Source organism: Pseudomonas fluorescens group sp. PF-1, assembly GCF_054481335.1.
This window is the reverse complement of the sequence record NZ_JBTMNG010000002.1, coordinates 795,055-910,397: the sequence shown is the minus strand read 5'-3', so window position 1 is coordinate 910,397 and position 115,343 is coordinate 795,055. Positions and strand designations below refer to the sequence as shown.

The 115,343-nt window shown below is 59.8% G+C and carries 90 protein-coding genes, 2 tRNA genes and 1 riboswitch (2 of these 93 only partly in view); of the genes, 25 read left to right on the top strand and 67 right to left on the bottom strand.

The genetic code is table 11. The features are described 5' to 3' along the window. The 3 genes from ACX3YD_RS18805 to amaB all read right to left on the bottom strand — a co-directional run. Positions 1–198: the 5' portion of an ABC transporter substrate-binding protein gene (locus ACX3YD_RS18805; protein ID WP_047536819.1), read on the bottom strand. 936 nt of this gene lie to the left of the window's left edge; the window shows 198 of its 1,134 coding nt (coding positions 1–198); it begins with the start codon at positions 196–198; the stop codon falls past the left edge of the window. 360 nt (positions 199–558) lie between these two features. Next, positions 559–1,842, bottom strand: a complete 1,284-nt coding sequence (amaA, locus tag ACX3YD_RS18800; protein ID WP_458960730.1) for an L-pipecolate oxidase — start codon at positions 1,840–1,842, stop codon at positions 559–561. Between the two features lie 159 nt (positions 1,843–2,001). After that, on the bottom strand, positions 2,002–3,492 hold the full coding sequence (gene amaB, locus ACX3YD_RS18795; RefSeq protein ID WP_103403309.1) for an L-piperidine-6-carboxylate dehydrogenase: 1,491 nt from the start codon (positions 3,490–3,492) through the stop codon (positions 2,002–2,004). A gap of 175 nt (positions 3,493–3,667) precedes the next feature. Here amaB and ACX3YD_RS18790 point away from each other — a divergent pair, with 175 nt between their 5' ends. From ACX3YD_RS18790 to nadE, 3 genes are all read left to right on the top strand, one after another. Continuing rightward, positions 3,668–4,579 (top strand): LysR family transcriptional regulator, encoded by a 912-nt coding sequence (locus ACX3YD_RS18790; RefSeq protein ID WP_458960729.1) that lies wholly within the window; start codon positions 3,668–3,670, stop codon positions 4,577–4,579. A 140-nt stretch (positions 4,580–4,719) separates the two neighbouring features. Further along, the gene (gene pncB, locus ACX3YD_RS18785; RefSeq protein ID WP_047536807.1) at positions 4,720–5,943 is read left to right on the top strand and encodes a nicotinate phosphoribosyltransferase; all 1,224 of its coding nucleotides are present in this window, start codon (positions 4,720–4,722) and stop codon (positions 5,941–5,943) included. A gap of 4 nt (positions 5,944–5,947) precedes the next feature. After that, positions 5,948–6,775 (top strand): ammonia-dependent NAD(+) synthetase, encoded by an 828-nt coding sequence (gene nadE, locus ACX3YD_RS18780; protein ID WP_458960728.1) that lies wholly within the window; start codon positions 5,948–5,950, stop codon positions 6,773–6,775. 175 nt (positions 6,776–6,950) lie between these two features. On the opposite strand, the gene azu is transcribed toward nadE, so the two are convergent. Beyond that, positions 6,951–7,397, bottom strand: a complete 447-nt coding sequence (gene azu / locus ACX3YD_RS18775; RefSeq protein WP_047536804.1) for an azurin — start codon at positions 7,395–7,397, stop codon at positions 6,951–6,953. 343 nt (positions 7,398–7,740) lie between these two features. Between azu and ACX3YD_RS18770 the strand changes: the two genes are divergently transcribed. Then, positions 7,741–8,328 (top strand): LOG family protein, encoded by a 588-nt coding sequence (locus ACX3YD_RS18770; protein ID WP_103403313.1) that lies wholly within the window; start codon positions 7,741–7,743, stop codon positions 8,326–8,328. Between the two features lie 68 nt (positions 8,329–8,396). Further along, entirely contained in the window at positions 8,397–8,576 is a 180-nt protein-coding gene (locus tag ACX3YD_RS18765; RefSeq protein ID WP_103403314.1) for a hypothetical protein, read from the top strand. Between the two features lie 232 nt (positions 8,577–8,808). Here ACX3YD_RS18765 and ACX3YD_RS18760 read toward each other — a convergent pair whose 3' ends face one another. From ACX3YD_RS18760 to rnr, 11 genes are all read right to left on the bottom strand, one after another. After that, positions 8,809–9,699: a transglutaminase family protein gene (locus ACX3YD_RS18760; RefSeq protein WP_103403315.1), complete on the bottom strand. Its 891-nt coding sequence runs from the start codon at positions 9,697–9,699 to the stop codon at positions 8,809–8,811. Next, the gene (locus tag ACX3YD_RS18755) at positions 9,699–12,185 is read right to left on the bottom strand and encodes a circularly permuted type 2 ATP-grasp protein (protein WP_103403316.1); all 2,487 of its coding nucleotides are present in this window, start codon (positions 12,183–12,185) and stop codon (positions 9,699–9,701) included. The genes ACX3YD_RS18760 and ACX3YD_RS18755 overlap by 1 nt, the downstream gene beginning before the upstream one ends. 89 nt (positions 12,186–12,274) lie before the next feature. Continuing rightward, complete coding sequence (locus ACX3YD_RS18750; protein WP_458960727.1) at positions 12,275–15,547, bottom strand: transglutaminase family protein; 3,273 nt, start codon at positions 15,545–15,547, stop codon at positions 12,275–12,277. 220 nt (positions 15,548–15,767) lie between these two features. Beyond that, positions 15,768–18,068, bottom strand: coding sequence for a YgiQ family radical SAM protein (locus ACX3YD_RS18745; protein WP_458960726.1), 2,301 nt, complete (start codon positions 18,066–18,068; stop codon positions 15,768–15,770). Positions 18,069–18,254: 186 nt separating this feature from the next. Then, a complete protein-coding gene (gene dnaB, locus ACX3YD_RS18740; RefSeq protein WP_047536783.1) occupies positions 18,255–19,652 on the bottom strand; it encodes a replicative DNA helicase in 1,398 nt (465 codons plus the stop codon). A gap of 134 nt (positions 19,653–19,786) precedes the next feature. After that, positions 19,787–20,233 carry a 50S ribosomal protein L9 gene (rplI, locus tag ACX3YD_RS18735; RefSeq protein ID WP_007939577.1) on the bottom strand — a complete coding sequence of 149 codons (447 nt, stop codon included), beginning with the start codon at positions 20,231–20,233 and terminating at the stop codon, positions 19,787–19,789. Positions 20,234–20,252: 19 nt separating this feature from the next. Then, positions 20,253–21,146, bottom strand: coding sequence for a YybS family protein (locus ACX3YD_RS18730; protein WP_458960725.1), 894 nt, complete (start codon positions 21,144–21,146; stop codon positions 20,253–20,255). A gap of 36 nt (positions 21,147–21,182) precedes the next feature. Further along, complete coding sequence (rpsR, locus tag ACX3YD_RS18725; protein WP_002551829.1) at positions 21,183–21,413, bottom strand: 30S ribosomal protein S18; 231 nt, start codon at positions 21,411–21,413, stop codon at positions 21,183–21,185. Positions 21,414–21,441: 28 nt separating this feature from the next. Then, positions 21,442–21,864: a 30S ribosomal protein S6 gene (rpsF, locus tag ACX3YD_RS18720; RefSeq protein WP_008035342.1), complete on the bottom strand. Its 423-nt coding sequence runs from the start codon at positions 21,862–21,864 to the stop codon at positions 21,442–21,444. A 314-nt stretch (positions 21,865–22,178) separates the two neighbouring features. Then, positions 22,179–22,946, bottom strand: coding sequence for a 23S rRNA (guanosine(2251)-2'-O)-methyltransferase RlmB (gene rlmB / locus ACX3YD_RS18715; protein ID WP_047536745.1), 768 nt, complete (start codon positions 22,944–22,946; stop codon positions 22,179–22,181). After that, entirely contained in the window at positions 22,943–25,579 is a 2,637-nt protein-coding gene (gene rnr, locus ACX3YD_RS18710) for a ribonuclease R (RefSeq protein WP_458960724.1), read from the bottom strand. The genes rlmB and rnr overlap by 4 nt, the downstream gene beginning before the upstream one ends. 225 nt (positions 25,580–25,804) lie before the next feature. Here rnr and ACX3YD_RS18705 point away from each other — a divergent pair. Beyond that, a tRNA-Leu gene (locus ACX3YD_RS18705) sits at positions 25,805–25,891 on the top strand. A gap of 166 nt (positions 25,892–26,057) precedes the next feature. Next, a tRNA-Leu gene (locus ACX3YD_RS18700) sits at positions 26,058–26,144 on the top strand. Positions 26,145–26,359: 215 nt separating this feature from the next. Here the strand turns inward: ACX3YD_RS18700 and ACX3YD_RS18695 are convergent. From ACX3YD_RS18695 to ACX3YD_RS18640, 12 genes are all read right to left on the bottom strand, one after another. Continuing rightward, positions 26,360–28,294, bottom strand: a complete 1,935-nt coding sequence (locus ACX3YD_RS18695) for a methyl-accepting chemotaxis protein (protein ID WP_103403321.1) — start codon at positions 28,292–28,294, stop codon at positions 26,360–26,362. Between the two features lie 150 nt (positions 28,295–28,444). Further along, positions 28,445–29,737 carry an adenylosuccinate synthase gene (locus ACX3YD_RS18690; protein ID WP_047536735.1) on the bottom strand — a complete coding sequence of 431 codons (1,293 nt, stop codon included), beginning with the start codon at positions 29,735–29,737 and terminating at the stop codon, positions 28,445–28,447. 54 nt (positions 29,738–29,791) lie between these two features. Further along, the gene (locus ACX3YD_RS18685; RefSeq protein WP_103403322.1) at positions 29,792–30,979 is read right to left on the bottom strand and encodes an ATP phosphoribosyltransferase regulatory subunit; all 1,188 of its coding nucleotides are present in this window, start codon (positions 30,977–30,979) and stop codon (positions 29,792–29,794) included. Between the two features lie 304 nt (positions 30,980–31,283). Beyond that, positions 31,284–32,153 carry a protease modulator HflC gene (gene hflC, locus ACX3YD_RS18680; RefSeq protein WP_090465431.1) on the bottom strand — a complete coding sequence of 290 codons (870 nt, stop codon included), beginning with the start codon at positions 32,151–32,153 and terminating at the stop codon, positions 31,284–31,286. Beyond that, a complete protein-coding gene (gene hflK, locus ACX3YD_RS18675; RefSeq protein WP_103403323.1) occupies positions 32,153–33,325 on the bottom strand; it encodes an FtsH protease activity modulator HflK in 1,173 nt (390 codons plus the stop codon). Before hflK ends, hflC begins: the two co-directional genes overlap by 1 nt. Positions 33,326–33,421: 96 nt before the next feature. Continuing rightward, on the bottom strand, positions 33,422–34,723 hold the full coding sequence (gene hflX / locus ACX3YD_RS18670) for a ribosome rescue GTPase HflX (RefSeq protein WP_046819838.1): 1,302 nt from the start codon (positions 34,721–34,723) through the stop codon (positions 33,422–33,424). A gap of 12 nt (positions 34,724–34,735) precedes the next feature. Next, positions 34,736–34,996, bottom strand: a complete 261-nt coding sequence (hfq, locus tag ACX3YD_RS18665; protein WP_007902656.1) for an RNA chaperone Hfq — start codon at positions 34,994–34,996, stop codon at positions 34,736–34,738. 94 nt (positions 34,997–35,090) lie between these two features. After that, positions 35,091–36,062 (bottom strand): tRNA (adenosine(37)-N6)-dimethylallyltransferase MiaA, encoded by a 972-nt coding sequence (gene miaA / locus ACX3YD_RS18660; protein ID WP_458960723.1) that lies wholly within the window; start codon positions 36,060–36,062, stop codon positions 35,091–35,093. Next, on the bottom strand, positions 36,062–37,960 hold the full coding sequence (mutL, locus tag ACX3YD_RS18655; RefSeq protein WP_458962062.1) for a DNA mismatch repair endonuclease MutL: 1,899 nt from the start codon (positions 37,958–37,960) through the stop codon (positions 36,062–36,064). The genes miaA and mutL overlap by 1 nt, the downstream gene beginning before the upstream one ends. Before the next feature lie 8 nt (positions 37,961–37,968). Beyond that, positions 37,969–39,399 carry an N-acetylmuramoyl-L-alanine amidase gene (locus tag ACX3YD_RS18650; RefSeq protein WP_103403326.1) on the bottom strand — a complete coding sequence of 477 codons (1,431 nt, stop codon included), beginning with the start codon at positions 39,397–39,399 and terminating at the stop codon, positions 37,969–37,971. Beyond that, positions 39,400–39,870: a tRNA (adenosine(37)-N6)-threonylcarbamoyltransferase complex ATPase subunit type 1 TsaE gene (gene tsaE, locus ACX3YD_RS18645; protein WP_047536712.1), complete on the bottom strand. Its 471-nt coding sequence runs from the start codon at positions 39,868–39,870 to the stop codon at positions 39,400–39,402. It lies immediately after the preceding gene. Then, on the bottom strand, positions 39,858–41,357 hold the full coding sequence (locus ACX3YD_RS18640) for an NAD(P)H-hydrate dehydratase (protein ID WP_458960722.1): 1,500 nt from the start codon (positions 41,355–41,357) through the stop codon (positions 39,858–39,860). The genes tsaE and ACX3YD_RS18640 overlap by 13 nt, the downstream gene beginning before the upstream one ends. Positions 41,358–41,420: 63 nt before the next feature. Between ACX3YD_RS18640 and queG the strand changes: the two genes are divergently transcribed. Continuing rightward, positions 41,421–42,491 carry a tRNA epoxyqueuosine(34) reductase QueG gene (gene queG / locus ACX3YD_RS18635; RefSeq protein WP_103403328.1) on the top strand — a complete coding sequence of 357 codons (1,071 nt, stop codon included), beginning with the start codon at positions 41,421–41,423 and terminating at the stop codon, positions 42,489–42,491. A 13-nt stretch (positions 42,492–42,504) separates the two neighbouring features. Here queG and ACX3YD_RS18630 read toward each other — a convergent pair whose 3' ends face one another. The 5 genes from ACX3YD_RS18630 to orn all read right to left on the bottom strand — a co-directional run bounded on the left by ACX3YD_RS18630 (position 42,505) and on the right by orn (position 54,253). Further along, complete coding sequence (locus ACX3YD_RS18630) at positions 42,505–47,253, bottom strand: RHS repeat-associated core domain-containing protein (protein ID WP_458960721.1); 4,749 nt, start codon at positions 47,251–47,253, stop codon at positions 42,505–42,507. Positions 47,254–47,343: 90 nt separating this feature from the next. Beyond that, the gene (locus ACX3YD_RS18625; protein ID WP_458960720.1) at positions 47,344–48,378 is read right to left on the bottom strand and encodes a hypothetical protein; all 1,035 of its coding nucleotides are present in this window, start codon (positions 48,376–48,378) and stop codon (positions 47,344–47,346) included. Positions 48,379–48,736: 358 nt separating this feature from the next. After that, a complete protein-coding gene (locus tag ACX3YD_RS18620) occupies positions 48,737–52,525 on the bottom strand; it encodes a dermonecrotic toxin domain-containing protein (RefSeq protein WP_458960719.1) in 3,789 nt (1,262 codons plus the stop codon). Positions 52,526–52,854: 329 nt separating this feature from the next. Continuing rightward, entirely contained in the window at positions 52,855–53,466 is a 612-nt protein-coding gene (locus ACX3YD_RS18615) for a trimeric intracellular cation channel family protein (RefSeq protein WP_047536697.1), read from the bottom strand. Positions 53,467–53,710: 244 nt separating this feature from the next. Next, positions 53,711–54,253 (bottom strand): oligoribonuclease, encoded by a 543-nt coding sequence (orn, locus tag ACX3YD_RS18610; protein WP_047536695.1) that lies wholly within the window; start codon positions 54,251–54,253, stop codon positions 53,711–53,713. Positions 54,254–54,360: 107 nt separating this feature from the next. Between orn and rsgA the strand changes: the two genes are divergently transcribed. From rsgA to ACX3YD_RS18590, 4 genes are all read left to right on the top strand, one after another. Then, the gene (gene rsgA, locus ACX3YD_RS18605) at positions 54,361–55,392 is read left to right on the top strand and encodes a small ribosomal subunit biogenesis GTPase RsgA (RefSeq protein ID WP_047536692.1); all 1,032 of its coding nucleotides are present in this window, start codon (positions 54,361–54,363) and stop codon (positions 55,390–55,392) included. A 211-nt stretch (positions 55,393–55,603) separates the two neighbouring features. Further along, on the top strand, positions 55,604–56,011 hold the full coding sequence (locus ACX3YD_RS18600; protein ID WP_103403333.1) for a TIR domain-containing protein: 408 nt from the start codon (positions 55,604–55,606) through the stop codon (positions 56,009–56,011). 2 nt (positions 56,012–56,013) lie between these two features. Further along, positions 56,014–56,973: a caspase family protein gene (locus ACX3YD_RS18595; RefSeq protein ID WP_103403334.1), complete on the top strand. Its 960-nt coding sequence runs from the start codon at positions 56,014–56,016 to the stop codon at positions 56,971–56,973. After that, on the top strand, positions 56,973–57,464 hold the full coding sequence (locus ACX3YD_RS18590) for a toll/interleukin-1 receptor domain-containing protein (RefSeq protein ID WP_103403335.1): 492 nt from the start codon (positions 56,973–56,975) through the stop codon (positions 57,462–57,464). Before ACX3YD_RS18595 ends, ACX3YD_RS18590 begins: the two co-directional genes overlap by 1 nt. 49 nt (positions 57,465–57,513) lie before the next feature. On the opposite strand, the gene motB is transcribed toward ACX3YD_RS18590, so the two are convergent. Further along, positions 57,514–58,584, bottom strand: a complete 1,071-nt coding sequence (gene motB / locus ACX3YD_RS18585; protein ID WP_458960718.1) for a flagellar motor protein MotB — start codon at positions 58,582–58,584, stop codon at positions 57,514–57,516. A gap of 2 nt (positions 58,585–58,586) precedes the next feature. Next, positions 58,587–59,438 carry a flagellar motor stator protein MotA gene (gene motA / locus ACX3YD_RS18580; protein ID WP_130204960.1) on the bottom strand — a complete coding sequence of 284 codons (852 nt, stop codon included), beginning with the start codon at positions 59,436–59,438 and terminating at the stop codon, positions 58,587–58,589. 165 nt (positions 59,439–59,603) lie between these two features. On the opposite strand from motA, the gene ACX3YD_RS18575 reads away from it, so the two are divergent. Genes ACX3YD_RS18575 through asd form a run of 3 tightly spaced genes read left to right on the top strand, consistent with a single transcriptional unit; the run spans position 59,604 to position 62,879 of the window. Further along, positions 59,604–61,142: an HDOD domain-containing protein gene (locus ACX3YD_RS18575; protein ID WP_458960717.1), complete on the top strand. Its 1,539-nt coding sequence runs from the start codon at positions 59,604–59,606 to the stop codon at positions 61,140–61,142. Between the two features lie 42 nt (positions 61,143–61,184). Beyond that, positions 61,185–62,000, top strand: a complete 816-nt coding sequence (locus ACX3YD_RS18570) for a rhodanese-like domain-containing protein (RefSeq protein WP_458960716.1) — start codon at positions 61,185–61,187, stop codon at positions 61,998–62,000. 18 nt (positions 62,001–62,018) lie between these two features. Then, on the top strand, positions 62,019–62,879 hold the full coding sequence (asd, locus tag ACX3YD_RS18565; RefSeq protein ID WP_047536672.1) for an archaetidylserine decarboxylase: 861 nt from the start codon (positions 62,019–62,021) through the stop codon (positions 62,877–62,879). 128 nt (positions 62,880–63,007) lie between these two features. Here asd and serB read toward each other — a convergent pair whose 3' ends face one another. Next, positions 63,008–64,222: a phosphoserine phosphatase SerB gene (serB, locus tag ACX3YD_RS18560; protein ID WP_103403340.1), complete on the bottom strand. Its 1,215-nt coding sequence runs from the start codon at positions 64,220–64,222 to the stop codon at positions 63,008–63,010. Positions 64,223–64,357: 135 nt separating this feature from the next. Between serB and ACX3YD_RS18555 the strand changes: the two genes are divergently transcribed. Further along, positions 64,358–65,878, top strand: a complete 1,521-nt coding sequence (locus tag ACX3YD_RS18555; protein WP_458960715.1) for an AhpA/YtjB family protein — start codon at positions 64,358–64,360, stop codon at positions 65,876–65,878. A gap of 272 nt (positions 65,879–66,150) precedes the next feature. Here ACX3YD_RS18555 and ACX3YD_RS18550 read toward each other — a convergent pair whose 3' ends face one another. From ACX3YD_RS18550 to ACX3YD_RS18510, 9 genes are all read right to left on the bottom strand, one after another. Continuing rightward, a complete protein-coding gene (locus ACX3YD_RS18550; protein ID WP_458960714.1) occupies positions 66,151–66,864 on the bottom strand; it encodes a PqiC family protein in 714 nt (237 codons plus the stop codon). 176 nt (positions 66,865–67,040) lie between these two features. Beyond that, positions 67,041–69,308: a DNA topoisomerase IV subunit A gene (parC, locus tag ACX3YD_RS18545; RefSeq protein WP_047536659.1), complete on the bottom strand. Its 2,268-nt coding sequence runs from the start codon at positions 69,306–69,308 to the stop codon at positions 67,041–67,043. 10 nt (positions 69,309–69,318) lie between these two features. Further along, positions 69,319–69,840, bottom strand: a complete 522-nt coding sequence (locus tag ACX3YD_RS18540) for a retropepsin-like aspartic protease family protein (RefSeq protein ID WP_047536656.1) — start codon at positions 69,838–69,840, stop codon at positions 69,319–69,321. After that, positions 69,837–70,826, bottom strand: coding sequence for an esterase-like activity of phytase family protein (locus ACX3YD_RS18535; protein ID WP_458960713.1), 990 nt, complete (start codon positions 70,824–70,826; stop codon positions 69,837–69,839). Before ACX3YD_RS18535 ends, ACX3YD_RS18540 begins: the two co-directional genes overlap by 4 nt. Further along, entirely contained in the window at positions 70,826–72,730 is a 1,905-nt protein-coding gene (gene parE / locus ACX3YD_RS18530) for a DNA topoisomerase IV subunit B (protein ID WP_458960712.1), read from the bottom strand. The genes ACX3YD_RS18535 and parE overlap by 1 nt, the downstream gene beginning before the upstream one ends. Positions 72,731–72,771: 41 nt before the next feature. After that, the gene (locus ACX3YD_RS18525; RefSeq protein WP_047536647.1) at positions 72,772–73,380 is read right to left on the bottom strand and encodes a YqiA/YcfP family alpha/beta fold hydrolase; all 609 of its coding nucleotides are present in this window, start codon (positions 73,378–73,380) and stop codon (positions 72,772–72,774) included. A 180-nt stretch (positions 73,381–73,560) separates the two neighbouring features. Then, entirely contained in the window at positions 73,561–74,376 is an 816-nt protein-coding gene (gene cpdA, locus ACX3YD_RS18520) for a 3',5'-cyclic-AMP phosphodiesterase (protein ID WP_458960711.1), read from the bottom strand. A 112-nt stretch (positions 74,377–74,488) separates the two neighbouring features. Then, positions 74,489–74,941, bottom strand: a complete 453-nt coding sequence (locus ACX3YD_RS18515) for a DUF1249 domain-containing protein (protein WP_103403345.1) — start codon at positions 74,939–74,941, stop codon at positions 74,489–74,491. Next, the gene (locus tag ACX3YD_RS18510) at positions 74,932–75,549 is read right to left on the bottom strand and encodes an NUDIX domain-containing protein (RefSeq protein ID WP_458960710.1); all 618 of its coding nucleotides are present in this window, start codon (positions 75,547–75,549) and stop codon (positions 74,932–74,934) included. The genes ACX3YD_RS18515 and ACX3YD_RS18510 overlap by 10 nt, the downstream gene beginning before the upstream one ends. Before the next feature lie 214 nt (positions 75,550–75,763). Between ACX3YD_RS18510 and ACX3YD_RS18505 the strand changes: the two genes are divergently transcribed. Beyond that, positions 75,764–76,510 (top strand): RsiV family protein, encoded by a 747-nt coding sequence (locus ACX3YD_RS18505; RefSeq protein WP_047536636.1) that lies wholly within the window; start codon positions 75,764–75,766, stop codon positions 76,508–76,510. On the opposite strand, the gene cytX is transcribed toward ACX3YD_RS18505, so the two are convergent. Beyond that, positions 76,479–77,771 carry a putative hydroxymethylpyrimidine transporter CytX gene (gene cytX, locus ACX3YD_RS18500; RefSeq protein WP_458960709.1) on the bottom strand — a complete coding sequence of 431 codons (1,293 nt, stop codon included), beginning with the start codon at positions 77,769–77,771 and terminating at the stop codon, positions 76,479–76,481. The two genes, ACX3YD_RS18505 and cytX, sit on opposite strands and share 32 nt — an antisense overlap. Positions 77,772–77,919: 148 nt before the next feature. Further along, a complete protein-coding gene (gene thiC, locus ACX3YD_RS18495) occupies positions 77,920–79,809 on the bottom strand; it encodes a phosphomethylpyrimidine synthase ThiC (RefSeq protein WP_458960708.1) in 1,890 nt (629 codons plus the stop codon). Positions 79,810–79,973: 164 nt separating this feature from the next. Continuing rightward, a riboswitch (TPP riboswitch) is annotated at positions 79,974–80,079 on the bottom strand. Between the two features lie 195 nt (positions 80,080–80,274). On the opposite strand from thiC, the gene ACX3YD_RS18490 reads away from it, so the two are divergent. Beyond that, positions 80,275–81,711, top strand: coding sequence for a TolC family outer membrane protein (locus ACX3YD_RS18490; protein WP_103403348.1), 1,437 nt, complete (start codon positions 80,275–80,277; stop codon positions 81,709–81,711). Positions 81,712–81,783: 72 nt separating this feature from the next. Here the strand turns inward: ACX3YD_RS18490 and waaA are convergent, their stop codons facing one another. Next, on the bottom strand, positions 81,784–83,064 hold the full coding sequence (gene waaA / locus ACX3YD_RS18485; RefSeq protein ID WP_458960707.1) for a lipid IV(A) 3-deoxy-D-manno-octulosonic acid transferase: 1,281 nt from the start codon (positions 83,062–83,064) through the stop codon (positions 81,784–81,786). Next, the gene (locus ACX3YD_RS18480) at positions 83,057–83,977 is read right to left on the bottom strand and encodes a LysR family transcriptional regulator (RefSeq protein WP_103403378.1); all 921 of its coding nucleotides are present in this window, start codon (positions 83,975–83,977) and stop codon (positions 83,057–83,059) included. Before ACX3YD_RS18480 ends, waaA begins: the two co-directional genes overlap by 8 nt. Before the next feature lie 102 nt (positions 83,978–84,079). Between ACX3YD_RS18480 and ACX3YD_RS18475 the strand changes: the two genes are divergently transcribed. The 4 genes from ACX3YD_RS18475 (at position 84,080) to ACX3YD_RS18460 (ending at position 87,498) form a co-directional block, all read left to right on the top strand. Next, on the top strand, positions 84,080–84,412 hold the full coding sequence (locus ACX3YD_RS18475; protein WP_015093202.1) for a DMT family transporter: 333 nt from the start codon (positions 84,080–84,082) through the stop codon (positions 84,410–84,412). A 103-nt stretch (positions 84,413–84,515) separates the two neighbouring features. Then, positions 84,516–85,691 (top strand): NAD(P)/FAD-dependent oxidoreductase, encoded by a 1,176-nt coding sequence (locus tag ACX3YD_RS18470; RefSeq protein ID WP_458960706.1) that lies wholly within the window; start codon positions 84,516–84,518, stop codon positions 85,689–85,691. Beyond that, positions 85,688–86,500: an aldo/keto reductase gene (locus ACX3YD_RS18465; protein ID WP_458960705.1), complete on the top strand. Its 813-nt coding sequence runs from the start codon at positions 85,688–85,690 to the stop codon at positions 86,498–86,500. The genes ACX3YD_RS18470 and ACX3YD_RS18465 overlap by 4 nt, the downstream gene beginning before the upstream one ends. A gap of 32 nt (positions 86,501–86,532) precedes the next feature. Continuing rightward, positions 86,533–87,498: a metal ABC transporter ATPase gene (locus ACX3YD_RS18460; RefSeq protein WP_458960704.1), complete on the top strand. Its 966-nt coding sequence runs from the start codon at positions 86,533–86,535 to the stop codon at positions 87,496–87,498. 57 nt (positions 87,499–87,555) lie between these two features. Here ACX3YD_RS18460 and ACX3YD_RS18455 read toward each other — a convergent pair whose 3' ends face one another. From ACX3YD_RS18455 to msbA, 7 genes are all read right to left on the bottom strand, one after another. After that, positions 87,556–88,356, bottom strand: coding sequence for a hypothetical protein (locus ACX3YD_RS18455; protein ID WP_458960703.1), 801 nt, complete (start codon positions 88,354–88,356; stop codon positions 87,556–87,558). Between the two features lie 73 nt (positions 88,357–88,429). Next, positions 88,430–89,134 carry a hypothetical protein gene (locus ACX3YD_RS18450; protein ID WP_458962061.1) on the bottom strand — a complete coding sequence of 235 codons (705 nt, stop codon included), beginning with the start codon at positions 89,132–89,134 and terminating at the stop codon, positions 88,430–88,432. Positions 89,135–89,137: 3 nt separating this feature from the next. Then, positions 89,138–90,112, bottom strand: a complete 975-nt coding sequence (locus ACX3YD_RS18445; protein WP_458960702.1) for a glycosyltransferase — start codon at positions 90,110–90,112, stop codon at positions 89,138–89,140. A 128-nt stretch (positions 90,113–90,240) separates the two neighbouring features. After that, entirely contained in the window at positions 90,241–91,662 is a 1,422-nt protein-coding gene (hldE, locus tag ACX3YD_RS18440; protein WP_458960701.1) for a bifunctional D-glycero-beta-D-manno-heptose-7-phosphate kinase/D-glycero-beta-D-manno-heptose 1-phosphate adenylyltransferase HldE, read from the bottom strand. A gap of 64 nt (positions 91,663–91,726) precedes the next feature. Next, on the bottom strand, positions 91,727–93,127 hold the full coding sequence (locus ACX3YD_RS18435; RefSeq protein ID WP_458960700.1) for a PIG-L deacetylase family protein: 1,401 nt from the start codon (positions 93,125–93,127) through the stop codon (positions 91,727–91,729). Between the two features lie 4 nt (positions 93,128–93,131). Then, the gene (locus ACX3YD_RS18430) at positions 93,132–94,028 is read right to left on the bottom strand and encodes a GNAT family N-acetyltransferase (protein ID WP_458960699.1); all 897 of its coding nucleotides are present in this window, start codon (positions 94,026–94,028) and stop codon (positions 93,132–93,134) included. Beyond that, a complete protein-coding gene (msbA, locus tag ACX3YD_RS18425) occupies positions 94,022–95,842 on the bottom strand; it encodes a lipid A export permease/ATP-binding protein MsbA (protein WP_458960698.1) in 1,821 nt (606 codons plus the stop codon). The genes ACX3YD_RS18430 and msbA overlap by 7 nt, the downstream gene beginning before the upstream one ends. 126 nt (positions 95,843–95,968) lie before the next feature. Here msbA and ACX3YD_RS18420 point away from each other — a divergent pair, with 126 nt between their 5' ends. Beyond that, positions 95,969–96,622: a BUD32 family EKC/KEOPS complex subunit gene (locus ACX3YD_RS18420; RefSeq protein ID WP_458960697.1), complete on the top strand. Its 654-nt coding sequence runs from the start codon at positions 95,969–95,971 to the stop codon at positions 96,620–96,622. A 3-nt stretch (positions 96,623–96,625) separates the two neighbouring features. Here the strand turns inward: ACX3YD_RS18420 and ACX3YD_RS18415 are convergent, their stop codons facing one another. The 12 genes from ACX3YD_RS18415 to glnE form a co-directional block, all read right to left on the bottom strand. Beyond that, positions 96,626–98,065: a hypothetical protein gene (locus ACX3YD_RS18415; protein WP_458960696.1), complete on the bottom strand. Its 1,440-nt coding sequence runs from the start codon at positions 98,063–98,065 to the stop codon at positions 96,626–96,628. A 180-nt stretch (positions 98,066–98,245) separates the two neighbouring features. Then, on the bottom strand, positions 98,246–99,151 hold the full coding sequence (locus ACX3YD_RS18410) for a glycosyltransferase family 2 protein (RefSeq protein WP_458960695.1): 906 nt from the start codon (positions 99,149–99,151) through the stop codon (positions 98,246–98,248). After that, positions 99,144–100,898, bottom strand: a complete 1,755-nt coding sequence (locus tag ACX3YD_RS18405; RefSeq protein WP_458960694.1) for a carbamoyltransferase family protein — start codon at positions 100,896–100,898, stop codon at positions 99,144–99,146. Before ACX3YD_RS18405 ends, ACX3YD_RS18410 begins: the two co-directional genes overlap by 8 nt. A 144-nt stretch (positions 100,899–101,042) precedes the next feature. Continuing rightward, positions 101,043–101,378 (bottom strand): YceK/YidQ family lipoprotein, encoded by a 336-nt coding sequence (locus ACX3YD_RS18400; RefSeq protein WP_090469890.1) that lies wholly within the window; start codon positions 101,376–101,378, stop codon positions 101,043–101,045. A 152-nt stretch (positions 101,379–101,530) separates the two neighbouring features. Next, entirely contained in the window at positions 101,531–102,982 is a 1,452-nt protein-coding gene (locus ACX3YD_RS18395) for a lipopolysaccharide kinase InaA family protein (RefSeq protein ID WP_458960693.1), read from the bottom strand. After that, the gene (locus ACX3YD_RS18390; RefSeq protein ID WP_458960692.1) at positions 102,982–103,734 is read right to left on the bottom strand and encodes a lipopolysaccharide kinase InaA family protein; all 753 of its coding nucleotides are present in this window, start codon (positions 103,732–103,734) and stop codon (positions 102,982–102,984) included. The genes ACX3YD_RS18395 and ACX3YD_RS18390 overlap by 1 nt, the downstream gene beginning before the upstream one ends. Continuing rightward, positions 103,731–104,465 (bottom strand): lipopolysaccharide kinase InaA family protein, encoded by a 735-nt coding sequence (locus ACX3YD_RS18385; protein WP_458960691.1) that lies wholly within the window; start codon positions 104,463–104,465, stop codon positions 103,731–103,733. Before ACX3YD_RS18385 ends, ACX3YD_RS18390 begins: the two co-directional genes overlap by 4 nt. After that, positions 104,465–105,271 carry a lipopolysaccharide core heptose(I) kinase RfaP gene (rfaP, locus tag ACX3YD_RS18380; protein ID WP_047536595.1) on the bottom strand — a complete coding sequence of 269 codons (807 nt, stop codon included), beginning with the start codon at positions 105,269–105,271 and terminating at the stop codon, positions 104,465–104,467. Before rfaP ends, ACX3YD_RS18385 begins: the two co-directional genes overlap by 1 nt. Continuing rightward, positions 105,268–106,392, bottom strand: coding sequence for a glycosyltransferase family 4 protein (locus tag ACX3YD_RS18375; protein ID WP_103403360.1), 1,125 nt, complete (start codon positions 106,390–106,392; stop codon positions 105,268–105,270). Before ACX3YD_RS18375 ends, rfaP begins: the two co-directional genes overlap by 4 nt. Next, positions 106,392–107,453: a lipopolysaccharide heptosyltransferase I gene (gene waaC / locus ACX3YD_RS18370; protein ID WP_103403361.1), complete on the bottom strand. Its 1,062-nt coding sequence runs from the start codon at positions 107,451–107,453 to the stop codon at positions 106,392–106,394. Before waaC ends, ACX3YD_RS18375 begins: the two co-directional genes overlap by 1 nt. A 1-nt stretch (position 107,454) precedes the next feature. Beyond that, a complete protein-coding gene (gene waaF / locus ACX3YD_RS18365; RefSeq protein WP_047536589.1) occupies positions 107,455–108,489 on the bottom strand; it encodes a lipopolysaccharide heptosyltransferase II in 1,035 nt (344 codons plus the stop codon). A gap of 201 nt (positions 108,490–108,690) precedes the next feature. Further along, complete coding sequence (gene glnE, locus ACX3YD_RS18360; RefSeq protein WP_458960690.1) at positions 108,691–111,627, bottom strand: bifunctional [glutamate--ammonia ligase]-adenylyl-L-tyrosine phosphorylase/[glutamate--ammonia-ligase] adenylyltransferase; 2,937 nt, start codon at positions 111,625–111,627, stop codon at positions 108,691–108,693. Positions 111,628–112,010: 383 nt separating this feature from the next. Between glnE and aceE the strand changes: the two genes are divergently transcribed. After that, the gene (aceE, locus tag ACX3YD_RS18355) at positions 112,011–114,656 is read left to right on the top strand and encodes a pyruvate dehydrogenase (acetyl-transferring), homodimeric type (protein WP_047536585.1); all 2,646 of its coding nucleotides are present in this window, start codon (positions 112,011–112,013) and stop codon (positions 114,654–114,656) included. An 11-nt stretch (positions 114,657–114,667) separates the two neighbouring features. Continuing rightward, a protein-coding gene (aceF, locus tag ACX3YD_RS18350; RefSeq protein WP_458960689.1) for a dihydrolipoyllysine-residue acetyltransferase crosses the window boundary here: on the top strand, positions 114,668–115,343 show its start. 1,292 nt of this gene lie beyond the right edge of the window; the window shows 676 of its 1,968 coding nt (coding positions 1–676); the start codon lies at positions 114,668–114,670; its stop codon lies off the right edge, out of view.

Sequence of the window (115,343 nt, the reverse complement as noted above, 5' to 3'; positions counted from 1 at the left end):
GTTTACGCCGCCCGCTGCGTTGACCGCATCGGCAGCTGCCTGCGCACCCTTCATGTACTGCTCGCCAAATGCCGCGTTGGCGCCCGTCATTGGACCCGCTACGCCGATCTTGATGTCAGCCTGAGCAAACGCAGAAACACCCAACGCAGTTGCCACTGCGAGGGCCAGAAAGCCTTTCTTGTAAAACGTCTGGGACATGAGGTGGTGCTCCAAGGTTTTTTTAGTTGGCACTGCGACTTCATTAATGCTCAGAGCAAGTGCCGTGCCATCGGTTTTTTATTCTGAAAAAAGTCGCTGCTTTATTGTTATTTTGACTGTTTCGATCCCATTTTCATTGGGCGTGCAACCGTCTAAACCGGAGAAGGTGAAACCTTTTATTTATTGAGGCGCAACCCTCCCGTGCCATCATTGCAACCACTACACCAAACGGTGTGCAACCCGCCTGTAACAACGCACGTCACCGAACTGCACACTGCTGGTGCGGTACTGCTACAACCCGCACCATTACAGGCTAGTCGCTGCGCGAAAAAGCGCCGCTCTCCAGCACGATTTCAACCATCAAATGACGATCCGCAGGCACTGGCCCGCGTGATACAGCGAAAAGCCCGCCTCATAGAGACAACTGCGCAACCCGACCCCGGCCAATGGCTGCATGGGTGCAAAGGGAATCGGTAGCGCTTGAGGATTTCCGTTACACAAATAATCGGCAAAGGCTTTACCAACGACTGTACCCGTGGTCACGCCCCGGCCGTTGTAACCGGTGACTGCCACTAAACCGGGCGCCGGTTCGAACAATCGCATCAAATGATCGGGGGTGAACGCAATGCGACCGGTCCAGGTGCACTCCCACTCCACCGGTTTGAGGTAAGGGAAATAATGCTGCTGGACGCGATCGGCCCACGCCTTGAGGAACCAGGTCGGTTTCTGATTGCCGTTGCCCAGACTGCCGAGCAATAGACGGCCGTCTTTATCGCGGCGAATACTGCTGAGCACCTGGCGGGTATCCCAGGAACCCTGGCCACCCGGAAGAATGTGTTGCGCGGCCTCTTCCGTCAGCGGCACCGATGCCACCTGGTAGTAATACCCGGGGAAGAAATTGCGCCGTAATTCCGTCCAGTCGCCCTCGGTGTAAGCGTTGGACGCAATCACCACTTGCTCGGCCAGTACCGAGCCCTGTGCGGTCTGCACCGACCAGCGCTGGCCCTGACGTTCGAGTCGGGTGACCGGAGAATGATCGAACAATTGACCACCGAGGCCGATGGCCGCTTTGACCAGCCCCGTGGTGTAGGCCATGGGATTGACCGTGCCGGCACGCCGATCGAGCAAGGCGGCGGCAATTTTTTTGGTGCCCGTGGCTTGTTCGCAAGCCTGCCCGGTCAGTAGCTCGACCGGCGCGCCACGGCGCTTCCACTGTTCTTCGCGACTGCGCAGATCCGCTTCACCGCGGGCGTTGTGCGCCATGTGCAACGTGCCTTCACGGCGTAACTGGCAATCGATGTTGTATTTGTCGACCAGGCTGAACACCAGGGCCGGTGCCGCACCGAGCATGCGGTTGAGCTGACTGCCGACCGCCTCGCCAAACCCGGCCTCAATGTCGTCCGGTGGAATCCACAGGCCGGCATTGACCAGCCCGACGTTGCGCCCGGAACCGCCATGACCGGCGCGATGGGCTTCGAGCACGCAAACCGTTTTACCCTGCTCCAGCAAATGCACGGCCGCCGACAGACCGGTAAAACCGGCGCCGATGACGCAGACATCGACCTTCACCTCTCCCTTGAGCGCCGCGTTGTCAGGCCTTTGCGGCGTCAGTTTTTCCCAAAGACACTCTTCGCGTAACGGCATTGCCAGACTCCAACAGAAACCTAACCAACACACAATTCAACTGTAGGAGCGAGCTTGCTCGCGATGGACGTCAACGATGACGCGCGCTGTCTGGATGACTGCGTTGCCCTGACGTTTTTCGCGAGCAAGCTCGCTCCTACAAAGGGATCGACTCAAGCATCAGTCGAACGTAATACCCTGTGCCAATGGCAACTCCAGCGAGTAGTTCACGGTGTTGGTCTGACGGCGCATGTAGCCGCGCCATGCGTCGGAGCCGGACTCGCGACCACCGCCGGTTTCTTTCTCCCCACCAAACGCGCCGCCGATTTCAGCGCCGCTCGGGCCGATGTTGACGTTGGCGATACCGCAATCGCTGCCCACCGCCGACATGAACTGTTCGGCTTCACGCACGTCGGTGGTGAAGATGCACGAAGACAGGCCTTGCGGTACAGCGTTGTTCAAACGCAGGGCTTCGTTGAAATCGCTGTAACCGACCACGTACAGGATCGGCGCGAAGGTTTCGTGGCAGACCACGTCGCTCTGCTCCGGCATTTCGACGATGGCCGGCGAAACGTAGTAAGCGTTCGGGAATTTGTCTTCAAGCTGACGCTCGCCGCCGAATACCTTGCCGCCTTCGCTCAGGGCCTGCTCCAGCGCGTCCTGCATGTTTTCGAAGCTTTGCTTGTCGATCAACGGGCCGACCAGGTTGCCTTCCAGTGGATGGCCGATACGCACTTTGGAGTAAGCGGCTTTGAGGCGGGTGACGATCTCTTCCTTGACCGATTCGTGGGCAATCAGACGACGCAACGTGGTGCAACGCTGACCGGCGGTACCGACGGCGCTGAACAGGATGGCGCGTACGGCCATGTCCAGGTCGGCGCTTGGGCCGAGGATCATGGCGTTGTTGCCGCCCAGTTCCAGAATGCTGCGGGCGAAGCGTGCGGCGATTTTCGGCGCCACTTCACGGCCCATGCGGGTGCTGCCGGTGGCGCTGACCAGCGCGACACGCGGGTCGTCGACCAGGGCTTCGCCGGCATCGCGGCCACCGATGATGACCTGGCTCAGGCCCGCAGGCGCATCGCTGAAGTTCTTCAGCACGCGGTCGAACAGTGCCTGGCAGGCCAGTGCGGTCAGTGGAGTCTTTTCCGACGGTTTCCAGATCACCGGGTTGCCACAGACCAGTGCCAGCGTGGCGTTCCAGGCCCAGACCGCGACCGGGAAGTTGAACGCACTGATCACACCGACGACGCCCAGCGGGTGCCAGGTTTCGCGCATGTGGTGGCCAGGACGCTCGGAAGCGATGGTCAGACCGTACAACTGACGGGACAGGCCGACGGCGAAATCGCAAATGTCGATCATTTCCTGAACTTCACCCAGGCCTTCCTGAGTGATCTTGCCGGCCTCCCAAGACACCAGCTCACCGAGATCAGCCTTGTATTCACGCAGGATGTCGCCCAGTTGACGCACCAGTTCGCCACGGCGTGGCGCCGGAACCTTGCGCCACAGCTCGAACGCATGATCTGCGCGACTGATGTGCTGCTCCACTTCGGCGGCACCTTCCCAGTTCACGGCGGCGATGCGGCTGCCATCGACAGGCGAATGCACCGGCACTTTGCCGTTCTGGTACAGGGCCGGGTTTACACCAAGACGATCAAGCAATGCGGCAACCATGGGTGACTCCTCAAGCAAAAAACGGAACGGGTGCAGCCGGAAAATCACGGCTGATCAGGCCTGTAGTTTTAGCTCTCCGGAGGTTACTCAACAAACGACCTTTAAGAGAGATATCATTCCGTTTATTCATGCTGTGCATTGCTGGCAATAAAGAGACAAGAACAAAGGACCGCCCATGCTGAACAAACGCTATTTGCCATCGATCGCTGCACTGCAGTGTTTCGAAGCCGTGACCCGGCATCTGAGCTTCACCCGGGCCGCCGAAGAGTTGAATCTGACCCAGAGTGCGGTCAGTAAACAGGTCGCGCAACTCGAAGAGCTGTTGCAGCACCTGCTGTTTCGCCGGGTGCGTCGACGCCTGCAAATGACGCCAGCGGGCGACTTGTACCTGGTCGAGGTCAGAAAAATCCTCACGCAGGTCGAGATGTCGACCCATTACCTGCGCTCCTATGGCGGTGAAACCGAAGTCCTGCGCGTCTCCACGCCACCGACGTTCGGCGCGCGCTGGCTGGTGCCACGCCTCAAAGGCTGGCGCCTGCGTCATCCATCGATTCACCTGGACCTGTGCAGCGAACAGGAGGCCGACGACCTGCTGCAAGGGCGCAGCGACCTGGCGTTCTACTTTGGCCAGGGCTCACGGCCCGGCACCGAATGCCTGAAGCTGTTCGGTGAAGAACTGGTGCCCGTCTGCGCCCCCGGCAGCCTGCCGGCCGAGCCGTTCACCGATCCCACGCAACTCACCGATCTGGTCCTGCTGCAAAACGCCTCGCGCCCCCAGGCCTGGCATGACTGGTTCGACAGTCAGGGCTACCACACCGAACACAGCTACCACGGCCCGCGTTTCGAAACCTTCTACATGTGTATCCGCGCCGCGCAGGTTGGCTGTGGCGTGGCACTGCTGCCACGGTTTCTGGTGGAAGAAGAACTGGCGGACGGCAAACTGGTCATTCCCTGGAAGCATGCGATGCCCAGCACTGATGCGTATTACCTGGCGTACCCGGAGCATTCGGCGGAAGTGCCCAAGGTGCGGGACTTCGTGAAGTGGATGCTGGAGCAGGTTGATAGCCCGGAGCCTACACCACTTTAGGCTTTAGCCATCCCCTGCGGGAGCGAGCTTGCTCCCACAGGGGATCTGTTGTGATCCAAGAAATCGCTGGCAATCCAGCCCTCTGATATGCGCCACTAGCGCCATTGATCAATACCGCTGCAACGCTGGAGATTCCCGTTATGAGCGAGAGTGTGTTTGCCGATCGCATCGTGCAGAACCTGCTCGACACCGACTTCTACAAACTGACGATGATGCAGGCGGTGCTGCACAACTACCCGAACGTGGAAGTCGAATGGGAGTTTCGTTGCCGCAACAGTGAGGATTTGCGCCCTTATCTGGCGGAAATCCGTTACCAGCTCGAGCGCCTGGCCGAGTTAAGCCTGAGCGCCGACCAGCTGAGTTTCCTGGAACGCATCAGCTTCATGAAGCCGGATTTCTTGCGCTTTCTCGGGTTGTTTCGCTTCAACCTGCGCTACGTCCATACCGGTATCGAAAACGGCGAACTGTTCATCCGCCTGCGCGGCCCCTGGCTTCACGTGATTCTGTTCGAAGTGCCGATGCTGGCGATCGTCAGTGAAGTGCGCAACCGCTACCGCTATCGGGAAGTCGTTCTGGAACAGGCGCGCGAGCAGCTTTATCGCAAGTTCGACTGGCTGACCGCCAACGCCAGCAGCGACGAGCTGTCCGAATTGCAGGTCGCCGATTTTGGCACTCGCCGTCGCTTCTCGTACCGTGTGCAGGAAGAAGTGGTGAACGTGCTCAAGCATGACTTCCCGGGACGTTTTGTCGGCACCAGCAACGTGCACCTGTCCCGGGAACTGGACATGAAACCGCTGGGGACCATGGCCCACGAATGGATCATGGCCCACCAGCAGCTCGGCCCGCGACTGGTCGACAGCCAGATTGCCGCGCTCGATTGCTGGGTCCGAGAATACCGTGGCCTGCTGGGCATCGCCCTGACCGACTGCATCACCATGGATGCCTTCCTCGGTGATTTCGACCTGTTTTTTGCCAAGCTTTTCGACGGCTTGCGCCATGACTCGGGCGATCCGGTGGTTTGGGCGGAAAAAGCCATCGCCCACTATCACAAGCTCGGCATCGACCCGATGAGCAAGACGCTGACGTTCTCCGACAGCCTGACACTGCCCAAGGCCCTGGAAATATTCCGTGCGCTGCGTGGGCGGATCAACGTCAGCTTTGGCATTGGCACCAACCTGACGTGTGACATACCGGGTGTCGAACCGATGAGCATCGTGCTTAAAATGACCGCCTGCAACGGCCAACCGGTGGCAAAGATCTCCGACGAGCCCGGCAAGACTCACTGCAAAGACCCGAATTTCGTCGCCTATTTGCGACATGTTTTCCAAGTTCCTGCCCTTCCCAGCGTATCTAGCAAGGAGTGAATTCATGCAAGCCGTACAGCGTGAGATTGCTGAACAGCTCAAGGTCCAACCGCCGTTTGCCGACGAGGCCGCCCTCAAGGCTGAAGTCGCCCGGCGGATTACCTTTATCCAAGACTGCCTGGTCAATTCCGGGCTCAAGACCCTGGTACTGGGCATCAGTGGCGGTGTCGACTCCCTGACCGCCGGCCTGCTGGCCCAGCGTGCCATGCGTGAACTGCGCCAGCGCACGGGAGACGACCAATTCAAGTTCATCGCCGTGCGCCTGCCGTACGAAACCCAGTTCGATGAACACGACGCCCAGGCCTCCGTGGATTTCATCGATCCGGATGAGCGCCACACCGTGAACATCGGTCCGGCGGTCAAGTCGCTGGCCAACGAAGTCGCGGCCTTTGAAGGCAAGCACGCGGTCTCGGTGGACTTCGTACTCGGCAACACCAAGGCGCGGATGCGCATGGTCGCCCAGTACACCATCGCCGGCGCGGCCCACGGCCTGGTGATCGGTACCGATCACGCGGCAGAGGCGGTCATGGGCTTTTTCACCAAGTTCGGCGATGGCGCTTGTGATCTGGCACCGCTCAGTGGCCTGGTGAAAAACCAGGTCCGGGCGATCGCCCGCAGCTTCGGTGCGCCGGAGTCGCTGGTAGAGAAAGTACCAACCGCCGACCTCGAGGACCTGTCCCCTGGCAAACCGGACGAAGCGTCCCACGGCGTGACTTACGCCGAGATCGACGCCTTTCTGCATGGCGAACCGGTGCGCGAGGAAGCGTTCAAGATCATCGTTGGCACTTACAACAAGACGCACCACAAGCGGGTGATGCCGTTTGCGCCTTGATTCGTGAATGAATGAAAAAGCCCGCTGAAGTGTTGATCTTCAGCGGGCTTTTCTTTGGCCATTGCATTCACTGATGCTGATGACCCCTTCGCGAGCAGGCTCGTTCCCACATGAAACACCACCATACCTGTGGGAGCGGGCTTGCCCGCAATGAAAGTTAACGCGGTGCTTCGGCTTACTTCAGCGTCACGGTGCCTTTCATCATCGAAATGTGGCCAGGGAACGAGCAGAAGAAGCCATATTTTTCAGCGGCGTCGAGCTTGGACACGTCGAAGGTCACCGAATCTTTCTCACCAGCGCCGATGACTTTGGTGTGCGCGATGATGCGAGCATCACCTTCTTTCAAGTAGTTCTTTTCGATACCGGCGCCCAAGCCGTCGGTGGCGATCGGCTGCATGTCGGCTTCCTTGCTCAGCACCCAGTTATGGCCCATGACGGTTTTCGGCAAAGCGCCGGAGTGGGTCAGTTCCACGGTGAAGGTCTTGCAGCTCTTGTCGATTTCAATGGCCTTGGTGTTGAAGGACATCTGATCAGTGGAGTCGATAGTCGTTTTGCACTCTGCAGCCATCAGTTGGCTGCTGGCCAGTGTCAACAGAGATACCGCAACGAGTTTGGCAAACATGGTGAATCTCCAAGGCAGGGTTAACAGAAATGCGAGTGGACAGAAGACTGCCTGAAAACTTCGCAAGTTCCTATGACCTGAATCAAAAATTGTATACAACTTTCGGGCTATGACACCCATCGAAACAATCTACCAGCCAGACCTCTGGACCGGGCCTATGATCAGGCCATCACCCCCAACCGGAGCGTCTGCCATGTCCCTCAATAGCTTGTTGTGCAGCTTGCTTGCCGCCTACGCCTGTGGCGCCAGCGGCACTTACGAAACACCCAAGCGCGAAGTCTAGCCCTTGGAGCGTCGCGCGCCTGCCTTTACTCTGTGGCCCTGATCGACCATGGAGTAAGGCATGTCTTTAGTATCCGTTTGTGTATTTTGTGGTGCCAGCACCGGGACCCATCCCGCTTATCGGGAAGCGGCCGAGGCCCTCGGCCGGGCACTGGCTGAGCGTAAGCTGACGCTGGTTTACGGCGGCGGCGCTGTCGGACTGATGGGCATCGTGGCCGATGCCGCGCTGGCGGCCGGTGGCGAAGTCGTGGGCATCATCCCGCAAAGCCTCATGGACAAGGAAATCGGCCACAAAGGGCTGACTCGCCTGGAAGTGGTGGACGGCATGCATGCGCGCAAGGCACGGATGGCCGAACTCAGCGATGCCTTCATCGCCCTGCCGGGTGGCCTGGGCACGCTGGAAGAGCTGTTCGAGGTCTGGACCTGGGGCCAACTCGGCTACCATGGCAAGCCGCTGGGCTTGCTGGAAGTGAACGGTTTCTACAGCCAACTCACCGGTTTTCTCGATCATATCGTCGGCGAAGGCTTCGTTCGCGCAGCGCACCGTGACATGCTGCAGGTGAGCGAATCGCCAAAATCTCTGCTCGACGCCCTCGATCAGTGGCAACCCACCGTACTGCCCAAGTGGGTCGAGCAAAAACCCGACTAACGACTTGGCACCGATACAGGGCAGAATACGCGCCGCTCAACCTCACCTTCGACCCCAGAGGATCGCCCATGGCTAAACCCAACTACTCCTTCGCCAAACGTCAGCGTGACCTGGCCAAGGAACAGAAGAAAGAGGAAAAGCTTCAGCGCAAGAAAGCGATGGCTGAAGACACTGCACTGAACCCTGACGGTGAAGTCGCTGCAGAAGATGATGTTGATGCACCGAAAGATCAGGCGCCGGACGCCTGAGTCCCTCCGGGCCGGATGATCCAGTCAGGCCCACCGGATCTGTGTCCAGGGCTGGCAGCGTTGCTGCCGGCCCTCACAGGCCGATCTGAAACACCCTATCCAGAACAGCCCACGCACTCCCTGTGGGAGCGAGCTTGCTCGCGATGGTCGTCAACGATGACGCGTTTTATCTGGATTGACGCGGCGCCCGTTGGTCCATCGCGAGCAGGCTCGCTCCTACAGTTGATCTTCATTATTCCAAAGGCATCACCGTGACGCGCACTTCAGGGTCGTGGTTTCCTCCGCCCAGAATCACCCCGCGCAACGGCGAGACATCGGAAAAATCCCGACCCCAGGCCAGCGTGATGTGCTCCAGCGCCGGTTGCACGTTGTTGGTCGGGTCGAAATCTACCCAACCCAGCACCGGGCAAAACACCGAAACCCAGGCATGGGACGCATCGGCGCCGATCAGCCGTGGCTGGCCCGGAGGCGGTTGTGTCAGCAGGTAGCCGCTGATGTACCGCGCGGCCAATCCACGGGAACGCACGCACGCGAGCATCAGGTGGGCGAAGTCCTGACAGACACCCCGCCGACGCTCCAGCACTTCCACCAGGGGCGTCGCCACCTGCGTCGCTTCGGCGTCGAAGGTGAACTCACTGAAGATTTTCTCCATCAGGGCCTGAACCCCCAGCAGCAATGGCCGCCCCGGAGGAAAACAACTCTGTGAGAACTCGACGAAGTTGCGCTTGAGATGCACGTAGGGTGATTCGAACCGGTAGCGGCAGGCGTCCAGGATTTGTGGGGACAGTGGCTGGCTGCTGTAGGTCAGTGCATTGCGGGTGTCTTCCCAGGCCGGAGACTGATTGAAGTCCAGCACCGGCCGGGGCAGCACTTCGATCGTGAGGCTCGCATTGACCAGCAATTCATCATGGGGACGTTCGAACGCCAGCCGGGTCAACGGGTTGCCGAACACATCCAGCTCATCACGGCGCGAGGTGGGTTCCGGACTGATCTGCAATTGCTGTGCGGTACAGCGCTGCCAGGCACAGGGGCGCGGCCACAGGTGCGCCAGTTGCTGGGCCAGGGATACCGGGCTGTCGTAGTGATAATGGGTGTCGTGCAAGATCTGGTAATGGGCACTCATCAGACGGACACCGTGCGTTGGCTGACATCATCGACATGGGCGAAATGGCGCAAGGCCAGGCGATCCGACACTTGCCCGCTGGCATCGGCGATTTCTTGCAGCAGATCGGCCAACCCCTCGACGGCGGCACGCACGCTGGCGGCACCAAACAACGGGTTTTCCAGGCAGCCCAGATCGAAGCGCGCCAGACGCTCCACCAACTGCGGCAGACCGGCTTCACGAGGCACGCCAAAGTCGTCGTTCAGGCGTTTGAGTGTGCGGGTCACCAGTTTCAGCTGGAACAGCACGGCATGGGGGTTCTGCTCGTCGAGCAGCAGCAGGTCGAGCACCGGGATCAATTGCGCCACCGCCAGGTAACGCGAACGGTAGGTAATGCTGCTGTTGCCCAGCTCCAGGAGCCATTCCAGCCCCGCCTGATCGAAGGCCCCGGCGCCACGCAGGAACGCCGCCAGGCTGCCACTGAGAAATTGCAGACGCTCGATCCTCCGGCCGATCATCAAAAAGCGCCAGCCTTCGTCGCGGGTCATGTCGTCCAGGGCAAACCCCGACAGTGCCGCCAGGGACATCACCAATCGGTTGAGAAAATCCAGCAACTCGCCGAAGTCCGGCTCTTCGGTTTCCAGCTCCATGGCTTCGCGCTGCAATTCCACCAGCGCCTGCCAGTTTTCCCGAGAGAGCTTGCCACGCACCTGCGAGGCCGCCCATTGCAAACGTTGCAGGTTGGAACGCAGGCTGAAGGGCCAGTCATCGCCCAGTATCGCGGCCAGCAAGCGCTCAGGCAGTTCGCCTTCTTCGGGCAGCAATATCAAGCGCTCCCCGAGATCGACCGCCGCGTCCAGCGCCTGCGGGTCATCGCCGTCGACATAGCGCGCCAGCATGATCCGCAACAACCGCGCACTGTCATCGCAGCGCTCGCAGTAGCGGCCAAACCAGAACAGGTTTTCCACCACCCGTGACGGCAGGTACGGGTCGCGGCGCACCAGATCATGTACGCCGATGTTGCGTTGGGCTTTCCATTGCTCGCCGCTCGGCGGCCGGTCGCCCAGGACCCAAGTGTCCTTGCTCGCCCCGCCGCGCTGCATCGACACCACTTCAGCGTCCGCCTCAGCGGCGACGCGGGTCAAACCACCGGGCAGGACACGGTAACCATCGCGACTGGCCACGGCGTACACACGCATGCCAATGGCCCGGGGTTGCAGTTGACCGTCCTCGGCCTGCCAGATGGGCGCCTGGGAGAGTTGAGCCAGTTCTTGCGCAACATAAGCGTAAGGACGCGCCTGCATGCGCTCAGCGAGCGATTGCCGCTGTTTTTCGCTCAGATCACGGCCAAATACCGGTGCAAAGCTCTGGGACGGAAATGCCGGTTTGATCAGCAATTCCGGCAATTTCTCCAGGGCCTGTGCCAGCACGGGCGCTTCGCCGCACCACCAAGTGGCGATGGACGGCAAAATCAGCTCTTCACCAAACAGGAACTGATTGATCTTCGGCAGGAACCCCAGCAGTCCCGGCGATTCGAGTACGCCGCTGCCGAGGGCGTTAGCCACCAACACCCGCCCCTGCCGCACGGCCTCGAGCAAGCCCGGCACACCCAGAGCCGAATCGGTACGCAGCTCCAGCGGGTCGCAGAAGTCGTCGTCGAGCCGGCGCATGATCGCGTGGACCCGGCGCAGGCCACTGAGGGTTTTCAGGTAGACCGTGGCGTCGCGCACGGTCAGGTCGCCACCCTCCACCAGCGGGTAACCGAGCTGACGCGCCAGGTACAGATGTTCGAAATAGCTTTCGTTGAATCGCCCCGGCGTCAGCAGCACTACCAACGGCACCTCTTCATCGCTTGGCGCCTGGCGAGCCAGGGTTTCCTGGAGCGTGCGGAAGAACCCGGCCAGGTGCTGCACCTTCAAATCGCGGTACAACTCGGGAAAGGCGCGGGACACGATGGTGCGGTTTTCCAGCGCGTAACCGGCCCCGGACGGTGCTTGCGTGCGGTCTGCCGTCACCCACCAGCGACCATCGGGGGTGCGCGCCAGATCCACGGCATACAAATGCAGAAAGGCCCCTTCAGGCGGATTGATACCCTGACAGGGCCAGAGGAAGTTGTTGTGGCCGAATACCAGCTCGGCCGGCAGCAAGCCTTCGGCGATCAGGCGTTGCGGGCCGTACAGGTCGGCCAGCACGGCATTGAGCAAACGGGCGCGCTGGGCGATGCCGGCCGACAGCTGTTCCCATTCATCGGCGGCAATCACATGGGGCAGCAGGTCCAGCTCCCAGGGACGATCGGCGCCCTTGGGATCGGCGTAAACGTTATAGGTGACACCGTTTTCATGAATCTGCCGGGCCAGCAGTGCCTGGCGCTGCACCAGTTGCGCAGGCGTGCTGCGCTGCAATTGGTCGAACAACCGTCGCCAGTGCGCACGCACGGCGCCGCTGTCGTCGAGCAGTTCATGATAAGTGCCCGCCGTCAGCGGGTAGCGGTCAAGCAGGTCAGGCATTGGAAAGCTCGGCAGACAGCAGGGAAAGGTCAGACTAACGCAGGCTCATGACGCCCGGATAGACGAAACATCCGGGCGTCGCGTACGGTTTAGAAACGTCGTAAATCGAGCGTCATCGGCAGTTCGTCGTTAATTTCCAGAATCGGCACAGGAAGTTTCCCGGGTGTGTGTCCGATCCGGAAGAAGCGCGCCATCCGGCGGCTCTCGGCCTCGTTGGCATTGACCGGCAAGCTGTCGTAGTTGCGCCCGCCCGGATGGGCCACGTGATACTGGCAACCGCCCAGCGAACGCCCCATCCAGGTGTCGAGCAGATCGAACACCAGCGGCGCATGCACGGGAATGGTCGGTTGCAGGCAGTTGGCCGGTTGCCATGCGCGGAAACGCACCCCGGCGACAAACTCGCCGACGCGCCCGGTGGGCTGCAGCGGCACCGGGATGCCGTTGCAGGTCAGCAAATAGCGCTGCGGCGGCAACCCGTTGAGTTTGACCTGCAGACGCTCCAGGGACGAATCCACGTAGCGCACCGTGCCACCAACCGCGCCCTCCTCGCCCAGTACATGCCACGGCTCAAGTGCCTGGCGCAGTTCCAGCGCAATGCCACTGACGGCGTAATCGCCGACCTTGGGAAAGCGGAACTCCAGATGCGCCGCGAACCACTCGGGCTGCACCGGATAACCGGCGGCGTTGAGGTCGACGATGACGTCGGCGAAATCCTGCTCGATAAAGTGCGGCAACAGGAACCGGTCGTGCAGCTCCGTGCCCCAGCGCGCCAGTTTCGGCGGTGCATAGGGCTCACGCCAGAAACGTGCGACCAGCGCCCGCAGCAACAGCTGTTGAGCCAGGCTCATCCGTGCGTGAGGCGGCATTTCAAAGGCACGCAACTCAAGCAATCCCAAGCGACCCGTTGCGCCGTCCGGCGAGTAAAGCTTGTCGATGCAGAACTCGGCGCGGTGAGTGTTGCCCGTCACGTCGATCAACAGATTGCGCAGCAACCGGTCGACCAGCCACGGCGCGCATTCCTCGCCGGGTTGCGGCATCTGGGCAAAGGCGATTTCCAGTTCATACAGGGCATCGTTGCGCGCTTCATCGACCCGTGGCGCCTGCGATGTCGGGCCGATGAACAGCCCGGAAAACAGATAGGACAAGGACGGGTGGTTATGCCAGTAGCTGATCAGGCTGCGCAGCAGATCCGGACGCCGCAGGAACGGTGAGTCGGCCGGTGTCGCGCCACCCAGTACGAAATGGTTACCGCCACCGGTGCCGGTGTGGCGGCCATCGATCATAAATTTCTCGGTGGTGAGCCGGGTTTGCCGCGCCTGCTCGTAAAGGAATTCAGTGCGTTCGACCAATTCATCCCAGGTGGCGGACGGCTGCACGTTGACCTCGATCACCCCCGGGTCCGGCGTGATGCGGAAGTTGCTCAAACGCGGATCGCTCGGCGGTTCATAGCCTTCCAGCAATACCGGGCAATGCAGCTCTTCAGCGGTGGCTTCAATCGCGGCGACCAGTTCGAGGTAGTCCTCAACCCGCTCCAGCGGCGGCATGAACAGGTACAACCGACCTTCCCGCGCCTCGGCACAGAACGCGGTGCGGGTCAGCCAGTCGGCGGATTCATCGATTTTCGGTGCACGATCAACCACAACGGCAGCGCCCTGGCTTTGCAATTGAGCGGTGTCGGGCAAATCCGGGAAATCCTGGTTCGGGTCCTGCGGATGAATGAACGGATACTCCGCCGCTTTCACCCAGGGCTGCGAGCCGAGGGGCAAGCGATAGCCCAGCGGTGAATCCCCTGGCACCAGGCGACAGTGCTCGTCGCGCAAGTACCAGCGTCCGCTCTGCCACTGGTCGCCCTTGGCGGTCCGCGCCAGCGGCAACACCTGGCCAATCACCTTGTCCAGGCCCTGGCTGAAGACTTTACGCAGTCGCGCACGCTCCAGCGGCTCCTCGAGACGTGAATCCTCGGCGCTGACATTCTGCGGCAAGGTGCCTTCGCGCCAGAGGTAATAGAAATTGTCTTCGTAGGCGGGGAACACAAAACGTGTCGGAATTTTCAGGCGTTCGGCGACACTCGCCAGGAATCGCCCGGCCAGTTCGCCATCGGCGCCATAGTCTTGCTGCTCGTCGGCGATCAGCGCGGGGTTGTGCCAGATCGGCACCCCGTCGCGGCGCCAGTAGCAGTTGAGCGACCAGCGCGGCAGTTGCTCACCGGGGTACCACTTGCCCTGGCCGAAATGCACCAGGCCTTTGGGCGCGTAATGCTGACGCATGCGCTGGAACAGTTCGGCAGACAGGCGACGTTTGTCCGGCCCCAGCGCTGCGGTGTTCCACTCGGCACCGTCCGGGTCATCGATGGACACGAACGTCGGCTCGCCGCCCATGGTCAGGCGGACATCGCCTTCCAGCAGGTCGGCATCGATCTGCCGGCCCAGGCTCTGAATCGCCAGCCACTGCTCTTCGGTGTAGGGCTTTGTGACCCGAGGCGCTTCCCAAATCCGCTCCACGGACATTTCGTGGCTGAATTGACATTCGCACGGCTCCACCAGGCCACTGATCGGTGCCGCAGAGGACGGATCGGGACTACAGGCCAAGGGAATATGGCCTTCACCCGCAAACAGTCCCGAGGTCGCATCCAGGCCGATCCAGCCGGCGCCGGGCAGATACACCTCGCACCAGGCGTGCAGGTCAGTGAAATCCACATCCGTGCCCGAGGGTCCGTCGAGGCTTTTGACGTCGGCCGTCAGCTGGATCAGGTAGCCGGAGACAAAACGCGCGGCCAGTCCGAGGTTGCGCAGCAGTTGCACCAGCAACCACGCGGAATCGCGGCAAGACCCGGAAGCGTGTTCAAGGGTGTGCTCAGGCGTTTGTACCCCTGGCTCCATGCGGATCAGGTAGCCGATGTCTTCGCTCAGTCGCTGATTGAGCGCAACGAGGAAATCCACAGCGGGTAACGGTGTGCGGTCGATGCCCTCCAGGTACGCCTTGAACTTCGGCGTCAGCGGCAAGGTTTCCAGGTAGGGCGCCAGCTCCTTGCGCTCATCGGCGGCATAGGTGAACGGAATTTTTTCCGCGTAGGGCTCAAGGAAGAAATCGAACGGATTGAACACCGCCATTTCCGCCACCAGGTCGACTTCGATCCGCAGCTCATCGGTTTTTTCCGGAAACACCAACCGCGCCAGGTAATTGCCCTGGGGGTCCTGCTGCCAGTTGATGAAGTGTTGCTCGGGCGAAACCTTCAGCGCATAGGACAGGATCCGCGTGCGACTGTGGGCGGCCGGACGCAGGCGAACGATCTGCGGACCGAGCTCAACGGCACGGTCGTAGCGGTAATGCGTAACGTGATGCAATGCGACATGAATCGACACGGCGTGCCTCCTGCGAGCCCTAAGCGTATGTGAAAGCGCGCAAGACTTATGCCACCCAGCAGTGCTGGCGCTTTCTCCGGTTACTGGAGGCAGTACAGCACCAAAATCGGGCGAGGCGGGAAATTGGTTGGGGGGCATTGCACGTATTTGTGGCGTTACGCGGCCCGGAAATGCAAAACGCCAACCCGAAGGTTGGCGTTTTGTTCAGCCCAAGCGCGGTTTAGCGCGGTACGACCGGCTTGCGAGCCGGTTTCGGCCCTTTGCCTTTGGCCGCATCCTTGCGCTCCTTGGCCGCCTGCTGGTTACGGGCGAATGCCGCAGCCTTGGCTTGTTCACGCTTGTCCCACGGGTTACCGCCGTCGCTGGCGCGTGGTGGCAGGCCGGTGTGCTGGGTCAGGATCTTGGTCGTTTCCTTGGCCACTTTATGGCTGCCGGCCGGCGTCGAATTCTTGCGACGGGCGCTCTGGTAGCTGTCGGTGGACGGCTGGTGCAACGGGATCAACTGGTTCTTGCCCGGCCCGATCAGGTCGCTGCGGCCCATGCGGATCAATGCTTCACGCAGCATCGGCCAGCCTTTCGGGTCGTGATAACGCAAGAACGCCTTGTGCAGACGGCGCTGCTCCTCGCTCTTGACGATGGTCACCGCGTCACTCTTGTAGGTGACCTTGCGCAGCGGGTTCTTGCCCGAGTGGTACATCGCGGTGGCGGTGGCCATCGGCGACGGGTAGAACGCCTGCACCTGGTCGGCACGGAAACCGTTGCCCTTGAGCCACAGGGCCAGGTTCATCATGTCTTCGTCAGTGGTGCCTGGGTGGGCAGCGATGAAGTACGGAATCAGGTACTGCTCTTTGCCGGCTTCCTTGGAGTACTTCTCGAACATGCGCTTGAACTTGTCATAGCTGCCAATGCCCGGTTTCATCATCTGATTGAGCGGACCTTCCTCGGTGTGTTCCGGGGCGATCTTCAGGTAACCGCCAACGTGGTGGGTCACCAGCTCTTTGACGTATTCCGGCGACTCGACCGCGAGGTCGTAACGCAAGCCGGAAGCGATCAGGATCTTCTTCACACCCGGCAAGGCACGGGCACTTCGATACAGCTGAATCAGCGACGAGTGATCGGTGTTCAGGTTCGGGCAGATGCCCGGGAACACGCACGACGGCTTGCGGCACGCGGATTCGATTTCCGGCGTTTTGCAGGCGATGCGGTACATGTTCGCGGTCGGGCCGCCGAGGTCGGAGATGACGCCGGTAAAACCTGGAACCTTGTCGCGAATTTCTTCGATTTCGCGAATGATCGACTCTTCGGAACGGTTCTGGATGATCCGGCCTTCGTGCTCGGTGATCGAGCAGAAGGTGCAGCCACCGAAGCAGCCACGCATGATGTTCACCGAGAAGCGGATCATCTCGTAGGCCGGGATTTTCTCCTTGCCATACGCCGGGTGCGGAATGCGCTGATAAGGCATGCCGAACACGTAGTCCATTTCTTCGGTGGTCATCGGAATCGGTGGCGGGTTGAACCAGACGTCGACTTCACCGTGTTTCTGGACCAGTGCGCGGGCGTTGCCCGGGTTGGTTTCCAGGTGCAGCACGCGGTTGGCGTGAGCGTAAAGCACCGCGTCGTTACGGACCTTTTCCACCGACGGCAGACGAATCACGGTCTTGTCGCGGGTCATCTTGGGGCTGGCCAGGATCTGCACGACCTTGGCTTCCTGCGGATCCTCAACCGGACCTTTTTCCTGCTCGATGGCGCAGGCCTGAGTGTCCTGGGTGTTGACGTACGGGTTGATGATCTTGTCGACCTTGCCCGGACGGTCAATGCGCGTGGAGTCGACTTCGTACCAGTCTTTCGGCGTGTCGCGACGGATGAACGCGGTGCCGCGCACGTCGGTGATGTCTTCGATCTTGTGACCGTAGGACAGGCGCTGGGCGACTTCGACAATGGCACGCTCGGCGTTGCCGTAGAGCAGGATGTCGGCGCTGGCGTCGATCAGGATCGAGTTGCGAACGCGGTCCTGCCAGTAATCGTAGTGAGCGATGCGGCGCAGGGACGCTTCGATACCGCCAAGCACGATGGGCACGTGCTTGTAGGCTTCCTTGCAGCGCTGGCTGTAAACCAGGCTCGCGCGGTCCGGCCGCTTGCCCGCCAGGCCACCCGGCGTGTAGGCATCATCGGAACGGATTTTTTTGTCGGCGGTGTAGCGGTTGATCATCGAGTCCATGTTGCCGGCCGCGACACCGAAAAACAGGTTCGGCTCGCCGAGCTTCATGAAGTCGTCTTTGGACTGCCAGTTCGGCTGGGCAATGATCCCGACGCGGAAACCCTGGGACTCCAGCAGCCGGCCGATGATCGCCATGCCGAACGACGGGTGATCGACATAGGCATCACCGGTGACGATGATGATGTCGCAGGAATCCCAGCCAAGCTGATCCATCTCCTCCCTGCTCATCGGCAGGAATGGCGCAGGCCCGAAACATTCGGCCCAGTACTTGGGATAGTCAAATAACGGCTTGGCTGCTTGCATGTCGATAACCGGTGTTGGCTTTCATTGAATTTCGCGGGCGCGGAATATAGCACAAATTTTGACCAATTCCGACGGCTATGGTCGGAAATTGCGGCGCGTCTATCCCTGGCAAGCCAGCTCCCACCGGGATCGCATCAGCCCTGTGGGAGCTGGCTTGCCAGCGATGGGGCCCTTCAAGACGCTGAATTACTCGTCGTCATCGAAGTTATAGCTACCCGGTGCCAGGTTCTCGAACCGGGTGTACTTGCCGATGAATGCCAGACGGATAAAGCCGATCGGCCCGTTCCGCTGCTTGCCGATGATGATTTCGGCGATGCCTTTGTGCTCGGTTTCCGGGTGGTACACCTCGTCGCGATACACGAACATGATGACGTCGGCGTCCTGCTCGATCGCTCCGGATTCCCGCAAGTCGGAGTTCACCGGGCGCTTGTTCGGCCGCTGTTCCAGGGAACGGTTGAGCTGGGACAACGCCACCACCGGGCAGTTGAACTCCTTGGCCAGCGCCTTCAGGGACCGGGAGATCTCGGAAATCTCGTTGGTCCGGTTGTCGCCGCTGGAACCGGGGATCTGCATCAGTTGCAGGTAGTCGATCATGATCAGGCCGACATCACCGTGCTCACGCACCAGACGCCGGGTCCGGGCGCGCATTTCCGACGGGCTGATGCCGGCGGTATCGTCGATGAACAGCTTGCGGTCGTTGAGCAGGTTGACCGCCGAGGTCAGGCGCGGCCAATCGTCGTCTTCCAGCTGGCCGGAACGGACCTTGGTCTGGTCGATGCGTCCCAGGGACGACAACATACGCATGATCAGCGATTCACCTGGCATCTCCAGCGAGTAAACCAGAACCGCTTTCTCGCTGCGCAGCACGGCGTTTTCCACCAGGTTCATCGCAAAGGTGGTTTTACCCATGGATGGACGGCCGGCAACGATGATCAGGTCGGCCGGTTGCAGACCGCTGGTTTTCTCGTCGAGGTCGGTGTAGCCGGTGGACAGGCCGGTGATGGCGTTGTCAGTGTTGAACAGGGTGTCGATGCGGTCGATGGCCTTGGTCAGCAGGTCATTCACGCCCACCGGGCCACCGGTTTTCGGCCGGGCCTCGGCAATCTGGAAGATCTGCCGCTCGGCTTCGTCGAGAATCTCGGCGGCGGTACGGCCTTCCGGGTTGAACGCGCTGTCGGCGATTTCGGTGCTGATGCCGATCAACTGGCGCAAGGTGGCCCGCTCACGAACGATCTGCGCATAGGCCTTGATGTTGGCGACGGACGGCGTGTTTTTCGCCAGTTCGCCAAGATACCCAAGGCCGCCGACTTGCGAAGTCTGACCTTCCTTGTCCAATTGCTCGGCCAGGGTCACGACGTCGATCGGCGAGTTCTGATCGGCCAGTTTGGCGATCGCACGGAAGATCAGGCGGTGGTCATGTCGATAGAAATCACCGTCGGAGACTTGATCGAGGACGCGTTCCCAGGCGTTGTTGTCCAGCATCAGACCACCGAGTACAGCCTGTTCGGCTTCGATGGAATGCGGCGGCACTTTCAGCGCGGCGGTTTGCAGATCGTATTGCTCGGGAGCGGAAATTTCGTTCATGGCCACTTGGTATTTTTTGGAGAAGCAGGGGTTAAAAAACGGAACTGCCAGAAAGACAAAGGGCACGACCTGTAAACAGGATCGTGCCCGATGTTACCGGCAAGCACCCGAGGGTGCCAGCCGACAAGTGCTGCTTAAGCTGCTACCACGACAACGCGTACGGTGGCTTCAACTTCGGCGTGCAGGTGCACGGCTACGTCGAATTCACCTACGTTGCGGATGGTGCCGTTCGGCAGACGAACTTCGCTTTTTGCCACTTCAACGCCAGAGGCGGTCAGTGCATCAGCGATGTCGTGAGTACCGATCGAACCGAACAGCTTGCCTTCGTCACCAGCGGTGGCAGTGATAGTCACTTCCAGCTCAGCCAGTTGGGCAGCGCGGCTTTCAGCCGATGCTTTACGGTCTGCTGCAGCTTTTTCCAGCTCAGCGCGACGCTCTTCGAACGCAGCCAGGTTGGCTGGGGTCGCAGCGGTAGCTTTGCCGTAAGGCAGCAGGTAGTTACGACCGTAACCAGCCTTAACGTTCACTTTGTCACCCAGGTTGCCCAGGTTGGTGACTTTTTCCAGAAGGATCAGTTGCATGTGAAAATCCTCTTAACTTTTAACCTTCACCGTTCGCGTTATCGGCGTCTTTCGGCGCCAGACGACCGCGAAAATCAATCAGGCTGTCGACGATGGCCAGGACCACCAGCAACGGATAGATCAGCTGCATGAACAGCAACAGCGTGACGTACAACCCCACCAGCCAGAATCTGGCCAGTCGCTTTTGCGCCACCAGCCCGTGAATCAGGGCCAGCCCGGCGAAAACCAGCGGTACGCTGCACAACGGCACGAGCATGGACATCTGGACACCGAAGTTCGGTGTCACAACCATGCCGGCCAGCAGCAACATCGCGGGACCCAGCGGGATTCGAATGGCGCGAAACTCGCGACCGAAACCACCCGGGTTGTACAACAACGCCTGCCAGTAGCGCCCGACAATCAGGCTCAGCACACTGACGATTTGCAACAAAGCCGCAATCAGGCCGGTCAGGATTGGTGCAATCAGGGACGCGAAACGCGCTTGCTCGTCTACCGACATCTTCTGGTAGACCTCACCGAGTAGCGACGGCATGACTTTTATCAAAGCCTGCGCCAGCATCTCGATCTGAGGACCAAAAGCCGCCCCCAGCACCACTGAAAACACCACTCCCATCGCTATGCTGACCAGCAGCACGCGGTTCCAGGACTCGCTTGCGCGCAAAACCAACGCAAGGCTCGCAGACCCCAGCAGCACCAGAAGTGCCCGTGGATCGTCGAATTTCAGCCACCAGATCAACGCCGGCAGCAGCCCCAGAGCAAGAACGCCCAAGGCGTCCCTCAATCCGCGCCGCAGGAGCACAAGGCATCCGGCGGCAGCACCCAACCAATACAACAACGGCAATGCCGCGCATCCGGCCACTACCAGAGTGGCCTGCATACGGCCCCGCATGATGAACTCAGCTAAGGCACGCATACATTCAATCCTTTGCTACGTGTCGACTGCCCGGTCTCAGCGGCCGTGGCTGTCGGTGTAGGCCAGCAGGGCCAGGAAGCGGGCGCGCTTGATAGCGGTGGCCAGCTGACGCTGATAACGAGCTTTGGTACCGGTGATGCGGCTTGGAACGATTTTGCCGGTCTCGGATACATAAGCTTTCAGAGTGTTGAGATCTTTGTAATCGATCTCTTTCACGTCTTCAGCGGTGAAGCGGCAGAATTTACGACGACGGAAGAAACGTGCCATGTAATTGGCTCCTCAAAAGGTCCGTGGATTACTCGTCAGCGTTATCGCTGTTGTCGCTGTCATCACCATCAACGCCTTCAGCGTCGGAGTGCTCAGGACGGTCGCGACGCTCACGGCGCTCACTGCGGTTTTCTTCAGCCTTGAGCATCTCGGATTGGCCGGTAACGGCTTCTTCGCGACGGATGACCAGGTTACGGATCACTGCATCGTTGTAGCGGAAGTTGTCTTCCAGCTCGGCCAGGGCCTTGCCAGTGCACTCAACGTTCAGCATCACGTAGTGAGCCTTGTGAACATTGTTGATTGCGTAGGCCAGTTGACGACGGCCCCAATCTTCCAGACGGTGGATTTTGCCGCCGTCTTCTTCGATCAGCTTGGTGTAACGCTCAACCATGCCGCCGACTTGCTCGCTTTGATCCGGGTGGACCAAAAAGATGATTTCGTAATGACGCATGAATGCTCCTTACGGGTTGTAGCCTGCCGCTCAAAAGCGGTCAGACAAGGAGTGAATGACACTTATGGACTTGTGGACGCTAGACACATGCGTGCCTGCCATCGCAGCAAGGGGCGCAATTGTAGAGAAGGGGCGAGAGAGGCGCAAGGTAATTGGTGATTATTTGAACAGTTCGTTTGCCCGCCATTTTTTGGCTGGCCAGAAACCATTGTGGGAGCGAGCGTGCTCGCGATGAGGACGCAACATTCAACATTGATGCCGAATGTTACACCGCTATCGCGAGCACGCTCGCTCCCACAGGGATTGCAGCCGGATCAGGCCTTCTTGGCGGCAGCCGCAGCCTTGACGCGGCGCTGACGCTGCGCCTCGAACAGACATACGCCCGTCGCCACGGAAACGTTGAGGCTGCTGACGCTACCGGCCATCGGCAAATTGACCAGGTAGTCACAATGCTCGCGGGTCAGGCGGCGCATGCCTTTGCCTTCGGCACCCATGATCAGGATGGTGGGGCCGGTCAGGTCCTGGTCATACAGACTGACTTCGGCCTCCCCCGCCGTACCGACAACCCACAAGCCACGCTGCTGGAGTTTCTCCAGGGTGCGCGCCAGGTTAGTCACGGCGACCAGCGGAATCACTTCCGCAGCACCGCAGGCGATTTTTCGCACTACCGGCGTCAGGGTCGCCGACTTGTCCTTCGGAACAATCACCGCCAGCGCGCCCGCCGCATCCGCGGAACGCAGGCAGGCACCCAGGTTGTGCGGATCGGTTACACCGTCGAGCACCAACAGCAACGGCGCACCTTCGGTACGGTCGAGCAGTTCGTCGAGCATCGCTTCGCCCCAGACCTGGCTCGGGCTCACGTCCGCGACTACACCCTGATGCACACCTTCGACCCAGGCGTCCATTTCACGGCGCTCAGCCTGGCCGACCTGGACACGATTCTCGTTGGCCAGTTCGATCAACGTCTGTACGCGCGGATCACTGCGACCTTCGGCCAGCCAGATCTGCTTGACGCGTTTCGGGTGATGACGCAGCAATGCTTCTACAGCATGCACGCCGTAGATTTTTTCCAACTGACTCATGGCTTGGCCTTAGGTTTACGCGCCCCGCCACTTTTGGCTGGGGCCGAGCCCGCTTTTGGCGGGCCTTTACGATGTTTGCTCGGTTTGGCAGGCTTGCCGCCGACGGCCTTTTCAGGCGTCGACCTTCCGGTCTTTCCCGCAGACGCCGCTTTACCGCCGCTTTTCGCATCGGCCAGCAAGGCCTGCTTCATTTCACGGCTTTTGCGTACTTCGGCGTTTTTCGCCGCCGCATCGCTTGGGCGATAGGCTTCTACAACCTTTTCTCTGGCAGGACGACGACCGGTTTTCTCCGGCACCGGCTCTGCGGCTGTTTTTGCAGCAGATGCCGCTGGCGCCGCAGTTTCAGTACCGCGTTTTTTACGACCGATTGGCGCGCTGAGGGTTTTTTCGGCCATTTCGAAGTCGATCTTGCGTTCGTCGAGATCGACGCGCATGACCCGCACTTCAACAGTGTCGCCCAAACGGAAGCTGCGACCGGTACGCTCACCGGCCAGGCGGTGATGCACAGGGTCGAAGTGGTAGTAATCGCCCGGCAACGCGGTGACGTGCACCAGGCCTTCGACGTAGATATCGGTCAGTTCGACGAACAGACCAAAGCCGGTTACGGCGGTGATCACACCCGGGAACGATTCGCCCACGCGGTCTTTCATGAACTCGCACTTGAGCCAGTTCACCACGTCGCGGGTCGCTTCGTCGGCACGGCGCTCGCTCATCGAGCACTGCTCGCCGAGTTGCTCCAGGGCCGCTTCGTCGTACGGATAGATACGCGCCTTCGGAATGGTCATCGCACCAGCACGGCGAACGTGCGGGGTGTCCTGCTTCGAATGGATGACGCTGCGGATTGCCCGGTGAGTCAGCAAGTCCGGGTAGCGGCGGATCGGCGAGGTGAAGTGGGTGTAAGCCTCGTAATTCAGACCGAAGTGGCCCTGGTTATCAGCGCTATACACCGCCTGGCTCAACGAACGCAGCATGACGGTCTGGATCAGGTGGAAATCCGGACGATCCTTGATACCGGCCAGCAGTGCCTGGTAATCCTTCGGCGACGGGCCGTCCTTGCCTTTGTGCAGGGACAGGCCGAGCTCACCCAGGAAGGCGCGCAGTTTTTCCAGGCGCTCCGGTGGCGGACCATCGTGGACGCGATACAGCGCCGGGATTTCGTGTTTTTTCAGGAATTCGGCAGTGGCCACGTTGGCCGCCAGCATGCATTCCTCGATCAGCTTGTGGGCATCGTTGCGCACGGTCGGACGAATTTCCGCGATCTTGCGCTCGGAGCCGAAGATGATCCGGGTTTCCTGGGTTTCAAAATCGATCGCGCCACGCACATGACGCGCCGCCAGCAACACCTTGTACAGCGAGTACAGTTGCTTGAGGTGCGGCACGACATCGGTGTACTCGCCACGCAGCTTGCGCGCTTCGGTGGCTTTCGGCGTTTCGAGCATGGCGCTGACTTTGTTGTAAGTCAGGCGTGCATGGGAGTGGATCACCGCTTCGTAGAAGCAGTAATCGGTCATTTCGCCGGTTTTGGAGATGGTCATCTCGCAAACCATGGCCAGACGATCGACCTGCGGGTTCAGCGAGCACAGACCGTTGGACAGCTGCTCAGGCAGCATCGGAATCACGCGCTCGGGGAAGTACACCGAGTTGCCGCGCACCTGGGCTTCAGCGTCCAGCGCCGAACCGAGCTTCACGTAGCTGGAGACGTCGGCAATCGCCACGTACAACTTCCAGCCACCCGAGAACAGACGCAACTTGCCCTTACGGGCTTCGCAATAGACCGCGTCATCGAAGTCACGGGCATCTTCGCCGTCGATGGTGACGAACGGCAGATGACGCAGATCGATGCGCTTCTCTTTGTCTTTCTCTTCGACTTCGGGCTTGAGCTTGGCCGCTTCCTTGAGCACCGCCTCAGGCCAGACGTGAGGAATGTCGTAAGTGCGCAGGGCGACGTCGATTTCCATGCCCGGCGCCATGTAGTTACCCACGACTTCAACCACATCGCCCTGAGGCTGGAAGCGTGGCGTCGGCCAGTGAGTGATCTTCACTTCGACGAACTGACCGATCTGGGCGTTGGCATTGCGACCCGGCGTCACCAGCACTTCTTGCTGGATCTTCGGATTGTCGGCAACCACGAAACCGATACCGCCCTCTTCGAAATAGCGACCGACGATGCTCTCGTGAGCACGCGAGACCACTTCGACGATCATGCCTTCGCGGCGACCGCGACGGTCGAGGCCGGAAACCCGCGCCAGGGCGCGGTCGCCATCGAACACCAGACGCATTTGCGCCGGGCTCATGAACAGGTCGTCACTGCCATCGTCCGGAACCAGGAAACCGAAGCCGTCACGGTGACCGCTGATGCGGCCCAGGATCAGGTCGAGCTTGTCTACCGGTGCATAAGTGCCACGACGGGTATAGATGAGTTGAGCATCGCGCTCCATGGCGCGCAGGCGGCGGCGCAGGGCTTCGATCTGGTCCTCTGTGGTCAGACCAAACTCTTCGACCAACTGCTCGCGGTTAGCAGGCGAACCTCGATCAGCAAGGTGCTGAAGGATCAGTTCGCGGCTAGGAATAGGGTTTTCATATTTTTCCGCTTCACGAGCGGCCTCGGGATCGAGGGACTGCCAATCGGCCATTAGAGAGTTTTCACCTTGTCTATATACGGGTTAGTTTGGCATAGGCGTAATGAAACGGGAAATTTCAAGCTATGACGGCCCTTCTAAAGCCTTTTATCGACGTCACAAAGCTGATTTGAAGACCGCTGGTGAAATTTTTCAGGTTTTTTTGATGTCAGGGGTTTACAGTTAAAAAGACGCTCCGTATAGTGCGCGCCATCGACGACAGACAACGTTGCCGATACTGCCCAGATGGTGAAATTGGTAGACACGCCAGCTTCAGGTGCTGGTGGCCTTACGGCCGTGGAAGTTCGAGTCTTCTTCTGGGCACCAATTTCGAGCTTGAGATTAGTTCAATTTCAAGACTCACACAAAAACCCGCGAAAGCGGGTTTTTGCATTTCAGGCCGTTGATTTATTTATTTTAAATCAGGGGTTTACAGATCAAATTGCGCTCCGTATAGTGCGCCACATCAACAGCGGCAACGCTGAAGATAAATGCCCAGATGGTGAAATTGGTAGACACGCCAGCTTCAGGTGCTGGTGGCCTTACGGCCGTGGAAGTTCGAGTCTTCTTCTGGGCACCAATTCAAATTCAAGGTTACGGCCTTGAATTTCACAGAAACCCGCGAAAGCGGGTTTTTGCGTTTCTGGCTTTGAAAATCAACACGCCCTCCCCCTGCAGGAGCGAGCTTGTTCGCGATGCATTTAAAAGGCGGCGCTCTCTCGCAGACAGAACGCGTTATCGCTCTTGCCGATCGCGAGCAAACTTGCCCGCGACGATATCACCCCTGACAACGCATCAAGCCCTGAACTGCCCCAGACTCGCCTTCAACTGCGCTGCCAAGCCGTCCAGCACCTTGCCACTGGCCGTGGTTTCCACCACTGCCTGAGCCGCTTTCTCGGCCTGCGCATGAATGGTCTCGACCCGACCACGCACCGCTTGCGCACCCTGAGCCTGTTGCGCGGCGGCCTGGGTCGCCAGACCGATCGCCGCATGCACTTGCTCCACCGAGGCCTGCACAGATTGCTGAAGACGCGCACTGTCCCTGAGCACCAACAATCCTTCGTCGGCCTGGCGCCCAGCCTGGCCAATCGCCGCCACCGCCTCACGCGCACCCTGCTGCAACGCCACAATGTGCGCCTGAATATCGCCGGTGGAACTCTGGGTCTTGCTCGCCAGTGCCCGCACTTCGTCCGCCACCACCGCGAATCCGCGCCCGGTCTCACCCGCACGCGCCGCCTCAATGGCCGCGTTCAGTGCCAGCAGGTTGGTCTGCTCGGCAATCCCGTGAATGACCGTCAGCACCACCTCAATCTGCTCGCTTTGTTGCGCAAGTCGCTCGATCACCTGCGCTCCGGTTTCGACTTGACCCGCCAGCGCCTCGATCAGGCTGCCGACTTTCGCCGAAGTCCGGGTGTTTTCGTCAGTGGCCTGACGGATATCCACGACCTGTTTCAAAGCCGCCTGCATGGCCTGGCTTTCAGATTGGGCTTCGTCTGCCATTTGCGACAAAGCACGCAGACTCTCGGCCACTTCATCGCGCTGCATACCCGCTGCCGCATCGGCTCCGGCATTGCGCAGGGTCATGGCGCCGATTTCCACGCCGGTCCGCTGGGCTACGTCGCCTGCTTCGCGCACGATCGGCTGCAACTTATCCACAAACCGATTGACCGCCGACGCCATGTCGCCGATCTCGTCCTTGCTGTTGATTTGCACGCGCTTGGTCAGATCACCCTCGCCCGCCGCCAGGTCATCCATAGCGATAATCAGCATTTTCAAGCGATTGACCACTCGACGCCCAAGCACCACCGCCAGCAACAACAGGACACCAAAGCCCACGACCGCCAGACAGATACCGATACGCCAGCGCAGGGTGGCCGCGGCTTCTTGCACGGTACTGGTGGTATTGGCTTTCATTTCAGCCGCCGTGGACTGGGCCGATTGCAGTCGCGAACGCATGGCGGTCGCACTATCGGCCGCCGCCCCCTTCAGACTGTCACCCACCAATTGATCGCTGCTGGCGATCAAGGCGGAGAAGCGTTTGTCCAACGCCGCCAGATCGGTCTCAACCGACGCGGTCGAGACACCCATCAAGACCTTGCCGATTTCCACGCCATTGGGGTTGATCGAGGCTTCGATGTAGAAGACCGAAGGATCGTTCTTCGCCGCATCCAGTACTTTGTCCAGCGCCCGCTCACCCTGACCCTTCTCCAGAAGCGCCTTGTTGATCGGGTTTTCCCGGTTGAGGTAGCGCGTCAGGTGCTGACCCGTGGCGTCGTCATACACCACGAACAGTACATTGGGATTGCGCTGGGCCCTGCGCGCGAACTCGGACAAGGTTGGAATGTCGTTGTCCCACATGGCGCGCGGCGCAACCGATGCCAGGAGTTGCGCCATGTCGCCGGCGGAATCCTTCAGGTCCTTTTCCAACGTCTCGCGCAGTTGTGCCTGCTCCTCCTCCAAACGCGAGGACAACCCGGCCGTGAGGCGCTGACGCGTGCTGGTGGAGAGACTATCGAGGCTCGACGTGACTTCACGTCCCGCCTGCTCGAGTTCGCCAGAGAGCTTCTGACTGTCCGCGCCCAGGCGCATGCCCAGATCGGCTTCCAAAGCAGTCACCGTGCTCCGTGTCAGAGCGACCGCCACCACCACTTGCACCAATAGAGCGATACCAAGCGTAACGAACACAGGCCTCAACAAACGGCTTTGTAACAATGAGAGAACGGCCGACACTAGAAATCCCTCTGCTTTGGCGCCATTAAATTGATAGCACACCTGAAAGGAGGCTCTTTTCAATGTTCACAGCAAAGGTCATGCCGTTCAGCAGGCAAAAACGACAAAGGGCCCGATGATGGGCCCTTTGTGTTTCACATCAATGTGTTATCAAGCAAACGGATGGCGCAGAACGATGGTTTCGTTGCGGTCCGGGCCCGTCGAAATAATGTCAATCGGCGCACCGACCAACTCTTCGACACGTTTGATGTAGTTGCGTGCAGCCTGAGGCAGCTCTTCCAGGGTCTTGGCACCCAGGGTCGATTCGCTCCAGCCCGGCATTTCCTCGTACACCGGCTCCAGACCGATGTAGCTGTCGGCGTCGGTCGGTGCGTCGATCACTGCGCCGTCCTGATTCTTGTAGCCAACACAGATGTTGATGGTTTCCAGGCCGTCCAGAACGTCCAGCTTGGTCAGGCACAGGCCCGAGATGCTGTTCACATCGATGGCGCGACGCAGGATAACGGCGTCGAACCAGCCGCAACGACGGGCACGGCCGGTGGTTGCACCGAATTCGTGGCCACGCTTGGCCAGGAACGCACCAACGTCGTCGAACAGCTCAGTCGGGAACGGACCCGAACCGACACGCGTGGTGTAGGCCTTGGTGATGCCGAGGATGTAGTCCAGGAACATCGGACCAACACCCGAACCGGTCGCGATACCGCCAGCAGTGGTGTTGGAACTGGTGACGTACGGGTAGGTACCGTGGTCGATGTCCAGCAACGAACCCTGGGCGCCTTCGAACATGATGTCCTTGCCAGCGCGACGCAGCTGGTGCAGCTCGGCGGTGACGTCCAGCATCATCGGCTTGAGCAGCTCGGCGTATTCCATGCACTCGTCCAGTGTCTTCTGGAAGTCGATTGCAGGCTCTTTGTAGTAATTGACCAATACGAAGTTGTGGTAGTCCAGCAACTCGCCCAGCTTGGCGGCGAAACGCTCGCGGTGGAACAGGTCACCGATGCGCAGGCCACGACGAGCAACCTTGTCTTCGTAAGCCGGGCCGATGCCGCGACCGGTGGTGCCGATCTTCAGCTCGCCACGCGCTTTTTCACGGGCCTGGTCCAGTGCGACGTGATAGGACAGGATCAGCGGGCAGGACGGGCTGATGCGCAGGCGCTCACGCACCGGCACACCTTTCTCTTCCAGCTTGTTGATTTCCCGCATCAGAGCGTCAGGTGCAACCACCACGCCGTTGCCGATCAGGCACTGCACGCCTTCGCGCAGCACGCCCGACGGGATCAGGTGCAAGACAGTTTTTTCGCCGTCGATCACCAGGGTGTGGCCAGCGTTGTGGCCACCCTGGTAGCGCACTACGGCGGCAGCATGTTCGGTCAGCAGATCAACGATCTTGCCTTTGCCCTCATCACCCCATTGGGTGCCCAGGACTACGACATTCTTACCCATAACACTTGTCCTCATTCGCGCAAACTTGGTGCCGGCGGTGGCCGGCAGGAAAACTCAAGAAGCCAGTGGCGATACTTGCCAAAGCCCGTTCTGCTGAATCAATTGCCGGTCGCAGTCCGCTTCACGGGCGGCGGCCAAAGGTTGTCCAGGCAAGGCCTGAACGACACGCTGACCCTCACTGCGCAACTGGCAAACCTGCTGCCAGAGTGCCGCATCCGTACTGTCAGGCATCCAGATACCGCCAGACGGTAGCTCGATTTCAGCACGCCCCAGGGTCACCAGGGTTTTCAAATCGGTGGAGAAGCCGGTTGCCGGACGGGCGCGACCGAAATCGGCGCCGATGTCGTCGTAACGACCGCCCTGGGCAATGGACTGGCCAACACCCGGCACGAAAACGGCGAACACCACACCCGTGTGGTAGTGATAGCCACGCAATTCGCCCAGGTCGAAGTACAGCGGCAAATCCGGGAAACGCGAGGACAAACGCTCGGCAATCGCCAGCAAATCATTCAGCGCCGCCAGAACCGGGGCCGGAGCCCCCGCCAGACGCTCACGCGCAGCGGCCAGTACTTCGCGACCGCCGCACAGGTCGACCAACGCCCGCAGCATGCCCGACAAATCGGCAGGCAAACCTTCGGTCAAGGTAATGACCTCGTCGATGGCCTTGCGTTGCAATGCATCGAACAACTGCTGTTCGACTTCACCGGACAAACCGGCAGCGCGAGCCAGGCCGCGATAGATGCCGACATGACCGAGGTCCATGTGCACGTCCGGCACATCGGCCAGTTGCAGCATCGCCAGCATCAGGCTGATGACTTCGACATCGCTGCCGGGGCTGCCATCGCCGTACAACTCGGCGCCCAGCTGGATCGGGCTGCGCGAGGACGACAAGGCGCGTGGCTGAGCATGCAGCACGCTGCCGGCATAGCACAGACGACTCGGGCCTTCGCGACGCAGGGTGTGCGCATCGATACGCGCCACCTGCGGCGTGATGTCCGCGCGGAAACCCATCTGCCGGCCCGACTGCGGGTCGATGACCTTGAAGGTACGCAAATCCAGGTCCTGGCCCGCGCCGGTCAGCAGGGATTCCAGGTACTCGATATGGGGAGTCACGACAAACTCGTAACCCCAGCTCTGGAACAGATCCAACACCTGGCGACGCGCAACTTCAATGCGCGCCGCTTCCGGTGGCAGTACTTCTTCGATGCCATCTGGCAGCAGCCAGCGGTCTACCGTTGCCATTACGCCATTCCCCTATATCCGGGCGGCCAGCCAGCCCTCGGCCGAGCCTTGAGTGAAGCAGAAAATGATTGTTCCGCGCATGAACAACGGAGCGAAAAGCCTTCAACCGGCTTCGCCAACCACTTTCCTCGAAAAACCTGTCGAGCCTTTCGACTCGTACGCGTGCACCAAAAACAGCAATCAAACGTGCAGACGCAAAAAAGCCGGGAATTTCCCGGCTGCCGCATCATACACACGTTTTGCCAAAGGATCACCCCGCCAGAGGCGTTAGCCGCCCGGCGGAATGATTCGGGTCAACGCCGTATCAAGGCTTGGCTTTTTCCAGGTAGTGGAAGAAGTCACTGCTTGGGTCGAGGACCATGACGTCGGATTTATTCGCAAAGCTTTCACGGTAGGCGCGCAGGCTACGGTAGAACGCGTAGAACTCCTGATCCTGACCATAGGCCTTGGAATAGATCGAAGCGGCCTGGGCATCACCGTCACCGCGAATCTCTTCAGATTCACGATAGGCTTCAGCCAGCAACACGCGGCGTTGACGATCGGCGTCGGCACGGATGCCTTCAGCCAGCTCGTTACCCTTGGCGCGGTGCTCGCGAGCTTCACGCTCACGCTCGGTGCTCATACGCTCGAACACGCTGCGGTTCACTTCCTTCGGCAGATCGATGGTCTTGACCCGAACATCGACAACTTCAATGCCCAGCTCTTTTTCAGCCATCTTGTTCAGCGAAGCCGTGATATCCGCCATCAGCGCATCACGCTCACCCGACACCACTTCGTGCAAGGTACGCTTACCGAACTGGTCACGCAGACCAGACTCCAGACGACGGGACAGACGCTCGTCGGCAATTTGCTTGAGACCGGACGTCGCGGTGTAGAAACGCTCTGCGTCCTTCACCCGCCACTTGGCGTAGGCATCGACCATCACGGCTTTCTTTTCCAGCGTCAGGAAGCGTTGTGTCGGTGCATCCAGCGTCATCAGGCGTGCGTCAAATTTACGCACCTGGTTAACGTAGGGCACTTTTACATGCAGGCCAGGCTGTACATCGGCCTGAACCACGCGACCGAACTGCAGCAACACCGCACGCTCGGTCTGAGCCACGATGTAGAAGCAGTTCCAGGCAGCGATCGCCACGACGACGCCGACAATAAGGGCGATCAGCGATTTATTGCTCATCAGCGACTCTCCCTGGTACGTGCTTGCTGTTGCTGCAGATCAGCTGCCGCACGCGCATTCGCTTCATTGCTGGCGGCGGCCGCACCGGTCACCGGAGTGCTGGTGTTGCGACCACTTTCGACCATTTTATCCAGCGGCAAGTACAGCAGATTGCTCTGACCATTCTTGTTGCCGGTCACGAGCACCTTGCTGGTGTTGCTGAAGACTTCCTGCATGGTGTCCAGGTACAGACGCTGACGGGTCACTTCAGGAGCCTTGCGGTACTCGGCAACGAGTTTGGTGAAGCGATCAGCCTCACCCTTGGCGCGCGAGACGGTTTCGTCACGGTAGCCATTGGCGTCTTCGAGAATGCGCTGGGCCTGACCACGAGCTTCCGGCACGACGCCGTTGGCATAGGTTTCAGCCTGGTTGCGCGAACGCTGCTCGTCTTCACGGGCCCGGATCACGTCATCGAAGGCTTCCTGGACTTCGCGCGGTGCCGCTGCGCTCTGTACGTTGACCTGAGTGACGGTGATACCGGTGCGATAGGTATCCATGAAGCGTTGCAGACGTTCCTTGATTTCGCTGGCCATCAATTCACGACCTTCAGTCAGCACCTGGTCCATGGCGGTGGAACCCACCACATGGCGCAAGGCGCTGTCGGTCGCGTGCTGCAGACTGATTTCCGGCTGATCGACGCTCAGCACGAAATCCTGCAGGTTGCTGATCTTGTACTGCACGGTCAGCGGCACTTCGACGATGTTTTCGTCTTCGGTCAGCATTTGACCCTGCTTGGTGTACGCACGCTCACGCGTGACGTTTTCCATGTACTTTTTGTCGATCGGCGGGAAATAGATATTCAGGCCCGGGCCGACGGTTTCGTAGTACTTGCCGAAGCGCAGCACGACAGCCTGCTCCTGCTCGTCCACGACATAGACCGCGCTGTACAGCCACATGGCCGCCAGCACAACCAGACCGATACCGAGCAGGCCGCCAAAGCCGCCACTCTTGCCCGGACCACTGCCGTCATCACCACGTTTCTTACCACCACCGAACAACCCGTTCAGGCTTTCCTGCAGCTTTCGGAAGGCCTCGTCGAGATCCGGTGGTCCCTTGCGGTCGCCATTATTGCGACGCTTGCCACCCCAAGGATCCTGATTATTCGAGTTGCCACCCGGCTCATTCCAAGCCATAGCGCTCTCCATCTGATAAAGCAAAGACGCACCCACGGCGCGCCGACCAATGCTACAGAATGCCTGTCACCACGGCACAACCGCTTTCTCAGGCTTTTATTGCAAAGTGTGTTGCTCGATGAATTCCATCGGCTGCAATCCTTCGCGGCTTACCAGTCGATTCAACTCGACCCGGGGCAAACGAACGGCCAGCAAACTGATGCCTTCTTCGTCGTGTTCTTCTTTTTGCACAGCGCCGAGTTCGAAAAACTGCGCACGCAGTCGAGCGAATCGTTGCGGCAAGCGCAGGGTACCGATAAACAAATCACTGCCAAGTAATTCGGCAATGGCTTGCTCAAGCAATTCCAGGCCAGTGCCATCACGCGCCGACAGCCAGACCCGCTGGGGCTTGCCGTTTTCGTCGCGCTGGATTTGTGGCTCAACGCCTTCAAGCAAATCGAGTTTGTTATAGACCTCGAGGATCGGCAAGTCCTGGGCACCAATCTCGCCCAGCACCACCATCACCTGCTCGATCTGCAACATGCGATCGGGTTCGGCCGCATCGATCACGTGCAACAACAGGTCGGAGTTGCTCGACTCTTCGAGGGTAGACCGAAATGCCTCGACCAGCTTGTGGGGCAAGTGGCGAATGAAACCCACAGTGTCCGCCAGGACAATCGGCCCAAGATCGTCCAGATCCAGACGACGCAGGGTCGGGTCCAGCGTGGCAAACAATTGGTCAGCCGCGTAGACGTCGGATTTCGTCACGTTATTGAACAGCGTGGACTTACCGGCGTTGGTATACCCCACCAGCGACACGGTAGGGATATCCGCACGCGAACGACCACGCCGCGACTGTTCGCGCTGGCTGCGCACTTTCTCCAGCCTGCCCTTGATCTGTCGCAACCGAACCCGCAGCAAACGGCGGTCGGTTTCCAGTTGGGTTTCACCCGGGCCACGCATGCCGATACCGCCACCCTGGCGTTCAAGGTGAGTCCAGCCACGAACCAGCCGGGTGCTCATGTGGTCAAGCTGGGCCAGTTCTACCTGGAGCTTGCCTTCATGGGTACGGGCGCGTTGGGCGAAAATATCGAGAATCAGACCGGTACGGTCGATCACGCGACACTCGAAAACACGTTCGAGGTTGCGTTCCTGACTGGGCGTGAGGACGTGATTGAAAATCACCAGATCGGCCTCTTCGGCTTTGACCAGGTCGCGCAGTTCCTCGACCTTGCCGCTGCCAATCAGGAATTTGGCGGTTGGCCGATGACGCGGCACGTTAAAAAACGCAACGGTCTCGGCGCCGGCCGAATTAGCCAACTCCTGAAACTCCTGCGGGTCTTCGCGCGCCTCAGGGTCCTGTCCATCCAAGTGAACGAGGATGACTCGCTCACCACCACCGTGGCGCTCAAAGAACAAAGGAGACTCCTATCAGGCGTTACCTGGCTCAGCATCACCTGCTTCGGATTCGGTTGCGCTAGGCAGACGAATTGGACGAACCGGCACTACTGTAGAGATAGCATGTTTGTAGACCATCTGGCTGACGGTGTTTTTCAGCAGGATGACGAACTGGTCAAAAGACTCGATCGTGCCTTGCAGCTTGATACCGTTGACCAGGTAGATGGAGACCCCAACTTTTTCTTTACGTAAAGTATTCAAGTAAGGGTCTTGTAGCGAATGCCCTTTTGACATGTGCCGCACTCCTTTAAGGATTCAATATAAAAAAATAGGTAAACAGATGACTTTGGCCGTCACACCCCCAAGGATAGACGGCAATTGCAAGGACTCAGCTCAATATGGAGATGGTCCCCAAGTATTTCAAGGCGCGCGGCAGATTGTCGCAATCGAGGCTGTCCAGCCAATGTAAATCAGCCCAACTGCGTAGCCAGGTGAACTGGCGCTTCGCCAATTGGCGCGTGGCGATGACTCCACGCTCCTGCATCTCGGCTGACGTCAGCTTGCCATCCAGGTAGTCCCAGACTTGTCGATAACCTACCGCACGTATAGACGGCAACCCGGCATGCAGGTCACTTCGCTTACGCAGGGCTACGACCTCGTCTATGAATCCCTGTTCCAACATTAAAGTGAATCTTTGTTTAATTCGCTCGTGCAATACCTGACGATTTGCCGGAGCAATGGCCAAGTTCGCGACAGTATAGGGCAATTGTTGCCGTCCCGAAGCGGCTGCGTCAGTACTTTGCGCAGATTGTTGCAAGCGTAGCTCAGTCATGCTTCGACCACTGACGCGATAAACTTCCAGCGCTCGACTGAGTCGCTGTGGATCGTTCGGATGTATCCGCGCCGCAGAAACCGGATCAATGACCGCCAGTTGTTCGTGCAAGGCTTGCCAGCCAAGGCGTGCAGCCTCTTCTTCGATCTGCGCGCGAACATCTGGATCGGCGGCCGGCATATCCGCCAGACCTTCAAGCAAAGCCTTGTAGTAGAGCATTGTACCGCCTACCAACAGCGGAATTTTTCCGCGTGCGGTGATGTCGGCCATGGCCTCGAGGGCGTCCCGACGAAAATCTGCGGCGGAATAGCTCTCGGCGGGGTCGAGAATATCAATCAACCGGTGTGGATACTGCGCCAACAGTTCTTTTGACGGCTTCGCAGTGCCGATGTCCATGCCACGGTAAACCAGTGCCGAATCGACACTGATCAGTTCACAGGGCAGAACCTTGGTGAGCTCGATGGCCAGGTCGGTCTTGCCGGCGGCGGTCGGGCCCATCAGGAAAATCGCAGGTGGGAGCTGGCTCATCAACGACCGCGCAAGAACAGTTTGTCCAGATCTTCCAGGCCCAACTGGGTCCAGGTCGGTCGGCCATGGTTGCATTGACCGCTGCGCTCGGTATTTTCCATGTCGCGCAGCAGACCGTTCATTTCCGCCAAGGCCAGGCGCCGGTTCGCCCGGATCGCGCCGTGACAGGCCATGGTTCCGAGCAGTTCGTTCAGGTGTGCCTGAATCCGGTCGCTGGTGCCGTATTCCATCAGATCGGCCAACACGTCGCCGACCAGGCGATTGGCTTCAGCCTGCTTGAGCAAGGCCGGAATCTGCCGGATGGCCAGTGTTTCCGGGCCAAGCCGCTGCAGTTCGAAGCCCAGGCGCTGGAACCAGGCGACGTGTTCTTCGGCGCAATCGGCCTCGCGCTGACTGACCGCCAGGGACTCCGGCACCAGCAGCGGTTGCCCGCTCAAGCCTTCGCTGGCCATGGCGACTTTCAGGCGCTCGTACATGATCCGCTCGTGAGCGGCGTGCATGTCCACCAGCACCAGGCCCTGGGCGTTTTCCGAAAGGATGTAGATGCCTTTGAGCTGCGCCAGTGCGTAACCCAACGGCGGGATATCGTCCTGGCCGGCGGGCAGCGCTACGGCATTGGCCTCCGGCAACGGCGCAAAGAATTCACGATAGGCAGCCTGGGCCTCAGCGGCGGGAACCGCGGACTGAGGTCGCGGGGTGTATTGATACTGATAGCCCGAACCAGATCCCGAGCCGGCCGGCGTATTGAACGACGGTTGCGCTTGAGGCTGCTCCAGCAGCGCATTGGCGGCCAGGCGCATTTCGCCCTGCGGACCGAACTCGCCGGCCTCAAGCCCGGTAGGACGGACAAGGGCCGTCGCTACCGGCGCAGCCAGTTGATCTTCCGGACGCACATCGCCCAGGGCGCGGTGCAAAGTACCGTAGAGGAAATCGTGGACCATGCGCCCGTCACGGAAGCGTACTTCGTGTTTGGTCGGGTGCACGTTGACGTCGACGCCCGCAGGATCGACTTCGAAGAACAGCACAAAGGTCGGATGCCGACCGTTGAACAGCACGTCGCGATAAGCCTGGCGCACCGCGTGGGCCACCAGCTTGTCGCGAACAGCACGGCCGTTGACGAAGAAATACTGCAAGTCCGCCTGGCTACGGTTGAACGTCGGCAACCCGACCCAGCCCCACAGATGCAGGCCATTGCGCTCGATTTCAATCGGCAGTGCCTGTTCCAGGAAGCCCGGACCGCAGATCGCGGCCACTCGCCGGGCGCGGGCCGCATCATCATGGGCCTCGTGCAGGCTGAGAATGGTCTTGCCGTTGTGGCGCAAATGGAACGCCACGTCGAAACGCGCCAGGGCCAGACGCTTGATCACTTCCTGTAGGTGATCGAATTCGGTTTTTTCGGTCTTGAGGAACTTGCGCCGCGCCGGTGTGTTGAAAAACAGGTCGCGGACCTCCACCGAGGTCCCCACCGGATGGGCGGCTGGCTGCACGCGGGGCGCCATGTCACGGCCTTCGGTTTCCACCTGCCAGGCCTGATCGGCATCGCGAGTGCGCGACGTCAGGGTCAGACGCGCCACGGAACTGATCGACGCCAGGGCTTCACCACGGAAGCCCAGGCTCATGACCTGCTCAAGGTCTTCCAGATTACGGATCTTGCTGGTGGCATGACGGGCCAGCGCCAGCGGCAGGTCATCGGCGGAAATGCCGCTGCCATCATCACGCACCCGCAGCAGTTTGACGCCGCCCAGCTCCACATCGACATCGATGCGTTTGGCGCCGGAGTCGAGGCTGTTTTCCAGCAACTCCTTGATCACCGACGCCGGGCGCTCAACCACCTCACCGGCGGCGATCTGGTTCGCCAGTCGCGGGCTGAGCAGCTCGATGCGGGCAGCGTTGGTCAGCACCTGATTCATTCTTTGGCCGCCAGTTCAGTGCCGGGAATGGTCAAGTGCTGACCAATCTTGAGTTCGTCGCTCGACAGGTTATTGGCACTGCGCAGCGTGGCCGGCGACACCTGGTAACGCACCGCGATCATCGCCAGCGTCTCGCCGGGGCTAACCCGGTGGTCACGCGGGCCCTGGGCGATTTTGCCCGAGTCACGCAACCAGGCGATGTAGGTGCCAGGTGGCGGGTTTTGCTGGAAGAACTGACGCACGCCACTGCTGATAGAGCGCGCCAACGCCTGCTGATGGCTCGACGCCGCGAGTTTCGAGGCTTCATTGGCGTTGGAGATGAACCCGGTTTCCACCAGGATCGATGGAATATCCGGCGACTTCAGCACCATGAACCCGGCCTGCTCCACCCGCTGTTTGTGCAACGGCGTGACCCGGCCGATGTTGGTCAGGACTTTCTGACCGACGTTCAGGCTGGAGGTCAGCGACGCCGTCATCGACAAGTCGAGCAACACGCCTGCGAGCATGCGGTCCTTGTCGTCGAGGCTGACGTTGCCGGCACCGCCAATCAGGTCGGAACGGTTTTCACTGTCGGCCAACCAGCGCGCAGTCTCCGACGTGGCGCCGCGATCAGACAGGGCGAACACCGAGGCCCCGAATGCGGCAGCTGAAGGCGCGGCATCGGCGTGGATCGAAACGAACAGGTCGGCGCCCTTCTTGCGGGCGATTTCGGTACGGCCGCGCAAGGGAATGAAGTAGTCGCCGGTGCGGGTCAGTTCGGCACGGAAGCCTTTCATGCCGCTCACCTGGCGCTGCAGTTCGCGGGCGATGGCCAGCACTACGTCTTTTTCGCGCTGACCGCGAGAGCCCGAAGCACCCGGGTCTTCGCCGCCGTGGCCGGCGTCGATCACGACAATGATGTCGCGCTTGCCGGCCGGCGCTGGCGGCAGCTTGATTGCAGGTTCCGCAGGAGTCACCGGCACTGCCGGCACGGTCGCGACCGAAGGCGTCGGCGCTGGAGGTGGCGCGGCGTCGGACGGATTGTCGAACAGATCGACCACCAACCGGTTGCCATACTGCGCGTTCGGTGCCAGGGAGAAACTTTTCGGGGTGACAGCCTTTTTCAGGTCGATGACCACCCGCAGGTCGGTCGGCGTGCGCTGGGCCGAGCGCATGGCGGTGATCGGGGTATTCGAGGTGTTGACGTTCAACGGCGATCCCAGGGTCGCGCCATTGATATCGATGACCAGGCGATCCGGGGATGTCAGGGTAAAGACACTGTGCTGCACCGGCCCCGTCAGATCAAACACCAGTCGCGTGTTGTCCGGCGCCCGCCACAGGCGAACACTGTTGACCTTCGTGTCGGCCACAGCGTCGACGGTTACCGCCAAAAACAACACCCCAACGGCAGCAACCAACGCGCGAAAGCGCATACCTAACCCCATCATTTATTTGGATTCCAATGCCAAAGCGGCACACCAGGACTCGCCACGCGAGCCTTGGGGCAAAATTTTCAGCGAACGCCCGCTGTCATGCGGGCTAATGGTAATGGTCAGGTCGGGCTTTGGCAAAAAGCCTGCACCCTTGTCAGGCCATTCGATCAGGCACAGCGCGTCATCTTCGAAATAGTCGCGGATGCCGAGGAACTCCAACTCTTCCGGATCGACCAGGCGATACAGATCGAAATGAAAGGCACGAATATCGCCGATCTCGTAGGGTTCAACCAAAGTGAACGTCGGACTTTTTACCGCCCCGACATGCCCCAGGCCACGGATGATGCCCCGGGACAGCGTGGTTTTCCCCGCCCCCAGATCTCCCTCGAGAAAGATCAGCCCGTGCCCTTTCGTGGTTTGGGCGATGCGTGTACCCAATTCAGTCATCGCCGCTTCATCAGCCAGGTACAGGGTTACTTCAGACACGGTGCTTGCTCCTCCAACAACTGACGAATGGCTGGAATCAGATCACTGGCCGCCAGCCCACGGCCGAATTTACCTTGTTGCTCACCGGCATTGGCATGCAGCCAGACTGCCAGGCACGCGGCGTCGAATGCCTCCATGCCTTGGGCCAGCAACGCGCCGACCAAACCCGCCAGCACATCACCCAACCCGGCGGTAGCCATCGCCGGATGACCCTGGTGACACACGGCCAGCCGCCCGTCCGGACTGGCGATCAAACTGCCGGCGCCTTTGAGCACCACGACCGCTGTATATTTTTTGCTCAGCGCATGGGCCGCGGCGGGCCGATCCGCCTGAACTTGCGCCGTGCTGATGCCTAACAAGCGAGCCGCTTCGCCCGGATGCGGGGTAATCACACAATCCCTGGGCAACCTCACCCGTTCCCCGGCCAGCATGTTCAGCGCGTCGGCATCCCAGACTTGCGGTACCGGCGCGTTGGCGGCAGCCGACAATAGACTGCGCCCCCAAGCCGCCTGGCCCAAGCCAGGGCCAACCACCAACACGGAAACCTTTTGAAGCAATCCCATCAGTTGATTGGCTGACGAAGCGCCCACCACCATCGCCTCGGGGATCCTGGCCAATGCGGCAGGCACGTGTTCACTGCGAGTGGCCACCGACACCATGCCGGCACCGCTGCGCAGCGCACTTTGCGCACTCAGCAGGATCGCACCACCGAAACCGCGATCGCCGCCCATCAGCAGCACATGGCCGAATTTGCCTTTATGAGAAGCAGGAGGACGCGCAGCCAGGCGTGGCAGGTTGCCGGCATTCAGACGACGCGCACTGACCGGCGCGCCCTCAAGCAACTGCGGATCGGCGTGCAAGTCGTTGAACACCAGTTCGCCCACCACATCCGCCGCGTCACCGGTGAACAAACCCACTTTCAAACCGATGAACGTCACGGTCAGGTCCGCCCGGACCGCGTGACCGAGGATGCGCCCGGTATCGGCGCTCAGACCGGAAGGGATATCCACCGCCGCCACCGGCAGACCGCTGGCATTGATCGCAGCAATGGCACTGGCATACGGCTCGCGCACGTCGCCGCTCAGACCCGTGCCGAGCAAGGCGTCGAGCACGACACCGCGCAATTCGGACTGCGCGTTCCACGCTTCAATAGAGACCTTTTCAGACATTGCCTCGGCATGGGCCAGGCCCGCATCACCTTGTAACCGTTGCGGATCGCCCACCGCCAACACCCGTACCATCCATCCGGCGCGCCGGGCCAGCACCGCCACTAGATAGCCATCACCGGCATTGTTGCCTTGCCCTGCCAACACGCTCAATTCGTTCGCCGATGTCCACTGACGAACCAGCGCTCGCCAGGTTGCCCGAGCCGCACGCTGCATCAATTCGAAGCCCTTTGTTCCGGCCGCGATCAGGCTCGCATCAAGTCCCCGGACCTGTGCGGCGCTGTACAGCGCGTCGGGTAAATCATCTTTAGTGTGCGGCATGCGTCTTCAGGCTCCGATGTCTGGCAGAATTATACGCACCTCAGCTCCGGTTTCTCTCGCCTCATGCCCGCTATTACTCCAGACCTGCCCACTCTCGCCCAATCCATCAAGGACTGGGGCCGCGAGCTGGGCTTTCAGCAAGTCGGCATCAGCGGTCTCGACCTGGGCGAGCATGAGCAGCACCTGGAGCGCTGGCTCGACGCCGGCTACCACGGCGAAATGGACTACATGGGCGCCCACGGCAGCAAACGCTCGCACCCGGAAGAACTGGTGCCGGGCACATTGAGAGTCGTTTCCCTGCGCATGGACTACCTGGCGGGCGACACGCAAATGGCGCAAATGCTCGCCCAGCCGGAAAAAGCCTACGTCTCACGTTATGCCTTGGGCCGCGATTACCACAAATTGATCCGTAAGCGCGTGCAACAACTGGCGGAAAAGATTCAAGCTGAAATCGGCCCGTTCGGCTATCGCGCCTTTGTCGACAGTGCGCCTGTTCTGGAAAAAGCCATCGCCGAACAGGCCGGCCTGGGCTGGATCGGCAAGAACACGCTGGTTTTGAATCGCAAGGCCGGCAGTTATTTCTTCCTGGCCGAGCTGTTTGTCGATTTGCCGTTGCCGGTGGACCCGCCCCACGCCACCGAGCACTGTGGCCGATGCAGTGCCTGCCTCGATATTTGTCCAACCAACGCCTTCGTCGGCCCCTATGTGCTGGACGCCCGGCGCTGCATTTCCTACCTGACCATCGAGCTCAAGGGCGCCATTCCCGAAGACTTGCGCCCACTGATTGGCAACCGTGTGTTCGGTTGCGATGACTGCCAGATCGTCTGTCCGTGGAACCGTTTCGCCCGACCGACCGGCGAAAGCGACTTCAAGCCCAGGCACAATCTGGACAACGCCGAGCTGGCCGACCTGTTTATGTGGGACGAGGATAAATTCCTCAACAGCACCGAAGGCTCGCCATTGCGCCGCACGGGTTATGAAAACTGGTTGCGTAACCTGGCGGTAGGCTTGGGCAATGCGCCTTCAACGATTCCGGTGCTGGAAGCGTTGAAGGCGCGTCGGGAATACCCGTCGGAACTGGTCAGAGAGCATGTGGAGTGGGCACTGCGTCAACACTCGGCCCGACAGGCTTAGCCGGAGTGCCGGGTCAGGTATGCCCTCCCACTTCCAGAATGGTGACTAACCGATCAGTATCATCCACCAGATACGTGACACGATCTTTCCCTCCGATCCGCACCTCCCACATGTTTACTTTGTTGGTTGCGTTGCCTTGGGCGTCTCGACCAGCCTTTGAGACGCTTTGCAGCATTTTTGGAAAAGGGTTATCCATGCTTCGCGCGGCCTCGGAAGGGTCGACTCCCCCGTGATAAATGGCGTTCTTGAACTTGTCGTACTCGCCCTGTTGGGATCTGCCCAGTTGCTTGATGATCTTGTCGGGCTTGGCCAGCTTGATTTTCCAGGGACCGTTCCCTCTGAAAGCGTCATCCATACCGGCTGTCGCGGCCCGAGCCGACCTTGAAGTTCCCTGTCCCATCCCCCTGGCCATGGCTCTCGCTGCATCCGCGGGTTTTCCACTCAATCCTGGCTTGAAGGCATTAGCCAATTTACCCCCCAATTGAGTGGCACTTTTGCCCAAGGCGCCCAAGCCGGCCCCTGCCGACAGCACACCAGTGGCCAGGCTGGCCCAGCCCAAAATCTCTCCGATCCCTGACTGCGGCGCCACCTCGTCGACAATGATGCCGGCAATCCCCAACGTTGTAGAAGCTGCCGCCAGCGTCAGGCCAATAACCGCCAGTGGCGTGGCTGCGCCCATTGTCACGACACTCAGGGCAAAGCCGACAACGGACAACGCTATCCCCAACAAGGCTTTCCAGAAATGCCCTGTCGGGTCCACCCGATTGATGGGGTCGCCGCCGCAGTAGGCGTAGGGGTTCAATCCGCCGGCGCCGAACGGGCTCATGCTGTCCGGGCTGACAAAGCGCATCAGCGCAGGGCTATAGGCTCGGTAGCCATTGCCCAGCAAGTACAAGCCTGTCGAAGGATCGAGCGCTTCGCCACTGAAACCCAGCACGCTGAACAGGCCGCCCTCTGCCGGACGATGTCCATATGGGCTGTAGGCAAAATCCTGGCGCCGCGACCCAGTGACTTCGCTCAACACACTCTGCTGCTGGTCGGCACCCAACAACCTGGTGCCGGCGCCCTGCCCTTGCCGGTTCTGCCCCAATAAAATGCCGGCGTTGCGCAAGCAGGTGCTCTGGTCCCGGCCGCACACTTCGTTCAGCACGCGGCCTTCGCGGTAATATCGCTGGGTCGGCGGGCCGACCGGCTGCGACAGTTCGACCAACCGATCTTGCGCGTCGTAGTGATAGCCGCGCACCACGTCCCCGACGGCGCTGGCCACTTGAGTCAGGCGCCCTAGCGCATCGTAAGTCAGCCTGCGGGCCTGTTCGTCCCTGATCAACTGACCGTTGGCGTCATACTCCAGCACGACCGGCGCCGGATAATCCTTGTGGCTGTGCCGGATGCCGATCAATTGAGTAGGATCGCTGGCACTGTAATCGAAGGAAGCCAGGTTTTTACCGCCGGGAAATTCGGTTTCCAGGGAGACGATGTTGTCCATCGCATCAAACACGTAGATTTGCTTGATGATCTCTTTGCCATATGGGTCGCGCGGTCGGTGCGTGCCACGGCTGCTGTACTGGCTCAGGCGGCCGCGCGAGTCGTACGTGAAGCGCTCGTCACGTATGACGTCATCGCCGCTTTTCAATGTGCGCTGCGCCAACTTGCTGGTCGGTGTGTAACTTGAAGTCAGGGTTTGGCTGCCTGATCCGCTGGCCTCGAAACGGCGTGAGATTTCGCGCCCCAGATCATCGTAAGCCAGTCGGGTGACCAGCGAACTTTCCCCCTTCATGTCTTGGGCGTCGACCTCAGTCAATTGGCCCAACGCGTTGTAGGCAAATGCGGCTTTGAGTGCATGTTGTTCAAACGATTTTGGACGCCCCCATTCATCGTAATCCGTCGTGTGTCGGTGACCGAGCACATCGGTGCACGTGAGGGGACGCCCCCCCAAGGAATAGCTATAGAGGGCCTTCTCCTGCTTTTCTCCCACCATGGACAGCTCACGCTTGAGTCGCCCGGAAGGGTAATACTCGAAACGGGTCTCGCGTCCTTGTTCCGTAGACATCGTCGGCAGGCCGAGCGTCGGATGGTAGGCATACCTGGCCACTAATCCATTGGCACTGCGTTGAATCACTTGCCCGCCCAGGTTGCGTTCGTACTGGTATTCGATCCTTTCACCGCCTGGTGCCTGCTCCCAGGCGGGCTTGCTGAAGCCCGATTCGAACCCCGCCCTGGTCACTCGACCGCCGACGTTGCTCTGGATCAACCGTCCGAGCCCATCAAAGGCCTGCTGGCCCAGACTACGGCCCGCGACTTTGACCTCGACGGGCATTTGTCCGGGACTATGGAGTGCATACTCGGTTTCCACAGCATGGCCATCGGGCAATACACTGCGCCGGAGTCGATTGAATACGTCGTACTGATAACGCGTTGTATTCCCCACCGGATCGGTTCGACTGACAGCCCTTCCCAGGCCATCATATTCGTGAAGAGTCTTGCCCAGACTCCTTCCCTTCAGGTCGAACACCTCGACACTTTCGGGTTTACCGAAACCCTGGTAGAGCGTGACGGTCTTGCCCATGCCTTCTTGCCACTGCTCTTTGCGAAGGGTCACTGGATCGAATTCCACGTGCTCTTTTCGACCGTCACCATGGAGCGTGGTTTTTACCTGCCCCCACTCATCAAGGATGAAGGCGGTTTTTATCGCCAGGGGAGCGCCCTGCAACCAGTCAGTGCCGATTTCTTCGATGAGCTGGCCTGCCGCGTCGTATTGCGCCGAGTAAACCCGGCGTAGCGGCCCATCGGCCTGGTGGTCGCTGTCTTGCTCCTCGATACGAATCGTACGCCCCAGACCGTCAAAAGTGACGCGCTGCTGCTGGCCGTTTACGTCAGTGCTGACAATCGTCGCCGGCGTGCTATTGCCAACCGCAGGCTGATAGATATTGCGGCGCCTGGCGGTATACGCGGTGTCAGGCGCCACGGTCTCCGTCACCACTCGGCCAAGAGCGTCATACTCGAAGACAACTGTCCCTTCATCCTCGTTGCGCTCGGATAATTTCACCCCATTGAGGGCCGAATAGGCGGTGGTGACCGTTTTGCGGGTGCCATCAAATCCTATCAGCGTGGTTTGCAGCGTGCGGGTCGTGCCACCATGGCTGTACTGGAATTCAGATTGGGTCGATTGGCCATTACAGGTGATGGTTTGCTTTTCCAGCAGACCGTGAACCAGGGGATCGGTGGGGCGATCGATGTAAACCAGGTCAGTTTGAGAGCAGAGCGTCTCGCTGCCTTGTACCCGTTCAAGAAATTGCTCGTGCACGCGGACGATGTTCTGCACTGATGCGCCGTTCACCCCACGCTGTAGCTGATAACGATAACGCGTGGTGGTGGTCTCGGCCGCAGCGAATCCAGGTGCGGGAAAGACTGTCCGCTGTTTCTCGAACCGCACGAAACCCAAGGGGTCCGCCGGACAACCATCGGCGCCCGCCGCCGGGTAGAACTCACAAACCGTGGTCACGCCACTCGGTTCGACCTGTTTGAGCAAGTTGCCAAAAGCATCGAATTCGGTACGCAGAACCTCGTCCCGCGATCTGTTCGTCTCGCGGTCGTGGTAACGCAGGGTCTGAACTCTTGGCAACCTGAACTGTGCTGGTTGCTCTGAAAAATCTCTGCGCGGATCAAGGTGATACTCAATCAGTTGCGAGGTAGCCACCTTCTTGCAATTCGCCACCTCCGAGACCTGCAGATGATATTTGTTGTAGGTACGGACAGTAGAGCGATGAACCTTCCCATCCAGCATCAAGCGCTCGGTCGAAGTATAGGAATAGTCCTCTGAGGCCTGATAAAGGTTATCTCCTCCCTCCGTCCACTTGATGCCCTCGGCGTCGAAGCCCAGAAAATTGTTGTCGGAAAACTCGTAATTGGTGGTTATCGCCGGCTGATTATGCCGAGGGAACACCGTATGCGAGTTGACATAGGGAATGGATCGCAGGGGAGCTCCGCGCGGAAACCGATGCCCCTGCTGCTGATAACCAATGAACTCGCGTGCACCCAGCGGCGAGTCGACTTGCTTCAGATAACTTCGACCGTCGATATCCTCGTACGTCAGGATCCACGCATCACCGGTCGGCAAATCAATGGATACAACCCGGTCATTGACGAGCGACAGAACAAAGCGCGCCTCACAGGGGGTGTCGGGGTATTGAACAAGGCTAACTGCACCGGGCGTGCGCGAAACACTCAGCAAAATACGCTGATCGTCCCTCACTTTCCTGAGTATTGGCTGATCGTTTATAGCGGTGTAATCGAGCGTGATGCTGCCGCCATTTGGCGCGACAATCCGCTTTGGAACCGCTATGTCACTCGCACCGTAGACTTCGAGTTCTTCACGCAGGCCGCTCTTATGCACAATGTCGTAGCGATTGGGTGCGGGACGACTGGCCTTGATGGTTTCCAGCTTCAGTTCATCGAAGGCCAAGCGTGTGGCCAATGTCCTGGCCTTATAACTTTCGCCGCTGGACAGCGTCAGCGTCTGCGCCGCCGAGTCATAGCGGGTCAATGCCAGCGACCATCCCACCCCCAAACCGATATCAGCGCCGTTGAGCGGATTGAAATACAGGTTGATCGGCAAGGAGGGGCCATTTAACCCACCGGACTTGATTTCACCCATCGTTATGGAGCAGGTATAAATTCCCGTACGTGGGTCGACCCCCCCGGAAATAAAATCATGAAAATTAAAAGCATTCGAATAAATATTTCTTGAATTACTTGTAGTCATTTGACGTTCCCATCAGCATGAATCCCAGTCTCTTTCATAGAGACGAGACTGGCGCCAAACTTCCGAAAAAATTCAGGCGCCAAGCGAGTATCAACCCCTGCGCAGATTAAACTTGAGATTACGCTCGTCTATTTCGATCGACAGGGCATGATCATTACCGTATTCATCAATAACGGTAAACGGAAACACCTCATTTCGAGTCTGAAAATTACCGCCAAGTCTTGACGAAAAACCATTAACCAACGAGAGCTCCCCAGAACGCTTATGCACTTCAATATCGTATTGCCCGCCGGGCAAATTGACTCGAACACTTTTCTGAGTAGCAGAAGGTAAAACACCAGTGAAATACTTGATCGCCCACGCGAGACTATTCGGGCGCACCCGACAAAACTCTATTGGGTATCTGTTATCCGGGTTGTACCTGGTACTTTCCCAAGAGAACAGTTCAACCTGCCTCGAACCAAGATAGAGCCCCAGATGGTATAAGCTAAAATTGTTAAATGCATCACCAACCTTGAGCAGCTCCGACTCCCAGCGAAACTGTTCAACGGCATAAGTCGCCTTTTTCTCTGCATGAAGAACGACACTATTGTTTATTTTTGTGCCACCTGGGTTAGTTGTATTGTTACTTCTGTAAACTTTCCCTTGCACCGTCACCTCTACCGCGACTTGTGTCTGTCCGACCACAGAGGACGACACCCAAAACACCAGGGGTGCCTGTCGAAATGCGGAAAGACGATCGCTGACCAAGGACGACAGCCCCCATCCCGGCACCTCGTGGGAATACTTGTTCTCGACATGGCTGGAGTTCCAGCCCTGCAACGGTCTGCCGGTATAGACATCCTGCTGCAAGGGCTTGCCAGTGTGATATTCAATCAGCCTTGCCGACACCAGGTCAGGAAAATATGGCAGCGAAACAGCATTGCCATCTGCATCCTGGGCTTCTACAAAGACCCATACCTTCACTTGCATTCTGCCATTGGCATATAACCGTTTCGACTCAACGCCAGGCGCTTCGAATCTGACTTCAAGCCGGGTTACTTTATCGATCTGCACGGATGCCTGCGCTTGCAACGCATTTTCAACAGAACCCACTTCGACACCCAGTTCCTTCGAGTCACTCATATCCATATTCCTTGCCATTTTTTAGTAGCAACCTTTTGGCTGCATTTGGATGCTGCACCCAACAACTGGCAACTTCACCAACTGCCTGACTACACGCGTTTACCAAAAACAAATAACAAGAAAGATAGATCGCGACCATTCATAAGATTAACAGACTATTTCCACCACCCCCTATAACCACCGAGAACACTCAGCCCTCGAAGAAACGGAAGAGCTGAAGACCGCACGCCCTCTAACTTAAGCACTTGGCGCGCGACAACCTCAGCTCTTCTTGACTTTATATTTCTAAATCCAGACCGACTACAGCCCTCAGAAAAACACGCAGCAATCGCAACAACAATCAACACGTCGATTGTATTTAGTCGTCATCCACACTACTTTCATCACCCGTTTCCACCCCACTTTCATCGGACTCCGTTTCGATACCCAGATCATGAAATTCGTCTACCAACTCGTCATCCACCTGAATCAGGATCTGCTTATCAATGCTGAAATTGTTTTTATATTCGGCAACACGTTGCTGACTCGCAGCACTCAGGGGGTTATCCGTAAAATTGTAATTCACAGGGCGGGTATCAGGCACATCGAACAACTCATCAGGCATTTCTACAATTTCATTGAACGTCAAGTCGGCAAACGCCAACTTTTCCAACCCAAACAGTCCATCGGGCACTTCCCTCAATCCGGTGGACTTCAAGTGGAGCCGCTCAAGCTTCTTCATGTGGACCACCTGAGGGCTGAGACCCAACGGATTATTGTCCAGGTCCAACTCTTCAAGGTTCTCCATATGAGCCAACCCTTCTGCAGTAGCCTGCGTCAAACGAAGGTTGCAATTCTCGAGCGTCAGGCAGATGAGTGATCTCATCTGAAAAGTCTCGACAGGGAAGGCTTCCAGGCGAACGCCCCTCATCGTCAGGAACTGAAGATTGGGGAAACGTTCAAGAAAGCGGCCCGCCCTTAGACAACCACTGCTGTTGACCAGCAAAAACTCGGACACATGACTGAAATCCGCCGACAGTTCAGGCAAGTCGCCAATGACGTCCAGTTTTGAAAAGAACCGGCTAGTGTCAAAGCGGTTTTCCGGGGTCAGTTGCCGGCGCCAACAGGCCTTCACCACCTCAATGAAAGCGGCGCGATTACGCCTTTGCGCGGCGCTCACCTCGGCAGACAGTTCAGCATCCGTCAGAGGGTGACGGGCGGGCACATCGTCGGCCCAGATCTGCAGGTCATTGAGCAGTGTCAGGTGTTCATTTTCCAGATGGGCCAGGGCTGGCAACGGATCGGCACCCAGGCGAGTCTCTCGCAAGGCCTGTAAATCTTCTTCCGCCAACGTGGGAAACAGCCTGCGCAAGCGCGGCTCAATCGCGCCGGATGCCGCTGGCAGGCTGTCACCACCGCCCAGCAAATAACCGGAACGACCAACCGCCAGCCCCATGGGAGAGCGCGTACCGGGTTCCAGAGGCGGTTGCCCGAACAACGCTCGCAATTCGGACCGCGGCAGCAATGGCCGACGCCTGATGGCCTGCTCCAACTCCCCCCCCTGCCCGACGTGAGGCAAACCAATGGCTTCGCGCTGCGCCTGGGGCAACGCATGCTGGACAGCACCGAACAGATTATCCAGGCCATGGAGCGCCTCGCCATGCTCATCAAAAGCCTCGTATCGCCCCTGTTGCCTGACCAGAACCTTGCGTATCGGCGCATCGGGGCGGCCGATGCTGTCATGCAGAGCGCCCGCCACATCGACGTCACGCACTTCGATGCGAATGTCCGCCGACCAGCCGTCGAGCGTTTCGAGCATATGCAGGGCCAGCATGTCCGTATCCGTGCTTGATTGCGCCTCCAGGTAGAGTCCCTCATAGGCGCGGTTCAGGCGCAATTCACGCAGGTAGTACAGCGCTTCGTGAGCCATTCGCCGCGGCATGCCATGCCTGTTGTGCAGGTGCAGGCGTTCGGCGGCTCCGGACTCGGCCCACAACTCCTGCGCGATCGTGCGCGGCAACCGTGGAAAAACCCGGCGCATCTGCCGGGTGTGGCTGTCCGCGCCTGACTCGAAAGCCTCCTCAAGGGCCTCGAACAACTGTTCGCGACGGGTTTGTGCCCATTGCGCCATGCGGCTGCGCAGCAGCGAGGCACGAACCGACACTGACGGCAGCGCGTCACCCGGTGCGGTGCTCAACCCAAGGAGTCTTTTCAGGGCCCCCTCTTCCAGTGTGGTCACAACGGTTTGAATCACGTTGCCGTCAAGCAACTGCCCCTCGGACAACACCACCTCCTGCGTCTTCAGCAGCTCCAATTGCAGAGACACGTCAGCCTTGGCGTAAAGGCCAGGGTCCGGGCTGGCGACGTATTCACGGAACGCCCGAACCCGCTCATCGACCTTGAAACGTCGAATCGTATCCTCCAGCAAGGCCGGTGGACGCCGCGCGTTAACGTGCAGGTGCCGCAGCATCGCTTCGTCGATCCCGCTGACCGCCAATATGCGTTGCGCGGTCTCGTCGGAAAATTCTGCAACCGAGTGCCCCAGCCGCCGGAACAGTTGCGCACCCTGCCATTGCATCGGTCGCTCGACCTCGTGGGCCCAGGCGCCGGTGCCGTTGTGGGCGAGTCGCGGTCGGTAGGCGTCGGCCCGCTGCGGGTGGCGAATGGAATATGTACCGCTTTCAGCCTCGGCGCCCACTGCATAAGTGCGCCCCTCAAGCGTCAAAAAGGTTTTGCCAGCGTGATGCTGTAGCCCCTGCTCGTCCGGTATGCCGCCGGTCGGCAGCGCAGCGGTTTGTTCGTAGGGTTGCAGGTCGGGATTCCATAAACGCATGCGACCGTCGGGCAGTGCTACCGGTTTAAGCCCCTCGATAAACGCCGACGGCTTGAGGGGGAGCACCTTTGCGGCCACAGCCCCCGCCACCCCGAAAGCGCCGAGCTGCGCGAGGTTCTCGGCGATGACCAGCAGATGATCAGCGGCCTCGGACACTTGCCCTTCAGCCCAATCGAGAACACCGGTAAAGGCTTCATCGAGCAATTGATAAGCGGTATACGCCAGCATCACTTCACCCAGAAACGGCACGAAGGGCATTGCCACCAGAGTTGCGACCTGCACGACGATCGAAGCCACGTTTTCCAGGCTGTCCCACAGCGCCCAGCGCGACTGGCGATCCTCATCGGCCGTGGGCACGGCGATGATGCGCGCGTCATTGAGGATTTTGTCGAGCTTGTCCTGATACAGCCATTGCCATGGATCACCCTGAACCGGGTGCGCGTGGAATCGCAACTTGGGGTTGTCGACGGGCGTGCGTCGCCAGGCCGGCCGCGGGTCACCCGGCTGTACTGCATGCCAGGTCTCGGCATTCAAGTGCTGGTCGAGCGCGGCAAAAAAATAACCGCGCTGCTCATGGGCGATGAACCGGGCAAAAAACCGTTGGTAGGCCGGTGAACGCAGTTGCTCCGTCAACGCTGTCTTGAACGCCAGGGTCGACGGGTACTCTTTGATCGGATGCTGTGGATCGTCAGGCACATACACGATCAACGGTTCCACGCGGGATGAACGTTCCAGATCATCCGCCAGCACCATGATCCCGGTCAGCCGGGCCGTCATGATCTGCAACTGGTAACAACGCAACGCCAGACCCGCCACACCATCCAGCAGCCGCAGCAGCGACGCCTGGGAATCGGTGCCGATGTCCCCTTTCATCCGCGCCAGGATCACAGCCGCCCTGAATGCGTCTTTTTGACTGGTCTTGACCCTGAACGCCAGTCCGGCCTTGGCCACCGAATCCCTGGGTAACAGAATCGCCTCCAATTGTGATGCGTACTGACCGCCGATATCCAGTTCGCGGCACATTGAAGCAAAGGCGCTGATCGTTATTCGTTCGTTAATGGGCAATACGTGAAAATGGCCACGGCTATCAGGCTCGCTGATAAAACAGGATGCATTATCAAAGTACTGGTCAGCGGCTTCCTTCTTCTCAAAGTTATGCAGGGCCGCGTCTAACAGGGAAAGGGTTTTAACTTGATACCCCGGCAAAATGCCTTTGGGCAAATAGAGCCGCAAGTATGAGCGGGTAACATCGAGTTCGACGCCAAAACGATTCTTCAGCGCCTGGCGCAGCAAGGGCTCGGCAAACCGACGGGCATCGGCCAACGACTCGAACACCCGGTCCAGCTTGGCCTGGGATATCCAACTGGCTTTGACAGCCTGCGCCAACTCTGCGTGTGAAGCCGCTGATACCGTTCGGTACCATTCAGGAACGATGACAGGTGCTTGCCGCAAAGCCAAGCGTCTGTCGGGTGATGCCCGGGTTAACCAATCAGGAATTTTTTCTTCAATGAATCGCTTATGACCGTCATCAGTGCAATGTTCTAAACATAGATCAAACATACAAGCAGCCTATAAACCGAAGTTGAACTTCAGCTTATAAAAACCAACCACCCAGCCTGCGTTAAATAATTACCGCATCTTCGCTTGCATGTTATGCAGATCCTTCACTGCTCATCGTTATAGACAAACTTTGGCATTTCCCAGTGAAAACGAATCGCCAACAAGCGCAACAGGAAACCGCCGAACAGGGTGATCAGGATGGCCTGTTCGCCGGGCAAATTCAGGTACAGACAAAGCATGTAGCACCACGCCGCGGCGAACGAGACGCTGGCGTAGAGCTCACGACGGAAGATCAATGGAATATCGTTGCAGAAGATATCCCGCAGGATGCCACCGAACACCCCGGTGATTACCCCACTGACCGATGCGACCAGCATGCCATGGCCCATTTCCAGGGCGGTCATGCAGCCGATCAGGGTAAACGCCACCAGACCGACGGCATCGAGCACCAGAAACAGCGAACGCAGGTGGCGCATCCAGCGTGCCGTGAACACCGTCACCATGGCCGCGACAGAGGTCAGCACCAGGTATTCCGGGTGCTTGACCCACGTCAGGGGGTAATGCCCCAGCAGCACATCACGCACCGATCCCCCACCCAGCGCCGTGACGCACGCAATCAACACCACCCCAAACCAGTCCATGCCGCGACGGCCCGCAGACAGGGCGCCAGTCATGGCTTCGGCGGTGATGGCGATCAGGTAGAGCATCAGCAACATGGTGGCGGTCCTTGCAGAAAGGCGCGCAGTCTACTCACTTCACCCAAGCACCAAAAGAGGGCAATCGGAAAACCTGAGGCGAGGGGCTAGTCGGGACGCCGCACCGCCCTGTTGGCGTGCGAAGCGCTCCCTTGCAGCCTTCCAGTCAGACCGTGTTTGCAGGTTTACGACTACTGCGCAGCCGAGCGGGACGGTGCGACGTCCCGACAAGCTGCCTCGCCACAATGGCCCTCGCGATGCATGATCAGAACTTGATGAAATGCTTGCGGTAGTGCTGCAACTCGGCGATGGACTCGCGGATGTCGTCCAGGGCCAGGTGGGTACTGCCTTTCTTGAAGCTGTCACGCACATCCGGCGCCCAGCGCGCCGCCAGTTCCTTGAGCGTGGACACATCGAGGTTGCGGTAGTGGAAATAGCTTTCCAGGGATTTCATGTGGGTATAAAGGAAGCGACGATCCTGGCAGATGCTGTTGCCACAGATCGGCGACTTGCCCTTCGGCACCCACTTTTCGAGGAACGCGATGGTTTCGGCTTCGGCTTCGGCCATGCTGATGCGGCTCTCGCGCACGCGTTGGGTCAGCCCCGATCCGCCGTGTTGACGGGTGTTCCACTCGTCCATGCCGGCGAGGACTTCGTCGCTGTGATGGATGGCGATCACCGGGCCTTCGGCCAAAGTATTCAGGTCACTGTCGGTGACGATGGTGGCCATTTCGATGATGACGTCGGTATCAGGGTTCAGACCGGTCATTTCCAGGTCGATCCAGATCAGATTCTGCGGGTTTTGCATGTGTCAGCTCCTAGGCAATGCTGCGCAGTTTAGCCTAGGCCGGTGGCCGGGCGTGCTAAACTCGCGGCCGTTTTACCTAATCGCTGCATTCTTGATACGGAACACCCATGGCCAAACGCCAACTCAATCGTCGTCAAAACTGGCGCATCGAAAAGATTCAGGGCGAACGCGCTGCCCGCGCCGCCAAACGCGAGTCCTCGGCTGTCGAGGCACTTGAGGGCGGCGACCTCGGCCCGGAACAGCACGGTCTGGTGATCGCGCACTTCGGCGTGCAAGTCGAAGTCGAGGCCGTTGATGGCGAACAGGCCGGTGAAGTTTTCCGTTGCCACCTGCGCGCCAACCTGCCGGCGCTGGTAACCGGCGACCGAGTGGTCTGGCGTGCCGGCAACCAGGGCATCGGCGTGATCGTGGCCCAATTGCCACGCAACACCGAACTCTGCCGGCCGGACAGCCGTGGCCAGCTCAAGCCTGTTGCGGCCAACGTCGACATGATCGTGATCGTCTTCGCCCCGCTGCCCGAACCCCATGCCAATCTGATCGACCGTTATCTGGTGGCGGCCGAACATGCGGGCATCAAGCCGCTGCTGTTGTTGAACAAATTCGACCTGATCGACGAAAACAACGCGCCGGCACTGAACGCTCTGCTCGCGGTTTACCGCACGCTGGGTTACCCGGTGCTGGAAGTGTCGGCGCACCATGGCAACGGCATGGAGCAACTTCAACAGCAATTGGACGGACGCATCAGCGTGTTCGTCGGCCAGTCCGGTGTCGGCAAGTCCTCGCTGGTCAACAGCCTGTTGCCCAACGTCGAAACCCGCGTCGGCCCGCTGTCCGAACTGTCCGGCCAGGGCACGCACACCACCACCACCGCGCGACTGTTCCACTTCCCCGGTGGCGGTGAGTTGATCGACTCCCCAGGCATCCGCGAGTTCGGTCTTGGCCACGTCAGCCGTGCCGACGTCGAAGCCGGTTTCATCGAGTTCAACGACCTGCTCGGCACCTGCCGCTTCCGCGACTGCAAGCACGACCGCGAGCCCGGATGCGCCCTGCTCAAGGCCCTGGAAGATGGCCGCGTGCAGCAACAACGAATGAACAGCTACCGCTCGATCATCGCCAGCCTGCCGGAAAACGGCTACTAAACAGACGCATCGCCCGCCCTGCCCCCAGTGGGGCGGGCGATCGCTCGTTCCTGCCTACGAATACCCGCTCGCCTTAAACGTCAGACGCCTCTGTAAGACACCTGCCCACGCACTTGCAGGGCATTTCTGATTCACCGCGCAAGCCTTGTTAGCGCCCCTCAATTGCATACATTCGAACCCTCTTCGCATTCAGGCGACACCGAGGGCACCCATGCAAACCTATCACCTGTTCATCAGCCATTCGTGGAACTACTCCGATGCCCACGACAGACTGGTAAAACTGCTCACCGCGCACCCGACCTTCACCTTCAAGAATTTTTCAGTACCGCCACACAACCCAATCGTTGGCGCACAAACCGACAAGCAACTTGAGCTGGCCATTGAAAACAAAATCCGCCCTTGTTCGGCGGTGCTGATCATGGCCGGGATGTATTCGGCCTACAGCAAGTGGATCAACAAAGAGATCGAAATCGCCAAGCGCATGGGCAAGGTGATCATTGCGATCAAACCGTTCGGCGCCGAGCGCATTTCCACGGTGGTGCGGGACGCAGCACATGCCGAATGTGCGTGGAACACCAACAGCATCGTCGGTGCCATTCGCCAGCATACGGCGGTGTAGCCATGCGCAAAGGATTGTTTATCGGCATCAATAACTACACCCATGTTTCCCAACTGAGTGGCTGCAACAACGACGCGATGGCCATGGCCTCGGTATTGAAGACCGATGCCAATGGAGATCCGAACTTCAAGAACATCGTGCTCACCTCCGCCGAAGACTACTTGAGTCGAGAAAAGCTCGAAGACCAGATCCGCGAATTGTTCTCCGGCGACTGCAACGTCGCGCTGCTGTATTTCGCCGGCCACGGCAGTTTCGACCTCGATACCGACGAAGGCATGCTGATCCCTCAGGATTACAAGTCCGCGAAGGACGGTATCCGGATCAGCGACATTCTCAACTGGGCGAGCAAAGCCACGAAAATCAAAAACAAGGTGATCATTCTCGACTGCTGCCAGGGCGGGTCGGCCGGCGAAATACGCGCATTGCGCAGCGAGAGCAGCGTGATTGGCGAGGGCATGACCATTCTGACGGCGTGCAAAAAAGAACAGCCGGCGATGGAAGGCGCCGGCCACGGAGTCTTCACCGGTTTGCTGCTTCAGGCATTGCATGGCGGGGCCGCGAACATCCTCGGCAAAATCACCCCGGGCAGCCTGTATTCATTCGTAGACAATGCCCTCGACGCCTGGGAACAGCGGCCGGTGTTCAAGACCAATGTGTCGCAGTTCATTTCCCTGCGCGAGGTCTCGCCGCTGATCCCTAAGGAAATCCTGCGCAAGCTGCCCGAGTGGTTTGCCGAAGCGGAGTCGGTCTACCCCCTCGCCCCCAGCTTTGAGCCCACCGAACCTGAATTCAACCCGGAGCACGGCGAAGTCTTCGCCCAATTGCAAAAGTGCAACCGCCACAGCCTGGTCGAACCAGTGGATGCCGAACATATGTATTACGCGGCCATTCACTCCACCGGATGCCGCCTCACCGCCCTCGGCGCCTATTACCGCGAACTGGCCATCAAGGGACATTTCTGATGCCTGTGTTTATCAGCTACCGCCACATGGATCGCGCCTATGCGATGAACATCAACAGCCGCCTGATGCAGGCCAACATCAGGACTTATCTGGATGTGCTGGACCCAGAGTCCCAGACCACCGACGACATCACCGGCGTAATCACCCGCAATATCAGTGAGTGCACGCATTTGCTGGCGGTGGTATCGGAAAAAACCGCGCTGTCCTGGTGGGTACCGTTCGAAATTGGCGAGGCGACCATTACCAACCGGCGCATCTGCTCGTTCAAGACCGGACCGACAGAATTGCCGCTTTACCTCGATAAATGGCCGAAACTGACGCGTGAAAAGGACATCGATTTTTTCATCGAGGCCTATCGCGATGAAGCGACACTCAAACGCTCGATGTCACTGGAATCGATCACCGGCCGCGAGTCCATGCGCAGCGTCAACAGAACGAACGCCGATCGGTTTCATACTGATCTCAAATCCAGAATCTCCCGCGGTTTCTGAAATCGCGCCCACAAAAAAGGCCGACTGCGATGTCGGCCTTTTTTGTGGGTCATTGCTTCGGCGCTGGGGCCGGTGCAGTGGCGGGGGCTGGTGCCGCACTCCCGGGTGCTGACGGTTTCGGCGCCGGATCTTCGAACAAATTCAGACGCTCGCGAAGCTCATGCGCCGGCAACGGTTCCTTGTCCGCCGGCAACGCATTTGGATCGACGGGTGCAGCCGGCGCTGCTCCGGGCGTCCCGCTTCCTTTCGTGGCATCAGGGGCAGGTTCGGCCCCTTGCGAGCCTTCGATGGCGCGTTGGGCTTTCTTGGTCAGCACGATGATGTCGATACGACGGTTGATCGGATTGAACGGATGTTCACGATCAAACAGCGCCGATGAGGCATACCCCACGACACGCGCCACCTGCTGATCCGGATAGCTTCCCGCGACCAGCGCACGGCGGGCGGCGTTGGCACGGTTGGCCGAAAGTTCCCAGTTGCCGAAATCACCGGTGCCGGTGTACGGCTTGGCATCGGTATGGCCGCTGATGCTGATCTTGTTCGGCACCGCTTTGATGGTGTCGGCCATGGCCAGCAGGATGTCTTCGAAATACGGCTTCAAGCGGGCACTGCCGGAGTCGAACATCGGCCGGTTTTCGGCGTCCACGATCTGGATGCGCAAGCCGTCCGGAGTGATCTCGAACATGATCTGGTCTTTGAATTTCTGCAGTTGCGGATTCTCTTCGACCTTGTTCTGCAACTCTTGCAACAACAGTTCGAGACGCTCCTTCTCGACCATCTCGGCCATGCCTTCGACCTGTTCGGCGTCGACGGTTACCTTGTCCGGTTGTGGCTGGGACTTCACCTCGGGATTGAGGGTGTTTTCCGGCGCCAGGGTCGGCGTGCCGCCCAGATCGATGATGTACGGCGTGCCGCTTTCCGAGAAGCCGATCGGGTCCTTGAAGTAACCGGCGATAGCGATCTTCTGCTCCGGCGTCGCCGTGGACAACAGCCACAACACCAGGAAGAACGCCATCATCGCCGTGGCGAAGTCGGCGAAGGCGATTTTCCAGGCGCCCCCGTGATGCCCACCGGCGTAGCGCTTGACGCGCTTGATGATTATCGGCTGATTGTTCTCCATGCTTAACGACCGCGAACCGCTTGTTCCAGCTCGGCGAAGCTAGGACGGTGCGCCGGGTACAGAACCTTGCGTCCGAACTCCACGGCCAGCGATGGCGGCATGCCGGAAGCCGAGGCGACCAGCGAGGCCTTGATGGCTTCGTAGACGTTCAGTTCTTCCTTGGAATCGTGGGCCAGGGAAGTGGCCAGCGGACCGAAGAAGCCGTAGGCGGCGAGAATACCGAAGAACGTACCGACCAGTGCCGCACCCACGTGCAGGCCGATGGACTTCTGGTCACCTTCGCCCAGGGACGCCATGGTCACCACGATACCCAGTACCGCCGCGACGATACCGAAACCGGGCATGGCGTCGGCGATGCCGTTCACGGCGTGGGATGGATGCTCCAGGTCTTCCTTGAGGCTGAAGAGTTCCATGTCAAACAGCCCTTCAAGCTCATGAGGTGCCATGTTGCCGGAAGACATGATGCGCAGGTAATCGCAGATGAACGCCGTCATGCGCTCATCCTTCAGGACCGCCGGGTACTTGGCGAAGATCGGGCTCGCGGCGGCATCTTCGATGTCACCTTCGATCGCCATCATGCCTTCACGGCGGCTCTTGTTGAGGATTTCATAGATCAGGCCCAGGACTTCAAGGTAGAAGCCGTGGCTGAAACGCGAGCTGAACATGCTCAGGGACTTCTTGAGCACGTGCATCGTCATGTAGCCGGGGTTGGCCTGCAAGAATGCGCCGAGGGCCGCGCCGCCGATGATCATCACCTCGAAAGGCTGGATCAGGGCTGCAATTTTGCCGTGGGAGAGCACGTATCCGCCGAGCACGCTCGCGAATACGACGATGATGCCGATAATTTTAGCCATAGGTAGGAGAGCACTTACTGAGTCGGGTTCAAGGTCATATTCGGAAGTTAAAAAATCTCTTCTTCTACTTATCGGCAAAACTGCGCCAGACTATAGCCAGTTCAGGCGAAAAGCCAATTTGACCCACTCCGGGCACAGTTAACGCTGACGATGATCGCCTCCAACATGGTTAACGAAACGAACGTTCCAACGCCAAAACCGACCACACTCGAAGGCTGGGTCAAGCTTCTGGATGATGTGCGCCTGCCGGTTCCCAAGGCCATCCATGACCGTGTCTGGCTGGCCATTCGCGACCATCGCAGCTCGTTGCGCGACATCGCCGAATTGATGCAGGAAAGCCCGCCCCTGGCTTTGAGCGTGATTCGCGAAGCCAACCGGCATACCCATGGCAGCATGACCGAGCCGGCGGAAAACCTTGAGGTCGCCATCAATCGTCTTGGCCTCAAACGCACTGAAGAACTGCTCGACCGGATGCCCGTACTGCCGCAAACCGACATCCCCAAAGCCCTGCGTCAATTACAGATGATCAGCCAGCATGCCACGCAACAGGCCAATGGTTTTTTTGCCAGTCGCCTGGCGCGCCTGTGGCAGGACATCTACTGGGGCAGCCTGTTGTTTCTGTCGCCGCTATGGCCACTGGCCCTGACTCACCCGCAATTGCTGGAGGACTGGGAACTGCGGGTCATTCATAAAGGCGAGTCGGCGCGCAAGGTCGAAAAGCAATTGTTTGGCGTACGCCTGCTGGACATCGGCCAGGCCCTGGCGGACATCTGGCGCCTGCCGATCTGGGTGCAGCAGGGCTACCGTCTGCTGCTCACCGAGCAACGGGAACTGGTGAAGGTTCTGCGCATTGCCCGCGACAGCGAGCATCCATTGCGCCAGCAGAACCGCCTCGATGACGATCCGACCCTGCGCCGCTGGCTCAATCAACCGGCCAATACCGTGTTGCTGGCCAATGGTCTGGCATTGTCGGCGCACCAGGCCTGGGACAGTCCGCACAGCCAGCGGTGGCAGTATCTGACCAGCCTATACCTGCAAGTACCGATGGAAGACGTGCAACAGCAATTGCACCAACAGGCCGCCAACAGTGCGCGCCATCACGCCATGCCTGACCTTTGGCACCCCGCCGAAGCGTTGATCTGGCCGTGGGGCATGAATCGCATCCATGCCGCTTTGCTGCCGGCACCAGCGCCCACCGCCGAGGACCTGGCGAAATGGCGCAAGCAATGCGCCGAGCTGTTGGTCGAACCGAGTCACTTCACCAATGCCATGCACTTGACCATCGCTGCCCGGGACGCCCTCGTCGCCTGCGGCATGCGCCGCGTGATGATCCTGATGGCCGACCGCACCCACGCCAACCTGCGAGTGCACCAAACGGCGGGGCTGCCCAAAGATGTGGCGGCGATGAACTTTGCGGTCAGCCAAAGCACCGTGCTGCAACGCTTGCTTTCGCAACAGGCCCAGGTACGGATTAACCCGACCAACAACGCACAATTTTCAGCCCTGCTGCCCAACGGCCTGCGCGCGCAGTTCAGCGGCGAACACCTGCTGCTGCGCTCGCTGGTCAACAATGGCCGGGTGATCATGATTGTCGTGGCGGATCAGGGCGGCGGGCCGTTTTCGGAAATCACCGTGCAAGCCTTCGGCAAAACGGCACAGTGCATCGAGAAAGCGCTGCAAAACTTTAGCCGCCGCGGCCAATAGCGCTGCGCTACAATCCTCCCTTTTGTGCTCTGGAGACCTCACATGTCTGACTTCTCTGGCTTGCCGCTGGTGATCGAACCGAGCGACTTGCTCCCTCGCCTCGATGCCCGTGATCTGATTCTGGTGGACCTGACCAGCAGCGCCCGCTACACCGAAGGGCATATTCCCGGTGCGCGGTTTGTCGATCCGAAACGCACACAGCTCGGCCAGGCGCCCGCCCCAGGCCTGATGCCGTCGCAAGCCGCACTCGAAGCGTTGTTCGGTGAGCTGGGGCACAATCCCGATGCGGTCTACGTGGTTTATGACGACGAGGGCGGCGGTTGGGCCGGGCGGTTTATCTGGCTTCTGGACGTCATTGGTCACAGCAACTATCACTATGTCGACGGCGGCCTGACGGCCTGGCTGGCAGAAGGCTTGCCCATGTCGATCCAGGTCCCCGCTCCTGTGGGTGGCCCGGTTGCATTGACCCTGCACGACGAACCCACTGCGACCCGCGAATACCTGCAAAGCCGTCTCGGCGCCGCCGACCTGGCGATCTGGGACGCGCGCGGGCCGCTGGAGTACTCCGGTGAGAAAGTCCTGGCGGCCAAGGGCGGACACATTCCTGGCGCGGTCAATTTCGAATGGACCGCCGGCATGGACAAGGCCCGGAACCTGCGTATCCGCAACGACATGCCGCAGATCCTCGAACGACTCGGGATCAGCAAAGACAAAGAAGTGATTACCCACTGCCAGACTCACCACCGTTCTGGCTTCACCTATCTGGTGGCCAAGTCCCTCGGTTATCCGCGGGTCAAAGGCTACGCCGGCTCCTGGGGCGAATGGGGCAACCACCCCGATACCCCTGTAGAGATTTAAGGTTTTTAAGGACAGTTAATGAATAAGCGTCTGTTTATCCTCAGCCAGTACCTGCTGCCCCACCATTTGCTTTCGCGACTGGCCGGCTGCATCGCCGAATGCCGCGTGCGCTGGTTCAAGAATGCATTCACCGCGTGGTTCGCCAAACGTTATCAGGTGGACATGTCCCAGGCGCTGGTCGAAGACCTGACGGCCTACGAGCACTTCAACGCCTTCTTCACCCGCGCCCTGAAGGACGGCGCGCGTCCTCTGGACCAGACACCGGGCGCGATCCTCAGCCCGGCCGACGGCGCGGTCAGCCAACTCGGTCCGATCGAACACGGCCGCGTGTTCCAGGCCAAGGGCCACAGCTTCAGCGTGCTGGAATTGCTGGGCGGCGATGCGGCGAACGCCGCGCCGTTCATGGGTGGCGATTTCGCGACCATTTACCTGTCGCCGAAGGACTACCACCGTGTGCACATGCCGCTGGCCGGCACCCTGCGCGAAATGGTCTACATCCCGGGCCGGATTTTCTCGGTGAATCAGACCACCGCCGAAAACGTGCCGGAACTGTTCGCCCGCAACGAGCGTGTGGCGTGCATCTTTGACACCGAACGCGGGCCGATGGCCGTCGTGCTGGTGGGCGCGATGATCGTGGCATCGATCGAAACCGTGTGGGCCGGGCTGGTGACGCCGCCGAAACGCGAGTTGAAAACCTTCCGTTACGACGAGGCCGCTCGTGCGCCGATCCATCTGGAAAAGGGTGCGGAACTGGGCCGCTTCAAACTGGGTTCGACCGCTATCGTGCTGTTCGGGCCGGATCAAGTGAAGTGGGCTGAAGAATTGGCGGCAGGTTCGCCGGTGCAGATGGGCCAGGGGATGGGCTCACCGAAAGCCTGATAGAGACACACACATGTAGGAGCGAGCCTGCTCGCGAAAAACGTGACGGCGCCGCGGACATTCAGAATGCCCGCGTCATCGTTAACGTCCATCGCGAGCAGGCTCGCTCCTACAGGTGATTTGCGGCGTTACAGTTGTCCGTCGCGATCGCGAAAGCCCAGCAGATACAACACGCCATCGAGCCCCAGGGTGGAAATTGCCTGCTTCGCCGACTGTTTAACCAGCGGCTTGGCGCGAAACGCCACGCCCAACCCGGCAATTGCCAGCATCGGCAAGTCATTGGCGCCGTCGCCGACCGCAATGGTCTGCTCCAGACGCAAACCTTCCTTGTGCGCCAACTCTTTGAGCAGATCAGCCTTGCGCTGCGCATCGACAATTGGCTCGATCGCCACGCCTGTCACCTTGCCATCCACCACTTCCAGCTCGTTGGCGAACACGTAGTCAATACCCAGCTTGGCCTGCAATTGCTTGGCGAAGTAGGTGAACCCGCCCGACAGAATGGCGGTTTTGTAACCCAGTCGCTTGAGTTCGGCGAACAGGGTTTCAGCGCCTTCGGTCAGGCGCAGTGACGCACCGATGGAATCCAGTACGCCAACATCCAGACCTTTGAGCAACGCCAGACGCTCTTTGAAACTGGCGCGGAAGTCCAGCTCGCCCGCCATCGCCCGCTCGGTAATTTCCGAGACTTTGTCGCCTACACCGGCGGCCTTGGCCAGTTCGTCGATCACTTCGGCCTCGATCAGGGTCGAGTCCATGTCGAACACCGCCAGGCGACGGTTACGACGGAACAGCGAGTCTTCCTGGAAGGCGATGTCGACGTTCAGTTCCTGGGCGACGCTGAGAAATTCGGCACGCAGCGCCTGCGGATCGGCCGCTTCGCCACGTACGGAAAACTCGATGCAGCCCTTGCCTTTATCCGCTGGCGTATCCAGCGGCATGCGCCCTGACAACCGATCGATGTGGTCGATGTTCAGGCCATATTTGGCAGTGATGGAACTCACGGCCTGCAATTGCCCGGCCGTCACTTTGCGGGTCAGCAGGGTCACGATGTGGCGTTTTTTGCCCTGGTTGCCGACCCACTGCTGGTAATCCTCTTCGGACACTGGCGTGAAACGTACCTGTTGATCGAGCTCGTAGCCCTTGAACAGGATGTCCTTGAGCACCGACTTGCCTTGCTCGGTACCAGGAATTTCAACCAGGATGCCGAACGACAGGGTGTCGTGGATCACCGCCTGACCGATGTCGAGAATGTTCACACCACCCTGGGCCAGAACGCCGGTAATGGCCGCAGTCAGACCGGGACGGTCGACTCCCGTGATGTTTATCAGGACGATTTCGCGCAAGGCGCACCCCCGCAGGTGGAAAAAAACCGCATTCTACCCACTTTCAGTGACCATCGGGCACCGTGAGCGCTTTGCCGGTCTAGACCCTGTCGCTATACTGCGCGTCAACTTCACAGATAAAAGAGCCGAGCTCAAGTGAACCGGCCCACGCCAGTAAAAACCGACAACTTCTTCCTGCTGATCTTCCGGGCACTGCGCCACCGCCGTGTACCGATTGCATTGCGCATCGCCAGCCATAACGTGATCCTGGTCGCTCTGGCCCTGGTCATTTACGCCTGCGTGATGGGTTTGCAGTTCAAGCAGGCCATGCACGAACAAGCGGATGCGCTGGGCGAAAGCCTGACCACGCAGACGGCCACCTCGGCCACCGAACTGCTGGTGTCCAACGACATCCTCAGCCTCAACGTACTGCTCAACAACCTGACCAAGAACAAGCTGGTGGCCCACGCGGCTATCTATAGCGTGGATAACCGCATCCTCGCCGAAGCCGGACAGCGTCCCAAGCATGGCCTGCTGGGTGAAGCCGAGGGCATGTACCAGAGCAAGATCACCTTCCAGGACGTGACCGCCGGTCAACTGCGCATCAGCCTCGACATGGATCAGTTCCAGCAACCGATGACCATCAGCCTGCAAAGCATGGGCATCCTGAGCGCGATTCTGCTGGCCCTGTCCCTGGCCTTGAGCCTGCGCCTGGGCCGACACATCTCCACGCCGCTCCTGCAATTGCGGGTGTGGCTGCGCAATATCGACGAATACACCCCGGCCACCGAGCGTCAGGACGAAATTGGTGACCTGGCTCGCCAGTTGCACGCCAACTTCGCGCCGGAACCTGCCGAGCCGGAGCCCGTGCCAGAGCCGGAATTCGACGACATCGACGATGCAGAGCCGGGTTTCGAAGTACGCAACCTGCGCGACCCAAGCTTTGACGAAAGCCGTCCGATGGCGGCGATGAAAGCGGCACCACGGCGTGCCATCAGCACCGTCGAAGACGATGACGATGACGAAGAGGCCTTCGCCGATTTGCTCGATGATTCGACAGCCAACGCGCCGAGTCCGGCCGCTCGACCTGTCGTTTCGAACGTGCCACAGCACAGCGCCGTACTGGCGGTACAACTGGGCTCTCAGGAGCAACTGCGTCGCCTGCCTCGCACACGCCTGGAAGAACTGCTCGAGCGCTACCGTGACTGCCTCGACCAGGCCGCCTCGCTCTATCAGAGCGAATTGCACACTCTGAACGACGGCAGCACGCTCATGCTGTTCCATAGCGAAGACAGTGGCGACGATTACCTGACCAATGCCATTTGCTGCGGTGAGTTGCTGCGGGCGCTGGGCCATCAGTTGCAGATCGAAGTCGCCGACAGCGGCATCACCCTGCAATTGCAACTGGGCCTGACCCTGGGAGACGACCTGTTCGGCCTGAGCCAGATCGACCTGCTGCTGACCGACACCGCCCAGGACGCCTTGGCCTTGTCGCAACACAGCCGCAATCTGCTGCTGGTCGAGCGTAAGATCGGCGACGACGCGCTGATCCGCCAGCGCGCGCGGATCCGCCCGATTGCCAGCCCTGAAGGTGCTTGCTGTGTGGAGCGTTTGATGGAGCCTTATCCGTCGATGCTTGAACGACAGCTGGCACGGATGCATGAGCGCCGGGCGTAAGCCGTAGCTGCCGAAGGCTGCGATCTTTCAGCCTTACATATGAAGCCCGCAGATGATCACTCGTCTGCGGGTTTTTTATTGCCTGTACAGTCGCTATCGCTGGCAAGCCAGCTCCCACAGTGGTTGATGTCGTACACACAATCTGCGCTCAACAGTTACCCTTGTGGGAGCTGGCTTGCCAGTGATGAGGCCATCAACCGCACTGGAAGCCTCCAATCAGCAGAAACAACAAAGCCCGCACAAGGCGGGCTTTGGTTTGACTCGATCCAGACTTAGAAGCGGAACACTTCCATATCCGTGCGAATCGGTGCAGCCATCGGGATCTTCGGCTGTTTTTCCTGTTCTACCGCCGGTGCCGCAGGTTTGGCGGCCGGTTTACGTGGCGCTTCGGCAATCGGTGGCTGGTTGGCCAACGGCTTGAGCGCGACAGACAGCTGTTCAGCCAGTCGCTGTAGCAACACACCCTGAGCCTGGACCTGGGCCGCGGTACTACCGGCATGCTGTTCCTGCAGATGAATGATGCGGTTATCGCGCACCTGACCACGGCGGTCGATCAGGCGCCATTGCGCATCGAGGATCGCCGGTTGCGACTGACCCGAATCCAGACGGGTAATGGTCAACAACACCTGAACATCCGGCGTGAAACCTGCATTGGCGGGTGCCAGGACGACACGCTGGCTGTCCAGATGGCCGGAGACCTGACGCAGTAACAACTGGTCGATATCGGAAGACAAGCTACCGGCCCAGCGGCCATCGAGCGAAGCTTGCAGGCTGCCATCGGGCTGACGCTGCAAAAGGGTTTCGCGTTGCAGGTAGTCAGCGACGGTCACCGGACCCAACAAAACCGCCATGCCCGCGCTTTGCGCAGGCTGAACCGGACTTCCGCTGTCCAGTTGATACAACGACACCGGCTGGTGAACGCTGCAACCCGCCAGGCCAAGAACGCCAGCGAGCATCAAGATAAAAGGAAGGCGCAGAGCAGTCATCGTCCCATCCAGGTGATCGCCACAAGGCTGACCACAGTGAAAATACTCAATAAATATGAAGAACGCTCGGCCACGCCGGCGCTTGAAAGGCCATATCATCCGTGAATATGCGTTCCGACTCCAGCGCGAAAGCGCCGATCTACGGGTTAAATCGTAGATCGGAGCCTCTAGTACGCCTAATTGAGGTTTTCGACGAGCAGCGCATCTACCCTCTGGAAGCCACGTGGCAATTTGTTACCACGGCGCCCACGCTCACCTTTGTAGTGCTCCAGGTCGTCCGCTTTCAGTGACAAGGTGCGTTTTCCGGCCTGCAGCACCAGGGTGGCGCCCTCCGGTAAAACGGCGATGTCCGTCACATACTCTTCACGACTGGCCACTCGCTCACCGGAAATACCGATGATCTTATTGCCTTTGCCCTTACCTAATTGTGGCAGATCGCTGATTTTGAAGATCAGCAGGCGACCCTCGGTGGTCACCGAAGCCAGCCAGTTCTGCTCACGATCAGCCACCGGACGCGGCAGGATCACCTTGGCGTTGTTCGGCAGGCTCAACAGCGCCTTGCCGGCCTTGTTCTTGGCCTGCAGGTCTTCACCCTTGACCACGAAACCGTAACCGGCGTCGGAAGCAATGACGTACAGCGCGTCGTCCTCGGGCATCAGCACGCATTCAAAACTGGCCCCCGGCGGTGGCGTCAGACGGCCGGTCAGCGGCTCGCCCTGTCCACGGGCCGATGGCAAGGTGTGCGCCGCCACCGAATAGCTGCGACCCGTGGAGTCTATGAACACCGCAAACTGGTTGGAGCGCCCCGCCGCCAGGGCTTTGAAGCCATCCCCGGCCTTGTAGGAGAGCCCAGTGGCGTCGATTTCGTGCCCCTTGGCGGAACGAACCCAGCCTTTTTCCGACAGCACGACGGTAACTTTCTCGTTCGGCAGCAGATCGTGCTCGGTCAGGGCCTTGGCTTCGGCGCGCTCGACGATTGGCGAGCGACGGTCGTCGCCGTAGGTTTCGGCGTCTTTGATCAACTCGGTGCGCACCAGCTTTTTCAGCTTGGCTTCACTGCTCAGCAAGGCTTGCAGCTTGGCTTGTTCCTTGAGCAGTTCATCCTGCTCGGCACGCAACTTCATCTCTTCCAGTCGCGCCAACTGACGCAAACGGGTGTCGAGGATGTAGTCGGCCTGGATTTCGCTCAGGGCAAAGCGCTCGATCAGTGCCGCTTTCGGATGCTCCTCGGTGCGGATGATGTGAATCACTTCATCCAGGTTGAGGTAGGCAATCAGCAAACCGTCCAACAGGTGCAGGCGACGCTCGACCTTGTCGAGGCGGAATTGCAGGCGACGACGAACGGTCTGCACCCGGAACTCCAGCCATTCGACCAGCAGGGCCCGCAGGTTTTTCAGTTGCGGCTTGCCGTCCAGCCCGATGATGTTGATGTTGACCCGGTAGCTCGACTCCAGCTCGGTGCTGGCGAACAGGTGTTGCATCAATGCATCGTGGTCAAAGTTTTTGCGTGCGCCGGGAATGATCACGATCCGGCATGGGTTCTCATGGTCAGACTCGTCGCGCAGGTCGGCAATCTGCGGGGCCTTGGACGGCTTGGCCTGCATCATCGCGGCGATCTGTTCCAGCACCTTGGCGCCGGAAACCTGATGCGGCAGCGCGGTGACGATGATGTCGCCGTCTTCGACGTGGTACACGGCGCGCATGCGCACGGAACCGCGACCGGTTTCGTAGATTTTCAGCAGATCGGCGCGCGGTGTGATGATTTCCGCTTCGGTCGGATAATCCGGGCCCTGAATGTGTTCGCAGAGCTGTTCGACCGTGGCCTTGGGCTCATCGAGCAAACGCACGCAGGCGCTGGCGACTTCGCGCAAGTTGTGCGGCGGGACGTCGGTGGCCATGCCCACCGCGATACCGGTGGTGCCGTTGAGCAGGATGTTCGGCAAACGTGCCGGCAACACCAGCGGCTCGTCGAGGGTACCGTCGAAGTTCGGCCCCCAGTCCGCAGTGCCCTGGCCCAGTTCGCTGAGCAGCACTTCGGAGTAACGCGATAGCCGTGCCTCGGTGTAACGCATGGCGGCGAAGGATTTGGGATCGTCCGGCGCACCCCAGTTACCTTGACCGTCCACCAGCGTGTAGCGATAGCTGAACGGCTGAGCCATCAGGACCATGGCTTCGTAGCAAGCCGAGTCGCCGTGGGGGTGGAATTTACCGAGCACGTCACCGACGGTACGCGCCGACTTCTTGTGCTTGGAGTCGGCGTCCAGCCCCAACTCGCTCATGGCGTAGATGATGCGCCGCTGGACCGGTTTCAGGCCATCGCCGATATGCGGCAAGGCACGGTCCATGATCACGTACATGGAGTAGTTGAGGTAGGCATTTTCGGTGAAGTCAGCCAGCGAACGGCGTTCTACGCCGTCCAAGCTGTCTGCAAGGATATCGCTCATGCGGGCCTCATCAATTCGTTGTCTGGCGCAGCAGCATGGTGCCACCGCGCTGGGTAAATTCAAGTTTGTTCAGTGCGCTCATGCCGAGCAGCACTTGATCGCCATGCAGGCCTGGCGCGACCAGTGCGCGTACATCACGCAACACGATGTCGCCCAGTTGCAGCCGGTCGATGCGGGTTCGATACCCCTCGCTCAAACCGTTGGCCGTGCTCAGGGTCACCCCGAAGCCTTTCTCCAGCTTCAGCCGCTCGGCCAGGCTGGCCGGGATCGACACGTCGGTCGCCCCGGTATCGAGCATGAAATCCACCGGCTGACCATTGATATGGCCGCTGGCGACGAAATGCCCCTGGCCATTGCTGACCAGTTTCACTTCGATAAAACCTTCGCCCTGCTCCGAGCTCACCGCCACATTCGGGTTTTGCTGGCGCTCTTCCCACTGGCCAAAAAAACGCGTCGCCAGAAACAGCGCGGCGCACCAGGCCAGCACCATCAATACCCGGCCGGCGCGCTTGCCCGGTGGTTGCTGACTCATGGCTTGGCACTCCAGCCACCTTCAGGCGCGGCAAAGCGCCAGACGATCGGCCGTAACTCGCCATCGGCGCGGGCACCGAAATTGTTGTCGACACCGATCCACGCACCGTCCGCGTCCACGATCAATGCCTCTTCGAGGCCATAGTTCTGTGGATAACGACGCTTTTCCTGCAACAACTCGTCAGCATAAGACCAGCAGCGCTCCACTTTGGCCGTTTGCGGGTCCCGGCGACAGATCTGATAGGCATTGCGCTCCAGGGTGAACAGCTTGCCGTTGAACAATGACAGATCGGAAAAATCCCGTGAAACCGCCTTGGCCTTGGGAAACTGCGGCGGCTGCATTTCCATGCCCGATTCGCTCAACAGCACACAGCCACCGTCGCAATCCCACACGGTCTGCTTGCGCTTGATGAGTACCAATCCGCGGCTTTGGCGCTCGGCGGCGAGCCACAACTGGTCCCCGGTCGAATTGATCGCCAACCCTTCGAACAATGCATTGAATTGCAACAGCATGCCGCTGGCCCGCGCTTCGCGCACCATCATCGGCGAGATTTTCAGCCAGGACGCTGGCCCCGTTGGCGGCACTTGCAGGACGGCCGCATGGCCTTCGCTGACGAGGTAGCGATTGCCGGCGCTGTCGCAGGTGATGCCTTCGAAATCCAGATCACCGCCACGCACGAACGACGCCGCCCAGGTCCGCGAACGCAATCCCCAGGGCAAACCGCTGTCAGGCACCGGCGGAACACCGATGCCCACGGCTTGCGCGTGCCAGACGCCAGCTTGGGTATCGAGCCGGTAGATCTGATCGTCGTCGCGATCGGAGACCGCCCACAAGTCCTTGCCGCACAGGGCCAGCCCGGACAGGTTGCCCCCGCGCATGCCTTCGATGGCATGCTCGGACACCAGACGCAACGACGGTGCCGGCTCGGCAGACACCGTGATCGAGGTCAGCAGCAATGCACACGCCAGGGCAAAGCCCAGACGCATCAGCCCAGAACCTCGGCCAGGTTGCCTTTGGATTCCAGCCAGGTCTTGCGGTCGCCGGCGCGTTTTTTCGCCAGCAGCATGTCCATCATTTCCGACGTCGCTTCGAAATCATCCAGCGTCAGTTGCACCAGGCGCCGGGTGTTCGGATCCATGGTGGTTTCGCGCAGCTGCGGCGGGTTCATTTCACCCAGGCCTTTGAATCGGGTGACCTGCGGCTTGCCACGTTTCTTCTCCGCCACCAGGCGATCGAGAATGCCATCGCGCTCGGCTTCGTCCAGGGCGTAGTAAATCTCTTTGCCCAGGTCGATCCGGTACAGCGGCGGCATGGCGACATAGACGTGGCCGGCATCGACCAGCGCACGGAAGTGCTGGACGAACAATGCACAGAGCAGGGTCGCGATGTGCAGACCGTCGGAGTCGGCGTCGGCGAGGATGCAGATCTTGCCGTAGCGCAGCTGGCTCATGTCCGCCGCGCCAGGGTCGACGCCGATGGCCACGGCAATGTTGTGCACTTCCTGGCTGGCGAGTACTTCGCTGCCGTCCACTTCCCAGGTGTTGAGGATCTTGCCGCGCAACGGCAGGATCGCCTGGAACTCTTTGTCCCGCGCCTGCTTGGCCGAACCGCCGGCGGAATCACCTTCCACCAGGAACAGCTCGGAACGCATCGGGTCCTGCCCGGCGCAGTCGGCGAGCTTGCCCGGCAGGGCCGGCCCCTGGGTGATGCGCTTGCGCTCGACTTTCTTGCTGGCCTTCAGGCGGCGGCCGGCGTTGTTGATCGCCAGTTCCGCCAGGAGCATGCCGGTTTCCGGGTTGGCGTTGAGCCACAGGCTGAACGCGTCCTTGACCACACCGGAAACGAACGCCGCCGCTTCACGGGACGACAGACGCTCCTTGGTCTGACCGGAGAATTGCGGCTCTTGCATCTTCATCGACAGCACGAACGCAATGCGTTCCCAGACGTCTTCCGGCGCCAGCTTCACGCCGCGCGGCAACAGGCTGCGGAATTCACAGAACTCGCGCATCGCGTCGAGCAGGCCCTGGCGCAGGCCGTTGACGTGGGTACCGCCCTGGGCGGTCGGGATCAGGTTGACGTAGCTTTCCTGCACCGCGTCGCCACCTTCCGGCAGCCACAGCAACGCCCAGTCCACGGCCTCTTTGTTACCGGCCAGGCTGCCGCAGAACGGCTCGTCCGGCAGGCGTTCGAACTCGCTGACCGCGTCGACCAGGTAGGAGCGCAGGCCATCTTCGTAATGCCATTCGACTTTCTCGCCGCTGGCCTTGTCTTCAAAACTGACCAGCAGCCCCGGGCACAGCACGGCCTTGGCCTTGAGCACGTGCTTGAGGCGACTGATGGAAAATTTCGGTGAATCGAAGTATTTCGGGTCCGGGGCGAAGAACACGCTGGTGCCGGTGTTGCGCTTGCCCACCGTACCGATGATTTCCAGCTCGGTTTTCTTGTAACCGTCGGCGAAGGTCATCTGGTATTCGTTGCCGTCACGCTTTACGCGGACCCGGACTTCGGTCGACAAGGCGTTGACCACCGAAATACCGACCCCGTGCAGACCGCCGGAGAACTGGTAGTTCTTGTTGGAAAACTTGCCGCCCGCATGGAGTTTGGTGAGGATCAGCTCGACGCCGGAAACGCCTTCTTCCGGGTGAATGTCCACTGGCATGCCGCGACCGTCATCACTGACTTCCAGCGAGTGATCGGCGTGCAGGATGACCTGCACCGATTTGGCATGCCCGGCCAAGGCTTCGTCGACGCTGTTGTCGATGACTTCCTGGGCGAGGTGGTTTGGCCGAGTGGTGTCGGTGTACATGCCGGGGCGCTTGCGCACCGGGTCGAGGCCCGAGAGGACTTCGATGGCGTCTGCGTTATAAGAGCTAGCGCTGGGAGTGGCCATAGGGTCTCGTCGTCAGTGATTCAATAAAAAGGGGCAACGATTCACAGTGCGCTGAAATCAATCGCCTGATACAAATCTGCGCCTATGCCGGCAAAGCTCAGCATGGCTGGAAGTTGCTCGGCAAACCCTTGGTAACCATGGTCGCCGCCGGCCTGAATACGCAAGGCACAAGCCCGGTAATACTGCTGGGCGAGGCGATAGTCCAGCGTTTCGTCGCCGGTCTGCAACCACACCTGATAGCGCTGCGGATCCTGCGGTGCCGGCACTTCCAGCTCGGCCAGGGCCGTCACATGGTCGTGGGTCAGTTCCCAGGTCTCATCGGTATACAGGTTTTTCTGCGTCCCCAGAAACCCGTCGAACATCCGGTGCGGACTGACGGCAGGGTTGATCAACAGGGCTTTGAGGCCATGGCGTTCGGCCAAGTGAGTCGCATAGTAGCCGCCGAGTGAGCTGCCGACCAGCAGTGGCCGTCCGAGCGCCTCAATCGCTTGCTCCAGCTGACCGATGGCTTCACGGGGATGGTGATGCAAGGCCGGCACGCGCAATCGATCGCTCAAGCCCAGACGCTCCATCACTTCGCTCAACTGAGTGGCCTTTTTCGACGCAGGCGCGCTGTTGAACCCGTGGATATAAAGGATCGAGCCGGACATTTGAACTCCCTGTGCGTCGGATAAAGAGGCGCAGTTTACAGGGTGCCGGGGGAATCGGGGATACCCGTGAAATCGGGTCGCCCGGGCGGACGCCTTCGCGAGCGAGCTCGCTCCCACAATGGATCTGCATCGTTCACGAAGCCCTGCTCGCGAAGGCCGCAATGCAATCGTGGGGAATGACTAATAGCCGTTGGAGCTGTAATCGATCTGGAAATCGAAACCGGTGACGCGCTCCACCCCGGTTTCGAGCTGGCCATCGGGCAACAGCCGCAGCCAGCGATACCCCGGCGCCTGCTCTCCGACCTTGAAATCCTCACTGCGCGGCTCGAACTGAATGCAGGTCGAGGGCGAAGCGATCAAACGCACCCCGTTACGCCATTGATCGATTTCCTGATGCACATGCCCCCACAGCACGGCGCGCACCTGTGGAAAGCGATCCAGCACAGCAAACAACGCCTCGGGATTACGCAGCCCGATCGGCTCCATCCAGGCACAATCGATCGACACTGGATGATGGTGGAAGCACACCAGGTGATGGCGCTCCGGTGCTTCACTCAACGAGCACGCCAGCAACTGTAACTGTTCGTCCTGCAAATACCCCGGCACCGAGCCCGGCACGGCCGAATCAAGCAGCGTGACCCGCCAGTTACCGATGTCGACCACCGATTCCAGCAACGCGCTCTGCACCGCCGCCTCGGCCATGATCAACGGCTCGTCGTGGTTACCGGGAATCCAGCGGGCTGGCGCACCGAGTAGCCCGGTCAGGTCGCGAAACCGCTGGTAAGACTCCAGCGTGCCGTCCTGCGACAGATCACCCGTGGCCAGGATCAGGTCGATCTGCGGCTGTTGCTGGCGTACCAGCTCGATGACTCTTTGCAGGCTGTCGCAGGTATTCATGCCCAGCAGCGTGCCATCCGCCTCGGCGAACAGATGGCTGTCGGAAATCTGCACCAGCAACGCCGGATCGGCGGCACTCAATGTGGATACGCTCGGCAAGGTGTTCTCCCAGGGCGTGATCACGGGAATGGATGAATGGCGCAATTATGCTGGGGGACGATCTAAAGGGGAAACCTGTGAACCTGACGCAGTTCACAACTGCGGCTCACAATTAACGTACGACTTCATACTCGTGCCCCAACGCCAGGCAATGGCTCAACCATTCGCCCAGAAACATGTTCAGTTGGGCTTTTTCATCCGGCTGGTGCATCGCGGCGTTCGGGTAAGGATAGATGCCACGAAAGCGCCGCGCATGTTCGGCGCTGACCACTTCGGCCATGCACGCGTCATGATAGACCTGTACTTCCAGTTGCGGCACCGGCAGCCACGGCAGGCTGTGTTCCTGGCGCACTTGCAGGGTCGTGGTGTACGGGCAGACTTGCAGCACTTCCAGCGCCAGCACCCCGAGCATCTGATCGCCATGGGTCACGGCGATGCGCCGCGCGGCCGGCTCGCTGCGCATGTCCGGCAGCAGTCGCATCAGTCGCGCGTAGTTCGCCTCGCAGGACGCTTGCAGCCCCACCAGATCCACCCGATAGCGATCGCGCAGCTTGTTTACGACCATAACCCCCTCACTTCAACGCGATTCAAAGCCAGCCATTGCAAGGCAATGATGCTTGGTGCGTTGGCAATACGTCCGTCGCGTACGGCCTGCAGGGCATCTTCAAAGGCCCAGACCGAGACGCGGATATCTTCTGCTTCTTCCTCCAGCCCATGCAGGCCGCCGACCCCGGTTGTCTCGCAACGCCCCAGGTACAAATGCACGAATTCATTGCTGCCGCCCGGCGATGGAAAATATTGGGTGATCGGCCACAGCGCCCTGAAAACAAGCCCAGCTTCCTCCTGCCCTTCGCGGCGAGCAACTTCTTCCGGTACTTCTTCCTTGTCGATCAGACCAGCGACCAGTTCGATCAACCAGGGATTGTCGGTCTTGCCCATGGCGCCGACGCGGAACTGCTCGATCAGCACCACTTCATCGCGCTGCGGATCGTAAGGCAGCACGCACACTGCATCATGGCGCACGAACACTTCACGATTGATCTCGCGACTCATGCCACCGGCGAACAATTCGTGGCGCAAGTGCACGCGATCAAGCTTGTAGAAGCCCTGGTAGCACTGTTCGCGCCGAACGATATCAACGGCGGTCGGAGTGGCGGTGGCAAAATCAGTCATGACAATCCTCGTTACTGCTAATCCTGTACGAGGTTCCCACCTCGACTTCGCGCCATCCTAACGCGCCGCAGACCTTTGATGCAGCCCCTTTCCCGTCAGCGGGATAGACGGTGAGGGCGAAACCCACTCTAATTAGCTTAGTGGCGAACTGACTGCTTCGTTGACAGTCGAAGCGGGTAACTTTTCGCCTTTCCCAGTTTTATGAAGGACAACCATGTCGCTTTTTAAAATCGCCTCCGTGGCCGCCATCGCCCTGACCCTGGGTGCCTGCCAGAGTCTGTTCCAGCCCAACTATCGGGCGCCGCTGGAAACCACTCGCGACGCCTCCGAACAGCTCAAGCCTGGCTGCAAGGATCAGGATTGCCCGCTGGTGAATATTGATATCGTGCACTTCCCGGCCGAACCTACGCTTGACGGCATCATCGAAAAACGCCTGCTGCAAATGACCCGCACCTCGCCCGATGCCCCCGTGGCGCCGACACTGGCCGCGTATCGCGAACAGTTCTTGCGCACCGCCGGCCCGCGCAACAGCAGTTATTTGCAATCGAAAGTACGCGAGCAGCATGACGGACTGGTGATTGTCGAACTGTCCAGCTACCTGGACAACGGCGGCGCCCATGGGATTCCTGGCCGCGGCTTCATCAACTACTCACGTCAACAACATAAGGTGCTGACGCTGTCGGACATGCTGGTACCGGGACAGGAAGACGCGTTCTGGAAAGCCGCGCAGGTGGCGCACAACAGCTGGCTGATCAGCACCAAGCTCGATCAGGAACCGGAGTTCGTGAAGAGCTGGCCGTTCCAGAAAACCCAGAACGTGGCGCTGACCTATGGCGGGGTGATCCTCAAGTACGAAACCAGCAGCATCGCGCCTTACGCGCTGGGCCATGTCGAACTGAAGATCCCTTACCCTCGCCTGAATGGCATCATCAAGCCCGAGCTGTTTCCCGGCCGTAACTGAAGGCCCGGCCCAGCACGAGTTGCAGCAACCCTGCCAGCACCAGCGCCGGCAGGGTTGCGCCGATGTCCGGATACAGATTGGCCAGCAGATGGTAGGTGCTGATCCCGCCCAGCCAGGCCAGCAACGCCGGCCAGCGCAATGCGGCTGCCGCGACCTGGCCACTGCGTTTGCGCAGGATGAAGTGGTCCACCAGCACCACGCCGAACAGCGGCGCAAACACCGAACCGATCAACAGCAGGAAGTTCTGGTACTGAGCCAAGGGTGCCAGCAAGGCGATCAAGGTGCAGACCACCCCGATGGCCAACGCCAGGTGCTCGACCTTCAGGCGCAACAGAATCCCGCTGGACACCGCCGCCGAGTGAATGTCGGCAAAGGCGTTCTCTGATTCATCCAGCAAAATCAGCAGCAACGGAATCCCCAGGCCTGCACCGGCCAGAGCCAGGAGCAAGGCATTGACTTCACCGCTCGGCGCGAACGCCAGGGTGTAGGCCACGCCCAGGCTCATCAGCCAGAAGTTGCCGATAAAGAAACCGATCGCGGTGCCACCGAATACGTTTTTCGCCCGCTTGCCGAAACGCGAGTAGTCGGCGATCAGCGGCAGCCACGACAGCGGCATTGCAATGGCGATGTCGAAGCCCACGGCGAACGGCATCGAGCCATCACCGGCCTGCGCCCACAAGCCCGCCAGATCAGCCTTGGCGAACAGGTTCCAGGTCAGCCAGGTGCACGCAGCCAATAGCAACCAGATGCCCCACTTGCGCAGGATCTGGCGCACGAACGTCAACGGACCACTGACCGCCAGCAAGGTCGCCAAAGCGCCGAAGAACAGCGTCCACAGCATCGGATGGGACAGCAGGCTGCCTTCGCTGAAGGCCCGCGCGCCCAACAGGCTGGCGGCATCGCGCATGACGATGATTTCGAACGAGCCCCAACCGATCAGCTGCAGCAGGTTCAACACCGCCGGCAGGCTCGCGCCTTTGGCGCCGAGGCTGAGTTTGAGCGCGGCCATCGACGACAGGCCGGTATCGCTACCGATCACGCCAACCGCGGCCAGCAGCAGAACACCGACCAGCGTGCCTAGAAAAATCGCCAGCAACGAGCCGGACAGCCCCAAACCTGGCGCCAACAGCGCACCGGTCTGCAGCACCATCAGGCCGATGCCGAGGGAAAACCACAGGGAAAACAGATCCCGGCCGCCGAACACACGCCTGTCAGACGGCACCGCGATGTCGGGGGAGTAAGTACTGGGTTGAATGCTCAAGGGTGTTATCTCAGAGGGACATTGTTGTTGTGTTGACCGCTATCGCCAGCAGGCTGGCTCCCACAAGGGACTTGTGGCGCTCACAAATCCAGTGTGGGAGCCAGCCTGCTCGCGATGGGGCCTGTAGGCCCCACCCTTTCAGGTCAGGTCAAACTTTCTGGTACAGCTGACTACCTTCTTTCTTGAAGCGCTCGGCCTGCTCGGCCATGCCTTGGGCGACGTCCACGTCCACTGCTTCGATCCGCTGGTTGGCCGCGTACTCGCGCACTTCCTGGGTGATTTTCATCGAGCAGAACTTCGGCCCGCACATCGAGCAGAAATGCGCGACCTTGGCCGAATCCTTCGGCAGGGTTTCATCGTGATACGAGCGAGCGGTGTCCGGATCGAGGCCGAGGTTGAACTGATCTTCCCAACGGAACTCGAAACGCGCCTTGCTCAAGGCATTGTCACGAATCTGCGCGCCTGGATGCCCCTTCGCAAGGTCGGCGGCATGAGCGGCGATCTTGTAGGTGATGATCCCGGTCTTCACGTCATCCTTGTTCGGCAGACCCAAATGCTCCTTCGGCGTCACGTAGCAGAGCATGGCGCAACCGAACCAGCCGATCATCGCCGCACCAATACCCGAGGTGATGTGGTCGTAGCCTGGCGCGATGTCGGTGGTCAGCGGGCCGAGGGTGTAGAACGGCGCCTCGTCGCAGCACTCGAGCTGCTTGTCCATGTTCTCTTTGATCAACTGCATCGGTACGTGGCCCGGACCTTCGATCATGCATTGCACGTCGTGCTTCCAGGCGATCTTGGTCAGCTCACCGAGGGTTTCCAGCTCGCCGAACTGCGCTTCGTCGTTGGCGTCGGCAATCGACCCCGGACGCAGGCCATCGCCCAGCGAGAAGCTGACGTCGTAGGCCTTCATGATTTCGCAGATTTCGTCGAAATGGGTGTAGAGGAAGTTTTCCTTGTGGTGCGCCAGGCACCACTTGGCCATGATCGAACCGCCACGGGAAACGATGCCGGTCACTCGCTTGGCGGTCATCGGCACATAGCGCAACAGCACGCCGGCGTGGATGGTGAAGTAGTCGACGCCCTGCTCGGCCTGCTCGATCAGCGTGTCGCGGAACAGCTCCCAGGTCAGGTCTTCAGCGACGCCGTTGACCTTCTCCAGCGCCTGGTAGATCGGCACGGTACCGATCGGCACCGGCGAGTTGCGGATGATCCACTCGCGGGTTTCGTGGATGTGCTTGCCAGTGGACAGGTCCATGACCGTGTCCGAACCCCAGCGAATACCCCAGGTCAGTTTCGCCACTTCTTCTTCGATGGACGAACCCAGGGCGCTGTTGCCGATGTTGCCGTTGATCTTCACCAGGAAGTTACGGCCGATGATCATCGGTTCCAGTTCGGTGTGGTTGATGTTGGCGGGAATGATGGCGCGACCACGGGCGATTTCTTCGCGGACAAACTCCGGCGTGATTTCCTTCGGGATGCTGGCGCCGAAGCTGTGACCGGCGTGCTGCTGTTTCATCAGGCCGGCAGCGCGGGCCTCTTGCAGCTTCATGTTTTCGCGGATGGCGACGTATTCCATCTCGGCGGTGATGATGCCTTTGCGCGCGTAATGCATCTGGCTGACGTTGGCCCCGGCCTTGGCGCGGCGCGGGTTATTGACGTGAGCGAAGCGCAGCTTGGTCAGTTCCGGATCGGCCAGGCGCTCCTGGCCGAAGTGCGAGCTCAGGCCAGGCAAGCGCTCGGTATCACCCCGGTCGTCGATCCAGGCCGAGCGCACATCGCCCAAGCCCTTGCGCACGTCGATGATGACGTTGGGGTCGGTGTACGGGCCTGAAGTGTCATAGACAGTGACCGGGGCATTGATTTCGCCACCGAAATCGGTGGGGGTCACGTCCAGGCTGATTTCGCGCATCGGCACACGAATGTCCGGGCGAGAGCCCTGCACATAAATTTTTTGCGAGCGGGTAAAAGGCTGAACCGACTGCTCGTCGACCTTGGCCGATTCGCTCAGGTGGGTGTCGTTTTTTGCTTTTGTCGTCATCACGGGCTCTCCAGACAGCATCCAGGCAGTGGATTTTTGTCGGAGCGAACCTGTAAACGAATGGACGCACGGGCGCTGGGAATTCCAGCAGTGCTGTGCTCAGTGCTCGAGGGGTGTTCGATTGTCGAACAACATCCCGGACGAAGCACAAGAGGACTCGCCGGGTGACGAGAAATCTTGTTCCCTACGCAGGCGCTAACCTGATCAGGTTCAACGGGATCCGAAATTATTCGATCTCAGCCTCATAGCAAGGCACCCCGACAAGAACCCGGCCAGTCTAGACACAACTGGCAAAGAACGCCAACTCTGCGGCAAATACCATGATGAATGGCGTAATTGCAGGATTGTTGGCGCCCCGATGCACCACTACACTCGCTACGCCGTCGCGCGCATTGACGTTGCACGTGTCGCGCCTTAGCCTTGGCGCTCAAATTACTTGTGTAATATTAATTGTAGGGAACGCCTATGCTGCGCAAACTCTCACTGGCCCTGGCCGTGTCTTGTGCGTCCAATGGAATGGCCTGGGCAGAAGCGCCCTTATCCAACAAAACCGATCTGGTCAGCGTCTACCAGGAAGCGGTGAACAACAACGCCGACCTCGCCGCCGCCATGGCCCAATACGGCGCCCAGAAGGAAGTCGTGCCCCAGGCCCGCGCCGGCCTGCTGCCTAATCTCTCGGGTGGCGCGCAAGTGTCCAGCGCGCGCACCTCGCTCGATCAGCCGTCGACCACCGCCAACCGCAATGCTCATTCATACCAGGCCACGCTGGCGCAGCCGTTGTTCCGTGCCGATCGCTGGTTCCAGTTCCAGGCCGCCAAGGACGTCAATGAGCAGGCCGCGCTGCAACTCTCGGCAACCGAGCAGAACCTGATCCTGCAAACCGCCAACAGTTACTTCAACGTACTGCGCAGCCAGGACAACCTGGCCTCGACCAAGGCCGAGGAAGCCGCGTTCAAACGCCAGCTCGATCAGTCCAATGAGCGCTTCGATGTCGGTCTCTCGGACAAGACCGACGTGCTCAACTCACAAGCCAGCTACGACACCGCACGCGCCAACCGTATCGTCGCGCAGCGCCAGGTGGATGATGCATTTGAAGCACTGATCACCCTGACCAACCGTCAGTACAACTCGATCCAGGGCATCAGCCACAACCTGCCGATCCTGCCGCCAGCGCCGAACGATGCCAAGGCCTGGGTCGAAACGGCGGCCAAACAGAACCTCAATCTGTTGGCCAGCAACTACGCCGTCAGCGCTGCCGAGCAAACCCTCAAGCAGCGCAAGGCCGGCCACGCGCCGACCATCGACGCCGTGGCGAAATACGAAAAAGGCGATAACGACGCGTTGGGCTTCAGCAACCCGAATGCCTTTCCCCAACCCTACGGTGGCAACGTCGAGCAAACCTCGGTGGGCCTGCAGCTGAACATCCCGATCTACAGCGGCGGCCTGATCAACTCCCAGGTGCGCCAGTCCTATGCACAACTGGACCAGATCGAGCAGCAACGCGAATCCCTGCGCCGGCAAATCGTCGAAAACACCCGCGACCTGCACCGCGCAGTGAATACCGACGTCGAACAGGTACAGGCGCGCAAGCAGTCGATCATTTCCAACCAGAGTGCGGTGGAAGCGACCGAAATCGGTTATCAGGTGGGAACACGAAACATCGTTGACGTGCTGGATGCGCAGCGCCAGCTGTACACCTCGGTGCGCAACTACAACAACACCCGCTACGACTACATCCTCGACAACCTGCGCCTCAAGCAACAGGCCGGCACGTTGAACCCGGGGGATTTGCAGGACCTGGCGCGGTGGCTCAAGCCTGACTACAACCCGGACAAGGACTTCCTGCCGCCGGATCTGGCCAAGGCGGCGGCCGACCAGTTGAATGCAAGACCGGGTCAGTAACAAATAAGTCCTGGCGAAAGACTTTTGTGGCGAGCGAGCGTGCTCCCTCGCCACAATGGGTCAGGAAGGGATTCAAGCCCGCTCGATCAACCGCCCCAACCCATCCAGCAACCGCTGCAATGCGCCCTGATTGGTGCGCATCACCTTCAAGCCCGCCTCCGCCATCCGCTGCGCATCCCTGGGCAATTCGAACAGACGCTGCACCGCCAGTGCCAAGCCTTCGGCATCCTCTACTTCCTGCAACGCCCCGGCGCTGCGCAACTGCGCGGCGATTTCGAGGAAGTTGAACAGATGTGGACCGCTCAACACTGGCTTGGCCAGCGCCGCCGGTTCCAGCAGGTTGTGCCCGCCATTGGGCACCAGGCTGCCACCGACGAAGGCACTGTCGGCCAAGGCATAGAGAAACAGCAATTCGCCCATGGTGTCGCCCAGCAACACTGACGTCGAGGCAGTGACCGGCTCGCCCGTGGAACGACGGACCGTGGCAAAGCCCTGTTGTCGGCTCAACTCGAACACCGCATTGAAACGCTCGGGATGGCGCGGCACCAGAATCAGCAAGGCATCGGGATGGCTCGCCAGCAACTGACGATGGGCCGCCAACACCACCTCGTCTTCGCCCTCGTGGGTACTGGCCGCGATCCACACCGGGCGTTCCTGCGCCTGCCATTGGCCACGCAGTTCGGCGGCTCGCTGCAACAGCTGCGGGTCGATGGTCAGGTCGAACTTGATTGAGCCGGTCACCTCAACGGTTGGCGCCCGGGCCCCCAAATCGCGGAAGCGCTGGGCCTCGGCTTCGGTCTGCACCGCGAACAGGCTCATTTCGGCGAGCATCGGCCCGGTCAGCTTGGCAAAGCGGCCATAGCCTTTCGCCGAGCGCTCGGACAGGCGCGCATTGGCCAACGCCACGGGAATCCCGCGTTTGGCGCATTCATGGATATGGTTTGGCCACAGTTCTGTCTCCATGATCACCGCCAGACTTGGCTGGACCCGATCAAGGAAGCGCCGGGCGGCGCACGGCAAGTCGTACGGCAAATAGCAGTGCTGGATGCGCGGCTCATTGGCAAACATCGCCTGGATGCGCTCCGAGCCGGTCGGGGTCATGCAAGTGACGGTGATCGGCAGGTGGGGATAACGTTGCAACAGCGCGCGAATCATCGGCGCGGCGGCAATGCTCTCGCCCACCGATACCGCGTGCACCCAGAGGCCACCCGGTTGCATCACCGGCATCCCATAGGAGAACCGCTCACCAATGCGTTTGGCATAGGCCGGCGCCTTGCGCGCCCGCAGCCACAGCCGAATCGCTACCAACGGCAGCCCAAGGTAAAACAGCGCGGTATAAAGAGTTCTATTCATGGCGGCGGAGTTTATCGGTTTTTTCGCCGATCGCCTGCAAGTGCACGGCAAAACGTTCCGCCAGCCAGCGAGCCGCCGGACCGAGGGGCTCATCGCGGCGCCAGACCAGTTCCACCACCAACGCCGGCGGGGTCCACTCGCTGCTCAACTCGACCATTTGCCCCTGATAGGTCGGGTACTGCACCACGTGGCGCGGCAGCCAGGCCCAGCCGAGGCCGCGCACCAGCCATTCCGCCATCACGTAAAAGCTGTCGGCCCGCCAGACTTGCGGGCTGGCCGGCTCGCTGCCGGGATAGAGGCTGGACTGGGTCGACATCAGCAGCTGGCGATGCCGGGCCAGCGCCTGGCGATCAACCTGGACCTGCTTCGCCAGCGGATGGTCGACGCCGCACACGGTGACCATTTCCACGCTGCCAAGCACTCGGCGCTCCAGCGCTTCGGGGATCTGGTCGTGAAAGAACAACAAACCCAGATCGGCACGACGCTCCACCAGTTTGCGCGCCACCTCGCCCTGGGCCGCACTGGTCAATTGCACCTCCAGGCTGGGAAAGCGCTCAGCCAGCGCTTCGAAACTTTCGATGACCGGCTGGTAAGGCATGGCCTCATCCTGAGCCAGACGCAGACGCGCCTCCTGCCCACGCATCATCGCCAGCGCCCGGCCATTGAGGCGCTCACATTGACGCAGCACTTCCCGCGCCTCTTCCAGCAAGGCGTTGCCGGCTTCGGTGAGTTTCGGCTGTCGGCCACTGCTGCGATCGAACAGGCTGACGCCCAGGTCTTCCTCCAGCAGCGCGATCGAACTGCTGACCGCCGACTGCGCCTTGCGCTGGTTCCGTGCCACGGCGGAAAACGAACGTTGCTCCGCCACGCTGACGAACAAGCGCAGCTGCTCCAGGTTCCATTGCATACTCATGCCCAAACCCATCTCAATAACAGATAGGTAATGACTTTACCGCATCTGACGAATCCCTAGAATGCCACCTCAGAAAGCAACACTTCATACGAGGATTGACCCATGACCGCTTACTACTACCTGGCCATTGCCATCTGCGCCGAAGTGATTGCCACTGTTTCGATGAAAGCGGTCAAAGGCTTCAGCACCCCACTGCCACTGGTGCTGGTGATCGTCGGTTACGGGATTGCCTTCTGGATGCTGACGCTGGTGGTGCGCAGCGTGCCGGTGGGCGTGGCTTACGCGGTCTGGGCCGGCATGGGGATCGTGATGGTCAGCGTGGCAGCGCTGTTTATCTACGGGCAGAAGCTGGATGTGCCGGCGATGCTGGGGATGGCGTTGATCGTGTTGGGCGTTGTGGTGATTCAGTTGTTCTCGAAAACTGCCGGGCATTAACTGCCGCCATAAGCTTCAAGTTATAAGCAACAAGAGGTCTTGCTTGCAGCTTATAGCTTGAAGCTTGAAACTTGCCGCTTCACTCAAACACTGAGGTCGCTGCATGCCATCCGTTATTTCCACCGACGTTCTGATTGTCGGCGCTGGTGTCGCCGGCCTCTGGCTGAATGCGCGCCTGCGCCGCCAGGGGTTTTCGACCGTGCTGGTGGAAAGCGCCAGTCTCGGTGGCGGGCAAAGCCTGAAGTCCCAGGGCATCATCCACGGCGGCGCCAAATACGCATTGCATGGCGCCCTGACCGGTGCTTCGGAGGCCATCGCCGACATGCCGCGCCGCTGGCGTGAGGCCCTGGCCGGCGACGGTGAGCTGGACCTGTCCGGCGTGCGCCTGCTGTCCGAAGCGCACTACCTGTGGTCCCCCGGCACCATCGCCGGCAACCTCACCAGTTTTTTCGCCAGCAAAGCCGTGCGCGGTCGTGTCGATCAGGTCAAGGGCGATCAACTGCCGCCCGCCCTTCAGGACAAACGTTTCAAGGGCAAAGTCTATCGCCTGGCGGAATTGGTGATCGATGTGCCGAGCCTGATCCAGCGCCTGGCCGATCTGGCAGGTGACGGCCTACTCGCCGGCCAAAAGGTCGAGCCACTGCTTGAAGGTGGCGTGCTGGTCGGCCTAAAGGTGGACGAGCGCGAGATCCGCGCCCAACGCATCGTCTTGAGCGCCGGCGGCGGAACGGCTGCGCTGCTCGAAGCGCTGGGCCTGAGCCAGCCGGCCATGCAGCGGCGGCCGTTGCACATGATCATCGCCAAGGGCCCGAGCCTCAAACCGCTGTATGCCCACTGCCTGGGCGGCGGCACCAAACCGCGCCTTACCGTCACCACGCACCCGGCCGCCGATGGCCAGTGGGTCTGGTATCTGGGCGGCGATATCGCCGAAACCGAAGGCGTCAACCGTGAGCCTGCGGAGCAAATCGCCACTGCGCAGAAAGAACTCGCCCAGTTGCTGCCATGGATCGACCTGAGCACCGCGCAATGGGCCACCTTGCGTGTGGATCGCGCCGAACCGCTGCAATCGGGCCTGACCCGCCCTGATAACGCGTTTCTCGCCGAGGAGGGCCGGCTGCTGGTGGGCTGGCCTACCAAACTGGCGTTGGCGCCGGACTTCGCCGACCGGGTGATTGCGAGCCTTGCCCGCGATGGCATTCAACCGGGCCCAGTGGCGCCACTCCCCGAATTGCCAAAGCCGCCGATGGGCGTCCCGGCGTGGGAGCAATTGCTGCCATGAGCCAACCCACCCTGCATGACTTGCATCGCCCCCTGGGCAGCACCGGCCTGCTGGTGTCGCCGCTGGGCCTGGGTACGGTGAAACTCGGCCGCGATCAAGGGGTGAAATACCCCAATGGCTTTCAGATCCCTGACGACGACGAAGCGCGCATGCTGCTCAAGCTGACTCGCGACCTGGGCATCAACCTGATCGACACCGCTCCGGCCTACGGTCGCAGCGAGGAGCGCCTCGGCCCTTTACTGCGCGGTCAGCGTCAGGATTGGGTGATTGTCAGCAAGGTTGGTGAAGAATTCGCCGACGGCCTGTCGCGGCATGACTTCAGCGCAGCGCACACCCGATTCTCGGTCGAACGCAGCCTGCAGCGCCTTGAAACGGATTTTATCGACCTGGTGCTGGTGCATTCCGATGGCAATGACCTGGCGATCCTCAACGACTGCGAAGTCTATGCGACCCTCGCCGAACTCAAGGCCGAGGGCAAGATTCGCGGGTTCGGCTTTTCCGGCAAAACCGTCGACGGCGGTTTGAAGGCCCTGGAGCAAGGTGATTGCGCGATGGTCACCTACAATCTGAACGAGCAAACCGAAAAGGCTGTCATTGACTATGCTGCTGCTCACGGCAAAGCCATTCTGGTCAAAAAAGCCCTCGCCAGCGGTCATGTATGCCTGAGCCCGGGCGTGGACCCGGTGCGCGCCAGTTTCGAATTGTTGTTTGAACATCCGGGTGTTGCCAGTGCTATTGTCGGGACCATCAATCCGCTGCACCTCGCCCACAACGTCGCGACCGTTGCCCAGGTCCTACGTAGCAACTGACGCCGCCCACGCGGCCTTAAGCAGGAGCCGACATGCCGCGTACGCTCATAAGAAAGAACCCGAGCAACTTCAAGACCCTGCCGTTATACGTCGAAGCGACTCCCGAAGGCCTGAGCTATCAGAGTGTCGGGAGGCCGCTGAATTTCTCCCAGATCCTGCAGCGTCGCCGTCCGGTGACGGTCGCCGACACGGAGCGCTTTTCACTTGAACTGGCCAATCTCGGCGTTTCGGTACGCCTGACGCTGCACTGGCAGAATCGCGATTACTGGGTGCTGGTGCGTCAACGTCGCCAGGACCGCGGCGACGTGGTGCTCAAGCTGATCTCCGGTTATGTCCCGGCCCACGAGCTGAACCTGCCGTTGCACACCGCCATCCAGGAGATTGCCGAGGAATGCCTGCTGGAAACGCCGGAAGGCTGGCTCGGCGGACGCTTCAACGACACCTGGCTGCCGGCGCCCTACTCGTCGGCCCTGCACTACCGCGAGGCCTTGCCGTTTCGCCTGACGCCGCTGTCCGGCTCGGCTCGGCCGGTGCGTTGCGCCAACCTGCAGTTGATCGAACGACCGCGCGCCTACGTGCATCTGCCGACGGCGTCGCTGCAATTGATCTACGACTTGCGCCTGGACGTGCCCAAGGAAGCCAAATCCTTGAGTTTGTTTCATGTTGATGAACGGCTGGAAGGCGATCAACTGGTCGCCCGACTCGATCGCAAGCGTCCCGATTTGTACCTGATGCCGCTTGAAGATGGAGTACCGGTTCCCGAGCTGTTTACACTTAAAAGCGGCTCGCTGATGCCGGCCAGCACTCGCGGGCTCTACCTGGCAGAGAGTTTTGCGACCCAGGAAGGCTGGATTGTTCGCGAAGAACGCATCCGCTGGAAGGACTGGCTCACGCAGCAAGGACTTGGCCTACCCCAAAAGCAGCGACAAGGGCTCAAGCAGATGAGTGCCAAGGCTTTGGGACTGATCCGGCTGGTAAAGGGTAGCCTGAATAAGTAAGGGAAAAACAACTACAGAAATGTGATCAAACGCCCCGCTGATGGACTGAATCCAGTTCTAGCGCTGCTTATCCCTGAAGGTGCGTAGCCGTGCAAAAAAATGGAAATAACGATTTTCACGCTTGCCCATGTTGCGCTTGGGAGAGAAAGATTCTTCAGCAAACGCACCATTGATCCGCACGCGCGAAGCCGTGGTATCCACCGTACAAACCTTGGCTCCTGCCTGCTGCAGTACGAATTTGAGCAGGCGTTCTGAATGCAGCTTGCGCCCGGTCGCCGTACAGAAATCGAAGATACGCTCAATCCTCTTGCCATAGGCAACGTAAGTATCACGCCCACAAATGGCGAAACGATCATTCAATCCGCCCCACCACTGCCAATCCGGAATGTAAATATTACGCCGCCTGGCTTCCGGGTGCTTGAACACATAAGCGGGAAGTGGGGTGTGATAGAAAATGTCCGGCCGCACAAATACCACGAAGTCAGGATTGAACGACTCCATCATCGTGGTGACAGCGTGCAGCGAATTCAATTGATAGATCAGGTTGCGCAGTGACGCAAAGTCATCAGCCCAGGTGTCGCCAAGCGCTTTGACTCGATCAAAATCCCAACGATCCAGTACGCCGTCCGTTGAAGCCAGCAGGCCCGTCATCGATTCGAAGACCTGATAATTATCAGCCTTCAGTTCACCCCGCTCACCTGAGCGCGAGTTTTGCACTTCGTCAATTTTGTAGAGGTGGTAAAAGCACTTTACGTTGCTGTCCGGAGGAAGCTGCGCAAGGACATTTTCTTCAATGGAGGGAAAACAGATTTGCGAGTTTCTTGGAATACCGAAAAATGCGACTGCAATGTTCAACACTCACCAACACCTTTGAAAATTAATGTGAGCCCGCTTTTCACCCCCCTGCCTGCAACCATATACGACGCAACTTTCATTTGCGACGAAGCAGTACTTGCCACCAGGGGCGACGCTGTAATGGAACGACGGTGACGTTCGACTTTTCCAGCCAATCCCGCTCATAAGCCCACGCATGACCGCCCCAGAGTTTTCCTGCTTCATTGGAAAAACCTAATGTCATGAGCTGATAGGTATAACCAGCATGACCGCGTAACCAATCGAACAACACCAGGGCATTGAAGCCGGTGGAAGGGCCGACATAACGTTTTCCTCCCGGTCGGTCCACCGGGTAGTTCCACAGCGCCGGCAATGGAATCCGCTCCCAGTAGAGGGCCACTCGCGGCAAGGGACAGATCTGCGCAGTACACCCCACCAGCATCGTGAAACAACGCTCACCCGACTGTTCGAAAAGCCGCTGCACCCGAGGCCCATAAGGAAGGCCGAAAAAGTAGGCGTCTGGTGCATTGAACCCATGAACGAACACATTGACGCTTTGCGCAGATAGCAGCGGTGCCGGAATGCAGTTATTGAAGCTGACCAAGATGTCATCGGCACCGATGTTCAGCGCCTGAAAGTCCGTCGCAGTAATGGCCGGATTGTTGGCGATCAGCACTACGCGGGCCGCTCGGCCCAGGCAATCCTTGAGCGGCTGCGGCATGCCATCGGCAACAATTTGATGACCACCGGGCAGTGCGTCCAGCATCATTTCCTTACCGGCTTCAGGCGTTTGAAGCTGCATCATTTATCCCTGAACCTTCATCCTGTAGCGTAGATTTACCCACAGGCGAGTGAATGCAGAAGGCGGTGTCCATTCGCGCATTTCACGCTGGATTTCGGTAGCCAGGGTTTGACCCACACGGGCAAATGAGTAGCGGCTTTGCGCAAACTCTTGTCCGTTGCGAGCAATGCGTTGCGCGAGTAATGGGTCGCTCTGCAGCAACTTGATCTTCTCCACAGCCTCATCTTCGCTGCGATAAAACACCGTGTTGTGCATATCCTCAAAGCCGAGCAACTCGTCCTCTTCCCCCTGACTCCAGGCCAGCAGCACGCAACCACAGGCCATCGCTTCAAAATTCTTGATCATGAATTCATTCATGCCGATGTCGGCGCTGACAAAAATCTTGATGCGATTGAGCGTTTCCAGATACTCGGCACCTGACTTGGTTCGGGTCACGAGCATGCCAGTACGCTTTGAAAGCGACTCTAGGAGCGCCTTGCGCTGAGAGTACTCAGTACTTTTCAGGCTTCCCAGAAAGCCGATGGGGATGTCTCTTTCAATGCCGGTATTGCGCAGCATCTGTTCGTCATAGCCTTTTGAAACGAACACTGCGTCAATATTCTCTGCCTGCATTTGACGCGCAAGGACCGCTCCCGATACCAGCGCACGGCAGCTCGGCAAACGACTGTACAGACGTGAGTACACATGGCGGTACTTGCTGGCGGGCATGTAGTTCTGATAAGCGTCGTGCTCAAGAAAGACCAAACCTCGAATACACTTCAACACCCTGAGTTGTCGGGTGAGGCGCTTGACCCTGGAGAAAATCACCACCCGGTCGAAGTTTTGATACTCGACAGAAGCAAGGAACGGCCCCAGGTTCATCTGCTGTTGTTTACTCAGACGATAGACGATGCATTCATCGCAGTGTCGTTGAACGATTTCGTACAACCGATCCAGAATGACTCGCTGTTCGTCCATTACCAGGAGCATGACTTTCATATAGCTATTTACCACGCGTCAATTGCAGGCAAGCGCATCAGGTTCAAACCAAAAAACACCTGCCGAACCGTTAAATCCTTGTGGCAGAACCCGCTGACGCGCAGTACATAATCTGAAAAAATCACGAATCAACGGCTGCGAATCTTCTCGACAATCGCGGTAGTGGAGCTGTTTTCCACCAGCCCCAGCACTTTCACGGTGCCGCCGTAAGCCGCCACGATGTCCGCGCCTACCACTTGGTCAATCCCGTAGTCCCCACCCTTGACCAGCACATCAGGTTTGACTTCGCGCAGCAGGTTTTCCGGCGTGCCTTCCGGGAAACTGATCACCCAGTCAACAGCCCCCAGCCCCGCCAGTACCGCCATGCGTCGGTCAACACTGTTGATCGGACGACCCGGTCCCTTCAGGCGACTCACCGATGCGTCGTCGTTGACCGCGACGATCAGGCGATCACCCTGGGCCCGCGCCTGTTCCAGATACGTCACATGACCAGCATGCAGGATGTCGAAGCAGCCGTTGGTGAACACGATTTTCTCGTTGTGCGCACGGGCGTCGTCAACGGCGAGCAACAACTGCTCGAGACCAAGCACACCACGCTCGGAACCTTCTTCACGCTGAATGGCGCGGCGCAGTTCCGGTGCGCTAATGGCCGCCGTACCCAGCTTGCCGACCACGATGCCCGCGGCCAGGTTGGCCAGGGCTACCGCATGGGGTAACTCCTCACCGGCAGCAATGGCCGCCGCCAGGGTGGAAATCACTGTGTCGCCAGCACCGGTCACGTCAAACACTTCACGGGCACGGGCCGGCAGGTGCAGCGCCGGATGATCCGGACGCAGCAGGGTCATGCCATGCTCGCCACGGGTCACCAGCAAGGCGCCGAGCTCGAGATCGTGCATCAGCTTCGCGCCCTTGCTCACCAGCTCGTGCTCATCGGCGCAGCCACCGACGATGGTTTCGAACTCGCTGAGGTTCGGCGTGATCAGGCTCGCACCCCGGTAAATCGAGAAATCCTTGCCCTTGGGATCAGCCAGCACCGGAATGCCACGGGCACGGGCCGCCTGGATCAGCACCTGATGATTCTTCAGCGCGCCTTTGCCGTAGTCGGACAGCACCAGCACCTTGATGCCTTCGAGCAATTCGTCGACTTGCACCGCCAGCGCCATGGCGTCGGTGGCGAACGGCTCTTCGAAATCGATACGCAGCAACTGCTGATGACGGCTCATGACCCGCAGCTTGACGATGGTCGGCTGGTGCGCGATACGCTGGAACAGCGCCCGCACACCTGCGCCCTTGAGGCTATTGACCAGGCTGTCGGCGGCTTCATCGTCGCCCGTCACGCCAACCAGCGAGGCCGGAGCGCCGAGCGCGGCAATGTTCAACGCAACGTTGGCGGCACCGCCCGGGCGGTCCTCAATGTTCTCGACCTTGACGACCGGTACGGGTGCCTCAGGGGAAATCCGTGAGGTGCCACCATGCCAGTAACGGTCGAGCATGACATCGCCGACCACCAAGACAGGGGCTTGATCGAATCGCGGCATGGACAACTTCATGGAGCAACCCACATACAAAATGAACAGGGGCGCGATATTAACACAGGGGCAAGCGCCGTCCGCTTCATTCTGAAACGTCGCGTACCCAGAACAATTCATGGCGCCGGACGGCCTTGCGGAAAAACTCGTTACTGCCCGTGACTGGCCAGCGCCGGCACGCCAAAACCTGCTGAATCCAGCGTCGCAATTGCCGTTTGAATACCGGCGCCCCTTGCAGGTCATGCTCCATCGCCAGGGCCATCGCTTTGTCCAATTGCACATCCCGGGACAGCAGCGGACTCCACAGCCTGTCGGCGGGCAGCGGCTCTACGGCGGGAGGCAAAGCGATGCCAGCCCCGGCAGGCCCCATTGGCCAGCGATCATTGTCATGCAGGTGGTTGGCGTACATCAGCAAAGTCTTCGGCTTCCAGGCGCTGGCAGCGATTGCCTCAAGAACAGCGCGAGTGGAGGCAACATGATCACCATGAGGGTCCAGTTCAGGATGGGGCGTCACGATCACCTCCGGGCGAAAGTGCTCCAGCAATGATTTCAGGTCGGCAACCAGGTTTTGCCAGGTCGGCGCACCGTCGACATCGGCGGGCAAACGCAACGAGTTGTGCCGACGCATACTTCGCACGTCACTTTCGCCGGACTCGCGCGAACCAAAAGCCTTGGCCGGGTCCTGGGCCATCAAGGGCAATTGCAGGCAGTAATAGCCCAGCTGCACACAATGATTGACGGGCACCCCGCCCCAAAGGGGAATGGCCTGACTGTCCCAACTACGCAGACGCCCTTTCAATCGAGCGGCTTGAGCCGGGCTCAGGCCCAGGCGCTGATAGGTATCGGCTTCGATCTCACCTTGGGTCAGCGTGACGATGCTGACCTCTTCGGCGCGACTGTAAAGACCGAATGCCGCCAGCTCAGCGTCGTCGGCGTGCGGCGCCATGACCATCACGCGCTGGCGAGCATAATCGGGATTGACCATGACCCACAGCTTGCCCTTGGCAGCCATGGAGCAATAACGCCCCCTGATCGTCAGCGAGTTCTCCCCAAGCGCATCGCCTTGCCCTGAAACGTTGAGGAAACGCCGCCCTTTGACGCCACGCTCGAAGTCCTGGCGGTCATCACCGACCTCGATGTACGGATCAAGCCAGCGCCCCAGCCAGGAGCTCTTCAACTCAAGTTCGAGAATGAGCGTCTCACCCTCGGCCAACGGCTCGCCCAAACTCACAACGCCGTTCTCCACGCTCACCTTCTGACACGGCGTACCTGGCGGGAACTCGTATTGATAGTCGTCACTGGCCCGATAAAACAGATGATCGGCAAACCATGCCTCGTGCGCCACCCAAGACAGGGCAAGCAGGAGCGGCACTAACCACCATTTCAGCGAGAAACCGATGACCGCCAGCGACAGCAGAAAAACGACGAGAAACAGACGCTTGTTGCGTCGATGTGCCTTGAGAAGCCGTTGCTTACGGGTGCTCATGAATTCAGACCTGATAGACCGGCACAGTATGACACCAGCGATCCTTGTACTCGCGGTCTGCACGACCGAATGAATAACGTAAAGTCTTGCCCAGTGCCTGTGCATGCGCCCAGGCCTGCTGCGTATTGACGAAGCTCAGCACACTGCCGGGGCTGAACTCACGACTCTGGGGGTCCACACCGCCGTTGATGTACTCCAGCGAAACCCACTGCGGCGCTTCGACGCGATAAAGAATCTGGATGGCAACAGGTGCCGAGTCCAGCATCACCACCGAGCCGGTCATGAACTCACGTAGCAAAGTGAAGACCTCTATCAAACCTGCCTTGCCGGGAACGGAAAATCCCCAGCGACGCTCAAACAAGTCGCTGTACGCTGCCGCCTGCTCCTGAGGCGTCAGCTCCGCCATCGGGATCAATGCGCCACCGGCCTCTTCCAGGAGGCGTTGTTCTCGACGCTGGTTGTAGCGAAACTTCTTCGAGTAGTCCTCCGGCGCTCGCGCCAGGGCGAGCCCCTCAGGTTGCGCACGCAATGTGCTGATCTGTTCGGCATTGAGCTGCGAGACATAAGCCATTCGCTGACGCACCGGCACCATAACGTCCGGGGCAATCGGCAGAATGATCTCCGCGTTACCCATGTCGAGCAGCCCGCGCTTGCCCTCTCGCTTGAGCACTTCCTTGGACAAGGCAACATGACGCCCCCAACAGGCAACAGCTGCCACGACTGCTCCGTCGACGAGCCAGCCCAGATAATGCAACTCGACGCCAACGAACCCGGACAAACGTTCAACCACCACCGGGTGGGTAGCAAAACTACCGCCAAAACGCTGCCACGCCTGCTCATAGGTTTCACGGTCGATTTCGGTCCAGCCACGCTCACGCCAGCCGCGAAACATCGTCAGCATATGTCGGTCGCATGTGTCGGTTGTGGCTCATCTCCTTCCTGGAACTCTTTGGCATGCAAGCGGGAATAATAGCCATTGAGTTCCAGAAGCTGCGCATGTGTACCGCGCTCGACGATTCGACCGTTATCCATGACCAGAATCAGATCGGACCTTTCGATGGTGCTCAAGCGGTGAGCAATCACCAGCGTCGTGCGGTTCTTGACCACGTGATCCAGGGCTGCCTGGATATGTCGCTCGGACTCGGTGTCCAGGGCCGAAGTCGCCTCGTCCAGGATCAACAACGGTGCGTCCTTGAGCAGCGCTCGAGCAATGGCGATGCGTTGACGTTGGCCGCCGGACAGCAAGACACCATTTTCACCGACTATCGTTTCGTAGCCATGCGGCATCTTGGCGATGAACTCGTCGGCATAGGCCTCGGTCGCCGCCTTCTTGACCTCTTCAAGCGGCACACCTGCCAGATCGCCATAGGCGATATTGTTGGCAACAGTGTCGTTGAACAAGGTGACTTGCTGGGTCACCAAGGCAATTTGCCGACGCAGGCTGCGTAACGTGAAATCCTCAATCTTCACATTATCGAGCAAAATCTGGCCCTGTTCGTGCTGATAAAAGCGTGGAATCAGACCGGCCAGGGTGGATTTGCCACTGCCTGAACGCCCGACCAAAGCGACCATCTGACCAGGCTCGACAGTGAAACTGATGTCATCCAGAACCTGTTTGTCGCTGTTGGGGTAACTGAAGCTGAGATTGCGCACTTCCAGACGCCCCTCGAGACGATCACGCTCAACGGTGCCCTGATCAACCTCTGCAGGCTCATCCAGTTGCTCGAAAATGCTCTCGGCACCGGCCACACCTTTCTGGATGGTCGAGCTGACTTCCGAAAGCTGGCGAATTGGCTTGGGCAGCAAACCCGCCATGGTGATGTAGGCCACCAGCTCGCCAGGAGACGAATCGCCACGCAGGTACAACACCAGGAACATGACCACGGCCATGGCGCTATAGGTCACCAGCTGGAGCACCGGCGTGTAAACCGCGCCTGTCTTGGTCATCGTCAGTTGCTTATCGGTATTGCTCTGGCTGGCCTCTAAAAAGCGCTTCTTTTCATAGATTTCGCCACCGAAGCTGCGCACCACGCGATAACCATGGATAGTCTCGGATGCAACGTGGGTGACATTGCCCATCGACAACTGGATCTTTTTGCTTTGCTTGCGGAATTTGCGGCTGGTGCTGTTCACCATCATGCCGATCACCGGCAAGATGGCCACCATGACAAGCGTGAGCTTCCAGTTCATCCACAACAGGGTGCAGAACAGAAAAATCACGGTCATGCCTTCGCGAATAACCACCTTGATCGCATCGGTCGCAGCACCGGTCACCATCGTCACGTTAAAGGTGATGCGGGAAATCAGGTGGCCGGAGTTGTTCTTGTCAAAGTAACCATTGGGCAGGTCCAGCAACTTGTTGAACAGAACCACCCGTAGATCATGCACAAGCCCAAGGGAAACCCGCGCGAGAAAGAAGTTTCCCAGATATGAACCAATCCCCTGCCAGATCGCGATCGCGATAATCATCAGCGGCACACTTTCCAGCAACTGCAACTTACCCAGATAAGGATTGCCCGGAAACAGGCTGATCTCGGGATTGGCCAGGCCGTCAACGAAATACTTGAGGATATAGGCGAGCATCGGCTGGGTCGATGCGAAGATCAAAAAACCCACGATACTCAGCATGAACATGCCGACATAAGGCCGAACGTAAGTCAAAAGACGGAAATAGATCGCCAGCGTGGACTGGGCTTTCGGTTCAGGATTGCTCATGGTAATCCGCACAAATCAGTAAGGTGCCGATGATATCACACGCCCCAACGGCCCCAATAAACATGACAGGAAGCCACCTCCCGACCAAGTCGGTTAAGATAACCGCCTAATGATTGGGAGTCAGGCATGCAAGCGATTGATCACAGCACCTACGAGGCACTGCGCAAAGGTGCACACGTACTGGAAGCTGATGGTTCCGGCGACAAGGTACTCAGGCTGACTGACGGAAAGATGCTCAAACTGTTCCGTCGCAAGCGATTGCTCAGTTCGGCCCTGCTCTTTCCTTATGCTCAACGCTTCGCAGACAACACTCGGGCCTTGAAGCAACGCGGCATTCTCTGCCCGACAGTTGTTGCGGTGTACCGCATCCCCAGCATTCAACGAGACTGCGTGCATTACAGCCCCCTGGAAGGCACGACAGTTCGTCAACTGCACAATAGCACCGAAGAGGCTGATGCATTGAGGTTCCAGCTCGGAGGCTTCATCGCCCAACTGCATGAAAAGGGCGTGTACTTTCGATCGCTGCACTTTGGCAATGTGGTTCTGACCCCGGAGAAAACGCTGGGCCTGATCGATATTGCTGACTTGCACTGTCAGAAACGCGCCATGAGCAACAGCAAACGCCTGCGCAACTTTGTTCACCTGCTGCGCTACAAGGAAGACCGGCAGTGGTTGCTGGGCCAAGACGCTGGCACCACCTTTCTTGAAGGCTACCGCCAAGCCCTGCCAAGCCAGCAGCAGGCTCCACTCATCAAGCGCCTGCGCCTGTTGATCGGTTAAGCCTTACCGGCCTATAACCAACACCGTGGCGCCCTTTCGATTGGCGAAATGGGCCAAGATCCGCAGATTGTGCTCCGCCAGCCATGCACTCAGCCATGGCTCGCCTTCCTTCGCATCAATGAGAAAGTACCGGTACTCCCCGGCATGCTGCGCAGACATGGCCTCCTCACGCGTCAGCAGCGGGAGAACGTAACCACGCCCAGCGTAATAGCTGATGCGTCCATCCTCAAAGTAGGCTGACTCACCAGGCTCAACATGGGCAGCCATCCAGTGTCCCGCCTCGATGTAATGGGTTTTACCGGCGCCGAAGGAAAGGACGTTGGACAGCATCACCAAAAGCCCCAGCACCACCAGCGCTTTGCACCCGCGAGGAAACTGACGGGCAAAAGCCGACAACCCCATCGCCAACACGGGCACAAACAGCAAATTCAAGAAGCTCACATAGCGCGTGTTCATGAACTGCTCCTTGATAAAGAACAGAACCAACACCACCGCGTACAGCAAGGCCGCCCAGGCAAACGGACGATAGTCACGCCAATAGACGCTCAAAGCACCCCAATTGCGTCGCAGCACGAAAGGAACAGCAAAAGGCCCCATCAGCTTCACAAAGCTGATCGACAGGGACGCCAGAATGCCAAAGAAAATTATTCGCCCCGCTTCGTCCCGCGAGTACTTGTTGACCAGTGAGTTGCCAAACTGCTCAGACAACATCTGGAATGACGCGAACACGTTACGAGGGGTGATCATATCCAGATAGAGCAACAGGCGCGGAGCCAAAAACGCACCTGACACCAAGGCAGCGAACAACCCGATCACAGGCAAAAGAGCGAACTGCATGAACCGCGAGCGATGCGTGGGCGACCATAGATTCGGCAGCTGCCACAGACCCAGCGCAAGGAACAACAGCACCGCCTCAAGACGAAAGAAAAGCCCCGCCACAATGGCCAGGTGAATGAGCGCCGCACGCAGCCAACCGCCACGGTCCTGCCATCGAAGCGTGAGCCAGAGCGCCAGCGTGCAGAAAAACCAGAAACCGTATTCGCGGATGATGTCATTTCGAAAGCTATTGACCGCAGGCATCGCCAGGACCACCAGGCAGGCCCAACGAGTGGTATCCGGGGAGCGCCGACGAACACAATCGACCATCAATGCGCAGGTGCCGGCGAGAAACAGACCGCACCAAAGATAGGCGCTCAACTCCAATGGCAAGCGCAGGACGAGGTGGGTACCGGCCAGCAAAAAAGAAAACCACGGCCAGTCGAAATTCTTCCAGGCGACACTCGGCCCGTGCTCCGAAACTTGCTGGGCAATATCGATGTATAACGCGGCATCACGCCCCACCGTCGCAGTGCCCATCACCGCAATCAGGGACAACAGCAAACTGCTCCAGAACGCCAGTCGAACCGGGTATTTATCAACAATCCGGGCGACATAAGCCCCCACTCTACCATCCCTGCCCATTACCCAACCCCTCACAACACGAGCAAAGTACGCCGCCAATCCAACGCCCGCAGAAGTAATGATGTCAGGCGATCAACCCCATCACTTCGTCCAATCATTGGCAATGAGACCAAATGAGACAAATAAAAAAACGGTGCACACTGTATCATCACCGCCGCCCATTCAGCGAAACAGCAGACGTAAAGCCTTGCGGGTGTAGGACCAGCGAGCGAACGTTCGCCAGTCGGAGCGCAGAGCCTGAAAGTAGAATTTCCTGGCCAGCTTATATTCGCGCCGGGAGTAGCAATCGCGAAACAATGACAGATAACGCTGCGCCAGAAACGCTTGGCGCAAGTCATGCAAGTCTTCAGGCATACGCTGACTGGAAAAAACGTCGTTGATCATTTCCGTACCCGCGGCAAGGCTTTGGGTCAGATCGTTGCGCATGCTGTCGTCATGCTTGTGAATGAGCGCCAAAGGCTGATTCAGCACACTGCAGGGGTAGCGAGCGAACACTTGGGCGAACACTGGAATGTCTTCAACGTTTCGCAAGTGTTCGGGATAATTTCCCGCGACGAAAACATCCCGATGCATCGCACAGGCGCCATTGGAAACCGATATGCTCTTGTACAGCAGATAGCCTTGCACCCGCTGCCGAGCCGTATCCGGTAAAGGCCTCACAACATGCAGGCTGCGTTTGCCATCAGCGAACACCGACCAGTGCCCACCAATGACCATCCGGCTTTGCGGATTGCTGGCGATGTGTTGAGTCAATGCAGCCAGCGCCCCCGGAGCCATCTCATCGTCTGCATCGAGAAAAATCAGATAGCGCCCGCTGGTCTCCTTGATCCCGCGGTTGCGAACAGAAGACGCGCCACCATTGGCTTTGCGCAAGGCACGAAAGCGCCCCGGGTGGTCGCGAAGAAGCCTCTCCAAGACCTGTGGCGTTTCATCGGTCGAACCATCATCGATAACCAACAAATCCGCGGCAGCCTCATGCAGCTGCGCCAGTACCGACTCCACTGCGCGTGGCAGGGTACGGGCGTAGTTGTAAGCAGGAATCACGATACTGATCAGTGTTTCAGTCAAGGCCGTACCCTTCAGCGCCCTCTTTGACCACCAGAATGTCTTCCATGATCAGGTACTGTAGATCGGAACCGAAGAACATGTTCAAGGCATCCGTCGGCGAGCAGATCATCGGTTCGCCGCGACGGTTGAGCGAGGTGTTCAGCGACACGCCGTTACCGGTCAACACTTCCAGCGACTTCATCATGTCGTAATAGCGCGGGTTGTATTCGCGCTTGAGCACCTGGGCACGGGAAGTGCCGTCTTCATGGACGACTTCCGGCACGCGGGTTTTCCACTCTTCAGCCACTTCGAAAGTGAAGGTCATGAACGGTGCAGGGTGATCGATCTTGATCATTTGCGGCGCCACGGTGTCGAGCATCGACGGGCAGAAAGGCCTCCAGCGCTCGCGGAACTTGATCTGGTGGTTGATGCGATCCGCCACACCCGGCACGCTCGGGCAACCGATGATCGAACGACCGCCCAACGCACGCGGACCGAACTCCATGCGCCCCTGGAACCACGCCACCGGGTTGCCATCGACCATGATTTTGGCGATCTGCTCCGGCATGTTGTCGAGCTTGCGCCATTTCGGCTTGTTCTCGTGACGGGCGCACGCGGCGATCACATCTTCGTTGCTGTACGACGGGCCGAGGTAGACGTGCTCCATCTTCTCGACCGGCACGCCACGGGCGTGGGACACATAGGCTGCGGCGCCGACCGCGGTGCCGGCGTCGCCGGACGCAGGCTGCACGAACAGCTCCTTGATATCGTCGCGAGCGATGATTTTCTGGTTCAGCTTGACGTTCAGCGCGCAGCCGCCAGCGAAGGCCAGCTTGCCGGTCTGCTTGAGCACGTCACCCAGGTAGTAGTCGATCATCTGCAGCGAGATTTTTTCGAACAGCGCTTGCATGCTCGCGGCGTAGTGGATGTAAGGCTCGTCGGCGATATCGCCTTCGCGCTTCGGACCCAGCCACTCGATCAGCTTCGGCGAGAAGTAGAAACCCTTGCCCTTCTCTTTATAGCGGCGCAGGCCGATGACGTTGGCGTAGTCGGTGTTGATCACCAGTTCGCCGTTTTCGAACGAGGCCAAGCGCGAGAAATCATACTTGCTGGCATCGCCATACGGCGCCATGCCCATGACCTTGAACTCACCGTCCAGCATCTCGAAACCGAGGAACTCGGTGATCGCGCCGTACAGGCCGCCGAGGGAGTCAGGATCGAAGAATTCCTTGATCTTGTGGATCTTGCCGTTTTCACCGTAACCGAAGAAGGTCGTGGCGTATTCGCCCTTGCCATCGATCCCCAGAATCGCGGTTTTCTCTTTGAAGCCAGAGCAATGGTAAGCGCTGGAAGCGTGGGCCAAGTGGTGCTCGACCGGCTCGATCTTGATTTTCTTCGGATCGAAGCCCAGCTGCTCAAGGCACCAGACGATCTTGTTGCGATAGCGCTTGTAGCGACGGTTGCCCATCAGGATCGCGTCGAGGGCGCGGTCCGGGGCGTACCAGTAACGCTTGGCGTAATGCCAGCGCGCCTTGCCGAACAGGCTGATGGGCGCGAACGGAATCGCCACCACGTCAACGTCGGAAGGCTTGATGCCGGCTTGTTCCAGGCAGAACTTCGCCGATTCGTAAGGCATGCGGTTCTTTGCATGTTTATCGCGCACAAAGCGCTCTTCTTCGGCAGCCGCGACTAGCTTGCCGTCGATATACAGGGCTGCGGAAGGATCATGGCTAAGGGCGCCGGACAGGCCAAGAATCGTCAATGCCACAGGGGTCTAGCCTCTTAAGTCTGCATGCAGGCGCAACGCGCCTCAAAAAATAATGCGCCCTCGCAAGCGGCGAGAGACAGCTAAAGGGCGGGATTATAGCTTAAAAGCAGCGGCAAGCACTCACAGCAGTGACCGCATCACTGATTATCCGCGTGCAGGCCGCCAGTAAATGCGGACATTGCCCTCCATGCCCTGCTGGTAAATCGTGTACGGCAACACAACGGTGTCCAGTACTCCCGACAGGGCAAGGTCCAGCAGAACGAATGGAACGAGGATACCCGTAGGATCGGGCGGCGCATTCAATACACAAAAATCGTAGGCCAACCCGCTGTAGACCCGAGGAATGGACTGGCAATAGGTTTTTTGCCTTCGAAGCCCCCGAGCCGCGTCTGCATCCTCCTGCAGCACCGTTGTGACGGTTCCGCAACCCACCAGCGTCAGTGCGATGGCACCCAATGCAACCGCCATTTTCATTGTCAAAATCTGCCCTCCGAGAACGTCAGGCAAACTAGCACCGTGGTCATTCAGGCCACAGTTCATGGCTTCTCAAGATCGCGTAGGACAATTCCCAGGGACTTGTCCCGGTTTATTGCTGGCTGTTCGGGCTTCCTCGACTGGCTTACGAAGGCGATTCAGTCAGCACTGACGATGTCTTTGGGCAAACGCTCATCGACGACTCGATAGAGGGCGCTGCTTTGCGGCCAGTTACGCATGAACCTCGCCCGATCCCGCGCATACGCAGGCGCGAAGCTGCCGAGCGAGCCGTGCTGACACATCGAATCCAGGTCGATCAGCGCCCAGCGATCCTGTTGCCAGAACAGGTTGTGCCCCTTGAAATCGCCATGACTGATGCGCGCTCGAATCAATTCGGCGAACAGGTGATCCAGCGCCAACAGCTCGGCCTCTGGAGCGTCGCCATTTTCAACGTAAGGCGCAAAACGCTCGATGATATCCGGCCCCGGCAGATATTCGGTGACCAGATAGGCACGGCTGCGCAGCCAGAAAAAACGCTTCTCCAGCAACGCCAGGGGTTTGGGCGTAGCGATGCCAAGGAACGCCAGGCGATTGCCTTCGCGCCAGGAATGCCAGGCACGACTCGGGCGCCAGAAGCGTTTGAGCCAATGGGCGAAACCCTTGATGTTATAGCGCTTGATGACCAGTGTACGACCGCCCGCCTCGACCTTGCCGACACTCGCCGCGCCGCCGGTCTTGTACAGATGGCCCTGATCGAGCAAGGCATCGGCCTGCGCCAGAACCGGCAGCATCGCCGCCTCTTCTTCGCGACGAATGGCCTGCAAACCGAATGCGCCCCGCCGGACACTGAACAGCGTGCAATCGCGACCGACCTTGATCAGGAAATCTTTGAGGCGCCAGCTGCGGACCTTGTCGATCTGTTTCTGCAAGGCCTCCATGGGCAAGGCATGCTCGCCGTTGCTCAACAGGTAATAGACCAGCAACTCCTCGATGTACGGCTCCATCGACTTGGGCAACTGGGCAAAAAACACCCCGAGGTTTTCCAGGACTTTCTGGCGCGACAATGGCTGGCCAGGCGTTTCGCTGCGAATCCCGGCGCCATCGATCAAATAGAGGCGATTGCCCTGGCGCAAGAGGTTGTCCAGGTGCAAGTCTTCCTGCCAAAGGCCCTTGCGGTGCATTTGCCCGATCGCGCCCAGCGCTTCTGCGAGGACGGCTGATTGCTCATCGGCCAGCATTGGCAGGTGTTCAACCCGTTTCCAGGCATCATCGAGGCTTTCGGCGCCCTCAAGAAAATCGAACAGCAGCCAACCGCCCTCGCCATCCTTGAGGCCATCGGCCAACAGCAGTGGCGTGGTCAGTCCTTGTTCGGCGAGTAGACGAACGCCAGCCAGCTCTCGCTGAAAATGCCGCGCCGCCTTGCTGCCCACCAACAGCTTGGCCAATACCGGGCGTCCGCGCCAGATACCGGCGCCCACATAACGCTGCCCCGGTAAAACCCGTAACAGGCTCAGCAACTGCAAATCGGCCGGCCCGGCGGCATCGGCCAACGAGAGGCTAAGCGGCAGGCTCGGGTTGCGGCCAGCGTTTTTCAGCTCGGACAAACGCATCAGCGTTGCTCCTTGTGGTCGCGGCGCGCGGTCAGTCGCGCTGCCCAGCTATCGACCAGCGAACTGTCCTGCGCTTGATCCAGGTACGCGGCCAACAGCTCGCGTACCTGCGCTGCACTCCACACAGACGCCCGACGCAGCAACGGCTCCAGATCCTTGACCCGGTCACGCTGACCAAACAGCAACGGCCGGGTCTTTTCCAGGTCGATCAACTGGGCTTGATAGCCGTCACCGGTGGCCCGCAGAAATATGTGCTTGGGATAAAAACAGCCGTGCACCTGGCGCCGGCTGTGCACAAGCCGCGCCAATTGCCCGCAGGCCCGCAAGATGGCCAAGTGCTGCGCCTCGCTCAGGTCCGACCAGCGCTGCAACAGCGAATCCAGGTCATCCCAGCCATCCAGGGCACGTGTCAGCAGAATGGCCCGGACTTCGCCATTGGCTCTGCGCTGACCGAAGAACGCCGCTTCCAACGCTGGAATACCGAGCTTTTCGTAGCGGCTGATGTTGCGGAATTCGCGGGCGAAACTGGGCTCGCCAAAAGGCGCATGCAAAGTGCGCATCAGGTAGTTGCTCTGGCGCTTGAGGTAAAAACCATGACCTTCCAGGTTAAGTCGAAACACGCTGCTCCAGCCGCCAGGAACAGAGTTGGGCTCGTCCACGGCATCCAGCTGCCGGGTCCAGAGGGCGTCGAAAGTGCCGAGACCGTGGCGCTCAAGCAGCTCACGGTCTTCAGCCGCCAGGAAATCAGTCATTCACGCCCCTCGAAAAATCTCACCACGTGCCGGATCCGTTTTTTGTCGGCCGCATTGAGCCGGGTCCGTTGGCGGTATTGCAAGTAAAAGCGCAGGCGCTGGGTAGCCGACAAGTGATACTTGGCGACCTTGTCGAGACACGCCAGATCCTTGGTAATGCGGTACTTGAGCCAGAAACCGCGCCAAAAATCACCGTTGGGGCAATCGATCAGGAACAGCCTGGCCTGATCGTCGATCAGCAGGTTGCGCCATTTCAAATCGTTATGGGTAAAGCGGTGATCGTGCATGGTCCGGGTGTAGCCGGCCAACTGGCGGCTGACCGTGTCGACCCACGCACGGTCGGCCAGTTTCAGGTCGTGCCGATGGGCCAGCGCCGACAAGTCTTCGGTATGCGGCAGCTCGCGGGTGATCATCGCCCCTCGATCGTAAGCCGCGCCGCGCCGCTCCAGGCCCCACGCTATGACCTCGGCGGTGGGAATGCCCCATTTGGCGAAGCGCTTGAGGTTCTGCCATTCCATTTTCACCCTCGGCTTGCCGAGGTAGCGGCGCAGGCCTTTGCCTGCCCCGACATAGCGCTTGACGTAATAGTTGACGCCATTGCGCTGTACGCGGATGACCTCGGACAGCGGATCACGTGTCAGGCGTTCACCCTCAAGCGCAAACACTGCCTCCAGACTGCCGAAGTCGTCTGCCAGATCGCTGTATGCCGGTTCAAGTGTCCAGCCCGACATCAGAGCGCATCCCCGTAGCGCTGTTTGCGGTCGTAGAGTTTGTTGGCCTTGCCTTCGAGCCAGGCCAGCAGCGACGCTTCTTCGGCGAGGATCTGGCGCAGTGGCTGCTGGAAGTAACCCTTGAGGAAACGCAACTTGTCGCGCCGGGTCAATCCGATATCCAGCGCCGAAAAGTACAGCGCCGCCAGATCCTTGTTGCGCCAGCGCCGGGTGATCGCCGGGCGGGTCTGGGCGCGGTGCAGGTCGATCACCGAGAGCTTGAAGTCGTCTGCGGTGACCGGTTTGTCGGTGTGCAGCAGGAAGTGGCAGATGTAGCAATCGCGATGGTTGACCCCGGCGCGGTGCATCATGCCGGTCATGCGCGCCACTTCGGCGATCAGCGCACGCTTGAGTTTTGGCTCCGGCGGTTGTCTGACCCAATCGATGCTGAAATCTTCGAGGCTGACGGTCGGCGCCAGCTCTTCGGTGACGATGAACGAGTGCTGATCCGCCGGGTTGCTGCCCTTTTCGCCGTAAGCCACGGCGGTCATGGTCGGCACGCCGACTTCCTGCAGGCGCTGGATGGCTTTCCACTCCTGGCCCGCACCGAGTACCGGCAACTTGGCGGTGAGCAGGTTCTTGAAGATCTCACCCCAGCCGATGCCACGATGAATCTTCACGAAAAACCCGTTGCCGTCCACTTCAGTGCGCAGGGTACGGCGAGCTTCGAGCTCGCGGTACACCTCGCCCTGAAGCCCCTCGACTTCCGCGAACGGGTCGCGTCCAGCCCAAAGGCTCTTGAACGGTTCAGCCAGCATCAACTTCATTCAGCGTGCTCCGCCAGAATCACATCGGCCGCGTGCTGCGGCATGCTATAGAGGTCGGCCGTCTCGGCGAAGGCCACACCGTTGCGGCTCCAGGCCGCCCGTGCTTGAGCGTCGTTCAACATGCCCGTCAGATACTGCGTCAATTGCGCCTGCTCGAACGGTTCGTCCAGCACCAGGCCGGCATCGGCCTCGGCAATGTAATGGGCGTAACCGCACACCGCACTCACCAGCACCGGCAGCCCGGCCACCAGCGCTTCAAGCAGCACAGTGCCGGTGTTTTCGTTGTAGGCCGGGTGGATCAACACATCGGCCCCCAGCAGGAAACGCGGAATATCGCTGCGACCCTTGAGGAACGTCACGTTATCGCCGAGCCCCAACGTGGCGCTCTGCATCTGGAATAACTTGGGGTCGTCCTGGCCAATTACAAACAGCCGGGTACGTTTCTTCAGATCGGCAGGCAATGCGGCCAGGGCCTTGAGGCTGCGATCCACGCCTTTGGTCTTGAATCCGGAGCCGATCTGGACCAACAGCAGCTCATCATCCTTCAAGCTGAATTCGGCGCGGAAGCCGGCGCGGATTTCGTCCGCATTCGCCGGGCGGCGACGGTCCTGGGCGATGCCGGGAGGCAGCAGATGGAAGCGCTTGAGCGGCGTGTCGTAATGTTTGATGAACAACGGCTGCTGCACTTCGGAAATCATCAGCACTTCGGTCTTGGCATCCTTGGCGAACACCGCGCGCTCGTACTCGGCGAAGTGGCGATAGCGACCCCAGCGACGGTACAGCGCGTTGCGCAGATTTTGCGCTTTGTCTTCGAAGCAACCGTCGGCGGCGTAATAGACGTCCAGGCCCGGCATTTTGTTGAAGCCGATCAAGCGGTCGACCGGACGCTTGGCCAGGTCCGCTTCCATCCACTCGCTGAGTTTTTCGTTGCGCCGGTGGTTGAAGAACGCCTTGACCGGCGCGACCAGCACTTCAAAGCCCGGCGGCACTTCCCCCTCCCAGATCAACGTGTAGACGCGAATCTGGTGACCGCGCTTTTGGCACTCCAGGGCAATGCGCATGAAGTCACGCTGCAAGCCGCCAAAGGGGAAATATTTGTACAGGACAAATGCCAATTGCATCAGCGCAGCTCCTCAGCCAGTAACAACGTGCTCAGTCGGCTCGCGACACGCTCAGGATTCAGACGCGTGAAGCACAGCGGCCACTCGCGTTTCAGGTCGAACCGACGGGCATCTTCGGCCGTCGGTTGATAGGTGCATTTCTTTTGCAGGCACGGCGCGCAAGGGAAGTCGCTGGCCAGGTGAATCTGCGACTTGCCATAGGCCCCGGTCAGGCCCGGATTGGTCGGGCCGAACAGCGACAGCGTCGGCACATCCAGTGCAGCGGCCAGATGACCCAGGCCGGTGTCCACTGCCACGCAGCCTTGCGCGCCGGCCAACACTTTGCCAACACCGGCCAGATTCAGCCTGGGCAGCACTTCGACGTGCTTCATGTCTTTGGCGATGCGCTCGGCGCGGGCCTTCTCGACGGCATTGCCCCAAGGCAACTTCACCCCGACGCCCAGATACCCGACACGCTCGGCCAGCTCGCGCCAGTAGGCTTCGGGCCAGTGTTTGGTGTCCCAGGTGGTGCCGTGCAGAAACAGCACGTAAGGATTCTTGCGTGGCAATTCCACCAGGCGCTCGACGCTCAGACCGTAATCGCCCAAGCCCTTGGGCAGGTCATAGCCGAGAGCGATGGCGAATAACTGACGGACCCGCTCCACCGCGTGCTGACCACGGGCAACCGCCAGGCGCCGATCATAGAAACGCGCAGCGATCGGCTCGCGTGCCGAGCTTTTATCGAGGCCAGCCACCGGCGCCTTGACGTAACGGGTCAGCCAGGCGCTTTTCAGCAGGCCCTGGGCATCGATGACCAGATCGTATTTAGTCGCACGAACGCTTTGCTTGAAGCGCTTCCACTCCCCGCTCTTGATGGTCTGCCAGATGTTCTTGCGCCAGCGACGGATCGCCACCGGGATCACCTTGCCCACCGCCGGGTGCCAGGTGGGGATCTCGGCAAAACCCTCTTCCACCACCCAGTCGAACTTGATGCCGGGAATTGCCCGCGCAGCATCGGTCAATGCCGGTAACGCATGAATCACGTCGCCCAGCGATGAAGTCTTGATCAGCAGTACCCGCAAGCTATTGGACCTCGACCACAGTGCCCTGCAAACGCTGCAAAGCTTCGTTCACCGCTTGCGGCATGAGCTGGCGCAGGCAGTTGTAATGACCGAAGCGGCAGGTGCGGTCGAAGCAGGGACTGCATTCGATGCCCAGGCGCACGATCTCGACATGTTCGGCCAGCGGCGGCGTGAAACCCGGCGACGTCGAACCGTAGACCGCCACCAGGGGACGATTCAGCGCGGCGGCGACGTGCATCAGGCCGGAGTCGTTGGATACGACCGAATCGGCGCAGGACAGCAGATCGATGGCCTCGGCCAGTGAAGTGCCACCACTGAGGTTCACCGATTCTTCGCGCAAACCGGGAATCAGGCGCGAACGAATGTCCTCGCCCACGGCGTGATCGTTTTTCGAACCGAACAGCCAGACTTGCCAGCCTTCGCGGATCTTCGCTTCGGCGACCTTGGCGTAGTGCTCGGACGGCCAGCGCTTGGACTCGCCGAACTCGGCGCCCGGGCACAGCGCCAGCACCGGACGATCGAGGGCCAGACCGAACTTGGCCAGTGCCGCTTCGCGGGTCACCGGGTCGATCCGCAGGCTCGGCCGTGGGTAAGGCTTTGGCAATTCAACACCCGGCTCGTACGCCAGGGCCATGAAGCGCTCGATCATCAGCGGGTAACGTTCCTTGTCCAGCGTGCGCACGTCGTTGAGCAGGCCGTAACGGAACTCACCGCGCCAACCGGTGCGCTTGGGAATGCCGGCAAAGAACGGCACCAGCGCCGACTTCAGGGAGTTGGGCAACAGGATCGCCTGGTCGTACTGGTCGGCCAGGGATTTTCCGATACGCCGACGCGTCGCCAGCTCCAGCGCGCCGTGACCGAGCGGAAAGCTCAAGGCCTGGCGGACTTCGGGCATGCGCTCAAGAATCGGCCGGCTCCACTCGGGGGCCAGTACGTCGATTTCGCATTGCGGGTGGCGTTGTTTGAGACACTGAAACAGTGTCTGCGCCATCACCATGTCACCGACCCAACTGGGCCCAACGATCAGAATTTTCATGTGGTTTCCAAAAACGATCCGGGGAGGCTTATGCCTCCCCGCCTCGAAAATTCTACAGAACAACGCAAATCTACTGTAGGAGCGAGCCTGCTCGCGATGATCGTTAACGATAACGCGGCACGTCTGGCACCCCGCGGCGCTCTCAAGTTCATCGCGAGCAGGCTCGCTCCTACAGGGGAGATTGGCGTATCAAATCCCGCCTCAGCTTAGCCCCAGTTCTCGCCAGATCCGCATGACCTGTCGCCGTTCGTCCGCGAACTGGTCGCCGGGAATTACCCCCGGGTCCTTCTGCAAGGCCTGCCGGTGGGCGGCGGAGCGGTAAGCTTTATAGGCTTCACGCAACAGGCTGGCATCTTCGGCGGGCATCAGGCCTTCGTGCTCCAGCTCTTCCAGAATGCGGATATTGTCCGTCCAGCGCAGCAATGGCGGATGTGTTTCGGACCACGCCAGGGCCGCGTATTGCACCATAAATTCAATATCGACGATACCTCCGGCGTCCTGCTTGAGATCGAACGGCGCCGTGGCCTCGAAGGCATTTGCCCCGGTGCCGGCAGCAGTGCTCTTGCTGCCGAGGTTGTCGCGCATCTTGGCGCGCATCTCACTGACCTCCTGGCGCAAGGTCGGCAAATCACGCGCCTTGCCCAGGATCGACGCGCGAACCTGTTCAAACGCCCGACCAACATCCTCACTGCCCACGAGCACCCGAGCCCGAACCAATGCTTGATGCTCCCAGGTCCAGGCTTCATTTTCCTGATAGCGGGCAAAGGCCCCCAGCGAACTCACCAGCAACCCTGCCGCACCGGACGGTCGCAGGCGCATATCCACTTCATAGAGCTGGCCGGAGTTGGTCTGGGCCGTCAGCAAGTGAATGATCCGCTGCCCCAGGCGGGTAAAGAATTGTGCACCGTCGATAGGCTTCGGCCCGTCGGTTTCCGCTTGCGGATCGCCATCATGGATGAACACCAGATCCAGGTCCGAACCATGCCCCAACTCCAGGCCGCCGACCTTTCCATAACCGACAATGATGAAGCCAGGATCGCACAGGGTACCGTCTGTGCGCAGCGGCGTACCGTACTTGGCCACAGTTTGACGCCAGGCCAGGGCGAGCACTTGCTCCAGAATCGCTTCGGCGAGCCAGGTCAGGTAATCACTGACTTTCATCAGCGGCAGGCTGCCGGCGATTTCCGACGCGGCCACCCGCAAGCGGTGCGCCAGTTTGAAATGGCGCAAGGCTTCCATTTGCTGTTCGAGGTCGTCTTCGGGAATCCGCGTCAGGCGCTCGCGCAATTCGGCGGCCAGTTCCGGCGCCAGGGGCGGTTTGAACAGTCGGCCTTCGTTAAGCAGTTCGTCGAGCAGCAACGGGAAGCGGGTGATCTGTTCGGCGATCCACGGGCTCGCCGCGCACAGGGTCAGCAGGCGTCGCAAGGCGCCGGGGTTTTCGGTCAGCAGCACCAGATACGCCGAACGGCGAGCCACGGCTTCGACCAGTGGCAGCACCCGCTCCAGCACCAGGTCCGGGTTGGCGTGTTCCACGGCCTGAGCCAGCAAACGCGGGATAAACGCATCGAGGCGCTCACGTCCCAAACGCTGCATGGCGCGTAATTGCGGACTGCCGCGCAGGCTGGCCAGGGCCTTGAGCGCCTTGGGAGCGTCAGTGAAACCGCCCTCCTGCAACTGGCGACAGGCCGCCTCTTCATCCTGAGCTTCTTCCCAAAGCGGCAGCCACTCACCACCGACCACCACTTCACTTTCAGCATCGTCTTCGTCGGGATCGGCGATCACCTGGGCGAAGTGCCAGGCAATGCGGCCGCGCCAATACATCAGTTGCTCATGAAAAGCCGCCCAATCGGCGAAGCCCAACATAAAGGCAATGCGCGCCTGATCCTGTTCGCCGTCGGGCAGCATCTGCGTCTGGCGGTCGGCAATCGTCTGGATCGCATGTTCGGTGTATCGCAGGAATTCGTAGCCTTCGCGCAGCTCGCTGATCACCGCCGGCGGCAGATAACCCTGACCTTCCAGCGTGCTCAGCACCTTTAATAGTGGACGCTGTTGCAGGCTCAAGTCGCGGCCGCCATGGATCAACTGGAAAGCCTGGGCGATGAACTCGACTTCCCGGATGCCACCGGAGCCCAGCTTGATGTTGTCGGCCATGCCCTTGCGCCGCACTTCCTGCTGGATCAGCTGCTTCATGGTGCGCAGCGCTTCGATGGCCGAAAAGTCCAGATAACGCCGGTAAACGAAGGGGCGCAGCATCTCTTGCAGTTGCGCGCCGGCCACTTGATCGCCAGCCACCACCCGCGACTTGATCATCGCGTAGCGTTCCCAGTCGCGGCCCTGGTCCTGGTAGTACTGCTCCAACGCGTTGAAGCTCAGGACCAGGGCACCCGCCGAACCGTAAGGCCGCAGGCGCATGTCGACGCGGAACACAAAGCCGTCGACGGTCATCGGGTCCAGCGCCTTGATCAGGCGCTGGCCAAGACGGATGAAAAATTCCTGGTTATCCAGCGGACGTTTCACGCCAACGGTTTCGCCGCCTTCGGGGTAAGCGAAAATCAGGTCGATGTCCGACGACAGATTGAGTTCCACCGCACCGAGCTTGCCCATGCCCAGGACAACCATTTGCTGCGGCTGGCCACTGCGTCGACCGGTCGGCACGCCGAACTGCTGGCAATGGCGCGAGTACAGCCACTGATAGGCCTGGTCGATGCTGGCATCGGCCATGTCGGAAAGGTCGCGGCAGGTCTGCACCAGATCGGCCTGGCGGGTCAGGTCACGCCAGATAATCCGTACCTGATGACGCGCACGTTGACGGCGCAACGCGCGGCCGAGCTGATCATCGGTCTCGGCGGCGCTCACCGCCGCGGCAATCTGCGCGCACAACTCGCCGGGAGCGAAGCTGCGGTCGAGTTCGCCGGACCGCACCAGGTCCAGCAACATCAAAGGGTCACGAACACTCTGTTCAATCACGAAATCGCTGGCGGCGGTCACGCGGGCAAATTGCGCCCAGCGTTCAGGCGTCCAGGTGGACAGGCCATGGTCATCGTCCAAAGCACTGACGGCGGTACGAATCGACTGCTCTGCACGGGTGACAAACGGCAGCAGAATGGCGGGCAGTTCGGCGAGCGAAGGGAGGCTCATGGTCTATCCTTGATCGGCGTGTATTGGGCTGCATGTAGTGAATCTGGCAAACACACTACCTGGAGGAGTGTCGAACAAAAGTTAGAAATAGCTGAAAATTCTTTTTTTTTGGCAGCCAGCATCAAGCTTTCACCTTTTTCGGTTGGCAAAAGACCAACCTTAACGATTATTCTCACAACGCAGCCGGGGGCCACAAGCCGCTTATCTGTAGTTTTACTACTCGTATATACATTAACAAGGCTGAAATGCCGGATGATTTGTAGTAAAACTACACGCCGCCGGAACAACCTATCGGCAATCCAAGAATTCATAACGTCTGCCCACAAGGCCAGTCGCTAACTCAGGCAACCGATTCTGGTAGCCTTTCCGCCCTGGAGCAAGCCATGCAAGACCTCGATCCCGTCGAAACCCAGGAATGGCTGGACGCCCTGGAATCGGTTCTCGACAAAGAAGGCGAAGACCGTGCTCACTATCTGATGACCCGTATGGGTGAACTCGCGACCCGCAGCGGTTCGCAGTTGCCTTACGCCATCACCACGCCTTACCGCAACACGATCCCCGTTACCCACGAAGCACGCATGCCTGGCGACCTGTTCATGGAACGCCGCATTCGCTCGCTGGTACGCTGGAACGCGATGGCCATGGTAATGCGTACGAACCTGAAAGACTCTGACCTCGGCGGTCACATCTCCAGCTTCGCTTCCAGCGCGACCCTGTATGACATCGGCTTCAACTACTTCTTCCAGGCCCCGACCGACGAGCACGGCGGCGACCTGATCTACTTCCAGGGTCACACTTCCCCAGGTGTTTACGCCCGTGCGTTCATGGAAGGCCGCATCACCGAAGACCAGATGAACAACTTCCGCCAGGAAGTCGACGGTCAGGGCCTGTCGTCCTACCCGCACCCGTGGCTGATGCCTGACTTCTGGCAGTTCCCGACCGTGTCCATGGGTCTGGGCCCGATCCAGGCGATCTACCAGGCACGTTTCATGAAGTACCTGGAAGCCCGTGGCTTCATTCCTGCCGGCAAGCAAAAAATCTGGTGCTTCCTGGGCGACGGCGAGTGCGACGAGCCGGAATCCCTGGGCGCGATCTCGCTGGCTGGCCGCGAGAAGCTCGACAACCTGATCTTCGTCATCAACTGCAACCTGCAGCGCCTCGACGGCCCGGTTCGCGGCAACGGCAAGATCATCCAGGAACTCGAAGGCGTGTTCCGCGGTGCTCAGTGGAACGTGACCAAAGTCATCTGGGGCCGTTTCTGGGACCCACTGCTGGCCAAGGACGTCGACGGCATCCTGCAACGTCGCATGGACGAAGTCATCGACGGCGAGTACCAGAACTACAAAGCCAAAGACGGCGCGTTCGTGCGTGAACACTTCTTCAACTCGCCAGAACTCAAGGCGATGGTTGCAGACCTGTCCGACGACGAGATCTGGAAGCTCAACCGTGGCGGCCACGACCCATACAAGGTCTATGCGGCATACCACGAAGCGGTCAACCACAAAGAACAACCGACCGTCATCCTGGCCAAGACCATCAAGGGTTATGGCACCGGTGCCGGCGAAGCGAAAAACACCGCGCACAACACCAAGAAAGTCGATGTCGACAGCCTGAAGTTGTTCCGCGACCGCTTCGACATTCCGGTCAAGGACGAAGAGCTGGAAAACCTGCCGTTCTTCCGGCCGGAGCCAAACAGCGCCGAAGCCCGCTACCTGAGCGAGCGCCGCACTGCATTGGGCGGTTTCGTACCACAGCGCCGCGCACAGAGCTTCAGCGTACCGACCCCGTCCCTCGATACCCTCAAGGCCATCCTCGACGGCTCGGGCGACCGTGAAATCTCCACCACCATGGCCTTCGTGCGCATCCTGGCGCAATTGGTCAAGGACAAGGAAATCGGCCCGCGCATCGTCCCGATCATCCCGGACGAAGCCCGTACCTTCGGTATGGAAGGCATGTTCCGTCAGTTGGGCATCTACTCCTCCGTCGGCCAGCTCTACGAGCCAGTCGATAAAGACCAGGTGATGTTCTACAAGGAAGACAAGAAGGGCCAGATCCTCGAAGAAGGCATCAACGAAGCGGGCGCCATGAGCTCCTTCATCGCTGCCGGTACTTCGTACTCCAACCACAACCAGCCAATGCTGCCGTTCTACATCTTCTATTCGATGTTCGGCTTCCAGCGCATCGGCGACCTGGCCTGGGCCGCTGGCGACAGCCGTACCCGTGGCTTCCTGATCGGCGGCACCGCCGGCCGCACCACGCTCAACGGCGAAGGCCTGCAACACGAAGACGGTCACAGCCACATCCTGGCTGCCACCATCCCGAACTGCCGCACCTTTGATCCGACCTACGGCTACGAGCTGGCGGTGATCATCCAGGACGGCATGAAGAAGATGACCGAAGAACAACAGGACATCTTCTACTACATCACCGTGATGAACGAATCCTACCAGCAGCCAGCCATGCCGGCCGGTGTCGAGGAAGGCATCGTCAAGGGCATGTACCTGCTCGAGGAAGACAACCGCGAAGCGGCGCACCACGTTCAGCTGATGGGCTCCGGCACCATCCTGCGTGAAGTCCGCGAAGCCGCGAAGATCCTGCGTGAAGAGTTCAACGTCGGCGCCGATGTGTGGAGCGTTACCAGCTTCAACGAACTGCGTCGCGACGGCCTGGCCGTTGAGCGCAGCAACCGTCTGCACCCTGGCCAGAAGCCTAAGCTGAGCTATGTGGAAGAGTGCCTGAACGGCCGCAAAGGTCCGGTCATCGCCTCTACCGACTACATGAAACTGTTCGCCGAGCAGATCCGTCAGTGGGTACCGTCCAAGGAATTCAAAGTCCTGGGCACCGACGGTTTCGGTCGCAGCGACAGCCGCAAGAAACTGCGTCATTTCTTCGAAGTCGACCGTCATTTCGTGGTGCTGGCAGCCCTGGAAGCCTTGGCTGACCGTGGTGACATCGAACCTAAAGTGGTGGCCGAGGCCATCGCCAAGTTCGGTATCAACCCGGAAAAACGCAACCCACTGGACTGCTGAGGAGAGATTCTGTGAGCGAACTCATTCGCGTACCTGACATCGGCAGCGGTGAAGGTGAAGTAATTGAACTGTTTGTGAAGGTCGGCGACCGTATTGAAGCCGATCAGAGCATCCTGACGCTGGAATCGGACAAGGCGAGCATGGAAGTCCCTGCTCCCAAGGCCGGCATCATCAAGAGCCTGAAAGTGAAGCTGGGCGATCGCCTGAAAGAAGGCGACGAGTTGCTGGAGCTGGAAGTCGAAGGTGCCGCTGCGGCGGCCCCGGTGGCTGCCGCTGCGCCTGCTGCAAAAGCAGAAGCCGCACCTGCTCCTGCCGCTGCTCCAGCACCGGCCGCGCCTGCCGCTGCACCTGCTGCCGCTTCGGTTCAGCAAGTGCACGTGCCGGACATCGGTTCGTCGGGCAAGGCCCAGATCATCGAGATCCAGGTCAAGGTCGGCGACACCGTCGCGGCTGATCAGTCGCTGATCACCCTGGAGTCCGACAAGGCCAGCATGGAAATCCCGTCGCCTGCCGCTGGCGTGGTCAAGGCCATCAGCGTCAAGCTGAACGACGAAGTCGGCACCGGCGACCTGATTCTGGACCTGGAAGTGGCGGGTGCTGCGGCGCCGGCGGCTGCCGCTCCGGCCCAGGCTGCCGCTCCTGCCGCCGCTGCTCCTGCGCCTGCCGCTGCTACTCCGGCCGCACCGG

Coding starts and splice junctions, on each gene's coding strand:
- amaA (WP_458960730.1), bottom strand. CDS start 1,842: ATGCCGTTACGCGAAGAGTGTCTTTGGGAAAAACTGACGCCGCAAAGG.
- amaB (WP_103403309.1), bottom strand. CDS start 3,492: ATGGTTGCCGCATTGCTTGATCGTCTTGGTGTAAACCCGGCCCTGTAC.
- ACX3YD_RS18790 (WP_458960729.1), top strand. CDS start 3,668: ATGCTGAACAAACGCTATTTGCCATCGATCGCTGCACTGCAGTGTTTC.
- pncB (WP_047536807.1), top strand. CDS start 4,720: ATGAGCGAGAGTGTGTTTGCCGATCGCATCGTGCAGAACCTGCTCGAC.
- nadE (WP_458960728.1), top strand. CDS start 5,948: ATGCAAGCCGTACAGCGTGAGATTGCTGAACAGCTCAAGGTCCAACCG.
- azu (WP_047536804.1), bottom strand. CDS start 7,397: ATGTTTGCCAAACTCGTTGCGGTATCTCTGTTGACACTGGCCAGCAGC.
- ACX3YD_RS18770 (WP_103403313.1), top strand. CDS start 7,741: ATGTCTTTAGTATCCGTTTGTGTATTTTGTGGTGCCAGCACCGGGACC.
- ACX3YD_RS18765 (WP_103403314.1), top strand. CDS start 8,397: ATGGCTAAACCCAACTACTCCTTCGCCAAACGTCAGCGTGACCTGGCC.
- ACX3YD_RS18760 (WP_103403315.1), bottom strand. CDS start 9,699: ATGAGTGCCCATTACCAGATCTTGCACGACACCCATTATCACTACGAC.
- ACX3YD_RS18755 (WP_103403316.1), bottom strand. CDS start 12,185: ATGCCTGACCTGCTTGACCGCTACCCGCTGACGGCGGGCACTTATCAT.
- ACX3YD_RS18745 (WP_458960726.1), bottom strand. CDS start 18,068: ATGCAAGCAGCCAAGCCGTTATTTGACTATCCCAAGTACTGGGCCGAA.
- dnaB (WP_047536783.1), bottom strand. CDS start 19,652: ATGAACGAAATTTCCGCTCCCGAGCAATACGATCTGCAAACCGCCGCG.
- rplI (WP_007939577.1), bottom strand. CDS start 20,233: ATGCAACTGATCCTTCTGGAAAAAGTCACCAACCTGGGCAACCTGGGT.
- ACX3YD_RS18730 (WP_458960725.1), bottom strand. CDS start 21,146: ATGCGTGCCTTAGCTGAGTTCATCATGCGGGGCCGTATGCAGGCCACT.
- rpsR (WP_002551829.1), bottom strand. CDS start 21,413: ATGGCACGTTTCTTCCGTCGTCGTAAATTCTGCCGCTTCACCGCTGAA.
- rpsF (WP_008035342.1), bottom strand. CDS start 21,864: ATGCGTCATTACGAAATCATCTTTTTGGTCCACCCGGATCAAAGCGAG.
- rlmB (WP_047536745.1), bottom strand. CDS start 22,946: ATGAGTCAGTTGGAAAAAATCTACGGCGTGCATGCTGTAGAAGCATTG.
- rnr (WP_458960724.1), bottom strand. CDS start 25,579: ATGGCCGATTGGCAGTCCCTCGATCCCGAGGCCGCTCGTGAAGCGGAA.
- ACX3YD_RS18690 (WP_047536735.1), bottom strand. CDS start 29,737: ATGGGTAAGAATGTCGTAGTCCTGGGCACCCAATGGGGTGATGAGGGC.
- ACX3YD_RS18685 (WP_103403322.1), bottom strand. CDS start 30,979: ATGGCAACGGTAGACCGCTGGCTGCTGCCAGATGGCATCGAAGAAGTA.
- hflC (WP_090465431.1), bottom strand. CDS start 32,153: ATGAGCAATAAATCGCTGATCGCCCTTATTGTCGGCGTCGTCGTGGCG.
- hflK (WP_103403323.1), bottom strand. CDS start 33,325: ATGGCTTGGAATGAGCCGGGTGGCAACTCGAATAATCAGGATCCTTGG.
- hfq (WP_007902656.1), bottom strand. CDS start 34,996: ATGTCAAAAGGGCATTCGCTACAAGACCCTTACTTGAATACTTTACGT.
- miaA (WP_458960723.1), bottom strand. CDS start 36,062: ATGAGCCAGCTCCCACCTGCGATTTTCCTGATGGGCCCGACCGCCGCC.
- ACX3YD_RS18650 (WP_103403326.1), bottom strand. CDS start 39,399: ATGATGGGGTTAGGTATGCGCTTTCGCGCGTTGGTTGCTGCCGTTGGG.
- ACX3YD_RS18640 (WP_458960722.1), bottom strand. CDS start 41,357: ATGCCGCACACTAAAGATGATTTACCCGACGCGCTGTACAGCGCCGCA.
- queG (WP_103403328.1), top strand. CDS start 41,421: ATGCCCGCTATTACTCCAGACCTGCCCACTCTCGCCCAATCCATCAAG.
- ACX3YD_RS18630 (WP_458960721.1), bottom strand. CDS start 47,253: ATGACTACAAGTAATTCAAGAAATATTTATTCGAATGCTTTTAATTTT.
- ACX3YD_RS18625 (WP_458960720.1), bottom strand. CDS start 48,378: ATGAGTGACTCGAAGGAACTGGGTGTCGAAGTGGGTTCTGTTGAAAAT.
- ACX3YD_RS18615 (WP_047536697.1), bottom strand. CDS start 53,466: ATGTTGCTGATGCTCTACCTGATCGCCATCACCGCCGAAGCCATGACT.
- orn (WP_047536695.1), bottom strand. CDS start 54,253: ATGCAAAACCCGCAGAATCTGATCTGGATCGACCTGGAAATGACCGGT.
- rsgA (WP_047536692.1), top strand. CDS start 54,361: ATGGCCAAACGCCAACTCAATCGTCGTCAAAACTGGCGCATCGAAAAG.
- ACX3YD_RS18600 (WP_103403333.1), top strand. CDS start 55,604: ATGCAAACCTATCACCTGTTCATCAGCCATTCGTGGAACTACTCCGAT.
- ACX3YD_RS18595 (WP_103403334.1), top strand. CDS start 56,014: ATGCGCAAAGGATTGTTTATCGGCATCAATAACTACACCCATGTTTCC.
- ACX3YD_RS18590 (WP_103403335.1), top strand. CDS start 56,973: ATGCCTGTGTTTATCAGCTACCGCCACATGGATCGCGCCTATGCGATG.
- motB (WP_458960718.1), bottom strand. CDS start 58,584: ATGGAGAACAATCAGCCGATAATCATCAAGCGCGTCAAGCGCTACGCC.
- motA (WP_130204960.1), bottom strand. CDS start 59,438: ATGGCTAAAATTATCGGCATCATCGTCGTATTCGCGAGCGTGCTCGGC.
- ACX3YD_RS18575 (WP_458960717.1), top strand. CDS start 59,604: ATGGTTAACGAAACGAACGTTCCAACGCCAAAACCGACCACACTCGAA.
- ACX3YD_RS18570 (WP_458960716.1), top strand. CDS start 61,185: ATGTCTGACTTCTCTGGCTTGCCGCTGGTGATCGAACCGAGCGACTTG.
- asd (WP_047536672.1), top strand. CDS start 62,019: ATGAATAAGCGTCTGTTTATCCTCAGCCAGTACCTGCTGCCCCACCAT.
- ACX3YD_RS18550 (WP_458960714.1), bottom strand. CDS start 66,864: ATGACTGCTCTGCGCCTTCCTTTTATCTTGATGCTCGCTGGCGTTCTT.
- parC (WP_047536659.1), bottom strand. CDS start 69,308: ATGAGCGATATCCTTGCAGACAGCTTGGACGGCGTAGAACGCCGTTCG.
- ACX3YD_RS18540 (WP_047536656.1), bottom strand. CDS start 69,840: ATGAGTCAGCAACCACCGGGCAAGCGCGCCGGCCGGGTATTGATGGTG.
- ACX3YD_RS18535 (WP_458960713.1), bottom strand. CDS start 70,826: ATGCGTCTGGGCTTTGCCCTGGCGTGTGCATTGCTGCTGACCTCGATC.
- parE (WP_458960712.1), bottom strand. CDS start 72,730: ATGGCCACTCCCAGCGCTAGCTCTTATAACGCAGACGCCATCGAAGTC.
- ACX3YD_RS18525 (WP_047536647.1), bottom strand. CDS start 73,380: ATGTCCGGCTCGATCCTTTATATCCACGGGTTCAACAGCGCGCCTGCG.
- ACX3YD_RS18515 (WP_103403345.1), bottom strand. CDS start 74,941: ATGGTCGTAAACAAGCTGCGCGATCGCTATCGGGTGGATCTGGTGGGG.
- ACX3YD_RS18510 (WP_458960710.1), bottom strand. CDS start 75,549: ATGACTGATTTTGCCACCGCCACTCCGACCGCCGTTGATATCGTTCGG.
- ACX3YD_RS18505 (WP_047536636.1), top strand. CDS start 75,764: ATGTCGCTTTTTAAAATCGCCTCCGTGGCCGCCATCGCCCTGACCCTG.
- thiC (WP_458960708.1), bottom strand. CDS start 79,809: ATGACGACAAAAGCAAAAAACGACACCCACCTGAGCGAATCGGCCAAG.
- ACX3YD_RS18490 (WP_103403348.1), top strand. CDS start 80,275: ATGCTGCGCAAACTCTCACTGGCCCTGGCCGTGTCTTGTGCGTCCAAT.
- waaA (WP_458960707.1), bottom strand. CDS start 83,064: ATGAATAGAACTCTTTATACCGCGCTGTTTTACCTTGGGCTGCCGTTG.
- ACX3YD_RS18480 (WP_103403378.1), bottom strand. CDS start 83,977: ATGAGTATGCAATGGAACCTGGAGCAGCTGCGCTTGTTCGTCAGCGTG.
- ACX3YD_RS18475 (WP_015093202.1), top strand. CDS start 84,080: ATGACCGCTTACTACTACCTGGCCATTGCCATCTGCGCCGAAGTGATT.
- ACX3YD_RS18470 (WP_458960706.1), top strand. CDS start 84,516: ATGCCATCCGTTATTTCCACCGACGTTCTGATTGTCGGCGCTGGTGTC.
- ACX3YD_RS18465 (WP_458960705.1), top strand. CDS start 85,688: ATGAGCCAACCCACCCTGCATGACTTGCATCGCCCCCTGGGCAGCACC.
- ACX3YD_RS18460 (WP_458960704.1), top strand. CDS start 86,533: ATGCCGCGTACGCTCATAAGAAAGAACCCGAGCAACTTCAAGACCCTG.
- ACX3YD_RS18450 (WP_458962061.1), bottom strand. CDS start 89,134: ATGCAGCTTCAAACGCCTGAAGCCGGTAAGGAAATGATGCTGGACGCA.
- ACX3YD_RS18445 (WP_458960702.1), bottom strand. CDS start 90,112: ATGAAAGTCATGCTCCTGGTAATGGACGAACAGCGAGTCATTCTGGAT.
- hldE (WP_458960701.1), bottom strand. CDS start 91,662: ATGAAGTTGTCCATGCCGCGATTCGATCAAGCCCCTGTCTTGGTGGTC.
- ACX3YD_RS18435 (WP_458960700.1), bottom strand. CDS start 93,127: ATGAGCACCCGTAAGCAACGGCTTCTCAAGGCACATCGACGCAACAAG.
- ACX3YD_RS18430 (WP_458960699.1), bottom strand. CDS start 94,028: ATGCTGACGATGTTTCGCGGCTGGCGTGAGCGTGGCTGGACCGAAATC.
- msbA (WP_458960698.1), bottom strand. CDS start 95,842: ATGAGCAATCCTGAACCGAAAGCCCAGTCCACGCTGGCGATCTATTTC.
- ACX3YD_RS18420 (WP_458960697.1), top strand. CDS start 95,969: ATGCAAGCGATTGATCACAGCACCTACGAGGCACTGCGCAAAGGTGCA.
- ACX3YD_RS18395 (WP_458960693.1), bottom strand. CDS start 102,982: ATGCGTTTGTCCGAGCTGAAAAACGCTGGCCGCAACCCGAGCCTGCCG.
- ACX3YD_RS18390 (WP_458960692.1), bottom strand. CDS start 103,734: ATGACTGATTTCCTGGCGGCTGAAGACCGTGAGCTGCTTGAGCGCCAC.
- ACX3YD_RS18385 (WP_458960691.1), bottom strand. CDS start 104,465: ATGTCGGGCTGGACACTTGAACCGGCATACAGCGATCTGGCAGACGAC.
- rfaP (WP_047536595.1), bottom strand. CDS start 105,271: ATGAAGTTGATGCTGGCTGAACCGTTCAAGAGCCTTTGGGCTGGACGC.
- ACX3YD_RS18375 (WP_103403360.1), bottom strand. CDS start 106,392: ATGCAATTGGCATTTGTCCTGTACAAATATTTCCCCTTTGGCGGCTTG.
- waaF (WP_047536589.1), bottom strand. CDS start 108,489: ATGAAAATTCTGATCGTTGGGCCCAGTTGGGTCGGTGACATGGTGATG.
- glnE (WP_458960690.1), bottom strand. CDS start 111,627: ATGAGCCTCCCTTCGCTCGCCGAACTGCCCGCCATTCTGCTGCCGTTT.
- aceE (WP_047536585.1), top strand. CDS start 112,011: ATGCAAGACCTCGATCCCGTCGAAACCCAGGAATGGCTGGACGCCCTG.